116 protein-coding genes, 1 tRNA gene, 2 pseudogenes, 1 riboswitch and 1 other annotated feature (1 of these 121 running past the window's edge) are annotated in these 115,343 nt (G+C 39.6%); of the genes and pseudogenes, 104 read left to right on the plus strand and 15 right to left on the minus strand.

The window, feature by feature from the left end:
* Window positions 1-235: 235 nt before the first annotated feature.
* The 5 genes from HMPREF2926_RS00165 to HMPREF2926_RS00185 all read left to right on the plus strand — a co-directional run bounded on the left by HMPREF2926_RS00165 (window position 236) and on the right by HMPREF2926_RS00185 (window position 4,984).
* Entirely contained in the window at window positions 236-775 is a 540-nt protein-coding gene (locus HMPREF2926_RS00165) for a hypothetical protein (RefSeq protein ID WP_070586068.1), read from the plus strand.
* 135 nt (window positions 776-910) lie between these two features.
* Complete coding sequence (locus HMPREF2926_RS00170) at window positions 911-1,591, plus strand: response regulator transcription factor (RefSeq protein WP_021152983.1); 681 nt, start codon at window positions 911-913, stop codon at window positions 1,589-1,591.
* On the plus strand, window positions 1,575-2,936 hold the full coding sequence (locus HMPREF2926_RS00175) for a sensor histidine kinase (RefSeq protein ID WP_070586069.1): 1,362 nt from the start codon (window positions 1,575-1,577) through the stop codon (window positions 2,934-2,936). Before HMPREF2926_RS00170 ends, HMPREF2926_RS00175 begins: the two co-directional genes overlap by 17 nt.
* Window positions 2,937-2,963: 27 nt before the next feature.
* Window positions 2,964-3,344: a lactoylglutathione lyase gene (locus tag HMPREF2926_RS00180; RefSeq protein ID WP_003006623.1), complete on the plus strand. Its 381-nt coding sequence runs from the start codon at window positions 2,964-2,966 to the stop codon at window positions 3,342-3,344.
* A 257-nt stretch (window positions 3,345-3,601) separates the two neighbouring features.
* Window positions 3,602-4,984 carry a polysaccharide deacetylase family protein gene (locus HMPREF2926_RS00185; RefSeq protein ID WP_049490913.1) on the plus strand — a complete coding sequence of 461 codons (1,383 nt, stop codon included), beginning with the start codon at window positions 3,602-3,604 and terminating at the stop codon, window positions 4,982-4,984.
* A 42-nt stretch (window positions 4,985-5,026) separates the two neighbouring features.
* Here the strand turns inward: HMPREF2926_RS00185 and HMPREF2926_RS00190 are convergent, their stop codons facing one another.
* Entirely contained in the window at window positions 5,027-6,112 is a 1,086-nt protein-coding gene (locus tag HMPREF2926_RS00190; protein ID WP_070586070.1) for a DEAD/DEAH box helicase, read from the minus strand.
* Window positions 6,109-7,089, minus strand: coding sequence for a Gfo/Idh/MocA family protein (locus HMPREF2926_RS00195; RefSeq protein ID WP_070586071.1), 981 nt, complete (start codon window positions 7,087-7,089; stop codon window positions 6,109-6,111). Before HMPREF2926_RS00195 ends, HMPREF2926_RS00190 begins: the two co-directional genes overlap by 4 nt.
* Window positions 7,090-7,191: 102 nt before the next feature.
* Between HMPREF2926_RS00195 and HMPREF2926_RS00200 the strand changes: the two genes are divergently transcribed.
* From HMPREF2926_RS00200 to HMPREF2926_RS00275, 16 genes are all read left to right on the plus strand, one after another.
* Window positions 7,192-7,926, plus strand: coding sequence for a glycosyltransferase family 2 protein (locus tag HMPREF2926_RS00200; RefSeq protein ID WP_049522879.1), 735 nt, complete (start codon window positions 7,192-7,194; stop codon window positions 7,924-7,926).
* Between the two features lies 1 nt (window position 7,927).
* On the plus strand, window positions 7,928-8,263 hold the full coding sequence (locus HMPREF2926_RS00205) for a DUF2304 domain-containing protein (RefSeq protein WP_049472006.1): 336 nt from the start codon (window positions 7,928-7,930) through the stop codon (window positions 8,261-8,263).
* Window positions 8,247-9,530, plus strand: coding sequence for a lipopolysaccharide biosynthesis protein (locus HMPREF2926_RS00210; protein ID WP_083307889.1), 1,284 nt, complete (start codon window positions 8,247-8,249; stop codon window positions 9,528-9,530). The genes HMPREF2926_RS00205 and HMPREF2926_RS00210 overlap by 17 nt, the downstream gene beginning before the upstream one ends.
* Window positions 9,514-10,296: a glycosyltransferase family 2 protein gene (locus tag HMPREF2926_RS00215; protein WP_049482506.1), complete on the plus strand. Its 783-nt coding sequence runs from the start codon at window positions 9,514-9,516 to the stop codon at window positions 10,294-10,296. The genes HMPREF2926_RS00210 and HMPREF2926_RS00215 overlap by 17 nt, the downstream gene beginning before the upstream one ends.
* A 98-nt stretch (window positions 10,297-10,394) precedes the next feature.
* A complete protein-coding gene (locus HMPREF2926_RS00220; RefSeq protein WP_256262994.1) occupies window positions 10,395-11,369 on the plus strand; it encodes a glycosyltransferase family 2 protein in 975 nt (324 codons plus the stop codon).
* Window positions 11,370-11,425: 56 nt separating this feature from the next.
* Entirely contained in the window at window positions 11,426-12,352 is a 927-nt protein-coding gene (locus HMPREF2926_RS00225; protein WP_070586073.1) for a glycosyltransferase family 2 protein, read from the plus strand.
* Window positions 12,353-12,417: 65 nt separating this feature from the next.
* On the plus strand, window positions 12,418-13,269 hold the full coding sequence (gene rfbD, locus HMPREF2926_RS00230; RefSeq protein ID WP_070586074.1) for a dTDP-4-dehydrorhamnose reductase: 852 nt from the start codon (window positions 12,418-12,420) through the stop codon (window positions 13,267-13,269).
* A 107-nt stretch (window positions 13,270-13,376) separates the two neighbouring features.
* On the plus strand, window positions 13,377-14,525 hold the full coding sequence (gene cps2T / locus HMPREF2926_RS00235; RefSeq protein WP_070586075.1) for a beta 1-4 rhamnosyltransferase Cps2T: 1,149 nt from the start codon (window positions 13,377-13,379) through the stop codon (window positions 14,523-14,525).
* The gene (locus HMPREF2926_RS00240) at window positions 14,522-15,463 is read left to right on the plus strand and encodes a glycosyltransferase family 2 protein (protein ID WP_070586076.1); all 942 of its coding nucleotides are present in this window, start codon (window positions 14,522-14,524) and stop codon (window positions 15,461-15,463) included. The genes cps2T and HMPREF2926_RS00240 overlap by 4 nt, the downstream gene beginning before the upstream one ends.
* A complete protein-coding gene (locus HMPREF2926_RS00245; RefSeq protein WP_003003247.1) occupies window positions 15,463-16,269 on the plus strand; it encodes an ABC transporter permease in 807 nt (268 codons plus the stop codon). Before HMPREF2926_RS00240 ends, HMPREF2926_RS00245 begins: the two co-directional genes overlap by 1 nt.
* Window positions 16,269-17,492: an ABC transporter ATP-binding protein gene (locus HMPREF2926_RS00250; RefSeq protein ID WP_070586077.1), complete on the plus strand. Its 1,224-nt coding sequence runs from the start codon at window positions 16,269-16,271 to the stop codon at window positions 17,490-17,492. The genes HMPREF2926_RS00245 and HMPREF2926_RS00250 overlap by 1 nt, the downstream gene beginning before the upstream one ends.
* A 12-nt stretch (window positions 17,493-17,504) precedes the next feature.
* On the plus strand, window positions 17,505-18,854 hold the full coding sequence (locus HMPREF2926_RS00255; protein ID WP_070586078.1) for a glycosyltransferase: 1,350 nt from the start codon (window positions 17,505-17,507) through the stop codon (window positions 18,852-18,854).
* 1 nt (window position 18,855) lies between these two features.
* Window positions 18,856-20,604, plus strand: a complete 1,749-nt coding sequence (locus HMPREF2926_RS00260) for a rhamnan synthesis F family protein (RefSeq protein WP_070586079.1) — start codon at window positions 18,856-18,858, stop codon at window positions 20,602-20,604.
* Window positions 20,605-20,609: 5 nt separating this feature from the next.
* The gene (locus tag HMPREF2926_RS00265; RefSeq protein ID WP_070586080.1) at window positions 20,610-22,097 is read left to right on the plus strand and encodes a DUF2142 domain-containing protein; all 1,488 of its coding nucleotides are present in this window, start codon (window positions 20,610-20,612) and stop codon (window positions 22,095-22,097) included.
* A 22-nt stretch (window positions 22,098-22,119) separates the two neighbouring features.
* Window positions 22,120-24,645, plus strand: coding sequence for an LTA synthase family protein (locus tag HMPREF2926_RS00270; RefSeq protein WP_070586081.1), 2,526 nt, complete (start codon window positions 22,120-22,122; stop codon window positions 24,643-24,645).
* A 94-nt stretch (window positions 24,646-24,739) separates the two neighbouring features.
* Entirely contained in the window at window positions 24,740-25,216 is a 477-nt protein-coding gene (locus tag HMPREF2926_RS00275; protein ID WP_070586082.1) for an EbsA family protein, read from the plus strand.
* A gap of 9 nt (window positions 25,217-25,225) precedes the next feature.
* On the opposite strand, the gene HMPREF2926_RS00280 is transcribed toward HMPREF2926_RS00275, so the two are convergent.
* Entirely contained in the window at window positions 25,226-25,426 is a 201-nt protein-coding gene (locus HMPREF2926_RS00280) for a ferredoxin (RefSeq protein WP_003003472.1), read from the minus strand.
* Window positions 25,427-25,471: 45 nt separating this feature from the next.
* On the opposite strand from HMPREF2926_RS00280, the gene HMPREF2926_RS00285 reads away from it, so the two are divergent.
* The 17 genes from HMPREF2926_RS00285 (at window position 25,472) to HMPREF2926_RS00365 (ending at window position 39,363) form a co-directional block, all read left to right on the plus strand.
* The gene (locus tag HMPREF2926_RS00285; RefSeq protein WP_049482462.1) at window positions 25,472-25,927 is read left to right on the plus strand and encodes an SAG1386/EF1546 family surface-associated protein; all 456 of its coding nucleotides are present in this window, start codon (window positions 25,472-25,474) and stop codon (window positions 25,925-25,927) included.
* Between the two features lie 14 nt (window positions 25,928-25,941).
* Window positions 25,942-26,622 (plus strand): (d)CMP kinase, encoded by a 681-nt coding sequence (gene cmk, locus HMPREF2926_RS00290; RefSeq protein ID WP_070586083.1) that lies wholly within the window; start codon window positions 25,942-25,944, stop codon window positions 26,620-26,622.
* A 23-nt stretch (window positions 26,623-26,645) separates the two neighbouring features.
* Window positions 26,646-26,774: a sequence feature (ribosomal protein L20 leader region), on the plus strand.
* Between the two features lie 16 nt (window positions 26,775-26,790).
* Entirely contained in the window at window positions 26,791-27,321 is a 531-nt protein-coding gene (gene infC / locus HMPREF2926_RS00295) for a translation initiation factor IF-3 (protein WP_003003721.1), read from the plus strand.
* Between the two features lie 33 nt (window positions 27,322-27,354).
* Window positions 27,355-27,555 carry a 50S ribosomal protein L35 gene (gene rpmI, locus HMPREF2926_RS00300; protein ID WP_003003453.1) on the plus strand — a complete coding sequence of 67 codons (201 nt, stop codon included), beginning with the start codon at window positions 27,355-27,357 and terminating at the stop codon, window positions 27,553-27,555.
* Between the two features lie 49 nt (window positions 27,556-27,604).
* Window positions 27,605-27,964, plus strand: a complete 360-nt coding sequence (rplT, locus tag HMPREF2926_RS00305) for a 50S ribosomal protein L20 (protein ID WP_000124830.1) — start codon at window positions 27,605-27,607, stop codon at window positions 27,962-27,964.
* 104 nt (window positions 27,965-28,068) lie between these two features.
* Window positions 28,069-28,536, plus strand: a complete 468-nt coding sequence (locus HMPREF2926_RS00310) for a deoxycytidylate deaminase (protein ID WP_176745522.1) — start codon at window positions 28,069-28,071, stop codon at window positions 28,534-28,536.
* A 173-nt stretch (window positions 28,537-28,709) separates the two neighbouring features.
* Window positions 28,710-29,150 carry a hypothetical protein gene (locus HMPREF2926_RS00315; RefSeq protein WP_070586085.1) on the plus strand — a complete coding sequence of 147 codons (441 nt, stop codon included), beginning with the start codon at window positions 28,710-28,712 and terminating at the stop codon, window positions 29,148-29,150.
* A 136-nt stretch (window positions 29,151-29,286) separates the two neighbouring features.
* Window positions 29,287-29,586: a hypothetical protein gene (locus HMPREF2926_RS00320; protein ID WP_256262995.1), complete on the plus strand. Its 300-nt coding sequence runs from the start codon at window positions 29,287-29,289 to the stop codon at window positions 29,584-29,586.
* Window positions 29,587-29,849: 263 nt separating this feature from the next.
* Complete coding sequence (locus HMPREF2926_RS00325) at window positions 29,850-31,076, plus strand: ABC transporter permease (RefSeq protein WP_070586086.1); 1,227 nt, start codon at window positions 29,850-29,852, stop codon at window positions 31,074-31,076.
* A 408-nt stretch (window positions 31,077-31,484) separates the two neighbouring features.
* Window positions 31,485-32,675 (plus strand): methionine adenosyltransferase, encoded by a 1,191-nt coding sequence (gene metK, locus HMPREF2926_RS00330; RefSeq protein WP_070586087.1) that lies wholly within the window; start codon window positions 31,485-31,487, stop codon window positions 32,673-32,675.
* A gap of 192 nt (window positions 32,676-32,867) precedes the next feature.
* Entirely contained in the window at window positions 32,868-34,127 is a 1,260-nt protein-coding gene (locus HMPREF2926_RS00335) for a UDP-N-acetylglucosamine 1-carboxyvinyltransferase (RefSeq protein WP_049474765.1), read from the plus strand.
* Window positions 34,128-34,183: 56 nt separating this feature from the next.
* A complete protein-coding gene (locus HMPREF2926_RS00340) occupies window positions 34,184-34,735 on the plus strand; it encodes a GNAT family N-acetyltransferase (RefSeq protein WP_003003737.1) in 552 nt (183 codons plus the stop codon).
* Window positions 34,728-36,005 (plus strand): CBS-HotDog domain-containing transcription factor SpxR, encoded by a 1,278-nt coding sequence (gene spxR / locus HMPREF2926_RS00345; protein WP_049515543.1) that lies wholly within the window; start codon window positions 34,728-34,730, stop codon window positions 36,003-36,005. The genes HMPREF2926_RS00340 and spxR overlap by 8 nt, the downstream gene beginning before the upstream one ends.
* A gap of 21 nt (window positions 36,006-36,026) precedes the next feature.
* The gene (locus HMPREF2926_RS00350; RefSeq protein ID WP_003003694.1) at window positions 36,027-36,887 is read left to right on the plus strand and encodes a methionyl aminopeptidase; all 861 of its coding nucleotides are present in this window, start codon (window positions 36,027-36,029) and stop codon (window positions 36,885-36,887) included.
* An 83-nt stretch (window positions 36,888-36,970) separates the two neighbouring features.
* Window positions 36,971-37,942 carry a YihY/virulence factor BrkB family protein gene (locus HMPREF2926_RS00355; RefSeq protein WP_070586088.1) on the plus strand — a complete coding sequence of 324 codons (972 nt, stop codon included), beginning with the start codon at window positions 36,971-36,973 and terminating at the stop codon, window positions 37,940-37,942.
* Between the two features lie 252 nt (window positions 37,943-38,194).
* Entirely contained in the window at window positions 38,195-38,659 is a 465-nt protein-coding gene (locus HMPREF2926_RS00360; protein ID WP_070586089.1) for a MarR family winged helix-turn-helix transcriptional regulator, read from the plus strand.
* Window positions 38,656-39,363, plus strand: a complete 708-nt coding sequence (locus tag HMPREF2926_RS00365; protein ID WP_049523405.1) for a B3/B4 domain-containing protein — start codon at window positions 38,656-38,658, stop codon at window positions 39,361-39,363. The genes HMPREF2926_RS00360 and HMPREF2926_RS00365 overlap by 4 nt, the downstream gene beginning before the upstream one ends.
* Window positions 39,364-39,388: 25 nt before the next feature.
* Here HMPREF2926_RS00365 and HMPREF2926_RS00370 read toward each other — a convergent pair whose 3' ends face one another.
* Complete coding sequence (locus tag HMPREF2926_RS00370) at window positions 39,389-39,832, minus strand: GtrA family protein (RefSeq protein ID WP_021153029.1); 444 nt, start codon at window positions 39,830-39,832, stop codon at window positions 39,389-39,391.
* Between the two features lie 28 nt (window positions 39,833-39,860).
* Window positions 39,861-39,967, plus strand: a riboswitch (PreQ1 riboswitch).
* Between HMPREF2926_RS00370 and HMPREF2926_RS00375 the strand changes: the two genes are divergently transcribed.
* The 4 genes from HMPREF2926_RS00375 to pulA all read left to right on the plus strand — a co-directional run bounded on the left by HMPREF2926_RS00375 (window position 39,965) and on the right by pulA (window position 45,865).
* On the plus strand, window positions 39,965-40,474 hold the full coding sequence (locus tag HMPREF2926_RS00375) for a QueT transporter family protein (protein WP_003006740.1): 510 nt from the start codon (window positions 39,965-39,967) through the stop codon (window positions 40,472-40,474). Its footprint overlaps the riboswitch before it by 3 nt.
* 85 nt (window positions 40,475-40,559) lie before the next feature.
* Window positions 40,560-42,518: an NAD-dependent DNA ligase LigA gene (gene ligA, locus HMPREF2926_RS00380; protein ID WP_070586090.1), complete on the plus strand. Its 1,959-nt coding sequence runs from the start codon at window positions 40,560-40,562 to the stop codon at window positions 42,516-42,518.
* Window positions 42,519-42,527: 9 nt separating this feature from the next.
* Window positions 42,528-43,490 carry a diacylglycerol kinase family lipid kinase gene (locus tag HMPREF2926_RS00385; RefSeq protein WP_070586091.1) on the plus strand — a complete coding sequence of 321 codons (963 nt, stop codon included), beginning with the start codon at window positions 42,528-42,530 and terminating at the stop codon, window positions 43,488-43,490.
* A gap of 77 nt (window positions 43,491-43,567) precedes the next feature.
* Window positions 43,568-45,865, plus strand: coding sequence for a type I pullulanase (pulA, locus tag HMPREF2926_RS00390; protein ID WP_070586092.1), 2,298 nt, complete (start codon window positions 43,568-43,570; stop codon window positions 45,863-45,865).
* 54 nt (window positions 45,866-45,919) lie between these two features.
* Here the strand turns inward: pulA and HMPREF2926_RS00395 are convergent, their stop codons facing one another.
* On the minus strand, window positions 45,920-48,079 hold the full coding sequence (locus HMPREF2926_RS00395; protein ID WP_070586093.1) for an LTA synthase family protein: 2,160 nt from the start codon (window positions 48,077-48,079) through the stop codon (window positions 45,920-45,922).
* A gap of 230 nt (window positions 48,080-48,309) precedes the next feature.
* Here HMPREF2926_RS00395 and HMPREF2926_RS00400 point away from each other — a divergent pair, with 230 nt between their 5' ends.
* From HMPREF2926_RS00400 to HMPREF2926_RS00505, 22 genes and pseudogenes are all read left to right on the plus strand, one after another.
* A complete protein-coding gene (locus HMPREF2926_RS00400) occupies window positions 48,310-49,473 on the plus strand; it encodes a class I SAM-dependent rRNA methyltransferase (RefSeq protein ID WP_070586094.1) in 1,164 nt (387 codons plus the stop codon).
* On the plus strand, window positions 49,470-50,147 hold the full coding sequence (aroD, locus tag HMPREF2926_RS00405; protein WP_070586095.1) for a type I 3-dehydroquinate dehydratase: 678 nt from the start codon (window positions 49,470-49,472) through the stop codon (window positions 50,145-50,147). Before HMPREF2926_RS00400 ends, aroD begins: the two co-directional genes overlap by 4 nt.
* Entirely contained in the window at window positions 50,137-51,009 is an 873-nt protein-coding gene (aroE, locus tag HMPREF2926_RS00410; RefSeq protein ID WP_070586096.1) for a shikimate dehydrogenase, read from the plus strand. Before aroD ends, aroE begins: the two co-directional genes overlap by 11 nt.
* Before the next feature lie 162 nt (window positions 51,010-51,171).
* Window positions 51,172-52,245, plus strand: a complete 1,074-nt coding sequence (aroB, locus tag HMPREF2926_RS00415; RefSeq protein WP_070586097.1) for a 3-dehydroquinate synthase — start codon at window positions 51,172-51,174, stop codon at window positions 52,243-52,245.
* 6 nt (window positions 52,246-52,251) lie between these two features.
* Entirely contained in the window at window positions 52,252-53,418 is a 1,167-nt protein-coding gene (aroC, locus tag HMPREF2926_RS00420) for a chorismate synthase (RefSeq protein ID WP_070586098.1), read from the plus strand.
* A gap of 16 nt (window positions 53,419-53,434) precedes the next feature.
* The gene (locus HMPREF2926_RS00425; protein ID WP_070586099.1) at window positions 53,435-54,541 is read left to right on the plus strand and encodes a prephenate dehydrogenase; all 1,107 of its coding nucleotides are present in this window, start codon (window positions 53,435-53,437) and stop codon (window positions 54,539-54,541) included.
* Between the two features lie 100 nt (window positions 54,542-54,641).
* The gene (locus tag HMPREF2926_RS00430; protein WP_003014453.1) at window positions 54,642-54,980 is read left to right on the plus strand and encodes a YlbF/YmcA family competence regulator; all 339 of its coding nucleotides are present in this window, start codon (window positions 54,642-54,644) and stop codon (window positions 54,978-54,980) included.
* A gap of 172 nt (window positions 54,981-55,152) precedes the next feature.
* On the plus strand, window positions 55,153-56,436 hold the full coding sequence (aroA, locus tag HMPREF2926_RS00435) for a 3-phosphoshikimate 1-carboxyvinyltransferase (RefSeq protein WP_070586100.1): 1,284 nt from the start codon (window positions 55,153-55,155) through the stop codon (window positions 56,434-56,436).
* Window positions 56,429-56,914: a shikimate kinase gene (locus HMPREF2926_RS00440; RefSeq protein ID WP_070586101.1), complete on the plus strand. Its 486-nt coding sequence runs from the start codon at window positions 56,429-56,431 to the stop codon at window positions 56,912-56,914. Before aroA ends, HMPREF2926_RS00440 begins: the two co-directional genes overlap by 8 nt.
* On the plus strand, window positions 56,905-57,759 hold the full coding sequence (pheA, locus tag HMPREF2926_RS00445; RefSeq protein ID WP_070586102.1) for a prephenate dehydratase: 855 nt from the start codon (window positions 56,905-56,907) through the stop codon (window positions 57,757-57,759). Before HMPREF2926_RS00440 ends, pheA begins: the two co-directional genes overlap by 10 nt.
* Window positions 57,756-59,069: an LCP family protein gene (locus HMPREF2926_RS00450; protein ID WP_070586103.1), complete on the plus strand. Its 1,314-nt coding sequence runs from the start codon at window positions 57,756-57,758 to the stop codon at window positions 59,067-59,069. Before pheA ends, HMPREF2926_RS00450 begins: the two co-directional genes overlap by 4 nt.
* Window positions 59,070-59,131: 62 nt before the next feature.
* Entirely contained in the window at window positions 59,132-60,490 is a 1,359-nt protein-coding gene (gene rlmD, locus HMPREF2926_RS00455; protein ID WP_070586104.1) for a 23S rRNA (uracil(1939)-C(5))-methyltransferase RlmD, read from the plus strand.
* Window positions 60,491-61,098: 608 nt separating this feature from the next.
* Window positions 61,099-61,821 (plus strand): MurR/RpiR family transcriptional regulator, encoded by a 723-nt coding sequence (locus HMPREF2926_RS00460; protein ID WP_003014472.1) that lies wholly within the window; start codon window positions 61,099-61,101, stop codon window positions 61,819-61,821.
* An 8-nt stretch (window positions 61,822-61,829) separates the two neighbouring features.
* Window positions 61,830-62,582 carry a MurR/RpiR family transcriptional regulator gene (locus tag HMPREF2926_RS00465; protein WP_003014478.1) on the plus strand — a complete coding sequence of 251 codons (753 nt, stop codon included), beginning with the start codon at window positions 61,830-61,832 and terminating at the stop codon, window positions 62,580-62,582.
* A 148-nt stretch (window positions 62,583-62,730) separates the two neighbouring features.
* Window positions 62,731-64,161 (plus strand): 6-phospho-beta-glucosidase, encoded by a 1,431-nt coding sequence (locus HMPREF2926_RS00470; protein ID WP_003003486.1) that lies wholly within the window; start codon window positions 62,731-62,733, stop codon window positions 64,159-64,161.
* A gap of 12 nt (window positions 64,162-64,173) precedes the next feature.
* On the plus strand, window positions 64,174-64,476 hold the full coding sequence (locus HMPREF2926_RS00475; RefSeq protein WP_003003699.1) for a PTS sugar transporter subunit IIB: 303 nt from the start codon (window positions 64,174-64,176) through the stop codon (window positions 64,474-64,476).
* Window positions 64,477-64,486: 10 nt separating this feature from the next.
* Window positions 64,487-65,800, plus strand: coding sequence for a PTS sugar transporter subunit IIC (locus HMPREF2926_RS00480; protein ID WP_003003586.1), 1,314 nt, complete (start codon window positions 64,487-64,489; stop codon window positions 65,798-65,800).
* 13 nt (window positions 65,801-65,813) lie between these two features.
* Complete coding sequence (locus HMPREF2926_RS00485; RefSeq protein WP_003003528.1) at window positions 65,814-66,134, plus strand: PTS sugar transporter subunit IIA; 321 nt, start codon at window positions 65,814-65,816, stop codon at window positions 66,132-66,134.
* 28 nt (window positions 66,135-66,162) lie between these two features.
* A pseudogene (locus HMPREF2926_RS00490) lies at window positions 66,163-66,453 on the plus strand (alpha-amylase family glycosyl hydrolase); the annotation flags it as partial.
* 395 nt (window positions 66,454-66,848) lie between these two features.
* On the plus strand, window positions 66,849-67,922 hold the full coding sequence (locus HMPREF2926_RS00495; RefSeq protein ID WP_023917873.1) for a hypothetical protein: 1,074 nt from the start codon (window positions 66,849-66,851) through the stop codon (window positions 67,920-67,922).
* 165 nt (window positions 67,923-68,087) lie between these two features.
* On the plus strand, window positions 68,088-68,873 hold the full coding sequence (locus tag HMPREF2926_RS00500; protein WP_070586105.1) for an alpha/beta fold hydrolase: 786 nt from the start codon (window positions 68,088-68,090) through the stop codon (window positions 68,871-68,873).
* 21 nt (window positions 68,874-68,894) lie between these two features.
* Window positions 68,895-69,749 carry an ADP-ribosylglycohydrolase family protein gene (locus HMPREF2926_RS00505; RefSeq protein ID WP_070586106.1) on the plus strand — a complete coding sequence of 285 codons (855 nt, stop codon included), beginning with the start codon at window positions 68,895-68,897 and terminating at the stop codon, window positions 69,747-69,749.
* A 104-nt stretch (window positions 69,750-69,853) separates the two neighbouring features.
* Here HMPREF2926_RS00505 and HMPREF2926_RS00510 read toward each other — a convergent pair whose 3' ends face one another.
* The 3 genes from HMPREF2926_RS00510 to HMPREF2926_RS00520 are packed head-to-tail and all read right to left on the minus strand — an operon-like array spanning window position 69,854 to window position 72,182.
* A complete protein-coding gene (locus HMPREF2926_RS00510) occupies window positions 69,854-70,570 on the minus strand; it encodes an ABC transporter permease (protein ID WP_070586107.1) in 717 nt (238 codons plus the stop codon).
* A complete protein-coding gene (locus tag HMPREF2926_RS00515; RefSeq protein WP_070586108.1) occupies window positions 70,567-71,382 on the minus strand; it encodes an ABC transporter ATP-binding protein in 816 nt (271 codons plus the stop codon). The genes HMPREF2926_RS00510 and HMPREF2926_RS00515 overlap by 4 nt, the downstream gene beginning before the upstream one ends.
* A complete protein-coding gene (locus HMPREF2926_RS00520) occupies window positions 71,379-72,182 on the minus strand; it encodes a MerR family transcriptional regulator (protein WP_176745523.1) in 804 nt (267 codons plus the stop codon). Before HMPREF2926_RS00520 ends, HMPREF2926_RS00515 begins: the two co-directional genes overlap by 4 nt.
* A 356-nt stretch (window positions 72,183-72,538) precedes the next feature.
* Between HMPREF2926_RS00520 and HMPREF2926_RS00525 the strand changes: the two genes are divergently transcribed.
* From HMPREF2926_RS00525 to HMPREF2926_RS00535, 3 genes are all read left to right on the plus strand, one after another.
* Window positions 72,539-73,105, plus strand: coding sequence for a hypothetical protein (locus HMPREF2926_RS00525; protein ID WP_070586241.1), 567 nt, complete (start codon window positions 72,539-72,541; stop codon window positions 73,103-73,105).
* 169 nt (window positions 73,106-73,274) lie between these two features.
* Window positions 73,275-73,469, plus strand: a complete 195-nt coding sequence (locus HMPREF2926_RS11250; RefSeq protein ID WP_083307890.1) for a hypothetical protein — start codon at window positions 73,275-73,277, stop codon at window positions 73,467-73,469.
* Between the two features lie 48 nt (window positions 73,470-73,517).
* Window positions 73,518-74,324: a hypothetical protein gene (locus tag HMPREF2926_RS00535; protein ID WP_070586110.1), complete on the plus strand. Its 807-nt coding sequence runs from the start codon at window positions 73,518-73,520 to the stop codon at window positions 74,322-74,324.
* 30 nt (window positions 74,325-74,354) lie between these two features.
* On the opposite strand, the gene HMPREF2926_RS00540 is transcribed toward HMPREF2926_RS00535, so the two are convergent.
* Complete coding sequence (locus HMPREF2926_RS00540; RefSeq protein WP_070586111.1) at window positions 74,355-75,374, minus strand: hypothetical protein; 1,020 nt, start codon at window positions 75,372-75,374, stop codon at window positions 74,355-74,357.
* Window positions 75,375-75,493: 119 nt separating this feature from the next.
* Between HMPREF2926_RS00540 and HMPREF2926_RS00545 the strand changes: the two genes are divergently transcribed.
* The 7 genes and pseudogenes from HMPREF2926_RS00545 (at window position 75,494) to HMPREF2926_RS00575 (ending at window position 79,359) form a co-directional block, all read left to right on the plus strand.
* Complete coding sequence (locus HMPREF2926_RS00545) at window positions 75,494-76,000, plus strand: YfbM family protein (protein WP_070586112.1); 507 nt, start codon at window positions 75,494-75,496, stop codon at window positions 75,998-76,000.
* A gap of 31 nt (window positions 76,001-76,031) precedes the next feature.
* A pseudogene (locus HMPREF2926_RS00550) lies at window positions 76,032-76,883 on the plus strand (CbrC family protein).
* 18 nt (window positions 76,884-76,901) lie between these two features.
* The gene (locus HMPREF2926_RS00555) at window positions 76,902-77,375 is read left to right on the plus strand and encodes a hypothetical protein (RefSeq protein WP_176745524.1); all 474 of its coding nucleotides are present in this window, start codon (window positions 76,902-76,904) and stop codon (window positions 77,373-77,375) included.
* A gap of 27 nt (window positions 77,376-77,402) precedes the next feature.
* Window positions 77,403-77,957 (plus strand): hypothetical protein, encoded by a 555-nt coding sequence (locus HMPREF2926_RS00560; protein WP_070586114.1) that lies wholly within the window; start codon window positions 77,403-77,405, stop codon window positions 77,955-77,957.
* Window positions 77,958-78,073: 116 nt separating this feature from the next.
* A complete protein-coding gene (locus tag HMPREF2926_RS11400) occupies window positions 78,074-78,451 on the plus strand; it encodes a DUF7668 domain-containing protein (protein ID WP_371106509.1) in 378 nt (125 codons plus the stop codon).
* An 11-nt stretch (window positions 78,452-78,462) separates the two neighbouring features.
* Window positions 78,463-78,900, plus strand: coding sequence for a hypothetical protein (locus tag HMPREF2926_RS00570; protein WP_070586116.1), 438 nt, complete (start codon window positions 78,463-78,465; stop codon window positions 78,898-78,900).
* Between the two features lie 15 nt (window positions 78,901-78,915).
* Entirely contained in the window at window positions 78,916-79,359 is a 444-nt protein-coding gene (locus HMPREF2926_RS00575; RefSeq protein ID WP_070586117.1) for a GNAT family N-acetyltransferase, read from the plus strand.
* 279 nt (window positions 79,360-79,638) lie between these two features.
* Here the strand turns inward: HMPREF2926_RS00575 and HMPREF2926_RS00580 are convergent, their stop codons facing one another.
* Both HMPREF2926_RS00580 and HMPREF2926_RS00585 read right to left on the minus strand, forming a co-directional pair.
* Window positions 79,639-80,424 (minus strand): CPBP family intramembrane glutamic endopeptidase, encoded by a 786-nt coding sequence (locus HMPREF2926_RS00580; protein WP_070586118.1) that lies wholly within the window; start codon window positions 80,422-80,424, stop codon window positions 79,639-79,641.
* A gap of 4 nt (window positions 80,425-80,428) precedes the next feature.
* Complete coding sequence (locus HMPREF2926_RS00585) at window positions 80,429-81,316, minus strand: helix-turn-helix domain-containing protein (RefSeq protein WP_070586119.1); 888 nt, start codon at window positions 81,314-81,316, stop codon at window positions 80,429-80,431.
* A 343-nt stretch (window positions 81,317-81,659) separates the two neighbouring features.
* On the opposite strand from HMPREF2926_RS00585, the gene HMPREF2926_RS00590 reads away from it, so the two are divergent.
* The 14 genes from HMPREF2926_RS00590 (at window position 81,660) to HMPREF2926_RS00655 (ending at window position 95,192) form a co-directional block, all read left to right on the plus strand.
* Window positions 81,660-82,679, plus strand: a complete 1,020-nt coding sequence (locus tag HMPREF2926_RS00590) for a DNA/RNA non-specific endonuclease (protein ID WP_070586120.1) — start codon at window positions 81,660-81,662, stop codon at window positions 82,677-82,679.
* A 204-nt stretch (window positions 82,680-82,883) separates the two neighbouring features.
* Entirely contained in the window at window positions 82,884-84,632 is a 1,749-nt protein-coding gene (locus tag HMPREF2926_RS00595; RefSeq protein WP_070586121.1) for a glycoside hydrolase family 13 protein, read from the plus strand.
* Window positions 84,633-84,892: 260 nt separating this feature from the next.
* On the plus strand, window positions 84,893-85,411 hold the full coding sequence (locus HMPREF2926_RS00600) for an RDD family protein (protein ID WP_371106508.1): 519 nt from the start codon (window positions 84,893-84,895) through the stop codon (window positions 85,409-85,411).
* Window positions 85,412-85,470: 59 nt separating this feature from the next.
* Window positions 85,471-85,914 (plus strand): 8-oxo-dGTP diphosphatase, encoded by a 444-nt coding sequence (locus HMPREF2926_RS00605; protein WP_061455503.1) that lies wholly within the window; start codon window positions 85,471-85,473, stop codon window positions 85,912-85,914.
* Window positions 85,915-86,132: 218 nt separating this feature from the next.
* Entirely contained in the window at window positions 86,133-86,993 is an 861-nt protein-coding gene (locus tag HMPREF2926_RS00610; RefSeq protein WP_070586122.1) for a MerR family transcriptional regulator, read from the plus strand.
* A gap of 150 nt (window positions 86,994-87,143) precedes the next feature.
* Window positions 87,144-87,455, plus strand: a complete 312-nt coding sequence (locus HMPREF2926_RS00615) for a hypothetical protein (RefSeq protein WP_003006843.1) — start codon at window positions 87,144-87,146, stop codon at window positions 87,453-87,455.
* Window positions 87,456-87,616: 161 nt separating this feature from the next.
* Window positions 87,617-88,396 carry an Ltp family lipoprotein gene (locus HMPREF2926_RS00620; protein WP_256262996.1) on the plus strand — a complete coding sequence of 260 codons (780 nt, stop codon included), beginning with the start codon at window positions 87,617-87,619 and terminating at the stop codon, window positions 88,394-88,396.
* A 201-nt stretch (window positions 88,397-88,597) separates the two neighbouring features.
* Window positions 88,598-89,485, plus strand: coding sequence for a DUF4300 family protein (locus HMPREF2926_RS00625; RefSeq protein ID WP_070586123.1), 888 nt, complete (start codon window positions 88,598-88,600; stop codon window positions 89,483-89,485).
* 3 nt (window positions 89,486-89,488) lie between these two features.
* Window positions 89,489-89,905 (plus strand): hypothetical protein, encoded by a 417-nt coding sequence (locus HMPREF2926_RS00630; RefSeq protein WP_070586124.1) that lies wholly within the window; start codon window positions 89,489-89,491, stop codon window positions 89,903-89,905.
* 22 nt (window positions 89,906-89,927) lie between these two features.
* Window positions 89,928-90,683 (plus strand): CPBP family intramembrane glutamic endopeptidase, encoded by a 756-nt coding sequence (locus HMPREF2926_RS00635; protein WP_070586125.1) that lies wholly within the window; start codon window positions 89,928-89,930, stop codon window positions 90,681-90,683.
* Window positions 90,680-91,435, plus strand: a complete 756-nt coding sequence (locus tag HMPREF2926_RS00640; protein ID WP_070586126.1) for a CPBP family glutamic-type intramembrane protease — start codon at window positions 90,680-90,682, stop codon at window positions 91,433-91,435. The genes HMPREF2926_RS00635 and HMPREF2926_RS00640 overlap by 4 nt, the downstream gene beginning before the upstream one ends.
* A 158-nt stretch (window positions 91,436-91,593) precedes the next feature.
* Entirely contained in the window at window positions 91,594-92,265 is a 672-nt protein-coding gene (locus tag HMPREF2926_RS00645) for an ankyrin repeat domain-containing protein (protein ID WP_070586127.1), read from the plus strand.
* Between the two features lie 186 nt (window positions 92,266-92,451).
* Window positions 92,452-93,960 carry a glycerol kinase GlpK gene (glpK, locus tag HMPREF2926_RS00650; protein ID WP_070586128.1) on the plus strand — a complete coding sequence of 503 codons (1,509 nt, stop codon included), beginning with the start codon at window positions 92,452-92,454 and terminating at the stop codon, window positions 93,958-93,960.
* 467 nt (window positions 93,961-94,427) lie between these two features.
* A complete protein-coding gene (locus tag HMPREF2926_RS00655) occupies window positions 94,428-95,192 on the plus strand; it encodes a (S)-acetoin forming diacetyl reductase (protein ID WP_070586129.1) in 765 nt (254 codons plus the stop codon).
* 115 nt (window positions 95,193-95,307) lie between these two features.
* Here HMPREF2926_RS00655 and HMPREF2926_RS00660 read toward each other — a convergent pair whose 3' ends face one another.
* The 3 genes from HMPREF2926_RS00660 to HMPREF2926_RS00670 all read right to left on the minus strand — a co-directional run bounded on the left by HMPREF2926_RS00660 (window position 95,308) and on the right by HMPREF2926_RS00670 (window position 97,325).
* On the minus strand, window positions 95,308-95,550 hold the full coding sequence (locus HMPREF2926_RS00660) for a type B 50S ribosomal protein L31 (protein WP_003016441.1): 243 nt from the start codon (window positions 95,548-95,550) through the stop codon (window positions 95,308-95,310).
* A 161-nt stretch (window positions 95,551-95,711) separates the two neighbouring features.
* Window positions 95,712-96,284, minus strand: coding sequence for a hypothetical protein (locus HMPREF2926_RS00665; protein ID WP_049485845.1), 573 nt, complete (start codon window positions 96,282-96,284; stop codon window positions 95,712-95,714).
* A gap of 96 nt (window positions 96,285-96,380) precedes the next feature.
* Window positions 96,381-97,325: a DHH family phosphoesterase gene (locus HMPREF2926_RS00670; protein WP_070586130.1), complete on the minus strand. Its 945-nt coding sequence runs from the start codon at window positions 97,323-97,325 to the stop codon at window positions 96,381-96,383.
* A gap of 289 nt (window positions 97,326-97,614) precedes the next feature.
* On the opposite strand from HMPREF2926_RS00670, the gene HMPREF2926_RS00675 reads away from it, so the two are divergent.
* From HMPREF2926_RS00675 to HMPREF2926_RS00730, 12 genes are all read left to right on the plus strand, one after another.
* Entirely contained in the window at window positions 97,615-98,058 is a 444-nt protein-coding gene (locus HMPREF2926_RS00675; protein ID WP_070586131.1) for a flavodoxin, read from the plus strand.
* Window positions 98,059-98,121: 63 nt separating this feature from the next.
* On the plus strand, window positions 98,122-98,394 hold the full coding sequence (locus HMPREF2926_RS00680; protein WP_014713229.1) for a chorismate mutase: 273 nt from the start codon (window positions 98,122-98,124) through the stop codon (window positions 98,392-98,394).
* Window positions 98,395-98,440: 46 nt separating this feature from the next.
* Window positions 98,441-99,604 (plus strand): chloride channel protein, encoded by a 1,164-nt coding sequence (locus HMPREF2926_RS00685; RefSeq protein WP_176745527.1) that lies wholly within the window; start codon window positions 98,441-98,443, stop codon window positions 99,602-99,604.
* Between the two features lie 123 nt (window positions 99,605-99,727).
* Window positions 99,728-100,075 carry a 50S ribosomal protein L19 gene (gene rplS / locus HMPREF2926_RS00690; protein WP_003003254.1) on the plus strand — a complete coding sequence of 116 codons (348 nt, stop codon included), beginning with the start codon at window positions 99,728-99,730 and terminating at the stop codon, window positions 100,073-100,075.
* Between the two features lie 43 nt (window positions 100,076-100,118).
* Window positions 100,119-100,190 (plus strand) — tRNA-Arg (locus HMPREF2926_RS00695).
* Window positions 100,191-100,478: 288 nt separating this feature from the next.
* Window positions 100,479-102,386: a site-specific DNA-methyltransferase gene (locus HMPREF2926_RS00700; RefSeq protein WP_070586133.1), complete on the plus strand. Its 1,908-nt coding sequence runs from the start codon at window positions 100,479-100,481 to the stop codon at window positions 102,384-102,386.
* Window positions 102,387-102,389: 3 nt separating this feature from the next.
* Window positions 102,390-105,026 (plus strand): DEAD/DEAH box helicase family protein, encoded by a 2,637-nt coding sequence (locus HMPREF2926_RS00705; protein WP_070586134.1) that lies wholly within the window; start codon window positions 102,390-102,392, stop codon window positions 105,024-105,026.
* A gap of 52 nt (window positions 105,027-105,078) precedes the next feature.
* Window positions 105,079-106,713: a hypothetical protein gene (locus HMPREF2926_RS00710; RefSeq protein ID WP_070586135.1), complete on the plus strand. Its 1,635-nt coding sequence runs from the start codon at window positions 105,079-105,081 to the stop codon at window positions 106,711-106,713.
* Between the two features lie 154 nt (window positions 106,714-106,867).
* On the plus strand, window positions 106,868-108,154 hold the full coding sequence (locus HMPREF2926_RS00715) for a DUF6161 domain-containing protein (RefSeq protein WP_070586136.1): 1,287 nt from the start codon (window positions 106,868-106,870) through the stop codon (window positions 108,152-108,154).
* A 24-nt stretch (window positions 108,155-108,178) separates the two neighbouring features.
* Window positions 108,179-109,147, plus strand: a complete 969-nt coding sequence (locus HMPREF2926_RS00720) for a DUF6287 domain-containing protein (protein WP_070586137.1) — start codon at window positions 108,179-108,181, stop codon at window positions 109,145-109,147.
* A gap of 174 nt (window positions 109,148-109,321) precedes the next feature.
* Complete coding sequence (locus HMPREF2926_RS00725; RefSeq protein WP_049485840.1) at window positions 109,322-109,813, plus strand: hypothetical protein; 492 nt, start codon at window positions 109,322-109,324, stop codon at window positions 109,811-109,813.
* Between the two features lie 153 nt (window positions 109,814-109,966).
* Window positions 109,967-110,779 (plus strand): PrsW family glutamic-type intramembrane protease, encoded by an 813-nt coding sequence (locus HMPREF2926_RS00730; protein ID WP_070586138.1) that lies wholly within the window; start codon window positions 109,967-109,969, stop codon window positions 110,777-110,779.
* Window positions 110,780-110,821: 42 nt separating this feature from the next.
* Here the strand turns inward: HMPREF2926_RS00730 and mnmE are convergent, their stop codons facing one another.
* Window positions 110,822-112,195 carry a tRNA uridine-5-carboxymethylaminomethyl(34) synthesis GTPase MnmE gene (gene mnmE / locus HMPREF2926_RS00735; protein ID WP_070586139.1) on the minus strand — a complete coding sequence of 458 codons (1,374 nt, stop codon included), beginning with the start codon at window positions 112,193-112,195 and terminating at the stop codon, window positions 110,822-110,824.
* Window positions 112,196-112,357: 162 nt separating this feature from the next.
* Here mnmE and rpiA point away from each other — a divergent pair, with 162 nt between their 5' ends.
* The 4 genes from rpiA to HMPREF2926_RS00755 form a co-directional block, all read left to right on the plus strand.
* On the plus strand, window positions 112,358-113,029 hold the full coding sequence (rpiA, locus tag HMPREF2926_RS00740; protein ID WP_070586140.1) for a ribose-5-phosphate isomerase RpiA: 672 nt from the start codon (window positions 112,358-112,360) through the stop codon (window positions 113,027-113,029).
* Between the two features lie 93 nt (window positions 113,030-113,122).
* Window positions 113,123-114,334 carry a phosphopentomutase gene (locus HMPREF2926_RS00745; RefSeq protein ID WP_070586141.1) on the plus strand — a complete coding sequence of 404 codons (1,212 nt, stop codon included), beginning with the start codon at window positions 113,123-113,125 and terminating at the stop codon, window positions 114,332-114,334.
* A gap of 1 nt (window position 114,335) precedes the next feature.
* Entirely contained in the window at window positions 114,336-114,881 is a 546-nt protein-coding gene (locus HMPREF2926_RS00750) for a DUF1697 domain-containing protein (RefSeq protein ID WP_070586142.1), read from the plus strand.
* 12 nt (window positions 114,882-114,893) lie between these two features.
* Window positions 114,894-115,343 carry the 5' portion of a purine-nucleoside phosphorylase gene (locus tag HMPREF2926_RS00755; protein WP_070586143.1) on the plus strand. It continues 360 nt past the right edge of the window, so the window shows 450 of its 810 coding nt (coding positions 1-450); it begins with the start codon at window positions 114,894-114,896; the stop codon falls past the right edge of the window.

Below are 115,343 nucleotides of genomic sequence, written 5' to 3' on the forward strand. Positions count from 1 at the left end.
GATGAGTACTAAGGGAAAGATTTTCTTCATAACAGTTAACCTCTTATTTATTTTATGGTAACTATTCTACAATAAGGGGCTCAACCTGTCAATAGCCCACACTTGTTTTAGGATTTTTTAAGTAAAAATTTAGGCAGGCTTAAGACTCCTGAAGTATAATCGCCTTACTAAAGGATCGAGCTCCCTTTAAATTTTAAAAGACAAGTACTTGTACAAAAAGATAAAAGGTAAAAAGATGAATCAAAAAGAAACAAAACAAGTAGTAGAAACGCAAGAATCCAAAGAAAAAATGGTTGTCCTAAAACGAAGTCCTAAGTGGTGGATTGGCATGGCAGCAGTTGGTGGATTGTTGGTCGGTGCTGGAAGTGGCTTTGGTGTCGGAGTCATCGCCTCTCAATCCTCCAATAACCAACAATTTTCTCAACCGGTCCAAACAGGTCAGAACCAAGGATCTAATCAGCAACAAAATAGTCAAAATGGCCATGCTTCACAAGGGAACCAGCAAAATGGTGGCCCACAGGATGGGGGCCACCAAGGCGGTGGTCCTCAAGGTGGTGGTCAAGGACAAGGCGGCCCACAAGGTGGCGGTCCGGGTCAAATGCCACAAGAAGGCAATGGTGGCCCACAAGGGAATGGTCCAGATAATGGCATGAACCAATCTGGCGGACAAGAAGGGAACCAGGGGTCCTCTAAAAAGTCCAATAAGAAGAATTCAAAAAATAAAAACAAGACGAGTGACAGTCAAAATAACAAAGAAAACACGACAAACTCATAGAATTAGCCTCCCTCAGGCAGGCTGAATTTGATCATAAAACCAGGTTCTAAACTATAGGAAATGAAGGGAAGTCGTGTTATAATGGTTAAGAATAGATTAGAAAGACTCACTCACGAAAGAGAAGAGGATACGACAATGATTAAAATTCTATTGGTCGAAGATGACCTTGGTTTGTCAAATTCAGTATTTGATTTTTTAGATGATTTTGCGGATGTCATGCAGGTCTTTGACGGAGAAGAAGGTCTTTACGAAGCAGAAAGCGGGATCTATGATTTGATTTTGCTGGACCTGATGCTTCCTGAAAAAGACGGTTTCCATGTCTTGAAAGAATTGCGTGAAAAAGGTGTGACAACCCCTGTTTTAATCATGACAGCCAAAGAAAGTCTGGATGACAAGGGACACGGCTTTGAGCTGGGAGCAGACGATTACCTCACCAAGCCTTTCTACCTAGAAGAGCTTAAGATGCGGATTCAAGCTCTCTTGAAGCGCTCAGGAAAGGTCAATGAAAACACCCTTAATTATGGCAATTTGAAGGTCAATTTATCTACCAATTCGACTTATGTGGATGGGAAAGAAGTGGAACTTCTTGGGAAGGAATTTGATCTTTTGGTCTATTTCCTTCAAAACCAAAATGTCATCCTTCCAAAGACCCAGATCTTCGATCGTCTCTGGGGCTTTGATAGTGACACAACCATCTCAGTGGTTGAAGTCTATGTTTCAAAAATCCGTAAGAAATTAAAAGGTACTGATTTCGTTGAGAACTTGCAAACATTGCGCAGTGTGGGGTATATCTTAAAAGATGCTAACCAGAATTAAGAAAACCGTCGGGGAAGATGATTTTTCCTACTTCATCCGATATTTTGGGCTCTTTACTTTGATATTCTCGGCCATGACCTTGATTATCATTCAGGTCATGCGCTCGAGTCTTTATACAACTGTCGATGAAAACCTCAAGACTCTCAGTCAGGATCCCTACTCGCTTGTAGCGATTGCTTATCGAGACCAGCGACAGTCAAATACCAAAGGAGATGATAATGATCATGAGATGATGATCCCAGATCATGATAAATCAGAACCTAAAGGGGATGTCACATCCAATACCACTGTTGTTTTGCTCAATAAAAAATATGAAAACTTGACAACCGGTAATGGGTTTTTAAACTTCAAAACGGTGACGTTTGGTCGAAAGCTCCTCAACAAGGTTTCCCAGCTTCAAATTACAAATAGCTATGGGAAAAAAGAAAGTTACCGGGCCTATATGGCAGAGTTGAGTTTATCTGATGATGAAAGTGATAGTGATATCAAGTATGCGGTTGTCATGACCAATATCAGTCAGCTAGAGCAGACCAGTGAAGAGCACGAAAGTCAAATCGCCCTCATCATGATCTGCTTCTGGGGAATCTCCTTATTCGCTAGTCTCTTCTTAGCACGTCTCAGTGTCAAGCCCCTTCTTGAGAGTATGCAAAAGCAAAAGGCTTTCGTGGAAAATGCTTCCCATGAGTTGAGGACGCCTTTAGCAGTTCTGCAAAATCGTCTCGAAACGCTTTTTAGAAAGCCTGAAGCGACCATTATGGAATCGAGTGAGAATATTGCATCCAGCTTGGATGAAGTTCGAAATATGAAGCTCTTGACCACCAACCTTCTTAACATTGCCCGAAGAGATGATGGCTTGAAGCCGGAGATGGAAGATATCGAACCAAGCTTTTTCGATCAGACCTTCTCGAATTTTGAGATCATTGCAGAAGAAAATGGCAAAATCTTCCGAGGAGACAATCAGGTGGACAAAGTCATTTGTTCTGATAAAACGCTCCTCAAGCAGTTGATGACCATTCTCTATGACAATGCCTTGAAGTATACCGATGAAGATGGCGAGATCCAGTTTGAAGTTCAATTGAAGGATAAAAATCTTCTTTTGAGAGTGCTGGATAATGGTCCAGGGATTCGAGATGAGGATAAGAAACGGATCTTTGATCGTTTTTACCGGGTCGACAAGGCCAGAACCCGTCAAAAAGGTGGATTTGGTTTGGGGTTATCCCTCGCTAAGCAAATCGTAGAAGCCTTTAAAGGGACCATTCAAGTCAAAGATAATAAACCAAAAGGGACTATCTTTGAAGTGAAATTATCCATTAAGACGGAAAGTCGTAAAAAAAATCGTTCATAATCTTTAAAAAAGAAAAGAGGAAAACCTATGAGTTCAAAAATGTTGCACACTTGCCTTCGTGTAGAAAACTTAGAAAAATCAATCGCTTTTTACCAAGATGCTTTTGGTTTTGAAGAAAAACGTCGGAAAGATTTCCCAGACTACAAGTTCACGATTGTTTATTTGGCCTTGCCTGGAGATGACTATGAGTTGGAATTGACTTACAATTATGATCATGGTCCATATGTCATCGGAGATGGCTATGCTCACGTTGCCTTGAGTACTCCTGATCTAGAAGGTTTGAATGCGGAACACAAGGCTAAAGGCTATGAAGTGACAGAACCAAAAGGTCTTCCAGGGACGCAACCGAATTACTATTTCGTTGTAGATCCGGATGGGTATAAAGTAGAAGTCATTCGCGAAAAATAAGAGAGACTAAAAATAGGAGGCTGGGATAAAAGTCCTAGCCTCTCAATTATTTATGGATTGTCGAGCAAGACGCAGTGGTTGAGTAGGCTCTACTACGCTGATTTCATCAGCTTTTACAGCCCTACTCAACTGTGCGGAGGTGGGACGACGAAATCGAATTCTAACGAATGACCGATTTCTGTCTCACTCTCTTTTTTTTATGAAACCATTTACAAAAAAGGAATGTTTTTTCGAGAGAAATTTGCTATAATAAAGTTATGAGATTCAAACACACGAAAACTATTTTATTAATCATTACAAATCTCCTTTTATTGAGTCTTTTGTATATCGGCTATCAAAAGATTCAAAGGGTTCGTGAACAAAAAGCCTATCAGGATCAGTTTGCTAAGGTTACCCAACTTGAGAAAAGCTCTGAAAAAGGGAAAGATGTTCAAGTTCAGGAAGGGATTTTAGGAACTTCTTATGTGACGGCTTATTATCCTACTAAGGATGGACAGCCTGTTGAGATTATTAAAGAGAAGATCCAAGAAGACCTTCAGCGTCTAGGATCCGATGAAAAAACCAAAGAACCAAAGCATTTGACCTTCTACCATAGTGAAGAAGCAGAAGCGCCTTTTGTTGGTTATCACCCTATCCAAATCAAACGGGCGGAATACCAGTACAAAAAAGGGAAATTCATCAAAGATGAGACGGTGAAGTTGCCCCTCTTTTACTTGGATGATGAGAACAATCCTCTGACCCTGAGCCAAGTTTTTGCGGATCCAGATGGAGCCAAGCAGATCTTTTTGGAGGAATTACGGGGAAATCTAGCCTTTCGTCAGCTAGACGAGGAAAGCATTGATCAAATGGTTGCCCACTTCTCAGAGTTGGATTTGAGCCAATGGGAATTCCAATATGAAAAAGGAAATTTCACCATTCCATTTCCAACCAAGGTTAAGGGAGATGATACCTTCACTGTTCCCTTGTCTAAATTCTATGACGTGATTGATACAGAGCGCTTGCTTCCTGATGATCTAGCTTCTTACGAATCCTATATAGAAGAACGCCACCGTAAGATGATTGCTCTGACCTTTGATGATGGACCAGATCCAACCACGACTCCTCAGGCGCTGGCCATCTTAAAGAAATACAATGCCAAAGCTACCTTCTTTATGGTCGGAAAAAATGTCAGTGCGAATCCAGATATTGCTAAGCAAGTCCGCAAAGAAGGTCATCAAATCGGGAACCATACCTGGGATCACCCTCAATTACCAAAATTGAGCTTGGATAATGCTAAAAAAGAGATTTTGGATACCCAAGAAGCTATTCAAAAAGCGACAGGCGTCCAAACCAAGATTACCCGTCCTCCATATGGAGCCATCAATAACGCCATCCAATACGGTGTCGACCAATCCTTCATCATGTGGGATGTGGATAGTCTAGATTGGAAGACACATAATACGACGGCCATTCTCAATGAAGTGAAAAAAGAAGTCAAACCGGGTTCGATTATCCTCATGCATGATATCCATCAAACCACGATTGACGCTCTACCGACCGTCCTTGACTACCTCAAATCACAAGGCTATACCTTTGTAACGGTGGATGAATTGTTGGATTATCAACTTGAAAGTCATCGTATTTATTACAATGGAAATTAACGTAAAAATCCTCTGCAGTTCATTCACTAGCAGAGGATTTTCTTATTCATTTAAAAAGAGTTCGGAATTTTTTAAAACCAGTTCACGTACAGAAGCGTATTTTTTTAAGGATTTGAGTTCTTCTGGGTGGGTGATAAAGGTGATTACATAGCCATCACGCCCCATTCGTCCTGTTCGACCGGCACGGTGGGTATAGGTCTCCACATCACGAGGAATATCGTAGTTAATCACACACTCAAGATGTTCAATGTCGATGCCACGAGCGACTAAATCGGTGGCCAGCAAGAGGGTCAGCTGATGGTCTTTGAAGCGTTCCAGAATGACCTTGCGGTATTTGACATTGACATCGCTTGCGAGCGATACGGCCTCAACACCACGGTATTGTAGTTTTTCTTCAGCACTACCCAGATCAGACAGGCTATTGAAAAAAGCCAGACCACGAAAATCTTCGACGTAGGCGAGTTTGCGGAGCAATTCAACCTTGTCCCGCTTATCCACTTGCATATAAAAATGTTGGATATTGTCCAAAGAAAGTCCATCAACCGTAACACGAAGAGTATTTTCCTCTAGCTGGTCTGGATCGACCTTGGCTGTGGCGCTCATGTAGATATATTGGTGGTCACGGGGAGCATAGTGGCTGATCTTGTCGACGAAGTGGTACTGAGAATCGCTCAGTAATTGGTCGAATTCATCTAAAATGATGGTTTCCACATTCATCATTTTGATCTTTTTCAGCTTGATCAGTTCAAAGATCCGACCAGGCGTCCCAACCAGGATTTCAGGTCCTTTTTTGAGGCGTTCGATTTGCCGTTTTTGACTAGATCCTGAAAGGAAGAGTTGTGTCTGGAAACCGAGAGGCTCTGCCCATTGTTTGGTGACATCAAAAATTTGTCCTGCTAACTCTGTGTTAGGAGCCAAAATCAAGAGTTGTTGGGCCTTCTTCGGTTTAAGTTTGAGCAAGCTCGGAAAGAGGTAGGCGAGTGTCTTACCAGTACCGGTAGGACTGATCCCAAGGACATTTTCTCCTTCATAGATAGGGGAGAAGATCTGTTCCTGAATTTCAGTGAATGTATCAAATCCGAGTGTTTCTAACTGGTCTTTCCAGCTTTGTGGAAATTGTTCTTTCATTCTTTTTCATCCTTAAATTGTATTCCAGCGCTTTGACGCATCTGGTAGAGGGTTTTATGGACCTGCTCAGCTGTTTGTAACCATTCAAGATAAGCAGACGGCTTTTGATGAGCGATGGCAAGGGAAAAGGCTTCGGCCTCTTCTTGCATTTGGTGTGGGCAGGGCTGGATCGGAAGGTCGATAACCTCCCCAGAATGGCTGACGAAGCGGGCCTGGTTAATGGCTGTTACAGCATTGAGAGTTAGTGTTCCAGTCTTGGTGTAGATTTCAGCAGGTAGATGGCTGGTGATATTTTTTCCTGCCTGAATAGCAACCTGAAAATCAGGATAAATCAAGACACCTTGACCATAGAGATCAACCGAATTGGGTAATTGCTGAGCGGTGTAGTGACTGGAGATGGGGTCTCCAAAGAAGCCAATGGCCAAGTAGAGGCAGTAGACTCCCAGATCCATCAAGGCTCCACCTGCATAGACATCTGAGAAAATATTAGGAATCTCACCTGCAAGAAGGGCTGGCAATTTGGAAGAATATTTGGCAAAGGTGAAGTTGGCGCCCAGTATTTCCTGGTTAGAGAGGAAGTCTTTAATTACTTGAAAGGCTGCTTCTTGGTAATTTCTGGCAGCTTCAAAGAGATAGACCTGGTGCTCATTAGCGAGCTTGACCAGCTCCTTCCATTCAGAAGGCTTGGTCACAGCGGGTTTTTCAATGATGACATGCTTCTTGGCCAGAATAGCAAGCTTGGCCTGAGCGAAATGAAGAGAATTAGGGCTGGCAATGTAGACCACGTCCAGTTCACTGTCTAAGAAGTCGACCAAGTCTGTGTAGCAAGAGATCTCCCCATAAGGCTCACAAAACTCTTGAGCTGTCTTCATACTTCTCGAATACACAGCCTGCAAGTGATAGTGGCCCGTCTGATGAGCAGCTGTAATAAATTCATGTGAAATCCAACTCGTACCAATAATTCCCAGCTTTAACATAAGGTGTCCTTCTGCAATCGATTCACTCTATTATACCATGAAAAGGGGGAGGGGACAGTATAAAGTAGAAAATATGCACTGATTATTGTATAATGAAGTGATATGCTTAGAAGGGAAAACATAGGATTGAGAAATTCAGAATTACTGATCATTATTCCTGCTTATAATGAGAGTGGAAATATTGAAAAAACAATCAAGATGATTGAAGAACATACACCTGAATTTGATTATGTCATTATCAATGATTGTTCTACAGATCATACACTTGAAATTTGTCGCAATAACAACTTTAACGTTATCGATTTACCGATTAATTTAGGAATTGGTGGTGCTGTTCAGACTGGTTATCAATATGCAGTTAAAAATGGCTATCAATATGCTGTTCAAGTGGATGGAGATGGTCAGCATAATCCTGAATTTATCAGAAAGATGCTTCAAGTCCTTCAAGAGAAGAATGTGAACATGGTGATTGGCTCTCGTTTCATTGAAAATCAAGGTTTCCAATCCTCCTTCGCGCGACGGATTGGAATTTCATTTTTTGAAAAATTAATTAAGATTTTGACCGGTCAAAAGGTAACAGATCCAACCTCAGGATTGCGGGTGGCTGATCGAAAAGTGATTGAAGAATTTGCTAAACAATATCCAAGTGATTATCCAGAACCAGAGACGATTGTGTCCCTCTTAACCTCAGGTTATTCCGTTGCAGAAGTACCGGTCTTGATGAACGAGCGAGAACACGGAGAATCATCGATTACATTCAGTAAGTCTGTTTACTATATGATCAAAGTGACAATGGCAATGCTATTGGCTAGAATTGGTGGAGGATATAAGAAATAACATGTTAAATATTTGGTTAACCCTTATTGTAATTATTTTTATCGTTTATATTCTACGCCTAGTTGCAAAGAAAGTCGTTGAACTGAGAAATGTCATTTCTTGGCTCATTCTTTGTTTGCTATCGTTGCCAGTCATTTGGTTTCCTAATTTGATTGGAGCAATATCTTTATTTCTTGGTATTCAAACGCTAAGTAACTTTATTTTTTTATTAAGTACATTTTTATTAATATTTTTAATTTTTTCATTAACTCGTACTGTATCAAAACAATCAGTACAGATTAAGAAATTGTCACAAACGATTGCTTTATTAAGAAGTGAGAATGAAAATGAACAATAAAGTAAATAGGAGTATTTATTTTTGGAATTTTGCAGGAAATATAGCAGCAGCTGCAGTCTCAATATTGTATTTGATTATTGTCTCTCGTTATACTTCCGCAAGTGATGCTGATAATTTTAGTTTGGCTTATGCAATTGGAAACCTATGGGTTGTCATTGGTATTTTTCAAGTTAGAAATTATCAGGCGACTGATTTGAAAGAAACGTACTCGTATTTGGAATATTGGCTAACTAGGGTTATTACAGTTTGTTTAATGTTAGTTTCACTATTTCCGTATTTATTTTTTAGTGGAAATAATGTTGGAAAAGGGGATTTATTTTTAATTATCATCCTAACAGTTATTTATCGTTCATGTGATGCTTTTTCTGATTTATTCCAAGGATTATTTCAACAACACGAACGTTTAGATATTGCAGGGAAATTAATGGTGCTACGTTATGGTTCGAGCACAATCATTCTCCTAGTTAGTTTGTTACTTTCAAATTCTTTAATTTTTTCTTTAATTTGTTTATGTTTTTTTAATGTTCTTTTTGTTTTTGGGGGTGATTACGTCCAATCCAAACAAATTAGAACGATACCTTTTAATCAGATTTCATATGCTACATTTAAGCAATCAATTAGTATCATGAAAACTTGCCTTCCCTTGTTTGTTAACGGCTTTTTATTGGTATATGTTTTGAATTATCCAAAACAAGTGATTGATAAATTGTTAGTTGAGGGTGTATTACGTGAAGGTGCTCAAAGAGACTTCAGTATTCTATTCATGCCTGTTTTCTTTATGAGTTTATTTGTATTAGCATTAAGACCGTTAATTACCGATTTGGCAAAACAATGGTCAGAAAAAAGATTTCATACGTTTAATGCTATGATTCGAGAGATTTTATTATTGCTTATGATTTTGGGACTGGTAGTATCAATACTGGCCTATTTGATAGGGATTCCTATTTTGAATATTATAAGTGGTATTGATTTATCAAATTATAGTTTATTACTTACTATTTTAGTGCTTTCCGGCTTTTTATATTCTATAGCTTCTGTCATAGGTGATTTTTTAATTATATTGAGGAAGCAAGTCTATCTACTCTATGTTTATATCGCAATGGCGTTGTTGACAAATTTTCTTACGCCTCTAGCGATGAGGGAGTTTGGCTTGTTTGGAGCAGGGCTTAGTTTTGTTATTGTTATGTTGTTTTACACCATTGCTAGTTGGATTGTCTTTGTAATTATGAGAAGGAAGGAGATTCAAAAATATGAATCAGTGGAATGATCATACATTTGTAATCTGTGCTTATGGGGATAGTCCTTTTTTAGAGGATTGTATAAACTCGTTATTAAGCCAAACCGTAAAAAGTAATATCATTTTGTATACTTCTACTCCAAGTGTATTTATCGAAAGTATTTGCCAAAAATATGCCATTCCGTTTAATACAACTGTAGGTGGCGGGATTGGGAAAGATTGGAATAATGCTTTATCTTTTGTTACTACCCAATATGCTACAATAGCCCATCAAGATGATTATTATGAGCCAACCTATTTAATGGAAATTCAAGAGAGGATAAAGAAGCATCAAGATGCTATCATTCTTTATTCTGATTATTTTGAAGAAAAAAATGGAGAGGTCATTAAACCGACTTCAAATCTAAAAATCAAATCATTAATGTTAAAAACAATCTCATTATTCCCTAAAACTAAGTGGTGGAGAAATCGGATTCTTGCTTTTGGAAATCCAATTTGTTGCCCTGCTGTAACTTATAATTTAGAATTGGTTAAGGGCTTTAGATTTGATGAGGAATGGAGAGTTAGTCTAGATTGGCTTGCCTGGTACCATTTGGCTAAATTTGATGGCAGATTTGTATATGTTCCAAAGAAATTAATGTGTCATCGTATTCATGAAGACTCTGAAACGAGTAATACCATTAGTGACAATACTCGAACAAAGGAAGATTACATGATGTTTAAACTCTTTTGGCCAAACGTATTAGCGAAATGTTTAAATCGTTTTTATAAAAAGAGTCAGGATACGAATGGTTAAAGATTGCGTGCTCGAGGTTTGATAAAAATATAAAAGTTTGAATATCTTAATTATTTGCAAAACTATGGGTTCTATTAAAATATATAAAGGATAAGATTGTGAAAGAAGCGCCTAAGATTAGTGTCATTATTCCAGTATATAATGCAGAATTATATCTCAAAAGATGTATAGATTCCGTTTTGAATCAAAGTTTTAAATCATTTGAAATTATTGCAATTGATGATGGTTCAAAGGATAATTCGTTTAAAATATTGAATGAATACCAACAATTTTCTCCAAATATTAGAACTTTGAGTCGAGAAAATAAAGGTGCAGCCTATACTAGAAATGAAGGTATCAAGCTTGCAAAAGGTGAATTCATCATGTTTATCGATAGTGATGATTATATAAACTCAGATTACTTGCAGGTGTTTTATGATGAAATATCAAGTGGGATAGATGATGCAGTTATTGGTGGTCTTCAGAGAGTAAACCAAGATGGTAAACAACTATTTTCTATCCAATTGGGTAAAGATAAATGGTCGAAATATAGATCGATTTCACCATGTGCTCGCATCTATAGAAAAAAATTTTTAGTAGATCACGAACTTTCTTTTCCAGATATTCCGCTGGCTGAGGACTTGTTATTCAGCTTAACGGTATATACAAAATCTGAAAATATAAGAACTATCCCATATTGTGGATATAATTGGTTTTTCAATGAGAATAGTGCATCTAATACATTAAATAAAGGATTTAATCCAAATTTAGATATCAAGAATGTACTTGATAAAATAGCAGCGATTATCCCTAAAGATTTTTCTGAAACTAAATTAATTAAATTTTTTATAAAAAAATTTACTCTTTATTGGTTATTGGACGGTGGGAGACATTCTACAAGTGCAGAGTTTTTACGTCAATATAAAGAAATTAATGATTGGATCAGGATAAATGGAATGAAGTCCACTCTTTCTGTTTTTAATCGAGAAATTAGAGATGAGAGGTTTATGGTTAAACTAGCTATCTTTACAATGAACTTGATTGAAAAGTTCGGTTTATTAAAACTGTTTGCAAAACTGTATTGTAAAGGGTAGTTAGAAGATATACAGTTTACTGATAAGTTAGTAGCAGATGTTAATAGGAGCAATGAATGGTTATATCAGTTGTAGTCCCATGTTTTAACGAAGAAGAATCGATTCCATTATTTTATCGAGAAATGGAACGTGTTCGGATGAAGATGGGAGAAAAGTTTGAATATATTTTTATAAATGATGGCTCTTCAGATGGTACGCTATCCGTTCTTCGAAAGCTACATGTTACAGATTCAAATGTGCACTACCTTTCTTTTTCTCGAAATTTCGGAAAAGAGGCTGCACTATATGCTGGACTTGAGCGTGCTAGTGGTGAATACGTGACCGTCATGGATGTAGATCTGCAGGACCCTCCGGAGTTATTGATCGAAATGAAGCAGAAGTTGGAGGAACAGCCGAATTTAGACTGTGTCGGAACGAGACGCGTAACCCGTGATGGGGAACCACCGATCCGCTCTTTCTTTGCACGGATGTTTTATAAATTGATCAATCATATTAGTCAAGTGGAAATGGTTGACGGGGCGCGTGATTTTCGTTTAATGCGTCGTCCAATGGTCGATGCGATTCTTGAGCTCTCGGAGTACAATCGTTTCTCAAAAGGAATTTTTGCTTGGGTAGGATTTGAGACAGAATACCTCGAATATAAAAATGTAGAGCGCGTGGCAGGAGAGACGTCTTGGAATTTTTGGTCCCTCTTTAAGTATTCGATTGAAGGGATTGTCAATTTCTCGGATGCCCCATTAAACATTGCCTTTATTGGTGGACTGTTATCTTGGATTCTGGCCTTTATCATGGTGATTCTGATTGTGATCCGTACCTTAGTCTTTGGAGATCCTACTTCAGGTTGGCCATCTCTCATGACAGTGATTCTTTTCCTAGGAGGGTTCCAATTACTAACCATTGGGATTTTAGGGAAATATATAGGTAAAATCTTCATGGAAACCAAGAAACGTCCAATCTATGTCATCAAAGAGAAAAGTAAGTAAAAAGCAGAAAACTTCTGCTTTTTTTGCTATAATGATAGAGAAAAAGCATTCGAAAGGAACGTAACATGATTTTAATTACAGGTGCAAATGGTCAACTTGGAACGGAGCTTCGCCATTTGTTAGATGAACGAAATGAAGAATATGTAGCTGTTGATGTGGCTGAAATGGATATCACTAATGCAGAGAAAGTAGACGAGGTATTTGCGGAAGTAAAACCAACCTTGGTATATCACTGTGCTGCCTACACAGCTGTTGATGCTGCTGAAGATGAAGGAAAAGAGTTAGACTATGCCATCAACGTGACGGGTACGGAAAATGTAGCAAAGGCATCTGAAAAGCACGGTGCAACCTTGGTCTATATCTCAACCGACTACGTTTTTGATGGGAAAAAACCAGTGGGACAAGAATGGGAAGTAGACGATCAACCAGATCCTCAAACAGAGTACGGTCGTACCAAACGTATGGGGGAAGAATTGGTTGAAAAACATGTTTCCAATTTCTATATCATCCGTACAGCTTGGGTCTTCGGGAACTACGGTAAGAACTTTGTCTTCACCATGCAAAACCTTGCGAAGACTCATAAGACTTTGACGGTCGTTAATGACCAACATGGTCGTCCAACCTGGACACGTACTCTTGCAGAGTTTATGACCTATTTGGCTGAAAATCGTAAGGAATATGGTTACTACCACCTATCAAATGATGCAGCAGAAGATACAACTTGGTATGACTTTGCAGTTGAGATTCTCAAAGACACTGATGTTGAAGTGAAGCCAGTGGATTCTAGCCAATTCCCAGCTAAAGCGAAACGTCCACTGAACTCAACGATGAGCTTGGCTAAGGCTAAGGCTACAGGATTTGTTATTCCAACTTGGAAAGATGCTTTGAAAGAATTTTATAAACAAGAAGTGAAATAAGAACAAATAGAAGCGGCCCTTGAGGGTCGCTTTTCTGTTTGGATTAGGCAAAAAGCCTAGAAAATGGTATAATTGTATAGACTGTGAATGATTTGAAAGGGAACTCTATGCAACATGTTTTTATTATCGGAAGTCGTGGGCTTCCGGCTCAATATGGCGGTTTTGAGACTTTTGTGGACCAATTGGTTTCGCATCAAGTGTCTCCAGATATCCAGTACCATGTTGCTTGCCTTTCTAATGATCAAGCCTATTACCATTTTGACTACAAGGGTGTGGATTGTTTTACGATTCAAGCCCCTAAGCTTGGGCCTGCGCGTGTCATTGCCTATGATATGATGGCCATCAACTACTCCTTGAAGCTTATTAAGAAACAAGGAATTGAACAGCCGATTTTTTATGTCTTGGGCAATACAATCGGAGCCTTTGTGGCGCCTTTTGCGCGTAAGATCCATAAGATGGGTGGTCGATTCTATATCAATCCAGATGGACTGGAGTGGAAGCGGGCCAAGTGGGCTAAACCGATCCAAGCCTATCTCAAGTATTCTGAAAAGATCATGACGCGCCATGCTGACCTGGTAATTTCAGACAACCCTGGTATTGAGTCCTATATCAAGGAAGCCTACTCTTGGTCTAAGACGACCTATATTGCCTATGGAACGGACTTATCTCCAACCAGCCTAAACAGTCAGGATAGGAAGGTCCGAGAATTCTATCACAAGTGGCAGACACAAGAGAAAAACTATTACCTAATTTTGGGCCGCTTTGTCCCAGAAAATAATTATGAGACCGCCATTCGTGAATTTATGACCTCTTCAACCAAGCGGGATTTAGTGATCATTTGTAACCAGGAAGGTAATCCTTATTTTGAGGAGCTCCGAGCTCGAACTGGATTTGATCAGGATCCTCGTGTTAAGTTTGTAGGAACGGTTTATGATCAAGACCTTTTGAAGTATATCCGTAAAGGAGCCTTTGCCTATATCCATGGTCATGAAGTGGGCGGGACCAATCCTGGTCTCCTAGAGGCTCTTGCCCAGACGGATCTGAATTTAGTTTTAGGGGTCTCCTTTAATCAAACGGTCGCTAAGGATTCGGCTCAATATTGGACTAAAGAAACTGGGAATTTGGCACATTTGATTGATCAGGTTGATTCTTTAGAAGATGTATCTGAATGGGGTCAACGAGCCAAGGCCAATATGAAACAAAACTTTACCTGGGAAAAAATTGTAGGTGAGTACGAGGAATTATTCTTATCATGAAAGTAAATATCTTGTTGTCCACCTATAATGGTGAACAGTATCTAAAAGAGCAGGTTAAAAGTATCCAAGACCAGACTTATCAAGACTGGCAACTCTTGATCCGAGATGATGGGTCAAGAGATGGTACGGTGAAGATTATTCAAGAGTTGGTGGCCCAGGATGAGCGCATTCGCTTTATCAACCAGGGAGCTATCGAAAATCTCGGTGTCATCAAGAGCTTCCATGCGCTTCTGAAATACGAGAAAGCTGATCTCTATTGCTTCAGTGACCAAGATGATGTCTGGCTTCCTGAAAAGATTGCACTTCAGGTAGAAGAAGCGGCCAAGCATCCTCAAGAAGATCCTTTGTTGGTCTACACAGATTTAAAGGTGGTCGATGAAAACTTGAATGTGCAACATGAAAGCATGATTCGAACCCAGTCTGATCATGCCAATACCGAACTGATTCAAGAGTTGACGGAAAATACGGTAACTGGCGGTGTATCCATGATCAACCACGCGTTGGCGGAGTTATGGACAGGTCAAGAAAAGCATGCGCTCCTCATGCATGATTGGTATTTAGCATTACTGGCAACTGCCTTTGGGAAGCTCATCTATATCGATCAGCCGACAGAATTGTACCGTCAGCACAGTAGCAATGTTCTGGGGGCTCGTACCCTTAGGAAACGGATCAAAAACTGGGTTCGTCCGCATATTCTGTTTGCTAAATATTGGAATCTCATCGAGTCCAGTCAAGAACAAGCAAAAAATTTATTGGATCTGCCTGTCAGTTCCCAAACTAAAGAAATCATTGAAAACTTTGTCACCATTATGGATGTTCCACTGAGAGAACGTCTGAGACGGATTCGTCAGTATGGTTATCGGAAGAACCGGACTTTTCACACGGTTGTGTTTACCAGCTTGATTCTGACAAAGTTTGCATATCGAGGTAAAAAATAATGTTTGACGTTTTTAGTCAGAAAAATCGAATTTTATTACGAGAGTTAATCAAAACAGACTTTAAATTACGTTACCAAGGATCAGCAATCGGTTATCTTTGGTCGATTTTAAAGCCCCTGATGACTTTTACGATCATGTATATTGTCTTCATCCGATTCTTACGCTTGGGTGGAGATGTGCCCCATTTCCCAGTTGCCCTCTTGTTGGCCAATGTAATCTGGGGCTTCTTCTCAGAAGCCACATCTATGGGGATGGTGTCGATCGTTAGTCGAGGCGACCTATTGCGGAAGTTGAACTTCTCCAAACATATCATTGTCTTGTCTGCGATTTCAGGAGCAGCCATCAACTTTGTTATTAACCTTGTAGTGGTCTTGATTTTTTCATTCTTTAATGGAGTGACATTTTCTTGGACAGCTTTGATGGTGATTCCGTTGTTCTTTGAGTTGTTCTTGATGGCGACAGGATGCGCATTGATCTTAGCGACATTTTTTGTTCGTTTTCGCGATCTTGGACAAGTCTGGGAAGTACTCTTGCAAGCAGGCTTGTATGCGACGCCAATTATCTATCCGATTACCTTTATTGCAGACCGCAATCCATGGGCTGCTAAGTTGGTCATGATGAATCCTTTGGCTCAAATTATTCAAGACATGCGTTACTTCTTGATTGATAAGGCTAACACCCCTGTCTGGCTTTTGGTGGAAAATAAGTTCTTGGTTTTGATTCCTTATGTTTTACCAATTCTTATTTTTGTCGCTGGCTTTGCTTACTTTAACAAACATGCTAAGAAATTTGCGGAGATTCTCTAATGACAGATAAACAAATTGCAGTAAAAGTAGACCATGTCAGCAAGTACTTTAAGTTGCCAACAGAGGCAACCAATAGTCTTCGAACTGCCCTGGTCAATCGCTTCAAAGGAATCAAAGGATACAAAGAACAGCACGTTCTCAAGGATATTTCTTTTGAAGTAGAAAAAGGAGACTTTTTCGGGATCCTGGGAAGAAATGGTTCTGGAAAATCGACCCTCTTGAAAATTATTTCTGAAATCTATGTACCAGAAAAAGGTACTGTCACTATCGATGGAAAACTGGTGTCCTTTATTGAGCTTGGAGTGGGCTTTAACCCAGAACTGACTGGTCGTGAAAATGTCTATATGAACGGGGCCATGTTGGGCTTCTCAACAGCTGAAATTGATGCCATGTATGATGATATCGTAGACTTTGCTGAGTTGCATGAATTCATGAACCAAAAGCTTAAGAACTACTCATCAGGTATGCAGGTTCGTCTAGCCTTTTCGGTTGCCATTAAGGCCCAAGGCGATATCTTGATTTTGGACGAGGTCCTAGCAGTAGGAGATGAGGCCTTCCAGCGCAAGTGTAACGATTACTTCCAAGAACGCAAGAAATCAGGGAAAACCACGATCCTCGTTACCCATGATATGGGAGCTGTCAAGAAATATTGTAACAAGGCTGTTTTGATTGAAAATGGTTTGGTGAAGGCTTTAGGGAGTCCAGAAAATGTTGCCAATCAGTACAGTTTTGATAATACAGCTCCTTTGCAACAGGGAGGAGAAGCTAATGGAGCAGGCAATTCCAACCAGGAAGAAAATGTCTTGGTTGAAAATTTTCAGCTTCAGTTGTTAAGCTCAAACAAATTACGTCCTCAAGATCCTATTCAGTTCCAGATTGATTTTGATGTTCGTGAAGACATCAAGACTTATATCGCACTGTCTTTAACGGATATTGATCGGAACATTTGGATCTATAATGATAATTCTATGAATCAACTGATGAGTGGAACTGGACATAAAACGGTTCATTATACTTGTTCACTGCCAACTGTAAATGACTTAAAAATGAAATTGGAAGTGACAGTAAGGGATGAGGAAGGACAGATGTTGGCCTTTTCAGATGCCACCCAGACCCCACTGATCTTTATCAATCGAGATGATATCGCTTTGGATGATAAATCAGCAATGGATTCGGCAAGTGGCTTAATCCAACGCAATGGAACATGGTCAATGACTGACTAGACTGAGGGAAATATGGAAACGACGCCTTTTGTTTCGATTATTTGTACGGTTTTTAATAAAGAGCCCTGGCTAAAGAAGACGATTGATAGCTTCTTAGCCCAACAAACAGAGTTTGCTTATGAGATTATCTTGGTGGATGATGCTTCAAGCGATGGATCTCGTTCTATCATTCAGGATTATCAAGCCAACTATCCTGATCTGATTCGTGCCTTTTATCAGGATGAGAATCAGGGAATTTCTAAAACCTGGGTCTCTATCTGTAAAGAAGCACGTGGAAAGTATATTGCCCGCTGTGACGGAGATGATTTTTGGTTAGACCCTTTAAAACTTCAGAAACAGGTTGACTTATTAGAAAGTAAGCCTGATTGCAAATGGTCCAATACGGATTTTGATATTTATGATGAAAACGGAACTCTCGTTTCTAAGGCTGGCTTTGCTAATCATACAATTCCATTAGCAGATACCTATGAAAAGATGCTTGCAACAAGAGGTTTTACCATGGCCTCTACATGGCTAGTTGAAAGAGATCTGATGTTAGAAGTCAATCAAGAGTTAGATTTAACGACATCAGATGATACTTTCAACCTCCAATTGGAACTCTTTCAACGGACTTCTTTAGCCTATCTGGATGAAGCAACAGTTGCTTATACCATTAATCAAGGATCGGATTCTCGTCCTACTGATTTTAAAAAATTAGAACGACGATTTCATAAGTTGTTGAAAACACAACTTGAGTATCTTGATAAATATCCAAATGCCGATTTTAAAGAGATGACGAAGATCCTTTTAGATCGTAATAACACTTATGAGATCCGTCTTTCCAAACCAATGGATTCTCTTTCACACATCGGAATGGAGTCTGTTACAATTTATTTTGGTGACGAAGAAAATACTTATTCGGAAGATCGTACCATGACCAAACTTCTTCAAAAAGAAGATAGTCTGGCAATCGAAATTCCGAAGGGAACTTCTGTTATCCGAGTCGATCTTTCGGAAAATCCTAGTTATTACTCTGATGTTGAATTGAGAGATTCTAACGGAAAGGTTTGCTCGCCAGTTTATAGTAATGGTATCGTTACAGATAATTTATTTCTTTTTAGTGAACCAGATCCTCAATTGATTTATGAAGTTGAAGAAGAAGGGGTGTATCAACTGGGCTATAAAATGATTTCTATAGATAATCCCTCTGCACCGGATTATATTGGAAAAGTTTTTGCTGCCGAAATGTTAGATTGTCAAAATAGTTTGAAAAATCTTGAGGCAGAGTTACAAGCTACGAAAGAAACATATAATACAGTCATCCATTCTCGCCGTTGGACCATTCCAACAAAGATCTTGAAATTCTTAAGAATAAGGAAATAATATGCAACGTTTACTTTTATATGTTCACTATAATAAATTCAATTTTATTAGTGGACATGTACTCTATCAATTAGAAAAGATTCGCCCCTTGTATTCACGGGTGGTCTTTATCTCCAATAGTCAGCTACCAGAAAATGTGAAGGACCATTTGTCCACTCAACACTTGGTGGATGATATCCTTGAACGCCAAAATAGTGGCTTTGACTTTGCGGCGTGGCGGGATGGAATGAAGACAGTTGGCTTTGACCAACTGGCTCATTTTGATTCGATTACCCTCATGAATGATACCTGCTTTGGACCTCTTTGGGATCTAGAACCAATCTATCAGCAGTTTGAACATGATGATGAAGTGGATTTCTGGGGAATGACCAATTACCGGAAAGACAAGGATTTTAACGAGCATATTCAGAGTTATTATCTTAGTTTTAAAAAACAGGTGCTGACATCAAGTGCCTTCCATGAATTTTGGCAAGGTGTTCAGGACTTCACCAATGTTCAAGATGTGATTGATAACTATGAAACCAAGGTCACAACGAATTTCTTGGATGCAGGTTTTCGCTATAAGACGGTCTTTGATACCATTCATGAAGTGACTACAGGGATGCTCTATCCAGACTTTTCTTACTATAATCCTACAGCGATTCTCAATCATAAGGTTCCTATCATCAAAGTCAAAACCATTGCAAACAATGAAGGAATTATGCCTTATATTTTTGACGAGTTGGAGCGTGTATCGAACTATCCATTAGATTTGATTCTCAACCACATGTCTATGATCGATCGTCCGGACTATCCGTATTTGTTATCGCGTAAGTACTTGAAAAATCAGGAATTAGCTGGAGAGTTCGGTAAAAAAGTTGCAGTTCATCTTCATGTCTTTTATGTGGACCTCTTGGAAGAATTTCTAGATGCTTTCCAAGCTTTTCATTTTGCCTATGACTTATGGATTACGACAGATGTAGAAGAGAAGAAGCAGGCTATTGAGAAAATTCTTTCTCATCGAGCACAAGATGCCACGGTTGTGGTGACTGGAAACATTGGACGAGATGTGTTGCCAATGTTGCTCCTAAAAGAGCAACTCTCCCGTTATGATTATGTAGGTCATTTCCATACCAAAAAATCAAAAGAAGCAGATTTTTGGGCAGGTGAATCTTGGCGCAAAGAATTGATCGAGATGCTAGTTAACCCAGCTGATCAAATCCTGGCCAATATGGAGGCCAATCCAAAAGTCGGAATCATTATCGCAGATATTCCAACCTTCTTCCGTTACAATCGAATAGTGGTTGCTTGGAATGAGGCTCTTATTTCACCAGAGATGAACAAGCTCTGGGAACGGATGGGAGCGACCAAGACGATTGACTTCAAAAATCTCAATACCTTTGTTATGAGTTATGGAACCTTTGTTTGGTTTAAATACGATGCTTTGAAACCACTCTTTGATTTGAATTTGACAGCAGCAGATGTTCCAGCCGAACCTTTACCTCAAAATTCGATATTGCATGCGATCGAACGTTTGTTGATCTACATTGCTTGGGATCAAAAATATGACTTTAGGATCTCTCAAAACCCACATGTTCTGACACCATTTATTGATAATAAGCAGTTGAACAATCGCGAAGATCTTCAACCCCATACCTTTGTAGACTTTAATCAAATTGGGGGGATCAAAGGAGCCTTGAAGTATATCGTGATCGGTCCTGCAAGAGCTGTGAAATATATACTAAAAAGAATGATAAAGAAAGTAGAGTAAATTATATGGGAGTTATTGATAAGACTAAAATTAGAAATATTTTAATCGCTATATTTTTAGTATTATTTTCAAGGGTGTTTTTGGCTAGTTTATTTCAATTTACTATCAATCTTAATATCATACTATTAATTATTAGTATTGTAATTTATTTTATTCTTTTTGATCCAACAGACAAAAAGAAATTGCCAATTAATGCGTTTTTTCTGATAATTATTTTCGGTAGTGTCATTTCAGTAGTGAAACCAGTCCAATATGGATTAGATGAAGAGTCTCATTTACCAAACGTAATTAGTATTTCTGATAGTCCTTTTTTTAAATATTCTAATGAGAAATTGGAAGATTATAATTCAGTTTTTAAGTATGATGCACTAAGAAATCCTAGTAAAAAAGATAAAAATTATTGGTTCAATGTTGAGCATAAGAAAAGTAAAATTAAAGGAGTAAGAGTTGGATTTGATAATCCAGCCTTCATTCCTAGTGCAATTGGATGGAATATAGGTAGATTAATCTCTAAAAAAGTGTTTGTTTCCTATTATTTGGGAAGAATCTTCGAAGTAATAGCATATGCCATTCTAGTATTTATTGCATTAAAAATCAGCAAAGTTTATAGAGAAGCGATATATTTATTTTCTACATTCCCTGCAGTATTGTACATCATAGCAGGTTATCATTATGATTATTTATATTTTGGAGCAACTTTAATTAGTCTTGCTATATTGACAAATATTCTATCAGGTGAACGTAAAATTGATAGAAAATATGCTTTTGTATTTCAATGCTCTACATTATTATTTTCATTTGCAAAATTTCCGTTTGTATTAATTGGAAGTCTATTTTCAATATTGCCAAATAAGTATTATCAGGATAAATCAGTAAGAAAATTCAGTTCAATCCTGTTTGGTTTAAATTTGTTAATTTCCTTTACATACGTTGGAATCATTAAATTGTTTGCTTCAGACAATGCTTTGTCAGGCAAAGGACCAGGACTATTATATTTTGTAACACATCCATTACCATTAATTAGAACTTTACTTTTAGCGCCATACGGTATTATTCATGACTTTGTTTCTGAACCATTGAAATATGTTTCAGAATCGTCTCCGTTTTTAATTGCAATTTCGATAGTTACTTTCTTTTTCGCTATGTTTGTCATTGCATTAAAAAATAAAATTGAAATGCCAACATTTTTTAAATATTACTGTCTTCTTTTACTTACAGGTATTGCCTCATTAATAGTAATTGCTATTTCAGGAGATCCTAGGGTATACCACAAAGGTGATATTACTGTAGGTGGTGTACAAGGTCGTTATTATTATTTTATTCTGATGTTTTTGCCACTTTTTTGTGGATCATGGTTTAGAAAATTATTTGGTTTTTTAGATATGACCATTCAAAATGAAGATTCGAATTTTGAATGTAGTTTGCAATATATGTTAGTGTATTTAAATATTTTAACAATTAGTATCGGAATATACACTCAATTGCAGGGGTAAAAAATTTTAGGAAGGATAAAAAATGAAGAGAAAGAGGAAATTAGATTTTAGAGATTTTCTTTTTAAAATTTATAATAAAATAACAAGAACACAAAAGTACTGTTTAGCTCTCCTTCTTTTATTTTTTATAAGTAACACTTTCTTAATACAAAATTTAATTTCTAAAGAAATTAAATCGACAGGATCTGTATTATTTCTGGTTAATCAGTGTGGTATTTGGTTTGGAATTTCATTTTTAATTTTAGTTTTACTAATTTCACAATACACTTTAAAATGGATTTTTTTCCTTAAGATTTTAGTTTCATATGTAATCTATTTAATACTATCTTACTCGATTGATGTTTCGCTTAATATTAATAATCCTAGTTATAAGATTGATCATTTTGAAAAAAATAATTTTTGGCAATGTAATTCTCTAACTTTTGTTTTATCATTGTTAGTAATTTCTTATGTTTTAGGACAGATTAGAAAATCATATGATAATAAAGCAAACAGAAAAAAATTAGAACCTATTGGGAAACTGTTCGAATATGTCTTGCATTCTAGCCTAGTTTGTTCGTTCATTTTTACTGATTCTAAAATCCCTTCTTTATTATATCGTACATCATGGTATGTATCTGGAAATTTTGAGAAATTAGGAGCGGGAAAGTATTCCTTGAGCCAATTTTGGATTTTAGAATTTTATTTGCTGCTCTTAAGTATTTTTCTGACTTTAGTTGGCTTGCTTTTTGTAAAAGGACAAGTTGATGTAGTAAAAAATAGGTCTAGTTTTTCGCTAGCTATATTTACAAGTATTAGTCTTGCAATATTATTTAATACAGGAATTCAATTGGGTTTAGGCCATGGGGAACCTTTGGTTGGATACTCAATATTTCCTGGAGGTGTAATATTTCAGATATTATGTTTATCTTATCTGTTTATTTTTCTATATATAGTCTTTAATAGATATTTATTTACGACAATATTGATTTTATTTGGTGGGGTTCTGTTTATTGTTGCTAATGCTATAAAATTTAGTATGCGTGCGGAACCAATTTTGCCAAGTGATTTGGTCTGGGTATTTCAACCTTCTGTTTTATTTAGTTTTGTAGATGCCCCGGTTTTAATGATTGTGAGTATTTCCTTAGTCATTTTTACGTTTATCTATATAATAGGACGGAGATATATTTATCCAGGTAGAATTATTCGTGCAACGATTTTAAGATTTGTTTTATTAGGACTTATGCTCTTATTGTCCATTAATCTTTATTCTATTTTTAAAAGAAAAGATAATGGAAAAATTATTGATGACGTTCCGATTATTACCTTGTTAAATAATTTCCAAGATACAAAATGGTTAGGAAATTCCATAAACGCTAGATATCGATCGTTGTCATATGTATGGTTGAATCAAATCACAACAGATCCAATTATAGAACCGAAGGGATATAGTAAAGAAAAAATCAAAGAAATTGAGAAGAAATATGATCAAGTAGCATTAGAAATCAATAAAAATAGAAATGAGTTAATTGATAATCAAACGATTGTTTATGTTTTAAGTGAAAGTTTTGCTGATCCATCAAGAATTGAGGGGGTAAATTTATCTAGAAATCCTATACCAAAAATTCAAGAAATTAAGACAAAAGTTACAAGTGGATTAATGCAATCGGATGGTTATGGTGGTGGAACTGCAAATATGGAGTTCCAAACATTGACGGGGTTACCTTTTTATAATATTAATCCTACAGTTTCTGTATTGTACTCAGAGGTTGCTCCTAAAATGAGAAGACTAATTTCAGTTAGTGATTCTTTTAATAATAAAGAAGTTATTCATTTCGAATCTCCAATTAATTATTCTAGAAATGTAATTTACAATAGATTGAAATTCAATAAATTTATAAGTATTGATGATAAAAAGAATTATGATTTAGGTTATCAAGAAGTACATATAAGCGATGAATCTACGTATAAGGCAGTATTAAAAGAGATGGATGCTAAAAAGAATCAATTCTTTTCTGTCATTACGATTCAAAATCACTCCCCATTTATAGCAGGAGAACCTTCAGACTTAACAGCAACAGGCAACGGTTTTTCAAATGATGAAAATACCAAGTTAACGAATTATTCACGTCTTTTAACCTTTACCGATACCTCTACCCAATCCTTCCTGGAAAGTCTTTCTAAAATAGATAAGAAGATTACAGTGGTATTTTATGGAGATCACTTGCCAGGTCTCTATCCTGAGTCCGCCTTTAAGAATAATCCGGAGAGTCAGTATCAGACAGACTACTTCATTTGGAGTAATTTTGATGCACCGAAATTGAACTATCCTTTGGTCAATTCAAGTGATTTCTCTGCTATGGTCTTTGAACAGACCAATTCAAAAGTTTCGCCTTACTATGCTTTGTTGACAGAAGTACTGAAAAAAGCAAGTGTCGATAAAAAGGCCTTGGAAGGAGAAGCACAAGAAATTGCAGAGGATTTGAAAATGGTTGAATACGACTTGATTAGTGGGAAAGGTTACCTTTCTAAAGACTTCTTTAAAGTTCCAACTGATAAATCCAATTAAAAGGAGAGCAAGCAGGTAAAAATCTTTGTGATTTTGGCTGTCTGGCTCCCTTTTTTTTGTTTTTTATGCTAAACTATTAGATGGGGGTATGCTCATGATTAAGATATTCGGAAAGGTCCATTATCATTGGCAACCGGACTTATCCATTCTTGTGACTTATTGGTCCATTGCAGTGATTCCGGTCTTTATTGGACTGGCCTTGATGTATGAGAGCTCTAGTGTGCCAACGCTAGTTTTGTTTTCGTTCTTTTTATTTATGGTCTTGCTCGCGATTGGGGTCCATCGTTACTTCACGATCTATGAGGATGGGATCTTGCGGATTATTACAGCTAATCCTTTTACTCCAATCAAGGTGAAGATTAATTCGATTGAAAAGGTCGAAGTAAATAAGAAATCGATCAAGCTCATTTTTAATGATGGTTCGCGCAGTCGGACATTCTGTATGCGTAAATGGCCGAAAAAATACTTTATCAATGCACTTGCCTTAAATCCTTATTTTAAGGGAGAAGTAATCCTGACGGACAATTTCATCCATGTGGATTACTACGAGATGTATTATGCAAACAAATAAAAAGCCCTCTTAATCTTTTAAGAGAGCACGAGTGGGGCATTCTTTAATAGCCTCGAGAACATCGTTTGTGACAGGAACCTCCTTTTCAAGGAGGTCGTCCTCTTCAGCAGCAAATTTAACGATGCCATTGTCATGGTAATCAAATAATTCAGAATAGGTCTGACAGAGACCGCAAGCGATGCAACGATCTGGAATTAACGTAACTTTCATACTTCTATTGTAATGATTTTTACGAGAAAAAACAAGGAGGAAGTCATGGCAAAAGAACCATGGGAAGAAGATATTTACGATGATGGAGAAGAAACATTGAAAAGAACGAGTAAGTTAAACGGAATGAAGGCAGATCGTCTATTGACGATTTTAGCCATTATTTTCTTTGTAGTAGTAGTGGCGATGGTCTGCTTGTTGATTTTCCTTTCAACAGGTGGCAGCAATAAATCAAAACAAATGTCTGGTTTCTACAATGGAGAGACTAAGGTTGAACAGAAATCATCAGCCCCTGCAGCACAAACTGACCAAGCGGCTAAAGACGATAGTTCAAAAGATGAGAACTCTGAAGAAGGCACGATCACTGTTCAAGCAGGTGAAGGGGAAGCAGCGATCGCTGCGCGTGCAGGTATTTCCATTGCCCAATTGGAACAGTTAAATCCATCTCACATGTCTACAGGATCATGGTATGCCAATCCTGGTGATGTCGTTAAGATTCAGTAGGAGTTGAGGACAGCATGAAACAAATTCAAATTGCCATTGATGGACCGGCTTCTAGTGGAAAATCTACAGTTGCAAAGATCATTGCCAAGGATCTAGGCTATACGTATCTAGACACAGGAGCTATGTACCGTGCAGCAACTTACCTAGCTTTGCAAAATAATCTGACAGCTGAACAGGTTGATGACTTGTTAGCCCTTTTAGATCAGTATCCAATTAGTTTCGGTCGTTCGGAAGAAGGAGAGCAGCTTGTCTTTGTAGCGGACGTGGATATTACTCACCCGATTCGCGATAACCAAGTGACCAACAATGTTTCATGGGTTGCAGCACTTGCGCCGATCCGTGAAAAACTTGTCACTCTACAGCAAGAAATTGCAGCAGAGGGGGGCATCGTTATGGATGGACGCGATATTGGGACAGTCGTCCTTCCACATGCAGAGTTGAAGATCTTTTTGGTCGCTTCTGTTGAGGAGCGGGCAGAACGTCGTTATAAGGAAAATGTTGAAAAGGGCATCACAGCGGATCTTGAATTGTTGAAAAAAGAAATCGCTGAGAGGGACTATAAGGACAGCCACCGTGCCGTTTCTCCTTTAAAACCTGCAGCTGATGCCATTCATTTTGACACAACGGGTGTTGGAATTGCAGACGTTGTTGCCTTTATTGAAGAAAAAGCAAAAAAACTTCTTGACAAAGAATAAAAAACTTGATATCATATAAAAGTTGAGAAAAGCAGAAGTGAGAACTTCTCGCCTTGTGACGCAAGTTGCCTGGCCCCTACGGATCAAGTTTCAGTAATGAAATACATCATGTAGTTCGGGCCTGTTTTGCAGGTCCGTTCTTTGTTTTTCTCGAATAATAAAAAAGAGGTGAAAACCATAGCAAAGCAAGACTTATTCATCAATGATGAAATTCGTGTACGTGAAGTTCGCTTAATCGGTCTTGAAGGTGAGCAATTGGGTATCAAACCACTTAGCGAAGCGCAAGCACTTGCGGACGATGCTAATGTAGACTTGGTTCTCATTCAACCTCAAGCTAAACCTCCTGTTGCGAAAATTATGGACTACGGTAAGTTCAAATTTGAGTACCAGAAGAAGCAAAAAGAACAACGCAAAAAACAAAGCGTTGTGACCGTGAAAGAAGTTCGTTTGAGCCCAGTGATTGACAAGGGTGATTTCGATACCAAACTTCGCAATGCTCGCAAATTCCTTGAAAAAGGAAATAAAGTGAAGGTATCCATTCGCTTTAAGGGTCGTATGATTACCCACAAAGAGATTGGTGCTAAAGTTTTAGCCGACTTCGCTGAAGCGACACAAGATGTGGCGATCATCGAACAACGAGCTAAGATGGATGGACGTCAAATGTTCATGCAGTTGGCGCCAGCAACTGACAAGAAATAATCTGTCAGAAAGTTAAAAAAAGGAGAAAATATCATGCCAAAACAAAAAACACACCGCGCATCAGCTAAACGTTTCAAACGTACAGGTTCTGGTGGACTTAAACGTTTCCGTGCTTACACTTCTCACCGTTTCCACGGAAAAACTAAGAAACAACGTCGTCATCTTCGTAAAGCATCTATGGTGCATGCAGGAGATTTCAAACGTATCAAAGCAATGCTTACTCGCTTGAAATAATCGCGTATTCGTAAGTAAAGAATTCTAGGAAATATTGGAGGAAATATAAATGGCACGTGTTAAAGGTGGCGTTGTATCACGCAAACGTCGTAAACGTATTCTTAAATTAGCTAAAGGTTACTATGGAGCTAAACATATCTTGTTCCGTACTGCAAAAGAACAAGTAATGAACTCTTACTACTATGCATACCGTGACCGTCGTCAAAAGAAACGTGACTTCCGTAAATTGTGGATCACACGTATCAATGCGGCAGCTCGTTTGAACGGACTTTCATACTCACAATTGATGCATGGTTTGAAATTGGCTGAGATCGAAGTTAACCGTAAAATGCTTGCTGACTTGGCTGTTAACGATGCAGCAGCTTTCACAGCTCTTGCAGATGCAGCTAAAGCAAAACTTGGTAAATAATGTTTATAAGACTGGGAAGATTTTCTCAGTCTTTTTTTCTTGCTGATTTCATGCTATAATGAAATCAATTATAGGAGTAATCATATTAGATGGAGGACCTAAAGGTGACACACAATCGACTTGCATGGGATGAGTATTTTGCAGCTCAGGCCTTACTGATTTCGAATCGGGCGACCTGTAATCGGGCGAAAGTAGGGGCTGTTCTGGTTAAGGATAATAAGGTCATTGCAACCGGCTATAATGGATCTGTTTCTGGAACAGATCATTGTTTAGAAGATGGCTGCCTCATGGTCGAGGGACACTGTGTCCGTACGATTCATGCGGAAGTCAATGCGATCTTGCAAGGAGCTGAAAGAGGGATTCCCAAAGGCTTCACAGCTTATGTGACGCACTTTCCTTGTCTCAATTGTACTAAGCAGTTACTCCAAGTTGGCTGCAAGCGGGTGGTATACATCCATCAATACCGCATCGATGAATATGCCGAATACCTCTACCGTGAAAAAGAAGTAGAACTGGTTCATCTCCCATTGGAAGTGGTTAAAGAAGCTATTGCAAAGGCAGACTTCATTTAAAAAAATCCTGTCTGAAACTTGATATAGATCTAATAGAAAGCTTGTTTTTGAGATCACGCTTGGCTGATTCGTCTAGAGGAAGAAGAGTGTGATGATACGTAAAATTTGCTATCTAATTTTCTTATTCGCCCAGGGACCTGGGGTTGTTGTTATATGAAAGGTAGGAAACCGTGATGACAGACAAAGAGAAACATTTTGAAGAAAATAACGAACATAGTAAGATCAGTGAAGATCATCCTAATTCTGTATTTGTTCAGAATCCTCCAAAAGAAAATAGCTTACATTCTATTCTTCTTTCAGTGACCTTTTACTTATCCATTATCTATCTTGTATTGTTTGTCTCTCTCTTTGCACTTTCGGGTTATGGATGGGGATTTGTCGTTTTGATTTTCCTTGGTCCAAACTTATTAAGTCTTGCGATTGGGGCCTTTCTAATTCGACTAGGGATGAAGAAGGGGAATAAAAGCCTTCTTTATGCGAGTATTGGACTCTATCTGCTGTCAATCATCTTGGCTTTTGATCCAGACTGGGAAATATTTCGAATTGCTCCCTTATGTTTTGGTGTTCTGGATTTAATCGGAACACTCCTGGTTAAAGAAGAGAAAAGCTTTTAATTAAAAGATAGGTATGGGCCACTTTACTTAAAAAAAGTATTTGGGTCGATCAAAGCGATAGTTAAATCAATTCTTTTTGTCGATTTTTGAGTACTATTATTTTAAAAGATAACTAAGAACTTTAGGAAGAAATGAAATGTCAGATCAACCAAAACATTCTGCAGTAAAAAAAGAGAAAGAGGAAAGGATTACAGATGAAGTTCGTTCACCTGTTGGTGAATTTGATTCAGAAAAGAGAATTGGGAAATCTGGAATACTTGCTTTTGCCTCGGTCCTAGCCATTGCTTATATCGTTTTGCTTTTATTAGGTCTCTTTTCACTAGGATCATGGGTTGGTGGTTTTTTGTACTTTTTGGGAATCCATATTATTAGCTTTGTTATTGCCACTATCCTGCTTTGGAATGGAAATGTGAACGGCAATAAAGCAACTCTATAGCAGCAGCTATTTATGTTTTTTCATTTATTGCTGCGGGTGATCCAGATTGGCTGATTAATCATATACCACCGCTTGTGGTAGGAGTGATGGTATTGATTGGAACTGTATTGTTAAAAAATGAAGAGTGATGATAGCAGGTAGGATGATCAATCCTATCTATTTTATTTATTACTGATAACTCACCAAGAAAACGGTTACAAATTGTGTTATAATTTAAATGAATGAATCGTTAAATACTGTTCTTAGAAAGTGGAGGAGAATCTATGCCTGGAAAAAAATGGTATGGTATACTGCTAATTCTTGAAGCAATTCTTTATCTTGTTTCTTATGGTAGTAGTCTAGTAGAGAGCTATAATGCTCAAAATTTAAATGGAAATACACCACTGTTCAATGCCTCTAGTATTTTTTCTATATGGAATGGAATGATTATTTGCTGGTTAATTTGGAGAATCATGAAGCAACGTTTAAATGTTGAAGGATTGATAGCTGTTCTTCTCCTCTCAATTACTCAACTACTGATGTTTTTTTTACCACCTTTCTCCCTAACAAATCTGATGAACATTTCCTTTGTGCTAAATATCATTTGTTTAATATGGATTTGCTTGCTTATAAAGAATGTAGAAATGAGGGAGCTTTTAAACGATTGGAAAAGTAAAGATGGTTGGAAATCAACGATAACTTATTTAGTACTATTTGTTGCCTCAACCAATATATCTCCATTATTTATATTGTTTGGTATGGATAGAACGAGTGTAATTTACGCTTTTACACTTCAATACACTGTAATGGAGTTAATGTTTCTACTTCTGATTAATGTTATGATCACAAGTACAAGTGATAAACTTCAGAAAGTCTTTTCTCTTTTGCTAATTTTATCTTCTCTTGTTGAGATAGGTGTAGTATACTCTTTTATCTCTCGTATAAGCTTTTACGGTCTCTTTTATCTTCTCTTATCGATTTATATTGTTTGTCGTGTTTTTGGTTTGTTTGATAAAGTTGCAGATAGCTGGGAGTCCAAGGTGAAAGTACAAGATGTATCATCTATTGAAACTAAACCAGAGATGGAATACCCTCAAGTAAAAGGAGAGATAGATGTAAACGATCAATTGAATGCTGAGATACGATCAAACAATGATAAAGAAAATTCACCAAAAAGAATTATTCTTCAGTCGTCTTGGTTATGGAGCGCCCTTATAATAGCAGTCTGTCACCTTGGTATTATGATTTTTCCTTTATTTTTAGGAAACCCCATGTATCTACTGATCTTATATATTGGTGCCATCCATTATATTTGTTTTATGATTGCGACTATATTACTTTTCATTGGTATGAGAAAAGGAAGTAAAGGACTCCTAAATGCCGCAGCTATCTTATTTGTTATTTCCATTATAGGTACGCCAGATACTTATTGGATAGGTCCAAATATATTATCCTTTATTCTGGGAGTCTTGGTATTTATTGGAACTATATTATTGAAAAATGGAGACTGATTAAAGTAGATAGGGTTGAAAATTTTTAAAGATATGTTATCATTTAAGTAGATGGTAGGTCATCGAGCACCAATAGGTGCGCGGTAGCCTACCATTTTTGAAGATAAAAAAGCACCGTGTGAGGGTGCTAGATCTTGCCTACTGAACTCGTAAATTGATAGATACCCTACGGGGTATTTTTTGTCAACTTTTTTAAGTACTTTTTAGGAACTTTGAGGACTGTTTAAGTCGATTTAATTAGATAGCGCATAGCCCGAAAAAGCTGATTTAATGGGCTTCTTGAAAAATCATTTTCCATATCATTTGTAATGTGTTATAATGAAGTGTTATATGGTCCCGATAAGATGATAGACTGTCTATCAGTACTTTGTAACTCTATAACAATATTTTTTAAGGGGGGACATTTTTATGTCAGAACGTAAACTTTTCACGTCTGAATCAGTATCTGAGGGGCATCCAGATAAGATTGCAGACCAAATTTCAGATGCTATTTTAGATGCTATTTTAGAGCAAGATCCAGAAGCACACGTTGCGGCTGAAACAGCTGTTTATACAGGTTCAGTCCATGTTTTTGGTGAAATTTCAACCAATGCCTATGTCGATATTAACCGTGTGGTTCGTGATACCATTGCAGAGATTGGTTATACTAATACGGAATATGGATTCTCAGCTGAAACTGTAGGAGTACACCCATCTTTGGTGGAACAATCTCCTGATATTGCCCAAGGGGTTAATGAAGCCTTGGAAGTTCGTGGGAATGCAGATCAAGATCCACTTGATTTGATCGGAGCAGGAGACCAAGGTCTCATGTTTGGTTTTGCAGTGGATGAAACAGAAGAACTCATGCCATTGCCAATCTCACTCAGTCATAAGTTGGTTCGTCGTTTGGCAGAGCTTCGTAAGTCTGGGGAAATTAGCTATCTTCGTCCAGATGCCAAATCACAAGTCACTGTTGAGTACGATGAAAACGATCGTCCAGTGCGCGTGGATACGGTTGTTATTTCAACCCAACACGATCCAGATGTCAGCAATGAACAAATCCACGAAGATGTGATTAACAAGGTCATCAAGGAAGTGATTCCAGCTTCTTATCTAGATGAGGAGACCAAATTCTTCATCAACCCAACTGGTCGCTTTGTTATCGGTGGACCTCAAGGGGATTCCGGTTTGACAGGTCGTAAGATCATCGTGGATACTTATGGTGGTTATTCACGTCACGGTGGTGGTGCCTTCTCTGGTAAAGATGCCACTAAGGTGGACCGTTCTGCTTCTTATGCAGCTCGCTACATTGCCAAAAACATCGTAGCGGCAGGTCTTGCTAAGAAAGCAGAAGTGCAATTGGCTTATGCCATTGGGGTTGCTCAACCTGTCTCTGTTCGTATTGATACCTTCGGTACTGGAACAGTCGCTGAAAGCAAATTAGAAGCAGCAGCGCGTGAGATCTTTGACCTTCGCCCAGCAGGGATTATCCAAATGCTGGATTTGAAACGTCCAATCTATCGTCAAACAGCGGCTTATGGCCATATGGGACGGACAGATATCGACCTTCCATGGGAACGTTTGGACAAGGTTGAAGCCTTGAAAGAAGCTGTAAAATAATTAGTTGAAATGGAAAAGTTAGGGTCAAGTTGATCCTAGCTTTTTTTCGTTTTGAAAATTCCTACAGATGGAAAAATAGGTCGATCTGTGGTATAATAGATGCAGTATTTTGAATACGTTGTCCCTTTTATTTCCGTTGCAAAAAACGATAGTAAAAGGAAAAAGACTTGAAAGAGCTAATAAATTATTAAGATGAAAAAAATTGTAATAAATGGTGGTCGCCCTCTAAAAGGAGAGGTGACCATTAGTGGTGCAAAAAATAGTGTAGTAGCCCTGATTCCGGCGACCATTCTGGCGGATGATATCGTGACCCTTGATGGGGTACCGGATATCTCCGACGTGGCGAGTCTGATTGAAATCATGACCATCATGGGGGCTAAGATCGAGCGCAAAGAAGACAGTTTGATCATTGATCCACGTGGGGTGAAGAATATGCCCATGCCATTTGGAAAGATCAACAGTTTACGAGCTTCCTATTATTTCTATGGCAGCTTATTAGGACGCTATGGTCAAGCAACGGTTGGGCTTCCTGGTGGGTGTGACCTTGGACCACGTCCTATCGATTTGCATTTGAAGGCCTTTGAAGCGATGGGAGCCGCTATGACCATGGATGGCTCTAGTATGAAACTTGCGACTGATGGCAAGCCTCTTCAAGGAGCTAACATCTATATGGATACTGTTAGTGTCGGTGCAACGATCAATACGATTTTGGCAGCGGTCAAAGCTAAAGGTCGGACAGTGATCGAAAATGCTGCGCGGGAACCTGAGATTATCGATGTGGTGACCTTGCTCAACAACATGGGAGCCCATATTCGTGGAGCAGGAACGGATATCATTATCATTGATGGTGTTCAGAATTTGCATGGAACGAGACATCAGGTGATTCCGGATCGCATCGAAGCAGGAACTTATATTGCTCTTGCAGCTGCTATTGGAGAAGGTATCCAGATCAACAATGTCCTGTATGAGCATTTAGAGAGCTATATTGCTAAGTTAGAGGAAATGGGTGTGCGCATGACCATTTCTGAAGATAGTATCTTTGTAGAAAAGCAGACGGGCTTGAAGGCCATCCAGATCAAAACGTCTCCTTATCCTGGTTTTGCGACTGATTTGCAACAACCGATCACACCTTTGCTCTTAACGGCTGCAGGACGTGGACGCATTGTTGATACAATTTATGAAAAGCGGGTCAACCATGTACCAGAATTGGCTAAAATGGGGGCTACCATTTCGACCTTGAACGACCACATTATTTATGAAGGGCCAAATCAATTGACAGGATCCAGTGTGAAAGCGACGGATCTTCGAGCTGGTGCGGCTTTAGTGATCGCCGGTCTCATGGCTTCTGGAACAACAGAAATTACAAATGTGGAATACATCCTTCGCGGGTATTCAGATATTATTCATAAATTGACCCAACTTGGAGCAGACATCCAGTTGGTAGAGGAATAGTGACAGAACTAGGAATCTGATAGTGGCGGCTGGATACACGAACAATGGAGTTTGAAATGAATATTTGGACGCACTTAGCTGCCTATTCACTAATTGAAACACAAAGGTTGTATTTACGACCTTTTCTCTTTGAGGATGCGGAAGATTTTTATAAGATTGCTTCGAATCCTGATAACCTACAATTTATCTTTCCTGCTCAAGCCGATCTTGCTGAAACTCAATATGTACTAGCCAACTATTTTATGAAAAATCCTTTGGGGGTTTGGGCGATCTGTGATAAGGAAACCAATCAGATGATCGGCTCCATCAAGTTTGAAAAGTTGGATGAAATTAAGGGAGAGGCTGAGTTAGGCTACTTTTTACGCAAAGATTTTTGGGGAAAGGGTTTGATGACAGAAGCGGTCAAAGAGTTGGTTTATCTATCATTTGAGAAATTTCAACTGAAGGAGCTTAAGATTGTCACCCATGTTGAAAATGCTGGGAGTCAAAAGGTCGCTTTAAAGGCTGGCTTTCGTCTCTTTCGTCAATTCAAAGGGAGTGACCGCTATACGCGTAAAATGCGTGATTATTATGATTTCCGCCTAGGTAGAGGGGACTTCTATGAGTAAACACCAAGAGATTTTAGACTATCTCGAAAAATTACCGATTGGAAAACGGGTAAGTGTCCGCAGTATCTCCAATTTTTTGAATGTCAGTGATGGGACAGCCTATCGTGCCATTAAAGAAGCTGAAAATCAAGGAATTGTGGAAACGCGTCCTAGAAGCGGAACCATCCGTGTCAAATCGCAAAAAGCTGTACTAGAGCACTTGACTTATCGGGAAATTTTAGAAATCACTGGCTCTGAAATATTAGCAGGTGAGGAAGGTCTCGAAAAAGAATTTAATAAATTTTACATCGGTGCCATGACGGAAAAGCACGTCCTAGACTATGTGTCTGAAGGGGGACTTTTGATCGTGGGTGACCGCACTAGCATCCAACGATTGGCTCTTAAGCATGACAATGCGGTCTTAGTGACAGGTGGCTTTGAAGTGAGTGAGGATGTGATTGATCTGGCCAATCAGGTGCAAATCCCAGTCATCCGAACTTCACACGATACCTATACCGTCGCGACCATGATCAATAAGGCCTTGTCTAACATGCAGATCAAGACGGATATCTTGACAGTAGAACAGGTCTATCGGCCCTTCCATGAGTACGGCTATCTTTCTGAGACGGATACGGTCCGGGATTATTTAGATTTGGTTCGAAAGAATCGCTTTAGTCGTTTTCCGGTTGTCAATCAGCACCAGATGGTGGTGGGGGTCGTGACCATGAGAGATGCTGGAGATAAGGCGCCTCAGACGACCCTTGATAAGGTGATGTCACGGACCATTTTTACCACTAATTTGTCCACCAGCATTGCGACGATTAGCCAACGGATGATCGCTGAAGATTATGAAATGATTCCTGTTGTTCGTAATAACCAGACCTTGCTGGGTGTTATTACGCGTCGGGATGTCATGGATCGGATTAGCAAGGTGCAGTTTTCGAGCCTACCAACCTTTAGTGAGCAAATTGGTCAAAAGATTCAAACAGAGAACGACCATTACCAATTCACAGTGGAGCCAAGTATGCTGGAGAAAAGCGGTGTTTTGGCCAATGGGGTCATGATCGAAGTGCTGATGAAGGTTATTCGCAAGATGATGCAACACAGTGGGCGTAGCTTGATTGTCGAACAGTTGATCATCAATTTTTTACAGGCTGTGCAGGTGGATGATGTGATCCGCATTGAACCCCAACTTGTTCGGCGAACTAGACGTTCGGCCTTGGTTGATTTTAGCTTGTATTTAGATCTGCAGCTAGTCGCGAAAGCAACCATTACGATTAAGATTAATTAAACAAAAAGAAATGAGGAGACAATGATTACATTAAAATCACAACGTGAAATTGAAGCCATGGATCGTGCAGGAGATTTCCTTGCCAGCATTCATATTGGATTACGTGACTTGATCAAGCCAGGGCTTGACCTATGGGAAGTAGAAGAATATGTCCGTCGTCGCTGTAAAGAAGCCAATGTCTTGCCGCTTCAGATCGGTGTAGAAGGCAGTCTCATGGATTATCCTTATGCGACTTGCTGTGGTTTGAATGACGAAGTAGCCCATGCTTTTCCACGTCATGTCATTCTCAAAGATGGTGATCTCCTCAAGGTAGACATGGTCTTGTCAGAACCGCTTGATAAATCTGTTTTGGATGTATCGAAATTAGATTTTGATAATGTAGCCCAAGTGAAGAAATACACGGAGTCTTATAGTGGTGGCTTGGCGGACTCTTGCTGGGCTTATGCGGTGGGAAATGTTTCGCAAGAAGTCAAAGATTTGATGGACGTGACCAAAGAATGTCTCTATAAGGGAATTGAAAAAGCGGTCGTTGGCAATCGCTTGGGAGATATTGGTGCAGCGATTCAAGAGTATGCAGAAAGCAAAGGCTATGGCGTGGTGCGTGATTTGGTCGGACACGGTGTCGGGCCTACCATGCATGAAGAACCAATGGTCCCACATTATGGTCGTGCTGGACGCGGTCTTCGCTTACGTGAAGGGATGGTCTTGACGATTGAGCCAATGATTAATACCGGTACTTGGGAGATTGATACAGATATGGAAACTGGTTGGGCCCATAAGACCCTCGACGGTGGCCTTTCTTGTCAATACGAGCATCAATTTGTGATTACAAAAGATGGTCCGGTGATCTTGACCAGTCAAGGTGAAGAAGGAACATACTAAAAAATAGAGAGGAAAGAATGGAGCTGAAGGCAAGTGTCTGGTTTCGCTCTTTGCTCTTTTTTAGTAAAATGGGGAGGTGACGAATGAAAAAGGTCCTACAAAAAGTACTGGGACAGCCATTTATAAAGGGCTTCGTGCAGTTTTATCAGAGTGCAGAGTCTGATATCACTAGCATTGCGGTGGCCTATTATTTGCTGATCTCCATTTTCCCTTTGATGCTGATTGCAGCCAATATTTTACCCTACTTTCATATTCGTCCCACTCAGATTCTTTTAAGCTTACAGAAAGTTTTGCCAGCCTCCTTATATCGAATAGTGGCACAGATGATTTCGAGTGTCTTGACCAAACCTTCGACAGGCTTACTGAGTTTCTCGATTATTTCTGCTTTGTGGATCTTCTCTCAGAGCATTGCCTACCTCCAAAAAGCCTATAACAAGAGTTATGGGGTGGAAAAGGAGCGTGGTATTATCTGGGGGCGACTCTTTAGCTTTCTGATCAGTTTTGCCTTGCAGGGCTTGTTTGGACTCTCGCTGATCCTTTCCATGTTTGGGAAAATGATCGTTCGTTATCTCTATCAGACCTTTTCATTTGATCGGACGATTTATGTGCGCTTACTGAATTTGACAGAGCCGACCATCTACCTCTTACTCTTTGTCAGTCTGGTCTTGCTCTATTACACCCTTCCAAATGTCAAAATTCCAAAATTTAGATATGTATTGCCAGGGGCGACCTTTGTTGTTGCTGTCCTGTATGCGATCTTGAATATCTTTTGGAAATATGTGGATCGTTATGTGAGTCATTTCTTAGATGCTCGTTTCTTTGGTTCTGTTGTCCTAGCGGTCATTATGTTCTGGTTCATCTTGGTAGCTAAAATCATGATTATTGGTTGTATTTTAAACGCCAGTATCCAGTTTGCTAGAGAAGCCAAGTTCCAAACGCGCAATGGAGAAATTGTCTCCAAATTAAAAACGGAAGAAGTAGATTTTCGGCATAAAGAAGCTTCACAAACATTAAAGCGACGGTTACGCTTGAGAAAAAAAGATAAAATAGAATAAGGGATAGTGGGACAGAAATCGGTAATTCGTTAGAATTCGATTTCGTCGTCCCACCTCCGCACAGTTGAGTAGGGCTGTAAAAGCTGATGAAATCAGCGTAGAGAGCCCACTCAACCACTGCGTCTTGCTCGACAATTCAAAAATAATTGAGAGGTTAGGACTTTTGTCCCAGCCTCTTTTTTTTCTTATCCATTTTGTTGCATTTGCAACAAAAATGTGTTATGCTATTGTCAATAGGAAAGGAGGAGTGAGATGAGTATTTTGCGTGAGATTGGCATCATTGCGCGAGCACTGGATTCTATAGCAAATATTGAATTTCGAGATTTGGATCTGGCGCGTGGTCAATACCTTTACCTGGTGCGAATTGCGGAGCAACCTGGAATTATTCAGGAAGAACTCTCTGAGCTCTTAAAAGTAGATCGCTCAACTGTTGCCCGATCCGTAAAAAGACTAGAAGAACGAGGAATGATTCAACAGCGCCCAAAGGGTGAAAACCTTAAAACAAAGGAATGGGAATTAACTGAAAAAGGTAAGCAGATTTACCCCTTCATTTTAGGGGAGCATCTTTACTCTGAGACAACTGCCTTAAAAGGATTTTCCAAAGAAGAAGTCGCACAGTTAGAAGAGTATCTGATCCGAGTTCGTGAGAATATCACCTTGGATTGGGAACTAGTCAAAAAAGGTCAAAAAAGAAATTATAGTGAGGTAAAGCAATGAAAGTGACAGTCGATCAAGCATTTTGGGATTTATTTCCAACAGCTAGAATTACAGTAATGTCCTTGTATGGTATTGATAATACAGTAGATGAAGCCAAGGATCCTTATTTCAAAGAATTGTTGGACAAGGGTGCCAAGCGAGCATGGGAATTTATCGATGAAGAAAACTATACCCAGAGTGAGTTCGTGCAAGAGTGGCGCCAAGCTTTTAGCAAGTTTAAAACAAAAAAAGGAGCCCGATCTTCAATCGAAGCACTCTTAAAACGGGTTCACCAGGGACGTGAATTCTATCCGATTAATCCTTTGGTGGATCTTTACAATAGCGTGTCGATGGCTTATGCCCTTCCTTGTGGGGGAGAAGATATGGATAAATTGGTGGGTGGCCTCTCTCTAGGTCAAGCGAAAGGAGGCGAACCTTTCTTTCCATTAGGAGCTGACGAAGATGCGCCAGCTTTGGAAGGGGAGATCATCTACTACGACCAAGAAGGCGCCGTTTGCCGTTGTTTGAATTGGCGTGAGGCTCAAAGAACCATGCTAACTGAAGATACCAAGGACGCTATTTTAGTCATTGAAGCCATCAACGAGGAGCAGGCCAAACGGGCACAAACAGCCATGCAGGAATTGAAAGATCTAGCTAAGGATTATTTTGGGGTTGAAGGCACCATCTATCAATTAAGTGCAGAACATGCAAGTATAGAAGTTTAAAGTAATAAGGCTTGAAACAATCGTTTCAAGCCTTGTTTTTATTTTTAAAGACAAAGAGTTTACTAAAGACGTAATTGAGGACCACAATGGCCACTTGTGCAAAGAGGGTTTCGATTAGATTGATCTGACTCTTGTTATTGTGGACAAATTGCCCGATAATTCCTGGGAATTGCTTGACAAAAATCTCGGTCAAGGCCATATCTAGAATAAAGGTCCCAGAGCGCGCAATTGCAAATCGGATCAAGCGCTGAAACCAGCCCTTTCTTTCTTGTTTAAAGACGATGGTATCGTTGGTCGCAAAGGCAAAGAGGATCCCAGCAATGTTTCCAATCGCTGTCGCTAATCGTTCATCACGAGACACATGATAGATGAAGAGGCGGGTTCCGACGGAAACAATGGTTGTGGCTACTCCAAAAAAGAGATAGGATAAAATCTCATTATCAAAAAATTTTTTAATTAGTGTTTTCATAAATTCAGTCTACCATAAAAGCTCAAAATATGCTATACTTGAAAGGTTGAAGAAATCAAACCTTCAACCCTTGGTGCTTAAGATCCTTTCGCCAAGCATATTACACGCGGGAAAACCGCTAAAGGAGAATAAATGAAACAGTTAACTGCTCGTGATATGGCACAAATTGCCATTGTTGCTGCGATTTATATCGTATTGACCATTACCCCACCTCTCAACGCTATGGCCTACTATGGCTATCAATTCCGTGTTTCGGAAATGATGAATTTCTTAGCTTTTTACAATAAGAAGTACTTGATTGCGGTGACGCTTGGTTGTATGATTGCTAACTTATTTAGTTTTGGATGGATCGATGTCTTTGTCGGTGGAGGTTCAACCTTTGTCTTCTTAGGACTTGGACTCATTCTATTTGGTCGATTCAAAAACAAGTTCTTGTTTGACGGTCTTATTCGCTTGGACCATTTCTTGTTTGCGATTTTCTTTTCCATCTCCATGTTTACGATTGCCTTGGAACTATACTACCTTCAAGGCCAACCATTCTTCTATAACTGGTTGACTATGGGATTGGGTGAATTCGCATCCTTGATTTTTGGAGCGATTGTGATCAATCAACTTTCTAAACGGATCGATTTTACAAAATAAGAAAAGGGAGCTTTGGCTCCTTTTTTTCATGCTAAGAATGCAGTAAATTCAAGGCTAAATTAAGATTTTATGATAAAATAAGAACATGAAAACCAGAATGAAAGAATTAGTGGAATTACTCAATCGATATGCTTACGAGTATTACACAAAAGACGCTCCATCTGTTTCAGATAGTGAATATGATCAATTATATCGGGAGTTGGTGGAACTAGAAACCGCTCATCCTGATGAGATCTTACCAGAGAGTCCAACTCACCGTGTAGGTGGGGTGGTTTTAAAAGGCTTTACCAAATACCAGCACCAGTATCCCCTTTATAGTTTGCAGGATGCTTTTTCGCGTGAAGAATTAGAAGCCTTTGATCAGCGTGTCCGTAAGGAATTTCCTTCTATCAGCTATGTATGTGAGCTGAAAATCGATGGCTTGTCCATTTCCCTCACCTATGAAAATGGAGTCCTCGTAACGGGGGCGACACGTGGGGATGGTTCTGTCGGTGAGGATATTACAGAGAACCTCAAGCGGGTCAAGGACATTCCTTTAGTGTTACCAGAGCCAGTGAACATTACAGTTCGAGGCGAGTGCTATATGCCACGGGCTTCCTTTGATCGGGTCAATCAGATCCGTCAAGAAAACGGCGAGCCGGAGTTTGCTAATCCACGGAATGCTGCTGCAGGAACGCTTCGCCAATTGGATACGAAAATCGTAGCCAAGCGAAATCTCGCAACCTTCTTGTATCAAGAAGTGAGTCCGACGGATCAAAGCAGTCAGGAAGGCGTGCTTGAGAAATTAGCCCGCTTAGGGTTTGTTGTGAACCAAGAGCGAGTGCTGGCTGAGGATATGGAGCAAATTTGGGACTTCATCCAAAAAGTAGCTCAGCTTCGAGAGGATCTTCCCTACGATATCGATGGGATCGTCATCAAGGTCAATGACCTAGCTGTTCAAGAAGAACTAGGCTTTACCGTAAAAGCTCCTAAATGGGCTGTCGCCTATAAGTTTCCAGCTGAAGAAAAAGAAGCGAAAATCTTATCAGTGGATTGGACGGTTGGACGGACCGGAGTTGTGACGCCAACTGCCAATCTAACTCCAGTCCAGCTAGCAGGAACTACTGTTAGTCGGGCAACCTTGCACAATGTGGACTATATTGCCGAAAAAGATATTCATCAGGATGATACCGTTATTGTCTACAAGGCGGGTGATATCATTCCTGCGGTCTTGCGTGTTGTCAAAGATAAGCGAGTCTCTGATCAAGCATTAGCCATTCCAACTCATTGTCCGAGTTGCCAGAGTGAGTTGCTTCATTTTGAGGATGAGGTGGCCCTTCGCTGTATCAATCCACTCTGTCCAGCTCAGATTAAGGAAGGATTGAACCACTTTGCAAGTCGGGATGCTATGAATATCACAGGCTTGGGTCCAGCTGTTGTAGAGAAACTCTTTGCAGTTCAGTTAGTAGAGGATGTGGCAGGGATCTATCGCCTAAGCGTAGAGGATCTATTAACCCTAGAAGGCTTTAAAGAAAAATCTGCTGAAAAACTCCATGAAGCCATTCAAGCTTCAAAAGAGAATTCAGCTGAGAAGTTACTCTTTGGTTTGGGGATCCGCCATGTCGGTAGCAAGGTTAGTCAAATCTTGCTCCAAGAATTCCATGACCTCGATCAATTGGCTTCAGCTGATCCAGAACGAATTGCCAGCATTGACAGTCTCGGTATGGTCGTGGCTGAAAGCCTCAAGCGTTATTTCGCACAAGAAGGATCCAAGCGCCTATTGCAAGAGCTTAAAGAAGCTGGTGTCAATATGGACTATCTTGGTGAAAAAGTCGCTGCTGATGCGGCCCTATCAGGAATGACAGTCGTTTTGACTGGGAAGCTAGAGCGACTCACACGTTCAGAAGCTAAGGCAAAATTAGAAAGTCTGGGCGCTAAGGTAACTGGATCGGTTTCCAAAAAAACAGATTTGGTCGTTGCAGGTAGTGACGCTGGCAGCAAGTTAACCAAAGCACAAGAATTAGGAATCCAGGTAGAAGATGAGGCCTGGCTTGAAAGTTTATAGAGGATCTTTATGGTAGAACGAATCAAAAAAGCCCGTTTAATTTATAATCCGACCTCTGGGCAAGAAATTATCAAGAAAAATATTGCGGAAGTCTTGGACGTACTTGAAGACGTGGGCTATGAAACCAGCGCTTATCAAACGACTCCAGAACCATTTTCTGCTCAAAATGAAGCAGAAAGAGCCGCTAAAGCAGGCTTTGATTTAATCATTGCCGCTGGTGGAGATGGTACGATTAACGAAGTGGTCAATGGGGTCGCAGGTCTGGAAAATCGTCCGCAGATGGCCTTTATTCCGACCGGTACCACCAATGACTATGCGCGTGCCTTGAAGATCCCGATGGGAGATCCTGTGGTGGCTGCTCGCATTATCGAAAAGAATCAAACCATTCAGATGGATATTGGTCGTGCCTATGGCAGCAAGTATTTCATCAATATTGCTGCAGCAGGAACCATGACAGAATTGACCTTCAGTGTTCCAAGTAGTGTTAAATCTCGCTTGGGTTACTTTGCCTATGTGGCTGAAGCAGCTAAAATGTTGCCGCGAAACAAGGCTCGTAAGGTGCGGATTGAGCATGACAATGGTGTCTTTGAAGGGCCAGCGTCGATGATTTTCGTGGCCTTGACCAACTCCATTGCTGGTTTTGAAAGTGTCGCGCCAGATGCTAAGCTTGATGATGGGAACTTTACCTTGATTATCGTAAAAACTGCTAAGCTCTTTAACATGTTGTCCTTGATGATTCAGGCCATCAATGGAGGCAAGCATGTGCACGATGAAAATGTAGAATATCTTAAGACCAAGAAGTTGACGATTGAAATGTTAGGGAAAAATGCCCAACCATTCCGCATCAATCTAGATGGGGAGTACGGAGGAGATACTCCAGTTGAATTGGAAGTCTTCCATAACCACTTGGAATTCTTTGCAAATATTGATGAAATCAACAACGATGCTTTGGTTCACACATCTGAAGAATAAAAACAAATAGTTGGATTCCATTACGTGTTTTACGAGGAATGGTTCCTTCGGTATTAAATTGGAAATAGGAAAATGTTATGCGACAATACCATGTAAAGCTTCATTTTCATAAGCAAAAAGGAAATTATTTTGCCTATGATATGTGGCAGTGGCAGGATCAAGTAGAAGGAAAATCAGTCTCTTTCTCCAAGTTGGATTATTTTGGAGTAGAGGGAAATCTGGTATACGAGAGTGAGGATGCCTTGAACCGGGGCCATGTCCTGGTTAAAGAAGGGGATTGGCTCACTAAGACCCGGGACTTTGAAATCGAACTTTTACCAGAAGGGCATGTTCGAGAAGTGTGGATTCTTGATGGAGACGATACAGTCTATTATTCTTTGCAAGCTGCTTTGACGAGTCATGCATACAGCCATCGTCAGCCTCATGCCTACGATATGGCGATGCGCCCTAGAGAGTTTGATGCCAAGTGGGCGTATCAAGGATGGCTCGGTCATCGGGAGGAAGAAGGAGAGCATTGCTTTAAACTGTGGGCTCCTACTGCTAAGAAAGTTGAATTGTTGCTCTATCAATCTACAGACTTGGATGCGCCTATCTGGAAGAGCATGCCGATGACACGTGGCAAACAAGAGTCTAGCTACCACCCAGAAAATACCCATGGTGTTTGGATTTTAGATTTTTTAGGAAATTTAAGTGGCATGGCTTATCAATATCGTGTCCATTTTGAACACCATACTCAAGTGACGCGCGATCCTTATAGTATTGCAACGACAGCGGACGGGATGCGCTCTGCCATTCTTTCAAGAGCAGATCGTCAGTTTGATTGGGGCACTATAAAAGGAGCCGATGCGACTCCTTGGCGCTTGGACAATCCTTGTCAAGCAGTGATTTATGAGATGCACCTTCGGGATTTGACCAAGTCACCGACATCAGGTGTGGACGAGTCTTTACGTGGAACCTATCTGGGGGCTTGCCAAGAAGGAACCATTAATAGCCATGGTGATGCAACTGCCTTTGATTATATCCGTCAGTTAGGGGTCAATGTCGTGCAACTGCAGCCGATTTCTGATCGCTTTAAACAGTATGACGATGAAGGCCAGGTGACCTACAATTGGGGCTACGACGTTCAGAATTATTCTGCACCAGAAACTAGCTTTTCAACGGATCCATCCAATCCGAAACAAACCATGAAAGAGCTCAAAACCATGATCCGGGCTTATCATGAGGCAGGAATTTCTGTGGTCTTGGATGTGGTCTACAATCATATCTATTCGACCGAACATGGTCCTTTCCAAAATACAGTACCCGATTATTATTACCGGATGGAGCCAGATGGTCGTTTCCAAAATGGGACAGGTGTCGGGAATGAAACAGCTAGTGAGCATGAAATGTACCGCAAGTACATGATTGATTCCCTCACGCATTGGGTCAAAGAGTACCAGATCGATGGCTTCCGCTTTGATTTGATGGGGATTCACGATGTAAGGACGATGAATGTTATTCGGGAGGCAATGGACGCTCTGGATCCTCGGATTCTTCTTTACGGAGAAGGTTGGGACATGGGAACAGGTCTCGCCCCAGAGGACAAGGCTAAGAAGGACAATGCAGCGCAATTGCCAAGAATTGGATTCTTTAATGATACGGAGCGCGATGCCATTAAAGGGGCTGAGGTTTATGGTTCCATCAAACGTGGCTTTGTCAGCCGAAAATCGACGGAGAATATCGTTGCCCGTGCTGTTTTAGGTAGTGCAGAACTTGGCAATTATTTAAGTCCCAATCAGGTCTTGAATTATGTGGAGGCTCATGATAATTATAATCTCTATGACTTGCTTCAGACCCTTCATCCGAATGTAGAAGTAGCAGGCTTGGTCAAGCGCTCAGAGTTGGCTACGGCCATGAATCTGCTCTTTCAAGGCATGGCCTTCATGCAATTGGGTCAAGAGTTTATGCGGACCAAATTGGTAGCGACAGGTCCTGATGGAGAAATCACACCTTTGGATCGTGAACGGGCCATGAATTCCTACAATGCTCCAGATTATGTGAATCAGGTTAATTGGGATCTGGTCAGTCAGAACAAGGAATCAATTGCCTATATCCGAAGCTTGATCGCCTTGAAGACAAGTCTTCCTGTCTTAGGGCTTGAAAGTTATGATAAAATCTACCAACAAGTCTTTATTCAATCTGCAACTGATACCAGTGGCCTTGTCATCTATGAACTAACAGGAGATAAGAAGTACTTGGTCATCTTCAACGCCAGCGGACTTCCATATTACCTCCAAAATTCAAATAAATTGAAATTGATGGTTGGGAATAGTCGTCATAAACGACCATTCTACGTGGAGAATTTAACAGCTTCTGTTTTTGAAGTCCTAGACTAAGTTTTTTTAAAAGAAATCATAAAATCCCTGAGTTTTTAAACTCAGGGATTCTTTTTATTTAGAAGAACTGCTACTGGTCTCTGTTGAGGAAGAACTATCGTCTTCTGGGTGCAATTCTTTATAAGTTGGTGCTTTGAAGAGATCAACGGTAGACTGGTTGCCACGTTGGTTATAAAGGCTGGTTGATTTGTCACCTTTTTCCTTTTCAATCTTCTTCAATGCCTTGAAGGAATTGGTGTAGGAATAATCTTCTGGATTGACTTTTCCAAGATCATTGCCCTTGAAGAAGCGAAGGAGGTCACCGGTCTGGATGCTATCGCTAATCTTCAATTGAAGGTTAGCAGCTTCCCTGATCTTGTCCAGTTCTTCCTTGGTTTTTTCGTCTGGGTTCGTGATTTCCTCACCTGTTTTGGTGTAATAGGTCCGGCCACTATAGCTCGTATACTCTGGAGTTACAAAGTAGTTAGCAGAGCGGAAGGCGACGATTTGATCATGATCTGGTGAGAGCATATCTTGACCAACTTGGAGGAATTTGTTGGATTCAATGCCCAGCAAATGTTCCAAGGTTGGGAGCATATCGATTTCGCCTCCATAGGTATCAATGATGCCACCCTTATCCATACCTGGAATGACTACCATATAAGGTACTCGTTGCAACATGGCATTGTCATAACTTGACCACGTTTCAGAGTTCTTACCAAGTAGAGGAGCAAGAGCTGGATTGCGGGAGTTTGAAATTCCGTAGTGGTCCCCATAGAGAACGATGATGGAATTTTTGTAAAGACCAGATTCTTTCAGGTAATCAAAGAAGGCCTTGATCGAAGAATCTAGGTAGTTAGCGGTCGCAAAATAGCCATTGATGGTTTCGTCCTGTGTCTTAGCTAGAGGGAAGCCAAGATCATCTCCTGACAAGCTGGTCGTATAAGGATAGTGGTTGGAAACCGTAATGAACTTCGTATAGAAAGGTTGTTGCAATCTTTCTAGGTATTTGATGGAATCCTTGAGCATGTATTTGTCATTAAGACCATACTGGAAGGAATTGCTGCTGTTTTGTTTGGTGAAGTAGCTGGCATCAAAGAAGTAATTGTAGCCCCATTGTTTATAGGCGGTATTTCGATTCCAGAAACTTCCAGCATTCCCATGGAAAACAGCGCTCGAGTTGTAACCATTTTTTGAAAGAATAAATGGTGCAGCCTGTTGGGTATTGGTTCCACCATAGTTCACCATAAAGGAACCTTGGTTGAGTCCGAAGAGGCCTGTTTCAATCATGGTCTCAGCATCAGACGTTTTCCCTGCCTTGACTTGGTTAAAGACGTTTGAAAAGGCAAAGGTTTCCTTCGAGTGGTAAAGTGAATTTAAGAATGGTGTTACTTCATATTCTTTATCATCTACTTTCAACTTGTAATCGATCAAGAATTGTTGGAAACTTTCCAAGTGAATGTAGATGACATTACGGCCTTTGGCCATTCCAAAGTATTCAGGATTAGGCTTGGCGTAATGCTGTTGGATATATTCTTCTACCGGCTTTAGATCTGCCTCGGAGGCTTTAGAACGTTCTTTGTTGGCAGCATAGGTCTGATTAGCGCTATAACCCAGAAAGGCTGGTAAGCCTAAGGCACGAACGACATAGTAGTTTGAGAACCCACGAGTCAAGAGCTCAGGTCGGTCAATTTCTGCGAGGAAAAGGTTGGCCGAAAAGAGCATGGCTGATAAAGAGGTAACCGCAAAACTAGCTCGTTTATTGAAGGGACGATTGTCCATTCGAATCCATTTCTTAAAGAAGAAGAAAGCTAGAATAGGGAAATCTAGAATGTAGATCACATCCCAAGGGCGGAACAATTCTAAAGCAGCAGCTCCGAGACCGGCAGAAACCTTGCTGGAAGCCAACATGGTATTGACCGTTACGAAGTCTGTAAACTCTCGATAATAGATGGAATTGGAAATCAACCAAATAAATAAGAGAAGGTAGATCCCAAAGGCCAAACTATAAAAGAGCTTGGTTCGTTTGATATAGAGTGCTAGACCGATGAAGAGCAGACTGATCGGCAATGGGTTGATCACTGCTAGAAAAATCTGATAGGGTCCTTGAATGTCTAAATTAAAATCAACTGAATAGGCCCACATGGTTTTGAACCAGTAGAGCAACAGAAGGGTCAAGACAAATCCTAGTCTGGTACTCATGAAATTGAGTATCGAATTCGTAATTTTTTTCACAAAATGTTACTTCCTTGTCTTATTTCCTAAAAATTTTCATATACAAGTATACCACAATTTTATGGAGAAAGAAAAAAATGACTGTAAAGGAGAGGAAAGAAATAGGAAAGATCCGGCATTTTATATCATTTGAAGCTAAATGATGAAAGCTAGGATAAAACGGTAAAAAAAGTTCCAGTAAATAAAGCCTCTCTTTGTGAAAACTGCAGACTTTTGCTATAATAGAGGGTATGAAAAAACTCACAGTCAGTCGCCAAGTCGCAACAAAAATCAAACAAGGACAATCTCTTCTTGAAAAGCAAGATTTTGACTCACTTCCTGCTTTGGATCAAGCGGTTCAATTGCTTTCAGGAGATGGACAATCCCTCGGAGTCGGATACTTATCTGAACAAAATAAAGGGATTGGATGGTTTGTTTCGCAAGAGTTGGTCGCTTTTGATCAAGACTTTTTTAAAAAGCTTTTCATCAAAGCCAAGCAATACCGTCGTTCTTATTATGCGGATGAAACGACGACGGCCTTTCGTCTCTTTAACCAAGAGGGAGATGGTTTTGGTGGTTTCACGGTTGACTTGTATGGTGAGTTTGTTGTTTTTTCTTGGTACAATCCTTTCGTATTTCAGATCAAGGGAACCATTCTAGCGGCCTTTCAAGAAGCTTTTCCAGAAGTCCGAGGGGGCTATGAAAAGATTCGCTTTAAAGGCTTGGACTATGAATCGGCTCATGTCTATGGAGAAGAAGCTCCGCAAGAATTTTTGATTCTTGAAAATGGAGTTTCTTACCAGGTCTTTCTCAATGATGGCTTGATGACGGGGATCTTTTTGGATCAGCATGAAGTTCGAGGTAGCTTGGTAGAGGGCTTAGCAGCTGGCAAGTCCTTGCTCAATATGTTCTCCTATACGGCGGCCTTCTCTGTGGCTGCGGCAATGGGTGGAGCAGTTGAGACAACATCGGTCGATCTGGCTAAGAGAAGTAGAGAATTATCAGAAGCGCATTTTGTGGCAAATGGCTTGGCGCTGGATGCTCATCGTTTTGTCGTGATGGATGTCTTTGACTATTACAAATATGCCAAACGCCATGACCTAAGCTATGATGTGATCGTGCTCGATCCGCCTAGCTTTGCGCGGAATAAAAAACGGACATTTTCAGTCGCTAAAGATTACCATCGATTGGTCAGCGAGGCACTCGAGATTTTAAATCCAGGTGGGATCTTGATTCTCAGTACCAATGCGGCAAATGTGACCAAAGAAAAATTTAAAAAACAAATCGAAAAGGGATTTCAAGGCCGTAAGCATCGCTATCTAGCGGAATACGGACTTCCGGGAGATTTTCGATGGAACAAGAAAGAAGAAAGTAGTAATTACTTAAAAGTATTTACGATTAGGGTGGATGTATGAAATTAGTTGTTTCGATTATGCCTCGCTCCTTAGAAGAGGCGCAACAACTAGATAGTTCGCGTTACGAGGATGCAGATGTTATTGAGTGGCGTGCGGACTTTTTTGAAAAAAGCGAGATCTTAACCGTCGCTCCTGCAGTTTTTGAGAAATTTGCTGGACGCGAGATTTTATTCACCTTGCGGACTCGAGCTGAAGGTGGAGGGATGGAGCTGACTAATGAAGAATATGTTGGGATCCTGAAAGATATTCAATCCATCTATCATCCGGATTATATCGATTTCGAGTATTATAGTCACCGTGAAGTCTTTGAAGAGATGTTGGAATTTTCAAATCTTGTTCTCAGCTACCATAACTTCCAAGAAACTCCGGAAAATATGATGGAGATCTTATCGGAATTGACCAGTTTTTCTCCAAAATTAGTCAAAGTATCTGTCATGGCCCACAATGAACAAGATGTTCTTGACTTGATGAATTATACGCGTGGTTTCAAGACACTGAACCCTGAGCAAGAATATGTAACGATTTCCATGGGCAAGGTCGGGAAGATTTCGCGCTTGACAGCTGATTTGACAGGCTCTTCTTGGTCTTATGCTAGAGTCGGAGATGAAAGTGCTCCAGGTCAAATTCCTCTTGAAAATATGAGAAGAATTCGGGAGTTATTAAATGAAGATTGACGGATATACTCGGATGGCAGCGGTCATTGCCCATCCCATTCGTCATAGTATTTCTCCTTTCATCCATAATCTAGCCTATGAATTAACAGCGACCAATGCTGCTTATCTAGCTTGGGATATTGCTGAAGAAGACTTAGAAAGCACCATCAGCCAAATTCGTAAGTTGGATATGATTGGGGCCAACATTTCCATGCCCTACAAGCAGAAGGTCTTTCCTTACTTAGATGAAGTGGATGAGATGGCCCGAAAGATCGGTTCTGTCAATACTATCGTTCACCGCGATGGTAAGCTTAAAGGCTATAATACAGATGGGATAGGTTTCTTTCGTAGTTTACCTCCTGCTTTCTCTATTAAGGGAAAAACAATGGTTCTCTTAGGTGCAGGTGGTGCAGCTTTAGCGATTATTGCACAGGCCATTCATCTAGGTGTGAAACGTATCCTTGTCTTTGTGAGAGAGGAAAGATTGGTTCATTATCGTTCAATAGTTCAGTTGATTGAAGATGGCTTTGATTTCTTGATAGAATTGTATGCGATTGAGAAAGATGAAGAAGTTCAAAACTCTTTTAATCAAGCCGATCTCATCTTAAATGCCACTGGTGTAGGCATGGATGGTCATTCTCTTCCGATAGCGAGTTACTTGACCTTTCCCCTACATGCCTTAATCGTAGAGATGGCCTACTATCCGGCAGTGACCCCCTTTCTGCAATTAGCAGTGAATCAAGGAAACCAGAGGGTAAATGGGCTGGGAATGCTCTTTTATCAAGCTGAAGCAGCCTTTGAATTAATGACTGGGAAAGTATTTCCTACAGAGTCTGTATGGGAAGCATTGACAACAGAATATCGCCAATTTGTATGTGACTAAGAGAGGGGTTTACCTTTTCCTATTGAAAAAGCTTTATGAGATTAGAACAAGACCTGATTTTTAAAAAAACAGTCTTGCTCTAGTCTCTTTTTCATTTTGATTGAGACATGTGCCCTATTTCATGATAAGATAGAATCAAAGAATAACATGAAGGAGATTCCTATGAACGTATCGGTACCTATTCCAGGACATTCCTATGATATTGTGATTGAAAGAGGTGGTCTCAACCAGGTTGGAGACTGGTTGCGCACTCTTTGGGGCGATAAAAAAGTCGCCATTATTTCCGATAACCGCGTGGCTAAGCTATATGCCTCTATCGTAGAGAAGAGCCTGGAGAAAGCTGGTTTTCAAGTGGTTCGCTTTGAGTTTCTTCAAGGGGAAGCCAGTAAGAATCTAACCACTGTTTCAAAAGTATATGACTTTCTAGCTACCCAGGGCATGACGCGCAGTGATGGAATCGTTGCTCTTGGGGGTGGCGTAGTTGGTGATTTGGCTGGTTTTGCTGCCTCAACCTATATGCGGGGAATTTCCTTTGTTCAGATCCCGACTAGCTTGACCGCCCAGGTGGATTCTTCTATCGGGGGAAAGACTGGAGTCAACACAGCACTTGCCAAAAACATGGTAGGGACCTTTGCTCAACCAGATGGTGTGTTTATTGATCCTGAAGTGTTGAGCACTTTGGGGCAACGTGAATTGATCGAGGGGATGGGCGAAGTCATCAAGTACGGTCTCATCCAAGATACGGAACTTTGGGAAGAATTGGAAGCCATGGAGGGTTCTGTCCAGAGTATTTTAGAGCATGCAGAGAGCATCATTTCTCATTCTTGCCTGGTGAAGCGAGACCATGTTGTAGCAGATGAGTTGGACAATGGTATTCGACTGTATCTCAATTTTGGTCATACCATCGGGCATGCCATTGAAGCGACAGCTGGTTATGGACAGGTTATGCATGGGGAAGCCGTTAGTATGGGCATGGTGCAGCTCTCTCGAGTTGCAGAAGAAAAGGGTTTGATGCCAAAAGGAATCACTCAAAAAATCGAAGAAATGTGTCGGAAATTTGGCCTTCCGGTGACTTATGAGAACTGGGATAAAGAAGCCCTTTATCAAGCCTTGACTCATGACAAAAAAGCGCGTGGGACGAACTTGAAATTAGTCATTGTTCCAGAGTTGGGGCAAGCAGCGATTCATCAAATCCCTCTTCAAGAAATGAAGGACTTTTTAGAAAGAAAGGAATAAGGTCGTATGAGATATTTAACAGCAGGAGAGTCCCATGGGCCTCGACTAACAGCCATCATCGAGGGGGTTCCGGCATGCCTTCCTTTATCTGAAGAGGATATTAATAAAGAGCTCAAACGTCGACAAGGTGGCTATGGTCGTGGTGCTCGGATGAAAATCGAGAGTGACCGTGTTGAGATTACATCAGGTGTTCGTCATGGCTTGACCATGGGAGGTCCGATTACTCTGAATGTGACCAATCTGGATCACCAAAAATGGCTGGAGATCATGAATGTAGCACCGGTTGAAGAGAAAAAGAAAAATCTACGTAAGATCACCAAGCCACGTCCTGGTCATGCCGATCTAGTCGGAGGGATGAAATACCGTTTTGACGATCTTCGTAATTCCTTAGAGCGTTCTTCTGCCCGTGAGACGACGATGCGTGTAGCCGTTGGTGCAGTTGCTAAACGGATTTTAGAAGAAATCGGCGTTGAAGTGGCCAGCCACATTGTTAATTTTGGGGGAATCGAGATTGCAATTCCCGGGAATCTAACCGTTTCAGAAATCAAGGAAAAGGCAGCGAAGTCGGAAGTTTCGATCGTTGTGCCAGAACAAGAAGAAGCCGTTAAGGCCTACATTGACCAAGTGAAAAAAGATGGCGATACCATCGGGGGAATTGTGGAAACCTTGGTTGGCGGTGTACCTGTTGGACTAGGATCCTATGTGCAATGGGATAAGAAATTGGATGCCAAAATCGCTCAAGGAGTGGTCTCTATCAATGCCTTTAAGGGAGTTGAGTTTGGCCTTGGTTTTGAAGCAGGTCGCCTAAAAGGCAGTCAAGTCATGGATGAGATCATCTGGTCTCAGGACACTGGATATACCCGTCGCACCAATAATCTTGGTGGTTTTGAAGGGGGCATGACCAATGGTGAGCCCATTCTGGTTCGTGGCGTCATGAAGCCTATTCCGACCCTCTACAAACCTTTGATGAGTGTGGATATTGAAACCCATGAGCCTTATAAAGCAACAGTTGAGCGCAGCGATCCAACGGCTTTACCAGCTGCAGGTGTGGTAATGGAAGCAGTGGTCGCAACAGTCCTTGCTACAGAAGTGCTTGAAAAATTCTCATCCGATAACTTGGAAGAATTGAAAGAAGCCGTTGCTAAGCACCGGGACTTTACGAAGAATTTTTAAGAGAAAGAGTTTTCCTTTGGAGAAGAAAGTTGTATATATTGCAGGCTTGGGCTTGATTGGTGCATCCCTCGCGCTGGGCATTAAGAGGGCCCACCCAAACGTGACTGTTCTTGGGTACAATCGTAGTGAAGCCTCTCGAACCATCGCTCTTGAAAGAGGAATGGTGGATCAGGTGACGGATGATTTCGCAGCCTTTGCCCCTTTAGCAGATATCATTATTTTGGCCCTTCCCATCAAGCAAACCAAGTCTTATTTAGAAACCTTAGCCAGCTTGCATTTGAAAGACCGGGTACTGGTGACAGATGCAGGCTCTACCAAGGCAGAAATTGTCGCACAAGCTGAAAAAGTGTTTACAGATAAGGATGTACGCTTTGTGGGAGGACACCCCATGGCTGGTAGTCATAAGACAGGTGCTGCAGCAGCAGATGCCACCTTATTTGAAAATGCCTATTATATTTTCACTCCTTCCAGCTTGACGACAGGAGGTGCCATGGAAGAGTTGAAAGAGCTTCTGAGTGGATTGGGATCCCGCTTTATTGAAATCGATGCCGAGGAACACGATCGGGTGACTTCTCAGATCAGCCATTTTCCTCATATTTTAGCCTCGACTCTGGTCGAGCAGGCTGTAGCTTATGGGGAAGAGCATGAAATGACCCGCCGTTTTGCGGCTGGTGGCTTTCGGGATATGACACGGATTGCGGAAAGTGAGCCAGGCATGTGGACCTCTATTCTCTTGTCCAACCCTCAAGCGATATTAGAGCGGATTGAAGATTTCAAAGACCGTTTGGATCAGGTGGCTGAGACCATTCAAGCAGATAACGAAGAGGCTATTTGGTCATTTTTCCATGAAGGGCGGAAGCACCGAAAAGAAATGCAGATCCATCAGCGTGCTGGACGGGATAGTGCCTATGATCTCTTTATCGATGTTCCAGATAAAGAAGGTGTAATCCTCGAAATCTTACAACTCCTACAAGGGATTTCCTTGGTCAATATTCACATCAATGAAGAGAATCGGGAAGATATCCACGGGATTTTGCAGTTGACCTTTAAAAATGCAGAGGATCAAGAGCGGGCTCAAACATTGATCAGCCAGGCGACGTCTTATACTGTCCTTGCTCGCTAGGTCTAAAGAAGGATTTGCGTCAAAAGTCCTGCTTCATTTTAGGAATATTGAAGGAAAAGCAGTATAATAGAAGTATCTTATCAGTAAAGGAGCCTAGAAAATGGCAAATATTTATGATGTAGCAAATGAACTCTCTCGGACCCTTCGAGACCTTCCTGAATACAAGGCTGTCGTAGAAAGCAAGCAAGCGATCGAAGCAAATCCAGAAGCGAAAACGCTGTTTGACGAATACGTCGCTTTCCAAAATCAACTGCAAGGCTTGATGCAATCCGGTCAACTTCCAACAGAAGCTGTGCAACAAGAAATGAAGGACTATATGGAAAAAATCCAAGCAAGTCCGATTGTGAATGAATTTTTCACTAAACAACAGCAATTGTCTATTTATCTTGCAGATCTTGAAAAGATCATCTTTGAGCCGATTCAAGATTTATACAAGTAGAAATTTCTACCAGAGTTGTCATTTCGACTCTGGTATTTTCGTTCGCCACTAGAGGAAAACAAGCTCAAAAAATTCTTGGAAACATTCGTTTTTTGTTCCAAATTTTTGATCAAAAATTGAATTCATGTCCTATTTATGATAGAATATGTGGAAAAGCACTCTGGAGATGGCAATGAAATTAAGAACCAATAGCAAGGGTCTAAAGGGAACCATTCGTGTCCCTGGTGACAAATCCATCAGTCACCGATCCATTATTTTTGGAAGTCTTGCAAAGGGCGAAACCAAGGTCTATGATATCTTGCGAGGCGAAGATGTGCTTTCTACCATCCAGGTGTTTCGAGATTTAGGAGTCTCCATCCAAGATGACGGGGATGTGATTCGGATTCAAGGAGTAGGCTTTCAAGGTCTTCAAGTCCCGACATCTCCCCTTGATATGGGCAATTCAGGAACTTCTATTCGTTTGATCTCAGGTGTACTAGCAGGTCAGGATTTTGCAGTGACCATGGTCGGAGACGACAGTCTTTCCAAACGGCCCATGGATCGTGTCGCGATACCACTGCGTCAGATGGGGGTAGAGATTGCTGGTCAGGGAGATCGCGATTGCCCACCTTTACATGAAAAAGGGACGCATCAGCTTCAACCGATTCATTACCGTTTGCCAGTGGCATCGGCCCAAGTCAAGTCTGCTCTCATTTTTGCTGCTCTACAAGCTGAAGGTGAATCGACGATTATCGAGAAGGAAAAGACGCGTGACCATACGGAGGATATGATTCGCCAATTTGGTGGAGAGATCCAAGTGGATGGAAAAACCATCCGCATCCAAGGTGGACAAGAGTTCCAAGGTCAAGAAGTCATCGTTCCTGGAGATATTTCCAGTGCAGCCTTTTGGTTAGTGGCTGGCCTCATTCTGCCAGATAGTGCGATCAAGATTGAAAATGTGGGCATCAATCAAACGCGGACAGGGATTCTCGATGTGATTCAAGAAATGGGGGGAGATCTCACCATGGAGGATCGCGATGAAAAAGCGCTCTCTGCAAGCCTCACTGTCAAGACTTCGTCCTTAAAAGGGATTCGGATTGATGGGGAGTTGATTCCACGCTTGATTGATGAATTGCCGATTATTGCCTTACTAGCGACACAAGCAAATGGCCAGACCGTGATTGCGGATGCTGAGGAGCTTCGTGTGAAAGAAACGGACCGCATCCAGGTCGTAGCAGATAGCCTCAATGCTATGGGAGCCAATGTCGTGCCAACGGAAGACGGCATGATCATCACTGGACCGACTCCTCTACATGGAGCAGACTTAGGGACCTTTGGAGATCACCGGATTGGTATGATGGTTGCCATTGCTACCTTATTGGTGAGTGATGGAAATGTGGTGTTGGATCGGGCAGAGGCCATCAACACCAGTTACCCTAGTTTTTTTGAAGATTTGGAGACCTTACTGCATGGCTAAAATTTTACTTGGTTTTATGGGAACAGGTAAAACGACCGTTGGTCGCATTCTTGATCCAAAGTTCCATGATATGGATGAATTAATTGTTGAAGAGATCGGTATGTCGATCAATGACTATTTCGAAGTGGAAGGAGAAGCTGCCTTTCGTCGTCGCGAAGCTGAAATGCTGGAGCGTTTGTTGGAAAACGAGGCAGCCATTATTTCCCCTGGAGGTGGGATTGTGGTCAATCCTCATAACCGTGCGCTCTTGGAAAAAAATCCTCACAACATTTATCTGCGGGTAGATTTTGAAACCTTGTACAGCCGCATTCAAAATGACAAAGCTATGCAACGCCCCCTCTTTTTAAACCACACCAAAGAAGAATTCAAGAAGATTTTTGAAGGACGTTTGCCTTTGTATGAGGATATTGCTACCCATATTGTGGATGTCGAGGACAAAACACCTGAAGAAATTGCGGAGATCATTCGATGCTTGTAGGCTATCTTGGTCCCAAGGGATCCTTTACTCATGATGTGGCGACACATAGCTTTCCAACTTCTGAACGCATCGCCTATCGGACGATCACAGATGTCATCAAGGCTTATGAGAATCAAGAGATCGATTTTGCAGTCGTCCCAGTTGAAAACTCGATTGAAGGTAGTGTCCATGAGACCATTGATTACCTCTTTCATCAAGGGACGATTCAGGCCGTTGCAGAAGTGGTCTATCCCATCAAGCAACAGCTCTTGGTGGCTAAAAAAGATCGGCCCATTCGAACGGTCTATTCGCATCCACAGGCCTTGGCCCAAGGGAAGGCTTTTCTAAGGGCTCATTATCCGGATGTGGCCATGGAAATGACGGCTTCAACAGCCTATGCGGCTCGCTATGTAGCAGAGCATCCGGACTTGGAAATTGCAGCGATTGCCCCTCTGGCAGCAGCCAGTGAGTACGGCTTGGAAGTACAGGCCAAAGACATCCAAGAAATCGAGGACAATTATACACGTTTTTGGATTTTAGGGGCCAAAGAGCCAGCGATCTCAGAAACTTTAAGTCCGGCCCTTCAAAAAGTTAGCTTGGCCTTGACCTTGCCAAGTAACTTGGCAGGAGCCCTCTATAAAGGCTTGTCTACTTTTGCTTGGCGGGGGATCAATCTGACCAAGATTGAAAGTCGCCCCCTAAAAACAGCTTTAGGAGAATACTTTTTCATTATTGACCTCCTAAACGAAGCGCCTGATCTTCTGCAATTTGCCTATCAAGAATTAGATAGTTTGGGCATTCAGACAAAAGTCTTGGGTCAGTATCAGGTCTATACCTTAAAAGATAACGGAATGGAGAAAAGATGAGTAACGAATCCAACTTTCTATCTCACCATGAGCGAAAGCGATTAGAGTACTTATACTCAAATTTTCATTATTTGAATGAACGAGAACAACTAGAATACAATTACCTGCTCAAGAAGAGCCAAGGAGCTTATGAGGAAGCAGAAGCCCTTCAACCGGAGGTAGACACTACAGAAGAAGTGCAAGGTGAGATTGCTGAACCGATTGGGGCTCTCCCTGTTTACCAATCGCGTAGCAAAAAGTCTAAGAAGAAAGCAGTTGCTGCGACGAGCGATATACCTAAGAAACCACGGAAAAAGATCCGCGTCAAACGGATTCTCAAGTGGATTGCTCTCTTTTTCTTGCTCATTATCGGTGGTATGGTCTTCATGTTTGTGAAAGGCCTCAACAGCAAGCCGACAGGTCCAGATGCCAAACCGGCTGTCGTTGAGAAATTTAACGGCAAGAAGTCGCGAGATGGGGTCAATATCCTGATTTTGGGGACAGATGGTCGGATCGGTGAGAAATCGGATGAGACCCGGACAGACTCCATCATGGTGGTCAATGTCAATAACAAAGAAGGCAAGATCAAGATGGTCAGCTTCATGCGGGATACATTGGTCCATATCGATGGTGTCAGCCAGCAAAATATTCCTGAATATGATGGCTACTACGACCAGAAGCTTAATGCAGCCTTCACTATCGGGGAGCAAAATAACAACCAAGGGGCTGAATTGGTGCGTCAGATGCTCAAAGATAACTTTGACATTGACATCCAATATTACGCCATGGTCGATTTCAAGACCTTTGCGACAGCGATCGATACCCTCTTCCCAAATGGGGTCGAGATGAATGCGCAGTTTTCAACGGTTGATGGCGAAAAGGTCAGTGAAGTAGAAGTTCCAGACGATTTGAACATGAAAGACGGTGTCGTTCCGCAACAAACCATCAAGGTTGGAAAGCAACGGATGGATGGCCGGACCCTTCTCAATTACTCGCGTTTCCGTAAGGATGATGAAGGGGATTTTGGCCGGACTCGTCGCCAGCAAGAGGTCATGTCTGCCATTATGCACCAGATCAAGGATCCAACCAAACTCTTTACGGGATCAGAAGCCCTCGGGAAAGTCTTTGCTATGACATCTACCAATGTACCTTTCTCCTTCCTATTGACCAATGGACTTGGCCTAGTCGGTAGTGCTGGAAAAGGAATTGAACGAGTGACCATCCCAGAAAATGGGGATTGGGTCGATGCCTACGATATGTATGGTGGCCAAGGCTTGCTCGTCGATTTCGATGCTTATAAAAAGAAATTGTACCAAATGGGACTGAGATGATATAATAAGGGGATAGGAGTTTTGGACTCCACCCCTTTTAATTTGTAGAAAGATAGAACACCATGTTAAAGAAAAATGAAATTGTAACCGTTGAGATTGTTGATTTGACCCACGAAGGAGCAGGAGTGGCTAAGGTCGATGGCCTGGTCTTTTTTGTGGAGAATGCCCTACCAGGAGAAGTGATCCGCATGCGCGTGCTTAAAGTCAACAAAAAGATTGGCTATGGAAAAGTAGAGGAGTACCTAGAAAAATCCCCTCATCGTAATGAAGAGCTTGATCTTGCCTATTTACGAAGCGGAATCGCCGACTTAGGTCACCTAGCTTATCCGGAGCAACTGAAATTCAAGGCCAAACAGGTCAAGGATAGCCTCTACAAGATGGCGGGAATCACTGATATGGAAGTGCCTCTGACCTTGGGGATGGACCATCCTGTCCAGTATCGCAACAAGGCCCAAGTCCCTGTTCGTCGGGTCAATGGTCAGGTGGAGACAGGCTTCTTTCGGAAGAACTCTCATGATTTGATGCCGATTGAAGACTTTTATATCCAAGATCCCGTCATTGACCAAGTGGTCTTGGCTCTTCGAGATTTGATTCGTCGGTTTGACCTCAAGCCTTATGATGAGAAGGAACAGTCTGGCTTGATTCGTAACCTTGTGGTTCGTCGAGGACATCATTCTGGAGAAATCATGGTCATTTTGGTCACCACTCGTCCTAAGGTGTTTCGTGTGGACCAGTTGATCGAGCAGCTGATCAAGCAATTCCCAGCTATCAAATCTGTTATGCAAAATATTAATGACCAGAATACCAATGCCATTTTTGGGAAAGAATGGCGTACGTTTTATGGTCAAGACTTTATTACGGACCAAATGTTGGGCAATAGCTTCCAAATCTCAGGACCAGCCTTTTACCAGGTCAATACCGAAATGGCAGAGAAGCTCTACCAGACAGCCATTGACTTTGCGGAGTTAAGAGAAGATGATGTGGTGATCGATGCCTACTCAGGAATCGGAACTATTGGATTATCTGTCGCTAAGCATGTCAAGGAAGTTTACGGAGTAGAAGTCATCCCCGAAGCCGTGGAGAATAGCCAGAAGAATGCTAGTATAAATGGCATCACCAATGCCCACTATGTCTGTGATACAGCTGAAAATGCTATGAAAAATTGGCTCAAGGAAGGCATCCAACCAACCGCCATTCTGGTCGACCCACCACGCAAGGGCTTGACCGAAAGCTTCATCAAAGCCAGCGCCCAAACAGGCGCTGACCGCATCGCCTATATCTCCTGTAACGTCGCCACCATGGCGCGTGATATCAAACTCTACCAAGAGTTGGGCTATGAATTGAAGAAAGTACAGCCGGTGGATCTTTTTCCGCAGACGCATCATGTCGAGTGTGTGAGCTTGTTGGTGAAACGCAGTTAATCCTCAAAAGGTTCCCCGAACCTTTTGAGTCCCACAAACGCATCACGTGGAGTGTGTTGCTCTGCTCGTAAAAACCTAGAAACCTTTGAACGCAAGGGAGTTTGAAAAGCCTTGATTGCAAGGCTTTTTGTATTGGCGTGGGGAAGTATCAGAGTGAGAAAATTTTTGGAATGAATAGAAGTGATAGCTAGAAATTATCAGTTTCTATTTCCATTTACCCTGTGGGTACGTGTTTGTTTCCATTGACAAGGAGTTTATGGGAATAGAAACGTCCCCACCTTACATATCTCCAGAATGGACGATTGAAATTGAGACAATTTAATAGAGATAAGCTCTTGTTATGTTTCTTTTAAGTCAATAAACTAACAATACTCAAAGTATGCTCAAAAATATGATATAATCTAGAACATAAGGCAATACTGTTTTAAAGTATTTTCTCTTAACCATGTCTCGTTAGACAAATCTGATTCGTCTGGTTTTCTAATAGATTTTAATGCTGACTTGGTTTTATAGCCATTATGCTCTCCATTATTTTAGTGTAGAACACTTTGGTTATTAGTTTTTTGTTACATTGTAAGCAAATCAATAGAGATAGAAAAAGGGATTATATGTTTAGTTATGAGGTTGTAGCAAGTTTTAACGACTTAGAAAATGCTATTTATACAACTATTTTAGAAAATGAAAATATATCCTCTATGACAATCAAGGAATTGGCCCAACTTGCACATGTATCAGTTGGAACCGTACAACGATTTTGCAAGCATCTAGGATTTGATGGATATAGCCATTTTAAGATTGCTTATAAAGAATATTTAAAAAATGAGCAAATTATTTTAAACAATCAAGACAATAATTCTTTGAAGCTATTCATTGATTATACTGAGCAAGATACTTTTTTGCAGCTGATTATGGAGGCTGTGGCAATCTTAAAGAACGTTGAACAGATTGTTTTTGTCGGAATTGGTTCCTCTGGAACTTTAGGTCGATATGGAGCGCGCTATTTTTCAAATATTGGCAAATTTAGTATGTGTATTGAAGATCCTTGGCAACCAGTGCTACAAAACAGTATGGAAAAAACTTGTGTCATTGCCTTATCCGAATCTGGTGAGACTTCTCAAACATTGAAAATTGTACAAAAATTAAAGGAAAAAGGTTGTCCAGTTATTGCCATCACAAATACATTGGAATCAACATTGTCAAGGCTATCTGATTGCTCCATAACCTATCATGTTCCTCAATTATTTTTAAATGGGTTTAATATTACGACGCAGGTACCTGTTATTCTCATTATTGAAATGTTAATGAAACAACTATATACTACAAAAGCATAAGGGTGTCTATGAATTTATTTGATTATCATAAAGCAAAAGGGCTAAATAATAGTGAATTAAGCGTGTATAATTTTATATTGCAACATAGAGATAAAGTTGCTACGATGACTATCAGAGAGCTATCGACATCTATAAATCTATCGACAACAACCATCATTCGTTTTGCGAAAAAGATGGGATTTGATAGCTACAATGATTTAAAATATGCCTTGTCAAGGTCGGAAGATAAGGAAAATAAACATCGTCACTACTTTCCTATTGATATTCCAGCAATACAATTTTTACAGACTAGTGTCCAAGATGAAGCTTTAAAAAAACAACTATCAGAGATAGCAGACTTGATCGTTCAAGCCAAACAAGTTATCTTTTTAGGGGTGGGTACTAGTCTAAGTTTGGCAGAATATGGCTCATATCTTTTTTCTGGAATCGGTATTCTTAGCTTTGCTATTACTAACCCATTTTATTCTCTGAAATTGCATCATTCTAATTTGGAGGATGTTTTGGTTATTGCTCTAAGTGTCAGCGGTGAGACAGAAGAAGTTCTAACTCTGGTACAGGGATTCAAAGAAAGAAATGCTAAGATTGTTAGTCTGACAAATACAGATATTTCCACTTTATCACAGCTATCGGATATAAATTTATCCTACTTTATGCCAGTTGCCTACGCAGATTCCTCGCTACGTTCCACTAATTTGACCACTCAGATTCCAGTTGTCTATTTTTTAGAATCCTTACGTTACCAAGTTTATTTAAAAAAATAGGAGTGAAAACTCTTGTTTTTTTTATGTAACAAATATTGTTCGACTGTACATATATTTTCTATCTCAATATCTATTGTCAGCAGGTACAGTATGTTATAAAATAGACTTGTTCATAGCGCTAGTACAAAATACAGAAAGGATAGGTAAAATGGCAAAAATACCAGAAGGCTTTTTATGGGGTGGGGCAGTTGCTGCTCACCAAATTGAAGGAGGGTATGATAAAGGTGGAAAAGGCATTTCGATAGCCGATGTGATGACGGTTGGAAGTGCTAGCCACTCTCGACAGATTACTGATGGCGTCTTACCTGACGAATATTATCCGAATCATGATGCAATAGATTTTTACAGAACCTATAAGGACGATATACAATTATTCGCTGAGATGGGATTTAAGTGTTTTCGAACTTCGATTGCCTGGACTCGTATCTTCCCAAATGGAGATGAAGAAGAACCTAACGAAGAAGGGTTGAAATTTTATGATGATTTATTTGATCAGCTGCTAGCTCATCAAATTGAACCGGTCATCACACTCAGTCACTTTGAAATGCCCTATCATCTAGTTACTAAGTATGGTGCTTGGCGTAATCGCAAGTTGATTGATTTCTTTGTTCGTTTTGCGGAAGTCGTCATGGAACGATATAAGGACAAAGTTAAGTATTGGATGACCTTTAACGAGATCAATAATCAAGGTGCAATTAATGTTCCTTGGTGCTCATGGACTAATTCTGGTGTCATTTATCAAGAAGATGAAAATCCAGTTGAGGTACTACAGCAGGTTATCCATTATCAGTCAGTGGCTTCTGCAAAAGTTGTTCAATTGGGTCGGAAAATCAATAAAAATTTCAAAATTGGTTGTATGCTGGCAATGGTACCATTTTACCCGAATACATGTGATACAAAAGATATACTTGCTAGCCAGAAGGCAATGGAGCATCGTTTATTTCACTATGGAGATCTTCATGTTTTTGGAGAGCGTCCTTACTATATCGAGGCCTTTTGTCGAAAAAATAATATCAAACTGGATATTTTACCAGAAGATCTAGAAACTCTAAAAGAAGGTTGTGTAGATTATATTGGCTTGAGTTACTATATGAGTGATACAGTGACTGCTACAGCATCTGAGGAAACAGAAGAGCTTTTCAAAGATGTTTATACTAAGAAAAATCCCTATATTGAATCAAGCGATTGGGGTTGGCAGATTGACCCTGAGGGATTACGCTATAGCTTAAATCTTTTATACGATCGCTATCACTGTCCGCTTTTTATAGTTGAAAATGGATTCGGTGCTTATGATAAGGTAGAGCCTGATGGAATCCATGATTCTTACCGCATTGATTACCTCAAACAACACATTGAACAAATGATGTTAGCGATTGAAGAAGATGGCGTAAATGTCATTGGTTATACCCCTTGGGGCTGTATCGATATTGTTAGTGCTGGTACAGGTGAAATGGAGAAGCGTTATGGCTTTATCTATGTCGATAAGAATAATAATGGCGAAGGAACTTTGCAACGAATGAAGAAAGATTCCTTTACATGGTATCAAAAAGTGATTACATCAAATGGAAACGAATTATAAGGAGTAATTAAAATGAATATTGGATTGTTTTGTGCAGCAGGTATGTCAACAAGTATTTTGGTTGAGCGTATGAAAGAAGCGGCTCAGAAAAAAGGGAAAGATGCAACAATTGCAGCTTATTCCATCAGTGAATTGGAACAAAGAGTTGGAGATATTGATGTGGCTCTATTAGGCCCACAGGTTGGTTTCCAACTTGAAAAAGCAAAAGAAATTTGTGCTTCTCACAATGTTCCTGTAGAAGTGATTGCAATGGCTGATTATGGCACTGTAAACGGTATGGCAGTTCTTAAACAAGCTTACATGATGAAAAAATAAGGAGAAGATGATGAAGGATAAACTAATTAAAAAGTTTGTTGATCGGATGATGGCCTTTGTCAATACCAAAGGTGTAACAGCGATAAAAGATGGTATTGTTTTCTCTATGCCATTGTTGATTGTTGGCTCCATCTTTCTTATCTTGGCCAATTTTCCAGTTCCAGCTCTAGCAACGATGTTAGAAACTAGTGGTATTACCCCTGTTCTCAATCAAGCAATTGGTGCGACCTTTAATATCAGTGCGATTGTAACAGTCATTGGGATTGCGTATACCTATGCTAAGCTAGAAAAACAGGAGCCGCTTGGGGCAGGTGTCATTGCCTTAGCAGTTTTCTTGCTAATCCAGCCCTCCAGTTTGATTTCTAAAAATGGGGATGTAGTTGGTAACATTATTCTGAAGGATTGGACTTCCGGGAAAGGGATGATTGGTGCCATTATCGTTGGTTTGATTGTAGGAGCAAGCTATTCTTGGTTTTTGAAGAAAAATATCAAAATCAAAATGCCAGATGGCGTACCAACTGGTGTAGCCAACGCATTTTCAGCCTTGATTCCTGCTACTGTTATCATCACAGCGGCAACGATCTTTGTCGGACTTGTTGAACAATTGTTTAAGGTCACAACGATTGAAGTGATTTATAATCTTATTCAAACACCAATGCAAGGCTTGACTGACTCATTGTTTGGTGCGGTGCTTATGTGTTTCCTTGTACCATTCTTATGGATGTTTGGGGTGCACGGCTCAACTGTAGTTGGTGGCATCATGAGTGGCTTGCTACAGGCGAATGCTTTGGAAAACCAAGCCATTTTAGATAAGGGCCTTGAATTAAATCTAGCCAATGGTGGTCATATTGTGACGATTCAATTTTTTGATCAATTTATCAATGTTACAGGTGCCGGGATTACGATTGGTTTGGTAGTTTACATGGTTGCATTTGCAAAATCAAAACAACTAAAAATTCTTGGACGTCTTGAAATGGTTCCAGCCATCTTTAATATCAATGAGCCGGTGCTCTTTGGTTTGCCGATTGTAATGAATCCAGTTTTAGCAATTCCCTTTATATTAACGCCTATTTTATCTTGTATCATCCAGTATTCAGCGATTTATTTTGGACTGACACCTATGTATGGTGCCGTTCAAGTTCCGTGGACTTGTCCTCCAATTATTTCAGGATTTATCATCGGTGGTTGGAAAACAGCCTTGTTGCAAACACTTATTTTGGTTATGTCTTTCTTTGTTTATTATCCGTTTATTAAACAGATGGATAAACAAGCTTTACAAGCTGAAATACAAGAAACAAGCGATTTAGAAGACGAAGATTGGTAAGAGAGGCATTAAAATGGACGAAAAAGTACTCGAAGTGTGTTTTCAAATTATCACCTATGTAGGAACAGCAAAATCTATGTACATCGATGCTATTCAATTGGCTAAGCAGGGTGAATTTGAGCAGGCTAAAGATAGAATTAAACAAGGCGAAGAAGCATTTGTACAGGGACACAATGCTCACCACTCACTTTTGACAAAAGAAATGAATGGGGAATTAAACCAAACAGGTCTAATTCTGATGCACGCTGAGGATCAGTTATTGAGTGCAGAAGGTTTTCGAACGATTGCTGAGGAATTTATAGCAGTCTATAAACGCTTTGAGGAAGGTAAATAGAGCAAGTTATGAAAGTAAAAATTAAGCAATGTTAATTACCTATTCAGACAGTCTTGGAAAAAATCTGAAAGACTTGAAGCAGGTCTTAGAAGGCCCTTTGAAAGATGTGGTCGGTGGTGTCCACATTCTTCCCTTCTTTCCATCGTCAGGCGACCGCGGGTTTGCACCCGTGGACTATACCAAGGTTGATGAGGGTTTTGGAGATTGGAGCGATATTGAGGCACTCAGTCAAGACTACTATCTCATGTTTGATTTCATGATTAACCATATCTCAGCCAAGTCGCCTTATTTCCTTGATTTCCTAGAAAAGAAAGATGATCCGCCCATGCGACAAGGTGAAACCGAAGGTCGAGAAGGTATCATGGGGTATAGGTCTCATAGAATGAGGAGGGAAACAGACGAAACGATACGGTAACAGAGAACTGCATAGTGTGGTGATGCCTTTTACCGACTGATATAGGATTGTAGAGATGGTAAACTGGATAGGATTTTGGTCAAGTTGAGTAGTTATTTTGACAGGAATATCATGTGCCAATTTCTCGACAACATCACAATCTCAGGAAGTGGGCAGATTCCTGTAACTTTCCTTGAAGGAAGAGAAGTTGACTTGTAGGAAACTGCAATCGAAAGGTTGCAGTTTTTTGTGTTGTTTCGTGGTATAATATGCTAAAACGATAAACGGTAAGATTGGTTACTAGCTGTAGGAGTTATATTATGGGTAAGTGGACTTGTCAATGCGGATATCCAATGAATGACCATGCTGCTCCAGACCCGAATGCTTTTTCGGTATTCTCGGATGAGTTATGGGAAGAGATAACGGATACCGCAGATGAAAATAATAAGATTGATTATTATGATATTACTGATGCTTCGTACTATGCTTGGCAATGTCCAAATTGTCATAGCTTGATGGTATTCGGTGAGGATGAGAATCCAAATCGTTATACTTTCTATAAGTGGATAGATTTAGATAGTAAAGAGAAGGAGCTATCTGATCAAGAAACTGATTCAAATTCATCAGATATAGTTTACAGAGTTGCATCAGTCACTTTTTCAGAGTTTGGTGAGGAATACATCTATATTTGTGAGGATGAATCAATCAGGGAAGACCATTTTGTGGTTGTACCTGTTGGAATCAACGACGTTGAAAAGATTGCTCATGTTGTGAAGATATATCAGGCTTCGCAAAAAGACATCTCATATCCAATTGACAAGTTAAAGCGTGTGATTAAGCGTTACTCTGATTTTGATAAAGGGAAAGCAAGAGAGATTGCAGCTGAATTATTAAGGTCAGGTCGATGTTTGCAAATAAATGATTTTTCTAAATCAGTAGCAACAGACGAATATTTTGATATTTTGCACAATAAACTTGGATACTGGTGGTTGGAACTGAATGGCGTTCCCATTCCAATGAAGGTTATCCTATTGAATACCAATTATGAAAAGTATCACGTTGACTGCGCTATACATATCAAACCTTACAATATGCACTATAGTACTTTCCAATCGTTAAAGTTATGTACCGACTTTGAGATTGACGCTTCCCGCTGGGTTGATGTCATTTCTTATGAATATGTTTGGGGAAATTACTGGGAACTTGATGGTATCCAGTTTGGGATAACCTGTCAGGAATCATCAGAGGAGGATGAAGTGACACTTGGCAAATACAGTCGTGTCCCATATTATAAGGACTGGCATCCAGATTGGAGCTATAGCTACGGTTTTAATGTAGCTTGGAAACCACATGAATCTGATGAAGACTTATCGGTAGGTTTTTACATTTCTTAAAGTGATAAATTCGTTCAATCATATAATAACAAAGCCATACTAGTCACTTTTCGTTCGATAATATAGATGTTTGCTAGCATCACATGTTGAGGCAGTATCACTGCTTGTTCAAAATGATTTAATATGGATGTATCTAGTGAAAATCCCACAGTAAGGAGTTTAAATATGAAATTCCATGAATTTGGTGATAGGAATTTGCCTCCTATCTTACTGATACATGGCGGTGGTAGTTCTTGGTGGAATTATCTTCGTCAAGCACGGATCTTATCAAAAGACTACCGTGTTATTCTACCCACTTTGAATGGCCACGGCGAAGAATATCAACTCGATTATGTTTCTACTGAAGATTCTGCTTTGGAGATCCTAGACTATGTCAAAGCAAACTGTGGTGGGAAGTTGTTTGCGATCGGTGGTGTTTCACTTGGTGGTCAAATTGCTATGGAGCTTTTGTCAATAGACAGCAATATAGCTGAGAAAGCCATCATAGACGGAAGCCTCTGTATTCCTCAACCGGGCTTAGCTAAAATCAGCATCTTTCTAGTAGCTCTATTTGGTAAACTGATGTTCAGTAAATTCTCTTGCAAACTTCAATTAAGCATGATGACCAAACTCTATCCTAAACTGGCTTATCCAGAGGAAATAAAAGCTTATTATCTAGAGGATCTGCCAAGGACACCTATCAAAACATTGGTGACCATTTACAAAACCTATATGGGGCGTTACAAGTTGAAGGACACAATTTCTGCTAGCAAGGCCCAGGTTCTGTATATCTATGGTGAAAAAGAATTGAACTGTGTGAAAGCATCGGCGAAATTATTTCAGCAGCTACATCCCAACACGATCCTGTATGAAGCAAAGGGCTATAACCATGGCTATTTATCAGCTTACCTGCCTCAAGAGTGGATTGATTTGGTTGAGCCGTTTTTAAAGAGTGATCCATTGGAAATCTGATATGCTGTAAGGAGGAATCTTATGTTAGGAGCAATAGTAGGAGACATTGTAGGTTCTGTTTACGAATGGGGCAATATTAAATCGAAAGACTTTCCATTATTTCGTGAGGATTGTTTTTTCACGGACGATACGGTTATGACATGTGCTGTTGCTGAAGCCATCATGAACGGTGGTCAGAAGAATAACTTTATTGATGCCATGAAGAAATATGGTAGGATGTATCCTGATGCTGGGTACGGGCCTAGGTTTAATACATGGATTCAAAGCAATGATTGTTCCCCTTATAATAGCTTTGGCAATGGTTCTGCCATGCGTGTTTCTCCTTGTGCTTGGGTGATGGATTGTGGTTTCTGTGCAAGAACAGGTACTTGGCCATCTAGTAGAAATCTTGTGAGAATTTCTGCAGAGGTGACTCATAACCATCCAGAGGGTGTCAAAGGAGCTATGGCGACGTCTGATGCTATCTTTTTGTGTCGTTATTACTTTGGAGGCTACTGTGGCGACCACGAGCAACCAATCAATGATGATCCGGCAGAATGTAAGAGACGCATCAAGGAATACATAGAGAAAGAGTACGGATATAACCTTTCTCAATCACTCGATGACATTCGTCCTAATTATCATTTCAACGAAACCTGTCAGGATACGGTACCTCAAGCCATCATTGCTTTTCTTGAAAGTACAGATTTTGAAGATGCTATTCGAAATGCCATCTCTCTTGGTGGGGATAGTGATACTCTTGCTGCCATCACCGGGAGTATAGCAGAGGCCGCATATGGTATCCCTGATTGGATTAAGGATAAAGCCTATACCTATTTAGATGAGCCTTTAAAAGATGTGCTTAGCCGATGGGAGCAAGAAGTTTCAATAACATAACAGAGATTAGATAAAGACAATCAAAAACACTAAAGCGACGGGATAAGTAACAATCTCGTCGCTTTTGCTTAAAAGTTAATGTTGCCATGGATTTATTCAGGCACCTAGTTAGATTTTTGCTGATTCAAGAGGAGGATACAAGTCATTACTGAGATACAGGATACAAGAATCAGATACCAAAGGTTTTCAAGACCAAAACCATAATCGACCATCAATCGGAATCCCCAAGAAGCGGGGAAAAGACGCCCTATTACTTGGAGAAAATCAGGCAGTAAGGTGATGGGAAACATGATTCCTGAGAGCATAATTGATGGTAAAAAGATAAGTTGTGCTATCATGGTCAGCTTTGCTTGATTATTAACAGTAAGACCCAGTATACTTCCGATACTCAACGATACAAAAATGTAGATGGCAAGCGCGAGAAAGAATAAGGGAAATTGACTTGGTAGATTTGCTTTAAATAAAATTGGAGCAAGTAGTAGGATCGCCATGCAGGTAATCATCAAATGAACAAAGGCAGAGAGGACCATTGTCACCAATCCTAAATGAATAGGCACACCATTTGCTTTATAAATCTTTTTTATGTCGCTTCCGTATATTTCAATCAAGGAAGGCGGTAAACCGAGAAAGGATCCCATTGAAACACTCATGACAATCATTGACTGTATAAGTGTGCTATCCATTTCAGGCATAACGGAAGTAAAAATACCACCCATGAGAAGAAAGAAAATAAGCGGTACAATATAGTAAGTAACCAAGAGAGACTTACTTCGTATGTCCAATTTCCACTGTAATGTTAGGCTATATAAAAACCCAGTCATTCCAAACCCCTCCTTGCCATTTCGATGAAATGCTGCTCCAGTGTGCCACGATCAACCTTGATATCCAATATCTGGATATTTTTCTGTTTGCATTCTTCCAATAATGAAATCAAAGTGTCCTCGATCGTATCTGTTTCAAAAGATTCCTCTCCGTCCCGGGTCTTTAAATGAATGAAATATTTTCTTCCCAACCTGTCTGTCAGTTCTGAAGGAGTACCACAAAATACGATCTTTCCACTATTCAAAATAGCAATGCGGTCACATAAGGTTTCAACTTCGGCCATATCGTGGCTTGCCAAAACAATTGTCTTGCCCTGTGATTTGAGCTTTCGGATTTGTTCATGGAGGGACAGTCTTCCTTCAACATCAAGTCCCGCCGTCGGTTCATCGAGAAAAATAATATCTGGATTACTGATAAGTGCAAGAGCAAGATGTAATCTTCTTTTTTGCCCAGTGGATAATTCTATGTATTGCGACTCTTCAATTTCTTTTATGCCAAGGGCCTTTATCATAGCATCATCAATGTATGTATGATTCCATTTTGCAAATATCTTTATGGCTTCCATTGGTTTGATGTGGGCGGGTAGAGAGGAGGACTGTAGTTGAATTCCGGTTTTCCCGTTTACAACGATAGTGCCTCCGTCATATTTTCTCAGACCTTCGATACATTCAAGCGTTGTTGTTTTACCAGCTCCATTCACTCCGAGCAGAGCAAAGATTTCTCCTTGTTTGATTTGAAAATCGAGACCTCTAAGAACCATATTGCTACCATAACTTTTCTTTAATCCAGAAACCTCTATTGCGTCTTTCATGGTTCTACCTCCTCAAAGGGATTTGTTCCAAGCCTTGAAAAATAGACTTGTAAAGCAGGCCCTAAATAATCATTAACGATTTTTTGCTTTTCTTCCCAAGCGTTTGAGGCGGTATCGATATTCCCTATCTCCATCAACTTCGGAAGCATGCTCATATCACCATTTGTAAACTCCATAATCAAGCTCCAGTATTCTTGCACAACCTGTTGGCATTGTTCGCTTTCAGCTGGTACGTTTTCTTTCTGAAGCTCCACGATTTGATCACTTAGGCGGTTCAACCTATCCATAAAATCTTGCCCGCTTTTCTTGTCAAATCGACTGCGTATCTGGTCGAGCGTATCATCATCAAAGCGCTTAATGAGAGAGTAGGAGTCATTCTTCATCTGTAGATTGACAATAATGTCTGCATACTTCTTAAAATTAACCGTCTGTATTTGTAAAACTTCTGCCTTTAACTGCTCTATTGCGACTAAAGAATCCTTAAGTTGTTCAATATTTTTACGAAGAATATCTGCTTGCTCTGTAAGAGCATTGGCAACATCATCAGGTGTTTTCAAAGAGATCAAACGCCCCTTTATATCCTTGAGAGAAAAGCCTAATGATTTTAATGATAGAATCTGATGGAGTAGCACTATATCTTTATCGGTATAAAGCCTGCGACCTCCCTCACTTTCTGCCGATGGGGAAAGTAGCCCCTCTTTATCGTAATATTGTAGAGTACGGATGGTAATGCCCATTTTCTTAGCAAGTTCCCCCACTGTCATAAATCCTTCCGGAATTGCTCTATATTTAGCCATCATTACCCACCTCCTCATACCTATTATACATCATGACGTAAGGTCATAAACAAGGAGTTTTAATAAAATTTAAACTGTAAATCTTTTAGCATTAATGAAGAATCTCATAAAAAATATAGACTTGATGAATTGGTGAGCTTGTTTTCTATTTCAAAAGGTTATTTGGTCCAATAATAAATATCTGATATGTGAGTGGAAACGTGTTATAATTGAGGATGAGACAAGAGGAGGTAAGCTGGTGAAATTTTTAGCAATCAATCCTATTTAGTAAAAAGAATGCTTGAATCTCTATCCTCACGTGTTGAGTATATTAGTTTGCTAAAAAACTATCTTCTATCTAAATATTGAAAGGATTAATGATGTATCTATTAGAATTTTACCAAAACAATTATTCAAAAGATTTAGTCGTGTTTGATTCTTTAGAAGAGGGAAGAGCCTTTGTAGCGCAAATCCCGGGATATACTTTAGAAAAAGAAGATAGTTTTGATGTGGAGTATTTTAATCCAAAAAATCTACCGGATTATATGGAGATTGTCTTCAATGGAAATATTGTCCCTTTATCTAGATTTTCGTTTAATTCTGAGGAAAATGTGGACATTATTTGGAAAGAAATTTCGAATCTATCCGTTAAAAACGATAAAATGATCGAAGGAGCTACAAAAGTAGATGCATATGTCGTGAATAACGATGAAGTGAAAGCTTATGTCGAAGCACGAGAAGCAAACTTCCGCAAGGCAAAAATATTCCTAGAAAACAAAGGGTATGAAGTTGACAGAAGCTTTTTCGGAAGTGAAGACGGCGAAGCGATTCTCTACAGAAAATGCGGCACCGAAGATTGGCACTTCTTATGCCACTTAGACCCGCTGTTTGTAGAGATTGAAGATGTCGAAGAATATGTGAAAGAAGCGATGGAAGATATTCAATAGTCAAACAAAGTTCTTTGTGAGTTTATGCCACTGCTTGAGTAGACGGATTGAGCAGTAAAGAGAAACATCTAGCACTATCTAGCTTCTTAAGGAGAAATATCTATCATAAAAATGGAAATCAGGAAAACCTATCTTGTAAAATAAGATTATCGCATTAATTCCTCAAGATATGATTAAACGGATTCCATTTTTTGTTAGAAAACATGCTATTACACATACTGTTAAGAGAGTATCGCTCGAGTATCCGGAGTTGTATGCAGTAGCTGAACAAGAAGGCCAACTTCCTGAAAAGGAAGCTCAAGAATTGCAACAAATTCTTACAGATATTTTCCAAGAGAAAATGAACAAGCATAAGATTAAATAAGCTTTGAGATTTATCAATAAGATGTCGATTGAGCATTAGGAGTTGAGAATGGCAATTGATGGCGTTAAAATCATTGACAGTGATCAAGGGTATGACATTTACAATGAGGTAGTTGGTCGCTATAGAGATGGTGATCATGTAGCCAATATTATCAAGGATATCCTCGATGCGGAGAAAGATTACTGTCAAACAGACTTTTTTACAGAAATTTATTGGACTGCTCTTGCCTACTCACTGTGGAAGATTGGTCACCTGACAGACGATATCAGAGATAAAACCTTGGAGCTTATCAAAAAAGGGGCTGATCCATTTTGGTTGGAAATAGATTCAAAGGCTTTGAAGCAAAGGCAAAAAGTCTTGGATAATCTTGCTATCCATTTGCAAACTGAAAATCCTAGACCTCTAAAGGTCACTAAAGCCAAAACTAAACGTAAACCTTATTTTGAAGAAGGAGATCTCCTTACTGTTAAGTTCCAAGATGAGTATGGTCTTGTCTTTGTATCTATGGTGGAGCAGAGTCCTAGAAAGCTTGAGTATCATTTGGCTTGCACACGCCTCTTACAAACCAAAAAGCCCTCCATCGATGATTTTTTGACCAGTCAAATCTCCTGTAAGATGGACAATACAAAGTTTGCTCTCGTTACAGATTGCTGGTTCAATCACAAAGATTTAGGGCAATTATTAGAAAATATTGAAAAAATTGGACAGGTGAAACTTAGACCTTTTAGTCTTTGGATGTTGGCACCTGCCCAAAATTTAGAAGATATTTATGAAGAAATCACTAGAGATAAAGGTTCCTCTGGCCTTCGATTCATCGAAACCTATAAACTTGTCGACGATATTTTTCCAGTTTAATACTTATGTGATAAAGGGGGAAATGGTGAATCATTCCCACATGCTATGCTGGGCTCTGACTCCATAGCTATCAATCGAACCATCTGAATTGAACTTGGATTCAATCCGGTATCTTTTCCAGAGGTCGTAATCTGCTGTTTGGATGGTTAGGATAAAGTTGGTATCTTTATCAGAGACGTTATAATCAGCTGGATTGACTTCAAAGATATCGATTAATTTTCGTGTTTGAAAATCTTGGAGCTTGAGATTTGCTAGCTTGACATGATTGATGGAAATTTTTTCTAGTTGCTTGCTATCCTTAGGTGTTCTGTAATAGGTGATGACGCAGTTTTTGAGTTGATCAGTATCTCTTCCCGTAGGAGTAAGGCTCATAAAGCCACAGGACTGATCATCCCGCTTGACTTCAAGAAGCTGACCGTAGTAGAAGTGGTCGTTTTTGGGATTGGTGATGGAACTCTCTGCGCCTTTATCTCCAAAGGTATAGCCTTGGTCTAAAAGCTCGGAAGCCTTGGTTTCACCGATGATGACAGTGGTATCTTGAATGGTTACGGGAACTGGTTGAGCTGGAAGACCACTCATCATCATGCAGAACATAAAAACATAACTTGTTAAAAAAGCTGTCCCGATAACAGCGTTGGTTGATGCATAGACATGACTGTTATGAAAGTTTTTGCTTATAGCCAGTACAACAAATTTACCAATACTTTTTAAAACCATACTAACAAGTACGATGAAAAATTGTTTTTTCAAACATTCATAAATGGCTTGAGGAAAGCTATTACTATGATAGTAGAGGACAGCCAATACGAGTAGATTTACGATTAAATAGATCAGCAAGAACCAATGAATCTCTTTAAGGGCATTAGCATCAGTGATTTCTTCATAGTCAACGTGAATTCTTCCTTGAACAGCATGGCCAAGTTTGTAAATCCATTTGGGAATGTCTTTGCCTTTTTTAACCGCAACTACAAGTCTGATATAGAGGTAGATAGTAAAGGATAAGGATAGAAAGAAAAGAGCATAAAAACCCAAAACAATACTAGTGAACATTACTATTTCCCTTTATTTAACATTCAATAAAACAATTTCTTAGCTCCATTATAGCATTTTCTATAGAAATAGAGCTAGAAATATCAGTATTATCCTACAAGATTCAAAGGAGAAAAATCATGGGAATGATTGCCAATTATCAATATTTACCAGACAATGAATTAGAACAAATAAAAGCTCTTTCTAACCAAGAAGATGACTTGTTAGACTTTGCTGAGGACTCCGCTGACACTCATGATATCATAATAGATATCGACAAAATGTGGGATGCTCTTCTCTTTGTCATGACAGGATTTAGTAGTTCAGAATTTTTGGATGACAATCCCTTGAGAGAAGCTGTTTTAGGGGTGACTCCTCTAGAGGATGTATCTGAATATATCGCCTATACTGAAAAATCGAGAATTGCGGCTATCAGTCAAGCTTTAGAAGAATTTGATATGGACAAGGCTTTGAAAGACTTTAGTATGGAAGCATGCAAGAAAGCCGACTTGTATCCTGATATTTGGGATTATCTTGAGGAAGAGGAAGAAATCAAGGATGACATTTTAACCTGCTTTGTAAATATGAAAGAGTTTTACAAAAATATTCTGGAACTCAGTGGAAATGTCCTAGTCACTATTTGTTAAGGTTTTTATATTCCATTAGAAAGGTAATCCTATGAATCCATTTCTAGAAAAATACATTACATTAAAAAAGCAATACCTGGACCAAGATGGAAAGCCTTCAAGTGTCGCAGCCCTTTATGATTTGGCTGATGAATTAGCTAAGTCTGATGATTTAGAAGCGAAGAAAGTCTTAGTTGACCTCTATGAGCAATTGGGTCTCTACACTAGTGCCTATAGCTTATTTACTGAAATCTTAGATAAACCAGATCGAAAACAGATAAAGAAACTGAGTCGTTTACAAGAAATGAGTCAAAGTCATGGAGATAGATTTGCCCATTCTCGTCCACTAACAAAAGAAGAGAAGAAGCAAAGGCAGGACTTGTTAAAAGACTTACCCCATTTTCTCTATCATCCAGATCCCTTAGCTACAGGTTCATTTGTTGAAGGAGAAGCCAAGGTTTGTCCATCTTGTGGGAAAGAAAGCAATGTTTATTATGCTCTTAGACCCTACAGTATTGAAGAGATAGAACATCTCTGCCCAACTTGCATTGCAAATGGTTAAGCAGCTAAGAAATTCGATGCGGAATTTATCCAAGATGCCGAGTGGCAGGGTGAATTGGATCCAGAAAAGAATCAGCTGCTTTTTTGTCAGACTCCAGGCTACTCTAGTTGGCAGGGAGAATATTGGCTTTCTTGTTGCCAAGATTATTGTGCTTACCTGGGTACAGTTGGAACTCGTGAATTAAAGGATATGGGAATCGCTGAGCAAGTCTTGGCAGACTATGAAGCGCGTGAGGAATATCAAGAGGTAGAAGACTACTTGGTTAAAGACGGGCCTATCTGTGGTTATTTGTTTAGATGTCTCCATTGTCAAAAATACCAGATCTGGGTTGATGCAGATTAAATCGGAATGTGATTCGCTATGAAAATTAAAGAGAAGACTATGGAAGAACTAGAATTATTCGAAGCCGCCTCCAAAGATTTATTAGATACTATACAGGGATTTAAAGACAATCTATCTATTCAATTTCCCCTATTAGATAGTGATAACTGGCAGTATGATAAGGGATCGATAAAAGTTTGTAAAGCTGATGAGTTAGGATTCAAAAAAAGATGTAGGGTCGGAATTAGCTACAACTTGAAAGTCTCCTTATTAAACGAAGATGCCGAGCAAATCTGGTTACTGTTTAAAGACTGGTTCAATACTAGCAGATTGAGTCAAGTTGAAAGAAATCCTAATAATGAGGATTTGGGAAGATATGTCTTCTCAGCAAGTTCCCCTCTAGGCGATCAGGTAGATTGTTCCATTTATTTGCCCAATGAGTGGAATATCCCTCAGATTAGCTTTTCAGGCTATCTAACAGCTCGTTATAGGGCTTGTGATCTTGATAAATAGCAAGAATAAGATGGAGGTTTTTTAGAGATGAGAAAGATTAATTGGGACAAGATAAAGACTCGCTTAGATGCCTTGCTAGTCATTGACGAATATCTGACAGATCCGAGTGAGGATTGGCTCAGACTCGTGATTAAGACTGAGGAAGACTATGGAGTCCGCTATCTTATTGATAATGGATCTGGTGATTCTTTAGATGTGATTTTGACTGATAAAATGATCCTTATAAAAGGCTTTGATCATGAAAGTAGTTTAAGCCAGTTTGGTGCTGACGAGTGGAATCAAGATATCATCGATAGTTTTTATAAAGGACTGGATGAAAAGTATGTCTCATTTTATTCAGAAGAACAAAAAGATGAAACAACCTTCTTTATCTGGTATGACGGTCACGCGCATCAACAGACTTACCAAGATCAGGATGGCGGAGAATGGTTGCTATCTTACCTCTTTGATAGCTTTGAGAGATTTCATGAGTTTGTGACTGACTATTATGAAATTACCGTAGATGAAGCCTTGTTAAGTAAACTATACAATCATGGATATCTTTCAGAAGTAGAATTGGAGCAATTAATTCATAATTCCTAGATTAGATAAAAAATCAGGCTTATTCTTATTTGGATAGGCCCTTAAAGCGATGGGATAAGTACATCTCAGTAAACTATTATGTACAGTGAGAAAGGATTTCCCTATGGGATTTTTCGATAGATTTAAAAAGAGAAAAAGTTATAGAGGTTATCACAAATATTTTAAAAGATATTCACTTAAAAAATTATGAAGATATAAAGAATTATGTTGACGAATCTGAGATTGACGATTTAAATGAATTCTTTGGATATGTTGAAAAAACACTTGAATTAAATGATTTTGACACGATTGATGAATATGGAGTGGCATGTAATTTCCATCCACCTTATGAGTATTCTCAATTGGAGATTTATGATTATAATGACCATTCTGGGTTTACCGTTGACTATGAGATGACTTCTAATTCAGAATTAGTGGATATGACCCTTCAATTAGAATTTTTATATACCAAAGATGGCTATAAGGTGAGATTTCTTAATATTGATTCAGATTAGTAAGGACCCACATGTTAAAATCGAAAAAGCTAATTATTTTTTTAATTTCCCTACCCTTTCTGATGGTCATTGTTTTCTATTCTCTTAGTGATCATCCTGGATATAGTGATGATGGGAATTTCGTCAGAAATCATGAGGCTGCTATTAAGAGTGAGATCATTACACAGTTAGCCCAGGAAAAGCAGGGCATAGAGTCTGTTACCTTATTGCCAAATACTGCTAGAGGAGAGTATGATAATGGTGGTGATGTGAGCGGACATTACCATATCTATTTTACAGCCTACATCAATCATAATCGCGAACGAACGATAAGCGTAGAACTATTCTTCCCGGATGCCAGCATTCCCCCTTTTACCTTGTTTCCTCCCAATCCTTATAAAGACAAGGGCAAAAAGATGTCCAATTGGTTGATGGGAAATATTGAAGTATCGGAAGAAATCTCTAAATAGAAATAAGAAGAAGTCATGATGAATAGAATACTAGACGATCAGATCACTCTTATTCCTTATTATAGGAATGATGACATCTCCCTTCTTTGGTATCAAGATAGTGAGGTTTGCAAACAAGTGGATAATACTGATCAGATTTACGATGTAACAAAACTTCATAAAATGTATGATTACCTAACTTCACATGGTTCGTGCTATTATATCCAATATGAGGGAGTGTTGGTTGGAGATGTGACACTTCAAGATAACTCGGAACTTTCAATAGTTGTCAGCAAAGAGTATCAGAATTTACAGATCGGAAGACGATGTATTTCTGAAATGATACAGTTGGCCAAAGAGAAAGAAATGGTTAAGGTAACTGCTCAAATTTATCCTTTTAATACTCAAAGTCAAAGAATGTTTTTGGCTTTGGGTTTTCAGAAAGTAGATGAAGAGTGGTATGAATATAAGTTGATTTAGGAAAGGTGTGTATCTCCACATAGATTAAGACTGTAATCTGCTGTTTATAAAACAATGTTCATGAAAAATAGAGATAAAGGGTAGCCACTGATACATGGACAAGAGTTTTTTCCGAAATCTAAATATGAAGAGAACACCAACAGATGATTTTTGTTGGTGTTCTTTTTATATGATTTTACAATCTATCACTCTGATTCATGTTTGAAACAAGTTAAACAAACAGTTGTAGGAGGACCTTCGAAGTCGAAATTTTGTACGGTTAATGGAGGGATTTTCCCACTATAATCTCTCCACAGTTTTATTTCGTATATGAATTGCAATCGGTGTGATGAGTAGGTATAGCAAGGTCAAAATGATAAAAAATCCGATATCAGCATCCAAAAATACATAAACGATATTAAAGCCAAAATGCATGAAAATAGAATAAATCAGATTATTATATTTTTCCAGAATAATATTCATACAAATAGTAATAGATGTAATCACAACAATATTAGCAATAATATAAGGAATGGCCCGCCAGTCCGTAAATTTTGAATCTACAACCCACAGAAGTGTATGCCAGAAACACCAGACTAGGCCTTGGTAAATAGAGGATTTTAAAAAATGATATTTTTTATTAAATTCTTCTCTCATATAACCACGCCACCCTAATTCTTCACCAGTCGGACCTGATGTAAATGATAAGAATATACTTAGTGGCAATGATACGGTTCCTAGATTGATGTAGGAGAACATTGTTTTTTGGGTCATAAGTGAGTAGAGGAAGAGTGATAGAATACTGAGCCCAAATGTAAGACCAAATGAAGAGAGAAGTGGGAGTAACGACACTTTAGCAGAGAAACACCGCTTAAGGAAAGTTGTTCTTTTCTCATCAGTCCTGAAATACTTCCATCCAAATAAAAGAAGATATGATGGAGACCAAGCGACAATATTTCGTACAATCCACATGATAACAGGTGGAACCTTAAATATTAAACTTGCAGGAGCTGCTACAAAAATAATGAGTGCCCAAACAAGTATATAAGAACTGATGATGTATCTTTTTAAATAATTTACATTCATTTAGTTACCCTCTTTCTTCAGCTGTATAGATAACTAGTTCACTCTTAATACCATTCAATTCAATTATATTATCTGCATCGGGTGAATCGAATGGTTCAGTTTTTTGCCCATTTTTTTCATAATAAATGCTTGTTCCAATCCCTTTAGCAACAGCAGTAAATAGGCTATTTTCAGGAATACGAATTCTGGATGTTGCTGAAATCTGGTTAATGTCAATTTCACCGTTTAATGAATGACATAATACTTCCATATCAAGATTACAATTTATTTTTACTTTACCTGAAATATCTTCTAGAGTAATACGAGATGTCTTAACGTCTAGTTCGATATTGTCACATCCTAGGGAGTGAATTTCTACAGACTCTGCACGAACCGCGCATTCAATGTGACTAATATAGCGAGTTGGGATTTGCACAAAGATACTGACCGTTTCTTTAGCCGTTGCCTCTGTTACGCCATTGTAACGTTTTACATCTAGGTCAATTCTTTTTCTACTATCATCAATTTTTACTTTAAAATCATTTTGAAGTGTAGAAAGAAGATTGGATACCAGACGAACTCTAATCTTTTCTCCCTTGTATCCGGACAATACAAACTTTTCTGCGCCTCCAAATTTCATATCATAGCTCTTGATCTTATCGATATCATACTCTGTGATACTCTCAAAAAGATATTCGCTTGTCTTAAGACTAGTTCTTTCATTACAGATTAGCTCATCGATAGAGATGTTAAATAGGTTTGAGATGGATATCATATTTTCGATATCTGGAATACCAGCACCAGTTTCCCACTTTGTTACAGCTTGTCTTGATACACCGATTTTTTCAGCTAAAAGTTCTTGTGACATCCCTACTTGTTTACGTATGGATTTTAATTTTTCAGCAAATGTCATGTTGTATGACCTCCTCTATATTCTATGATGTAATTTGTCATAAAGTAGCAATATGACTGATTTTAGTATAGAATAAACGATGATTACAGCACAAGCAAGTAGAGGTTGCATTCTCATTATTTTTGCTACTTTGCGTGGCATTTATCGTTTTTACGTTGATTTTTAGCATTATTTTAGTTATTTTACCATACATTCAAATAATAGAATTAAAAATAATATTTTGAAATCCCCGATAGTCTGGTAGTAATAAAAATAGCATAAAATAGGTTCTAAAAAATTATTTGTTCTGTAACCGCTTTTTTCTGCTATAATATCACTAGATAGAAATGTGGGAGTTTCAATCATGGTTACAAAACGCTTTTTGAAAAATGTTATTGTTGCGATGGTCTCGGTTTTTATGTCCTTGGCTTTTGTACAAGGGGTTCAAGCCCAGCAAACGGGCCTCGATTACCAGAGTCTTCATCTACTGCCTTTTAATGGCAGTAAGCAGCTCGTACTGGGAGATTTTGATCATTTAGGTCGTGCGACCTCAGCTCATATTCAGTTGCAGGACAAGGATGAGCCAAAGAAAAAAAGAGAACCACGTCTCAACTATAATCCGGTTGGCTGGCACAATTATAAGATTGCTTATGGAAACAAAGGAAAGAAGGCCTGGCTGTTCCATAGAGGGCATCTGATTGGCTATCAATTTAGTGGACTGACCAATGAAGGGAAAAATTTGGTTCCTCTAACTGCTTGGACCAATACGGGGAATTATAAAGGGACAGCAGATAGCAATGTGGAAGGCATGCTCTACTACGAGAAACGGCTCGATAGCTGGCTGGCCACCCACCCCAATTACTGGCTAGATTATAAGGTGACGCCTGTCTACACGGGGGATGAATTGATTCCTCGGAAGGTGACCTTGCAATATGTGGGAATTGATCGAGATGGCAACCTTCTACCAATCAATTTAAGTAGCCCCAAAGAGTCAGTAGATGCTTATGGGATCACCACCGTTACCTTGGATAATTATTCCAAGAATGCGACCATTGACTATCTGAAGGGAACCGCCAAGCCATCCTTGGTGCCGACGGAACCAAGTAGTCAACCACAACCAGCCAGTCCTTCTGTAGAGACGCAACCAAGTCAAGCCCCTCAACCGAGTCAGCCAGCAGTGCCTGCACAGCCAGTTCAACCTGTCCAGCCTACAGAGCCAACTCGTCAACTGGCTCCAGTGGTTTATGTGGCTAGAAATGGAAGTGCCGATGTTTATTGGTATTCTTTGGACAGTATGCCTCGCAATACCAATTTTTCTAAGGTAGTTCAGATGTCAGAAGAGCAAGCGCTAAGTCTTGGGAAGCGACATACAAGTAAGGAATAAGGATCAGTCATTTAGATGATTAGAAAGCCCCCAAATGGTGGGCTTTTTGTGTGCATTACAATCTTAAAAAGTTAGTAGTCTAAAATTATCTCTCACAAGATCTTGCAAAGCTTTTTCTAAAGTTGTATACTAGAATGAGTTTTGTGTAATCGTTTGCATAAATTGGTAAATGATGAAAAGAAAGGAAAGTAGGAGACGAGACAGATGGAATTAACAGCGATTTACCACCGGCCTGAATCGGAGTACGCCTATCTTTATAAGGACGGCCAGCTTCACATTCGCATCCGGACTAAGAAAGAGGATGTCAAACGGATTGTCTTGCACTATGGGGATCCTTTTATTTTTATAGAGGATCTTTATGAGGCAACTAAGGAAATGGACAAGGTGACGACCGACGATCTCTTTGATTATTGGCAAGTGTCGGTATCTGTTGGTCATGCCCGGATCCAGTACCTCTTTGAATTAGAGGATACAGCGGGAGAGAAGATCTTATATGGAGACCGGGGTGTGGCTTCCTATAACAAGGAGAACATTGACTTCGTCATGAACGGATTTAAGCTTCCTTTTATCCATGAGATTGATGGTTGTGCTGTTCCAGATTGGGTAGCGCAGACGGTTTGGTACCAAATCTTCCCAGAACGCTTTGCCAATGGGAATCCAGCCCTTTCTCCAGAAGGCGTTCGCCCTTGGGATGCTTCTATTGCTCCGCAAATATTGGATTTCTTTGGTGGAGATTTACAAGGAATCATCGATCATTTGAATTACTTGCAGGAGTTAGGGATTACAGGGCTCTATCTTTGCCCGATTTTTGAATCTCCGAGCAATCACAAGTACGATACCATTGACTATTATGAAATCGATCGTCATTTTGGAGATAAGGAGACCTTCCGCCAGCTAGTGAAAGAGGCCCATGCGCGTGGGATGAAGATCATGCTGGATGCCGTCTTCAACCATATTGGCTATGATTCACCCCAATGGCAGGATGTGCTCAAACACGGGGAGGATTCGATTTACAAGGACTGGTTCCACATCAAGGATTTCCCGGTTGAGACAGATAATCTTTGGAACAATCGTGACCTAACCTATCATGCTTTTGCCTTTGCGGGCTATATGCCTAAGCTCAATACAGCTAATCCAGAGGTGAAGGACTATCTCTTGAAGGTTGCGACATACTGGATTGAAGAGTTTGATATTGATGCTTGGCGACTGGACGTGGCCAATGAAATCGATCATCAATTTTGGCGAGATTTCCGTAAGTCGGTCTTGGCCAAGAAACCAGACCTCTATATCCTCGGGGAAATCTGGCATTCGTCACAACCTTGGCTCAATGGTGATGAGTTCCATGCGGTGATGAACTATCCTCTCTCGGAGAGTATCAAGGATTATTTCCTGCGGGGGCATAAGGAGACGCAACGCTTCATTTGGGAGATCAATAGCCAGTCTATGTACTACAGGCAGCAGATCTCTGAGGTCATGTTCAATCTCTTGGACTCGCATGATACAGAGCGGATCCTGACGACGGCCAAAGGTGATCTTCCGTCCGTCAAGTCTGCTCTCGCCTTCCTCTATCTGCAACGGGGAACGCCATGTATCTATTATGGAACGGAGCTAGCCCTCATCGGTGGACCAGACCCAGATTGCCGTCGTGTCATGCCTTGGGAGAGCGTGTCAGCGGACAATGATATGCTGAACTTTATGAAGGACTTGATCCAGCTACGAAAAGAAGTAGCCGGCATGATTCAGCATGGCAAGATTAGCTTGGAAGAAGTAAAGCCGGATGTGGTGGCAGTAGAATGGCAGCATGAAGGTCACATTCTCAAAGCCTACTTTAACCACTCAAAGACAGACTTTGTCATAGAAAGCGGACAGGCAGATCTGATCAGTCTTGGAAGCATTTCCGATGATCGATTGACCATTCAGCCAAATGGCTTTGTTATTTATAGAGAAAATTAGCAGAAAGAAGAGGCTGGGACAAAAGTCCTAGCCTCTTTATTATTTTTGGATTGTCGATCAAGACGCAGTGGTTGAGTAGGCTCTACTACGCTGATTTCATCAGCTTTTACAGCCCTACTCAACTGTGCGGAGGTGGGACGACGAAATCGAATTCTAACGAATGACCGATTTCTGTCTCACTCTCTTTCCGTTTTATAAATGGTTGGTTTATGGTTGTCAGTATAGTATAATAGTAGCAAATGATAAAGGAGGAGATGGTGATGAAGATGTTAGCAATTAATCCTATTTCGTTTAAAAAAAGAATGATTGAATTACTATTTGATTATCTTTTCATACTAGCTTATTTAGCACTTCTGTTTTTTGGTTCTATGCTTTTTTACATTATTTTTTTTAATGGTATCCCAGAGTTTACAGAAATTCAGTCGCAGTGGATTGCATTTTTCACCTCTGTTTTGCCGATTACGATCCTTTTCACATTCTTGGATTATGCAAAAAATGGAAGTTTTGGGAAGATAAAAGCGGGATTTGAACTGGTCTATCAGAAAAAAACAGTGCAAGCTAGCTTGATTAGAAACACGATTAAATTTTTACCTTGGCAAATAGGTCATATGGGCACGATTCATGGTGTCTATAGTAATTTTGATGTGTTATCCATTAGCCTCTCTATTTCGGCGACTCTCCTCGCAGTTTTGCTACTGGCAATGACAATGTTTAGAAAAGATAAGAGGCATCTAGGTGACCTGCTAGCCCATACGCAAGTTCAGCAAAAAGGTGCCTAGGATAGAGATTGTCTATTCAGTCCTCAAAGAAAAAATACACATAGTTGGGAAGTGTCTATATGAATGAAAACGTTGAATTTACGAATCTTTGTATGGTAAGAGATGGCGATAGAGTTCTTGTTATTCATCGTAAAAAAGAGGACTGGCCAGGCATTACATTTCCTGGAGGTCATGTCGAAGTGGGAGAGTCATTTACTGAATCAGTGATCCGTGAAGTGAAGGAAGAAACTGGCTTAAGGATAGTTTCTCCCCAGATTTGTGGAATGAAAGATTGGGTAAAAGAAGGCATTCGTTATGTAGTTCTCTTTTATAAGACAGAAAAGTTTGACGGAGAATTAATATCCTCTGAAGAGGGGGAAGTCTGGTGGGAGGCCCTGAAAGAATTGCCAAAACTAGACCTCTCCTTAGATATGGAGGATATGCTTCGTATTTTCCTTGAAGAAGACCTTTCTGAATTTTTCTACTACCAAGATGGAGAAGACTGGAAATACGATTTAAAGTAAATTTTAATACTAATTCTTCTAAAGATTTAATTTATTTTTTTAAGCAGTCAACCGTATGGTTGGCTGTTTTTCTTTTTTTATGACTGCTTTATTCGTGGAACCTTGTTATAATAGGAGATGAAAGTGATTAGAAAAATGATCGTCTTCTGTTTATAAGGTGAAGGTTGACATGCCCCTTGGGGACAGGAGTATCATATAGATAAAGGGGGTGCAAGATCATGTTAAGAAATGATATTCAAAAAATAACAGGTTTAACTCGAAAAGCACTAGAATACTATGAAGAAAAAGGTTTTATTCATCCTCGAAGACTAGAAAATGGGTATAGGGAATATTCGGAAAAGGATGTAGAGATTCTGAATAAGATTGCCTTGTTTAAAAAATTAGGGCTAACCATAACAGAAATAAAGGACTGTCTGAAGACAGATGGGGCTACTCCATCTAGTATTCTCAGAAGAAAAGAGCAAGAACTAGAAAGTGATGAGAAACGGAAAGTAGTGTTCGATCTCTATATCAAAGGTGCAGACACGGATATGATCAATGAAAAACTTGCGATCATCGAAGCTGAGGACTCCATTTATAAGAGACTCGAAAGAGCATTTCCAGGATACTTAGGTCAATGCTTATTTGCTGCCTATCAACCTTTTTTACAAGAGCCCTTGTCAAAAGATGGAGAAGCGGCATTTAAGAAATATATTCAATATTTAGATAGCCTTCCAACCTTTGAGTTAAGCAGAGAAGAACAGGATTATGTTGATGAACTGAGTTCTAGTTTTAATATGAAGACCTTAAAAGAGGTTAATGAAGCTAAGATAGCTGCGGTAGAAAGTTATGAAAAGTGGCATAATGAAAATAAGGACACAATTTCTATTTATGATCGCTATTTGAACAGTGATGATTACAAAACAAGTCCAATGAAAATTATTCAAGATCAACTGAAAACATTTTTGATGGACCATCACTACTATGAGGTCGCTATTCCGCTGATTAGACAATTTAGTAAGAGTTACGATCGTTATTATAAAAAACTAACGGACGCAAGTAACTATTACTTAAAACAAAAAGCAGATGCTCCACAGTAAATCGGAAATCAATATACTTCATAAGATTTAACGATTAAGAGATAGAGTGAGGGAAGACATGCCCTTGCTCTATTTTTCGGTTCCTTTAATTGTACTTTTCCCTATATAGGTGTATAATGTGTCCTTAGATAAACAAATGAGGAGTTTACTATGGAATTGAAAGATTTTACAGAAAAAGAACAAGAACAAATCAAGCAAGGATTGAGTACGGCTGAGATTTCTGATAAGGAAGCGGCGAAGAAATTACTTGCTCTTGTCCCGCAAGAATGGATCAAACGTATTCCTTTCTTTGTCAGGGGGCATGCGACGACCAAGACAGTTGAGCGTGTAGCCAAGCAATACCCTGAACTCTATGCCGTGGCGAAACGTCAAGGGGACCTTCCTGAAAAAGAAGGAGAAGAGCTCCGTAAGATTATGACGGCCATCTTTGAAGAAAAGATGAACAAACACAAGATTAAATAATCTTATATAATACTTTGTTATTTTTTTATCACACAATTGAATGAGTGATTGCAGTTGAAATGCAGTCACTTTTTTATTTACTAGCATAGAGACTTTTACACTAATAAATAAAAATCAACAATATTTCATGATATAATGCTAATGAAAGCAGTTCCAGAGGGATGAAAGATTCCATTGAAGAAAAACAAGTAAAGGTAGTCATGATGAAAAAATTTGTTATAATTATTTTTTCGATTTTTGTATTGTTGATAGGAATGTTCGCTATTATGTATAATGGATATATTAAAGCTTATGAAGAAGCTCATAATCATTCGAGTTATTCATGGTTAAAAGAAACTTATCCTGTAGAAAAATACTCTACCTCAAGTGATGGAAATAAGGATGTTTTCGAATCATCAAAACAAGAATACTCTTCTTCAAGTGATAGAAAAAATAAGGAAGATTTAAAATCATTAATGAATATGTTTATGAAAGGACTATTTCCTCCAACTTTACTAGATCCAGATTATACATATGCATATGAAAAAGCTAAATCTTGGTCAAAAAAGCATTTATCGCAGCAGCAAATTAAAATTTATCTTACCAAGTATGACAGGTATTCAGAGGATGCTACTCAGTACGCTTTAAATAAGCTTAATGTAGACTGGAAAGAGCAAGCACTTTTAAAAGCAAAATATTATCAAGAGTTTCATTATTCAAAAGAAAAATTGGTTGAGCAACTTATAAATATTGAAAAATTTACTCAAGAAGAGGCTGATTATGCCATAGAACAAGGTCATTTCGATTGGAAAGAGGAAGCTGTGAAAAAAGCGGAATTTTATGCGAACAGTGGCAAGATTACGAAAGAAAGGTTATTACAAAAACTTGTTGAATATAGAAGATTTACTCAAGAAGAAGCGGAGTACGCAATAGAACATGCAAAAATAGATTGGTTGAATTAAACAATAATTTTAATTTTGATTTTTGTAACATATTAAAGAGCTGGACAGTCTGCCAGCTCTTTTTTGTTACTTATAAACTTTTCTCATTTCGTAAAAAATAGTTGGAGCAAAGCTAGTTTTAAACTATAATAGAGGAAAAGGATTATCGATATGAAAAATTTATAGAACAAACATTTTAATCAATAGAGAAGGAACCAGTTTATGAAACCATCTAAAAAATTCATGCTCCTTACTAGCTGTGCCTTGGCGATCTTTGCTTTAGCGGCTTGTAGTAGCAACCAAAAGCAATACAAGGAAAAGCAGGCAAGTTCCACTGTACAGAAATCTAGTTCAGATAAGGAGCGCTACAAGGGAAGCTACAGCAACCTCAACAGCAAAGCAAGTGTCGAAGAAGTGCGGAGTCTTTTGTCTGCTTATTTGGATAAGGACAGTGTAGACAAGTTTTTGGGTCTAGTAACGGATTACGATAGCATTGTTGGCTCGGTCGGCTTGACGGGTGACTTCAGCAAGTTTAAGAAAACAGACTACAATATTGAGAAGATCAGTGACTTGTGGACCAAGAAAAAGGGCGATTTCGTCGGGACCAACTGCCGGATCAATAGCTATACTCTTCTGAAGAATCGCATCGAGATTCCTAAGATGAAAGCGGATAGTGAACTTTTATTTGTGGACAATGATGCGATTGACAAAGGGAAGATCTTCGGTGAGGCAGACAAGGAAGCCTTTAACATTCTGTATTCACGGGTTCCGACAGAGGCGACAACGGATGTCAAGGTCCATGCCAAGAAGATGGAAGAGTATTTTTCTCACTTCAAGTTCAATGAAAATGCGCGCATGCTTTCTGTTATCGTTCATGATAACCTAGATGGAAATAGCCTTTTTGTCGGGCACGTCGGTGTCTTGGTTCCTTCTAAGGACGGCTATCTATTTGTCGAAAAGCTAACCTTCGAAGAGCCCTACCAAGCCATTAAGTTTGCGACCAAGGAAGATGTCTACAAATACTTGGAGACCAAGTACCAAGACTACACAGGCGAAGGTCTGGCTAAACCCTTTATCATGGATAATGAAAAATGGGTTGAGATGAAGTAGAGGATGAAAGACGGCGTGTTAGAATTTAGAAAGATAATGGAGTATGCTCCGATTCTATATGTGCTCATTTTCTTGCTCTTTTTCAGTCTTCTCCTTTTCCTGAGAAGAAGGGCAATCGTGAAACGTAGTGGAGGTCCCTACTTTGCCCCGTTCCATATTAGCCGTGGAATCTTCTATATCCATGTCGCTCTGTGTTTCAGTCGTCGCAGGATCCCACTGAAAGAGATCAAGCAAATCACCTATGCAATTTTTCGTGGACGATCTGGTGGTGGGGCTCGCTATGCTTTCTATATCGAGCTTAGAAACGGAAAGACTATTCCCTTCTTTTTTGGAAAAAGTAAGCGGAATGAAGCTCTGGTTGAGAAGCTCAAACGAAATGCAGGCAAGTATGGGTTTAAGGTAGATAGCGCTGGAAATTAATTGAAAGAAAAAGGAATCGCGAATGAGTAGAAAGCAAGCCCTATCCATGTATTTGATAGGGACCTATGGTCAAGTATTAGGAGTCAGCCTTCTGGTGTGGTTTTTAAGAGCAGGAGGAGTCAAGGTTGATTTTACATCACCAATGGGGATGATCGCTGTTGTTTTAGGTGGCTTGTCATCAGCTTTGTGGGGCAGTCTTGCAAGCATTAGTTACCATCAATCTAGTTTCAAACAAGTTCTAAAAGATTTTTTTCAAGTCAAAGACAGTTTGGCAAATTATTGTTTAGTGCTCTTTTTCTTGTTGCTTGACTTTTTCCCATTTATCTTAGGTGGTAAGATCACCACTCAATCGTTGGTCTTGCCAGTAGTACTCTTTTTTAAGGCTCTTCTTTTCGGTGGGATTGAAGAAATTGGCTGGCGTTATTTCTTTCAACCAACTTTGCAGGAAAAAATACCTTATTTTTCAGCTACTTTGATCACCTTTTTAGCTTGGTCTAGTTGGCATCTACTATACTTTTATATCGACGGTTCTTTAGCTGTCATTCATTTGTTTCCGTTTCTAGTAGGTCTGCTAACTAACTGCTTTATCTTATCGGCCTTGTATCATAAAACGCAAAATTTATGGCTCTGTGTCATGACCCATGCCTGTATCAATTCCTTGTCTCAGATTCTAGTGAATGAAGAGGTATGGCTATCTCTAGTCAGTAAAATTCTTATTATTAGTTTAGCAATTATGATTGCAAAAAAGAAGTATGTAACTGTAAAGGAGGAAAAATGAGCAAATTTATTTCAAAACAATCAGTCGCTATTTGGTATGCACTGACTGCCCTCCTTGCTACATTTCTAGTAGGGCAAGTGATCCTTTGGTTTTTCCCAGATGGGAGGAGTATGGGGGCCTCGCTACTGTTTATCCTAATGAACTTGATTCCCATGATTGTGGCGGCTGTTTTTTCTCTGGTGTTGAGTGAAGTCAACTCCTTGGGTGAATTTTTCAAAAAGGTCTTTCTTCAAAAAGAAAGTCCCCTATCCTGGATCCTAGCATTCTTCATCCCCGTCATTTATTATGGGATTTCCATCCTGCTCATGAATGTTCGCTTTACTGGGAACTCCCTCTTGGCCTTCTTCCTTTATTTCCCCTGGACATTATTATATGGCGGTCTAGAAGAAGTCGGTTGGCGTTGGTTTTTACAAGATCATCTTTCCTTTAGTAAGCACTTTATACCTAAAATGATGCTTCTTTCCATTGTCTGGTTCCTCTGGCATATTCCTATCTATCAACTCCCTTGGATTACAGCAGGTTCGTCCAACTATCTCATCTTTTACCTGATGATTTTAGGGAATACCTTCCTATTTGGAGCGCTCAAGGAGTACTCGAAAGGAGCTGTCCCTTGTATCCTCGCTCATATGCTAATTGATAGTCTGGCTGTCCTTATGCTGGTTCAGAGCTCTCTTTCTCAGATTATCCTTCTGGTTATTTTCGAAATCCTTGTATCCTATTGGCTAGTGGCTATACGAAAATTAGAGAAATAGAATTGTACCTCTTTTGGTGGGAGTCTGTCATCTTTAGCCTTTAGGACTTCAATGTAGAGTTCATAAAATGGTATAATCAGTTTAACGAAGATGCTAGATATAGGATCAAAGTATCAACACAGTGTTATTCTTATCTATAATGAGAGAGGGGGAAAACCATGCAAAAAACCTTTCAGTTGTTGCGAAGAGGAGATCTAGAGGCTATCCGTCAGATATTGGATAAAAAGCCTGAAGAAGTCAATGCTGTTTCGGGTGACAAACCTAAAAGAGATCAAGGACAGTCGCTCCTTCAAGTCGCTATTAAATCGGGACATTTAGATATTGCAGATTTACTCATTGATAGAGGGGCAGATCTTAACTTTATTGAAGAGCCGACAGAGCTGAATCCATTTTGTCAACCAGTCCTCCAAACAGCGGGTGGACGAGCTGTATTTGACTGCAGGCGCATGATCAAACGTTGGAATGGCCAATATGAGATGTATTCGTCTAAGGAAAAAGCTGACCAGTCTTTCAAGGTTTTTGAGAAAATGTTGGAACTTGGGGCTGATATCTCTCAGAATGACAGCCATGGTGGGACTTTGTTGCAAACTATTTTAATTGAAACCAAGGAAGTTCTGCCATCTTATTATTGGAAAACAAAAGAAACCAGCGATAATGTCCTCATAACGGATGAATTACGGCATGATTTAAATCGTATTTATGATCTATTGATTCGTTATGGTGTGACTGCGGACGAAATAGCGGTCTATCAGAACATTCCTCTAAAAGAACTTTACCAAGACAGTCCGACCATGGAGTTTTTAAATCGGTTAGATCAAAGCAAATCTTGATAAGCATTTGAACTACTAGTTAAAAGAGTCTCAGTGCTCTTTTAACTTTGTCTGATAGAGCTAGAAGCAGTAGAAAATGTTAGACCGGATTTTCTTAAAAAAATGGATACAAATCCATGATGAAATAGAGTATACTAGTTTATGAAAGAACAAGATTTTTAAGTATCGAATTCAGGAGGGCAGTTTATGTCTCAAGAAACTTTCATTATGGCGATTGACCAGGGAACCACTAGTTCGCGGGCTATCATTTTTAATAAAAAAGGCGAGCAAGTCAGCTCTAGTCAAAAGGAATTCACTCAAATTTTCCCGCAGGCTGGTTGGGTGGAGCACAATGCTAATGAGATTTGGAACTCGGTTCAGTCGGTGATTGCTGAGGTCTTTATTGAAAGTGGCATCAAGCCCAATCAAATCGAAGCAATCGGCATTACCAATCAACGGGAAACGACGGTTGTTTGGGATAAGAACACGGGGCTTCCTATTTACAATGCTATTGTCTGGCAATCTCGTCAAACTGCCCCACTAGCTGAAGAGCTCAAAAACAAAGGCTATGTAGAAACCTTCCACCAAAAGACAGGTTTGGTCATCGATGCCTACTTTTCAGCGACTAAAGTTCGTTGGATTTTGGACCATGTAGAAGGTGCGCAAGAAAGAGCTGAAAAAGGCGACTTACTCTTTGGTACCATTGATACTTGGCTGGTCTGGAAGCTGACGGATGGAGCTGCTCACGTGACAGACTATTCCAATGCTGCGCGGACTATGCTATACAATATCAAGGAACTGAAATGGGACGATGAAATCTTAGAAATTCTCAACATTCCTAAAGCCATGCTTCCTGAAGTGCGTTCAAACTCTGAAATCTATGGTAAGACAGCTCCTTTCCATTTCTACGGTGGACAAGTGCCGATTGCAGGGATGGCAGGAGACCAGCAGGCTGCTCTCTTTGGCCAATTGGCCTTTGAACCTGGGATGGTCAAAAATACTTATGGGACTGGATCTTTCATCATCATGAATACAGGTGAGGAGATGCAGTTATCAGAGAATAACTTGCTGACGACGATTGGTTATGGGATTAATGGTAAGGTCTACTATGCCCTTGAAGGATCTATCTTTATCGCTGGAAGTGCCATTCAATGGCTTCGTGACGGTCTGCGTATGATCGACAGTTCTCCTGAATCTGAGGCCTATGCTCTGAAGTCTCAGAACCAGGATGAAATCTATGTGGTTCCTGCCTTTACTGGTCTTGGAGCACCATATTGGAATCAAGAGGCGCGTGGTTCTGTCTTTGGGCTTACCAGGGGAACAACCAAGGAAGACTTTATCAAGGCAACCCTTCAATCCATTGCCTATCAAGTACGCGATATTATCGACACCATGCAGGTAGATGCCAAGACTCCTATCCCTGTCCTAAAAGTAGACGGAGGAGCAGCGAAAAATGATTACTTAATGCAGTTTCAGGCAGATATTCTTGGAATTTCGATTGCCCGCGCGAAAAACTTGGAAACAACGGCTTTAGGAGCAGCCTTCCTAGCAGGTCTGACCGTAGGCTATTGGAAGGACTTGGAAGAATTAAAATCTCTTCATGGAGCAGCTCAAATCTTTGAACCAAAGATGGATGAAGCTCGCAAAGAGAAATTGTACAAGGGGTGGAAGAAAGCAGTCAAAGCCACTCAAGTATTTGCGGAGTCCGATGACTAAAGGGACCCATCAAATGAATAGTTTATGAGAGAGAGTGGGACAGAAATCGGTAATTCGTTAGAATTCGATTTCGTCGTCCCACCTCCGCACAGTTGAGTAGGGCTGTAAAAGCTGATGAAATCAGCGTAGTAGAGCCCACTCAACCACTGCGTCTTGCTCAACAATCCAAAAATAATTGAGAGGCTAGGACTTTAGTCCCAACCTCATGTAGTTTTTACAGAATAGAACAGTTATCTGTTTTGGTTAAAAGCCATATTCTATTTCACTTATCACTAAATAAAAATATCATATAAATAAACTTTTTTTAAAAAATAACAGGCCAGAGTTTGACACTTTTTTCACAAAGGAGTATACTGTTAGCATAGTTTTGTCGGATATTTATAAAAGATCCCATCAAAACTAGTTGTCAACCCTTGCTGTTCTGATAGGAACGTTTGCTGGTATCATTGATACCAAGGAGGAATCATATGTCTAAAGTAGCTATTGTCACAGGTGCTGGTCAAGGAATTGGTTTTGCAATCGCAAAACGCTTGGTGCAAGATGGCTTTAAGGTTGGAGTATTGGACTACAATGCTGAAACAGCTGAAAAAGCAGTTGCTGAGTTGTCCGCAGAAAATGCTTTTGCAGTCGTTGCCGATGTATCAAAACAAGCAGAAGTGGCTGCAGCTTTCCAGAAAGTTGTTGACCATTTTGGAGATTTGAATGTTGTCGTGAACAATGCAGGTGTTGCGCCAACTACACCACTTGATACAATTACAGAAGAACAATTTACACGTACATTTGCTATTAACGTTGGTGGAGTGATTTGGGGTTCTCAAGCTGCACAAGCTCAATTCAAAGCGCTTGGCCATGGCGGAAAAATCATCAATGCAACTTCACAAGCAGGGGTTGTCGGAAATCCAAACTTGACTATTTATGGTGGGACCAAGTTTGCTGTTCGTGGGATTACGCAAACCTTGGCGCGTGACTTGGCAGATTCAGGAATCACTGTCAATGCTTATGCACCAGGTATCGTCAAGACTCCAATGATGTTTGACATTGCCCATGAAGTTGGTAAGAACGCAGGTAAAGATGACGAATGGGGTATGCAAACATTCGCTAAAGATATCACTTTGAAACGTCTTTCTGAACCAGAAGATGTAGCAGCGGCTGTCAGCTTCCTTGCTGGACCTGACTCAAACTACATCACAGGTCAAACCATTATCGTGGATGGTGGTATGCAATTCCATTAAGATGAAAAAAGAGGTTGGGATCAAACATCCTAACCTCTTCTTTTGTGCATTCACAATAGAGGAAACAGAGATCAAAAAAACCACTCCCGGAAGGGAAGTGGTTCTGTGTTGGTTCTTATTTGAGACCGTATTTTTTGTTGAAACGATCCACACGTCCATCTGCTTGAGTGAACTTTTGACGTCCAGTGTAGAATGGGTGTGAGTCTGATGAAATTTCAACACGGATCAATGGGTAAGTTTCACCTTCGAATTCAACTGTTTCGCTAGAGTACTTAGTTGAACCGCTGAGGAACTTGTAACCAGTAGTAGTGTCCATGAAGACAACAGGGCGATATTCTGGATGGATATCTTTTTTCATTTTGCAATATTTCCTTTCTGCCATGGTCTCTTTCCGAGCCATAGATTGTTACTAAGCTAGTGTACCAAATTTCCAGGATCTTGACAAGTATTTTCACTAATTTTATTTAAATTAATGATCAAAAAAATCACCCTGGCTAAGCCAAGGCGATGATGATCTTATTATTGTTCAGATTGATTTGGATCTTTTGGTGCTTCTACTGGTTGGTCAGCTTGTCCTTTAGTGTGTTCGTGTGATTCTTTTTTGATTTCATCTACAGCAGTTTTAACTGTAGAAGTTGTCACGCGTCCAACTGATTGGGCAAATCCTTTACCAGATTCAGCAAGTTCTTCGAATGTTCCTTTAGTGATTTTACCACCTGACATCGCCAAGAGACCAGTCACAACAATAGCGATGCTTGCAATCAAAGTAAGGATTAACCCAAAGCCGATTGAAACCAATCCACCTAACTCAGAGGTAAACTCACTTCCATTGAAGGTTGCAAGCAATGAAACCATTGTAGAAATAAAACCTGCAACAATGATGATAGTTGAAAAAGTTTTATTTAAAGGGGTATTGATGTTATTCAAGCAGGCAAGAACGATAGAGGCAATAGAAAGGACGATTACAATCCATCCGCTATTTTGGATTCCAGAAATGCTAATAACTCCAAAGACAGTGGTATACCATGGCAAGAAAGTACCAAGAATTGCTACCGCAGCAGAGATAATGATAAACAATCTATTTTTTTCCATAATAGGTCTCCTTAAAAATTGTATTAGCTTTATTTTACCATAAGAAAGATCAAATGAAAACCCCGTGACTAAGATAAAAAGGCTGAGAAACCGTTCTCAGCCTTCGTTCGTGCGAGCCACTTCTTGTAGCTCTTTGTAGATTTGGTCGTTTTCTTCAAGGGAGTAGGAGTTAGCTCCACTGGCTAGTGGATGGCCACCACCATTATGACGTTTGGCAATTTCGTTGATCACTTTTCGTTTGCTACGCATCCGGACACGGAAGTGACCGTCGGCCTGCTCGACAAAGATAGCCCAAACAGATACGGTATCAATGCGTCCAGGAGCTCCGACGATTGCAGCAGTCTCTGAATCACGTAGATCGAATTTCTTTAAGAGCTCTTGTGTCAAGGTAACACGCGCAGCGCCATGTTCATCGATCTCAAGATGGTCATAGACATAGCCTTGAAGCTTAGCGGTCTTGAGATTGATCGTATCCATTTGCCGAGCAAGTGCTGTAAAATCAAAGGGAATACTTCGAAGAAAGGCAGCAATCTCAAAAGTCCGAGTCGAAGTGGCAGGATAAAGGAAGCGACCTGTATCGCCGACAATTCCAGCATAGAGGAGACGAGCAGCACTTACAGGGAGTTCGAGACCCAATTCCTTGGCAAAAAGTACAATCAACTCGCTGGTTGAGCTAGACTCGGTATCGACCCAGAGCAGATCACCATAAGCATCGTCATTTGGATGGTGGTCAATCTTGATCAGGAAATTCCCTGTCGTATAGCGCTTGTCATCGATGCGGGGAGTATTGGCTGTGTCACAAACGATCACCAAAGCCCCCTCATAATCCTCATCCCTAACATCATCCATCTCAGAAAGCCAAGTCAAGGTCGGCTCATCATAGCCAGTCGCCAAGACCCGCTTTTGTGGGAAATGCGCACGGAGAAGGTCCCGCAAGCCCACTTGGCTACCAATCGCATCTGGATCCGGATTTTGGTGACGGTGGATAATAATCGTGTCATAAGCTTGAATCTTTTCAAGAATTTCATTCATTACGTTCATACATTACCTCATTTTCTCTGTCAATTTTAACATAAGAAAGGCCCATCCAGCAAGCATTTATCACTAATTAGGAGCTGTGGAAGCGGTTTTACAGAAGATCATTATTTTGGTAGAATGGATGAATATGATGAAAGAAATTAAACAATCAATTAAATGAAAACGAGGGTGATTAGGTTGAATCGGTCCAATTTCTTGAAAGGTGTCCCTTCTTTCACCTTATCGGGAAAGGTTTCGTGCAAAATGCTTGAAAAAGTGGTATAATACGGGAAATAGCTTTTGGGAGGAAATTATGACTGTAGCGAAGATTGTTTTTGCTAGTATGACTGGAAATACTGAAGAAATTGCGGATATCGTAGCGGACAAATTCCGTGATCTTGGTGTCGAAGTAGATGTGGATGAGTGTACAACTGTGGATGCGGAGGACTTCCTTGATGCGGATATCGCGGTAGTAGCGACTTATACTTACGGCGATGGAGAGCTTCCAGATGAGATCCAAGATTTCTACGAAGATTTGGCTGGCCTTGATCTCAAAGGCAAACTTTACGGTGTGGTAGGATCAGGTGATACCTTCTACGATGAATTCTGTAAAGCAGTTGATGATTTCGACCGTTGCTTCGCTGCGACTGGTGCTGAAAAAGGCTCTGAGTGTGTCAAAGTTGATTTGTCTGCAGAAGACGAAGACATTGAAAAATTAGAAGCCTTTGCAAAAGAACTCGTAGCAAAAGCAAATTAATGACAATGAGGCTGGATAGATGGATTACAGCCTCGATTTATATCCAAAATAAAGAGGAGACACATGGATTTAGATCAGATTCGTAAGGACATTGACCAGATCGATCAAGAGCTAGTAGCCTTGCTGGAAAGACGGATGGTCTGTGTTGGTCAGATTGTAGAATATAAGAAGCAGCAGGGCTTACCTGTGCTCGATCAAGGAAGGGAAAGAGAGGTACTTGAGAAAGTCGGCTCTCTCGTGACGGATGAGCAGTATCGGGCGACTATTCAAGCTCAGTTTCAAGATATGATGAAGCGCTCGAGAGACTTCCAAGAGGAGGTGAGGGCGCGTGACTAGTTTATCGATCAAGCAAAAAGCACAACAGTATGTGGTCCTAACAGGGATGGCGCTTTTCATTGGTCTCTTGGTCGGTGCCATTGATATGATTTTTGGTCAAGGTCTTCTCCTGATTGGAGATTTCCGAAGCCAGCATTGGCCCTTGATTCTTTTTCTGGCCTTAGCGGGGCTTGTCATCGTTTATCTCTATAAACGTTTTGGTGGCAAGGCTTCAAAAGGGATGGGCCTCATCTTTGATGTCGGACACGCGCGTGAGGAGAAAATCCCCTTGGTCTTGGTGCCTTTGATTATGCTGACGACCTGGATGAGCCATCTCTTTGGTGGTTCGGTCGGTCGGGAAGGTGTGGCGGTCCAGATCGGAGCGACCCTTTCGCATCGTTTTGCCCGTCATATCAAGATCCCGGATGCTTCTCGTATCTTTCTCATGACCGGGATGGCAGCTGGTTTTGCGGGGCTTTTTCAGACGCCGCTGGCTGCGACCTTCTTTGCCCTGGAAGTTCTGACAGTTGGAGAGTTGCAGTTGATGGCTCTCTATCCTGCCCTTATCGCCTCGATCGTGGCTAGCTTTACCTCTCATGCCCTTGGCTTAGAGAAATTTGCTGTGCCACTAAAAGAAACGCTAAGCTGGACACCAGAGACCTTGATCAAAGTTGCTCTTCTTGGCCTCGCTTTTGGACTCGCTGGGAAACTCTTTGCTGTTAGCCTTTCCTGGTTGAAGAAAACAGTCGCGAAAGTCCTGCCTAATCCTTATATCCGGATTGCCCTTATAGGGGCTGGACTTAGCTTGGTCCTCTTGACTCTCCAGCTGACCAAGGTCGGAACATACAGTGGACTTGGAACCAATCTGATTGATCTGGCTTTTCATCAGGGGAGTGCCCATAGTTATGACTGGATCTTGAAGCTCCTCTTTACCGTGGTGACCATCTCTGCGGGATACCAAGGAGGAGAAGTGACCCCGCTCTTTGCGATCGGAGCTACGCTTGGAGTCTTTCTTGCTCCTATGCTGGGCTTACCAGTCTTAGTCGTGGCTGCTATCGGTTATGCCAGTGTCTTTGGCAGTGCGACCACGACCTTGCTCGCACCGATCTTGATCGGAGGTGAAGTCTTTGGTTATGCCAATCTTCCTTTCTTTGTAATCGCCTGTGCCATCGCCTATTGCCTGCCAAAAGAGTGGAGCATTTATTCCGGTCAAAAAGTTGCGAAAAAGTAGAGAAAAGAGCTTTACAAACCTGAAATTATCTGATATGATAGTTTCTGTGCGTAATGGAAGCACAAAAATACAGTTTATCCGCTGAGGGAGGTCCCTCAAGATTGACGAAGATAGGAGAATAAAATGAATCCATTAATCCAAAGCTTGACTGAAGGTCAACTTCGTACTGATATCCCTGCATTCCGTCCTGGTGACACTGTTCGTGTACACGCGAAAGTTGTCGAAGGATCTCGTGAACGTATCCAGATCTTTGAAGGCGTTGTTATCGCTCGTAAAGGTCAAGGACACACTGAAATGTACACTGTTCGTAAAATCTCTAACGGTGTCGGTGTTGAACGTACATTCCCAGTACACACTCCACGTGTAGAAAAGATTGAAGTTGTACGTTACGGTAAAGTACGTCGTGCGAAATTGTACTACCTTCGTGCATTGCAAGGTAAAGCAGCTCGTATTAAAGAAATCCGTCGTTAAGACGAACAAGGAGGCGGGAGTGATCTCGCTTCTTTTTTTATAGGTCCCCTTAGTTCAATGGATATAACAACTCCCTCCTAAGGAGTAGTTGCTGGTTCGATTCCGGCAGGGGACATAAGGAAAAAGGGAACTCGTACATGCGAGTTCCTTTTTGTGTGTAAGAATGAAGTTAAAAATAGATGGAATATCTCCATATAATGAATTGATTTTTGAGGAAGGAAGGAGTAAAATGTAGTTAATATAATGACTGATTAGGAGTTTTATTATGAATGGTTTAGTTTTGGGTTTATTTACCCTGGAATAGTCCTTTACAATGTTTGTATATTACTCTTTAATTACACATGTATATGATATAATTAACTTATAAAACTTAGTTTATCTGAGAAGAAACAGGGAGTAATTTATGAAACAAGAATTAGAGGAACTGCTTTCACAACATAAAAATTTTTTAGTTGAAGGTGTTTTAAACAAAAACAAATTGGCTGAGTTGGCTCGTCGATATGATCCAGAACTCTTAAATGTTTTGATGGAGGATGAGAAAGTAGCCAGTCATTTCTTTTCAACATTAGAAACAGGCATCCAAATATTTAAGAAGGATGTTTTTTTGCAGTTTCTTAATAATAAAGAGTTCTTACCAGATAGTTTCACAGCGTATAAGACAAAAATTGGCTTAGCAACCGAGAATGGACAGTATTTATCTGAAAACAAAAACGTAGTATTGAATTTTCCCTACAAAGACTGTGTACTTGAAGGGGGACAAACAAAGGAGGATTCTAAACGTCAAGAAATATTCTTCAATGAAACGCTCGCACCTACAGAAATTAATCGCTTATTAGATGATAAAGTATTTACAAATTTTAAGAGATTTGATAAAGATGGAGAACATGAGGTTGAAGATATAAATGATACTGACAACCTAATAGTCAAAGGAAATAATTTAATTGCCCTACATAGTTTAAAAAAACGATTTAAAGGTTTGATTAAAGTTATTTATATTGATGTCCCCTATTATTTTAAAAAGAATGTGGGCGATTCTTTCCAATATAATTCAAATTTTAAAATGTCTACATGGCTTACATTTATAAAAAACCGTTTAGAAATTGCTAAAGAGCTACTTAGGGAAGATGGTTCGATTTGGATTCATACGGGTGAAGATGGAATGCACTATCTGAAAGTTTTATGTGATTCAATATTTACTCCTAAAAATTTTGTCGGCACAATACCACGTAAAACTAGAGATGGAAAATCTGATGTTCCATTCAATTTTTCTCAAGACTTTGATTGGATTTTAGTTTATACAAAGGGAAATGAAGAAGATTCAATTGTTGGACGAGAAGTCACCCGAAAATATTATGAAACTCCAGATTTTCCCAATCGTCCTTGGCGAACAGCTGATTTGACAAGTCAAAGAACAATTATTGAACGTCCTAATTCGAATTTTACAATGATTAATCCAAAAACTGGAAAAGAGTATCCTGTTAATCCAAAGAGATCTTGGGCTGTTACAAAAGATTCATTTGAGGAATGGTATAGTAAAGGAGGGATTGGGTTCCCAGATGATTATAGTTTTATGAAAGGTAATAGGCCATTCAGGAGAGTATTCAAAGATGAAGATTTAGACAAAGAAAAGCCTACATATGTAAGTAGCGATACCTTGCTCAAAGATTTTATATCTGATTTGTTATCAAAAACAAAAAATAAAAATGGCAATGATGAAATTACTAAATTATTTAGTAGAGATGATTTTTCATATGCAAAACCTGAAAAATTAATAGAGGATATTCTAAAAATTTCCTCTAAAGAAAATGACATAGTTTTAGATTTCTTTCTTGGTTCAGGTACAACGGCAGCGGTAGCTCATAAAATGAATCGTCAATATATAGGGATTGAACAAATGGAATATATTGAATCTGTATCAGTTGAACGATTGAAAAAAGTAATCGCTGGTGAACAGGGAGGGATTTCTAAAGATTTGAACTGGACTGGTGGAGGTTCATTTGTTTATTGTGAATTAAAAAATGATGCACAAAAATTTAAAGATGCAATCATCCATGTGGCTTCAACTGATCAACTTTTAACTCTATTTGAACAAGCCAAGAAATCATCATTCCTTTCATACCGTGTCGATCCTAAAAAATTAAGAAAGCAAGATTTTGAGAAATTATCATTAGCAGAACAAAAACAAATATTGTCTGAAATCATTGATAATAATAACCTGTATGTGAATTATAGTGATATAGATGATGGAGATTATCAAGTTTCAGAGCAGGATAAGAAATTGAATAGATATTTCTATGGGAAGGAGAATTAGGTCATGACGTTTATTTATGAAACTTACGACACTGTAAGTCAGTCTGGCTTTATTGATTTTCGCGAAACTATCCCAAGTTACATCATTCAAAATCTAAAGTATCCATTACGCCCTTATCAAGAAGAAGCAATTGGTCGATATTTGTATTACAAAACTGATAAAAATCGTACCGTTCCAGAGCAGGTTCTTTATAATATGGCAACAGGTTCAGGAAAGACGCTCTTAATGGCTGCTGTAATCCTTGAAAAATATAAGCAAGGTGAACGTAATTTTATCTTTTTTGTCAATAATGACAATATTTTGACGAAAACAAGAGATAACTTTTTAGAAAACAGTTCAGGAAAGTATCTTTTCACTGACAAAATCGTTATCGACAATCAAAATGTAAACATACGAGAAGTTACAGATTTCTCTGATAGTCGTGATGATAGCATTAATATTGTGTTTACGACCATTCAGAAACTTCACCTAGATCTCAGTACTCCTCGTGAAAATAGGTTATCCTATGAACAATTTAAAGATATTTCAGTTGTGATGCTAGCTGATGAAGCACATCATTTGAATGCTGGACTGAGTAAATCTGAAAAAGATGATAATACTAGTTGGACTAACACGATTGAAACAATCCAGAAAACTGCTCAAAAATCGAGTATTTTTGAATTTACAGCAACGATTGATTTATCCAATCCTACATTGGCTCAAAAGTACGAAAAATCTTTGTTGTTCAAGTATGATTTGAAGGAATTTCGACTAGATAAATATTCGAAAGATGTTCTCTTCCATTTAGTTGATGGAAGTGTGAATAACCGTATGTTACAGGCAATTTTGATTAGTCAATTCCGAAAAAAGATTGCCTTAAAAAACGGCATCAATCTAAAGCCATTAGTAATGTTTAAATCCCAAAAGATTTCTGAGAGTGAAGGTAACTTACATTCATTTTTAGAGCTTTTAAATCGTTTAACGGTGGAAGATATTCAGAATCAACGAACATTAGTCTCTGAAACGGAAGAACAAAATAATATTTTAAAGAAAGCACTTGAGTATTTTGAGTCAGCAGGAATTTCTGACACTGACTTGATTTCAGAACTCCAAGAAGACTTCCGACAAGAACGTTTACTTCTAGTAGATGGAAAGAATAAGAATAAAAATAGTCTGTCTTTATTAAACACTTTAGAGCAACCTGAAAATGAGATACGTGCCATTTTTGCGGTCGATATGTTGAATGAAGGTTGGGATGTTTTGAATCTTTTTGATATTGTCAGACTGTATGATATCCGTGATGGTAAGACAACAAAAACTGGATTTGTAGCAGGTAAGACAACAAACACAGAAAAACAACTTATTGGTCGTGGAGCACGTTACTATCCCTTTGTGATTGGAAATAACGTAGAAGAAAAATATACTCGTAAGTTTGATGAAAATGAGAACAATGAACTTCGTGTGATCGAACAACTGCATTATCATTCTGCTAACAATCCACGTTATATTTCTGAGTTGAAGCAAGTTTTACGTGAATCAGGTATTTATGATGATCAAGAATTGGAAGAGCGGCAACTTAAATTGAAAGAATCATTCAAGAAAACTCGTACCTATACAGATGGAGTTGTATGGATGAATAAACGTCTATCGTATCAAGAATTAGCTGAGGGTCGTCAAGAAAGTCTTTTTGATACATCATTTATTCCAAAATCTTTTGATGTTGTATTACCAAGTCAAGGAGTTCATGATATAGACGCATTTGATGAGTCGCTCTATATTTCTGAACCTCTGGCTTCAGTCAGTTTTAAATTTGGTAGAGAAATTGGAAACAATATTGTACGAGCAGCAATAAACCGAAATAAGAACTTCACCTTTGATAATCTTCAAAAAGCCTTTTTAGGACTAGGAAGTGTTTCAGGATTCATTACGATGCTCTCTGATATAGATGTACGAGTTGAAAGTCAGCATAAGCTTGTTTCAGATTTAACACAGGCAGATAAACTTTATATTACTGAACAATTACTGCACCATATTGAGAAGGATTTGATCTCGAAAGAGGAAAGATTCTTTGGTTCAGATACCTTTGAAAAATATCAAATTAAAGATTTGTTTGAGGATAACATTCTTAGGAAATATACTATTAAGAAGAATAGTCAAGCTGAATTTGGATTATCACAAAAGAATCCAGCTGAGACAAATTACTATGAAGACCTTGATAGTTTTGATTGGTACGCATATGATGATAACTTTGGTACCGATGAAGAAAAATTACTTGTCCGTTTATTAAAAGATCTAATGTCAGAGTTAGAAGAAAAATGGACAGATATTTATCTTCTTAGAAATGAAAAAGCTGTGAGAATTTATAGTTTTGATAAAGGGAAACCATTTGAACCAGATTTTCTAATGTTTGCAAATGATAAGAAGACTGGTAATGTTTCATGGCAGATTTTCATAGAACCCAAAGGAAGTCAGTTCTTGGATGCAGAAGGTACGTTTGTAAACGGTAAAGAAGGTTGGAAGGAAGAGTTTTTGCGTCAAATTTCTGAGCGAGATGAAGCGAAAACTCTCATAGATGATGATCGGTACCGAATTGTTGGTTTACCATTCTTTAACGAAGAAGTAAGTAAGGATGAAGTTAGGGAAGGATTGAGAGAATTATAAAAACATTGAACACTGGTATAACACAAATAGGGGATAGTTTGGAGATGAAATTATGATGAATTTTTTAAGAAAAGTTTTTATTACTGAACCAATGAAATGGAATTATAGACTAACTATAGTATTTAGCGTAATTTCTGTACTTTATACCTTTATAAATTCTAATAATTATGCCTTTAATTTTTTGTATATTTCTTTTGTTATTTATTTCATTTATAGAGGTTATTCTAACAATAATTTAGGATCTATAAAGGCACAATTAGACAACATTTCTAAATTAAAATTTAAAAATTTGTGTCTCGTTTTTTTCTATATAGTGTATTATCTTATTATTATTTTTATAATATTAGACCTATCGAAAAATATATCCCCTTTTTTTAAATTAGTTATTTTCGATAACAATGTTTTTGATTACAATATTTTAAATTATTTTTGGTTAGTGATATTAATTTATCTATTGTTGTCACAAATAATGTTTGTTTTATTTAATATTTCTTTACCAATAATAATATTGCTTGTTTTTTTCCCAATTTTATTATTTTCAACAATAGGTATACAAAATGGACTATTAAATTGGCCATTTATTGCATTATTAATGGGTATAGTTACAAACCAATTAATTAGTCCTGATATGATATTTTTTTTAACACAAACTGATAGAAAAAGATTTAGGAATAATGAATTATCAGAAATAAGAATAAAAAAGATTAAGTATGCTGTAATTTTATATATACCTTTTCTATATGTTTCTTTAACAATTTCTGAAAATTTAGTATCATACGATACGTTTTGTTATTTTGTAAATTTGATAACTTCGTCTCATTTAGATAAACAATCTATTAGTAACTCATTTCAATTTTTATTGTTATCAGGAACATTAAAAATAGTGATAACAATAATAATATCAGTTGTATTCTTACAGTATAAAGATGTGTTTTTGAAATATATTTCTAAACAATTGTTCCTAGGTTCAAAACGTGATTGTACTTTGAATTATGGTAAATATGTAGAAATAAAAAATGTATTATCTAAAACATTCAAAAGACAGTGGAAATCCTGTGATGGACACTATTTCTATATTACAAGACATGATATAACAGAATGGAAGAATAAGAAAAAATTATTCTCTACTAAAATTCCTATTCAGGGTTTTAATCAGAATATTATTGATAATAAAAGGTCATTCAAAGTTATCTCTAGAGATATTTTTAAACTTGAAAATGTATATTATGTTAATGAAGAATCCGGTTTGATAAAAAAGATAACTAGTTCGCAGCAACAGGAAGTCAAAAGTATATTAAAAGAAAATGATCATTCAATTATGTGGCTACCTTTTTACTTTGTGTTATTAATAGGAATTTTTTGTATGTATTTAAATTTTAATATGAATTATATGGGGAGAGGAACGTATTATTTAACATATTACGGTGAAAAGAATATTATTAATAAATCGGAAAAAATATTCTTTAAAGATGATAAAATTACTATAGAACAAACTAGAACCATATATTATAATTCATCTCAGACTATAGGGAATAGTTTTAAGAAAAGATATAATTATCATTATGATAAAGTAGGTATGTTTTTTAAAAATAGCGAAGGTAAGTATTCCGGTGAATTTAATTCAAATCCTGATACTATAGTCATACAAGATTTGGGGAAATTTAAGCATTATTACATTAGAAAATAGAATTAAATGAAATTAACCATATATTTTATAATATAATTATTTTATAATTTATAGGTTAAAAATAACTAAAATAAATGAAATTATAGCATAATTACATATGGAAATGATAGACTATAACTTACATAAAGAATATATAATTAGTAACAGGTGATATATGAGTTATACAAAAATGCAAATATCAAATTTTCTAAACGATAATATACTTTTTAAATTTTGGATAAGTGATGATTTTATTATTAAATTAAATGAAGATAATAATACATACACATTTGATGAGATTGAAAATATAATTAAAAAAAATCTTGATTATTGGAATTCTATTAAGAAAATATCTTCAAATAGTTTCCAATATGAATGGCAAGACCTAAGTAATAAAATTAAATCAATTAGAACGTACTTCTATGAAATAGAGAACTTAGATTTGGATAATGTAAATAACTACATTTATAACAATCTTTCAAGTAATCGACAATTAATTGAACAAGGGAAAACTATTTATTTATTATCAATTTCATCTCCCATCGACAAGGATGAAGAAATTCGAAAAATAAAAAATTTTGTTACTTATTACATAAACAAAACGGAAAATAATTTTACAGATGCCGTTAAAAATTTTATCTATCTCTCAAAAAATATAAATTACATAGGTCACTATTTATCAAATCCTAACCAATATTATTTTTACCCAGCACTCTTTTTACTAAAAAAAGATTTTTCTAAGATTAAGGAAAATATTTCAGATTTTGAAAATAATATTGTAATTCCCTTGTCGAAAAAGTTAGAGGCGATATCTCAGAATTCTGATGAAATGTTCAGCGAAATTACTGCCTTGGTAGAAACTAAGCATAGTGAAATTAGTCAAAAATTTAATCAAACAGTTTTAAAGATAGAAGAATTTCAGAACTCAGTAAATGATTGGCAAGACGATAAGAATAATCAACTAAATAATTTAGAGAAAACCTATAAAGAAAAACTGTCGTTAGAAGCTCCTGAGCAACTTTGGAATAGTCTAGCAAAAGACTATAGGAATCGTGCTGGAATTTGGACTTGTATTTTCATTGTCGCAGTTGTTTTGTTAATTTTAGCATCTGTACAGTTAGTTCTTGCTATCCATAATTATTCAATAGATGTTATAAAGGAGATTCCTTTTATTTCAGAATCATTTATTTTCGTTTCAGTTATCTCATTTTTCATCTATATAATCAGAATATTAATAAAAATTGTCATGTCAAATCATCATTTAGCAGTTGAATATAAACAGAAGGCATCATTAACTAGATTTTATCAAGCTTTAATTAAATCTGGAACAAATATAGATAAAGAGGAACGTTTAATAATTATTAACTCATTATTTAGTAGAGTTGATACTGGTTTGGTAAAAACAGATACTTCAAATGACAATGATTCTATTTGGGCAATACTATCTAAGAATCTAAAATAGTAGGTATAATGAAGGGAGATTGATATGAAAAAAGGTTTTGTGATTGTGCTTTCTGCTTTGGTCTTGGCTTCGTGTGGTCGTCCTCAGAGGACGGTGATGCCTAAGAATTCGGAGACCAAGCAGACCAGCACGTCAGAAAAGAAACAGTCTGGTATGGATTTAAAAGCGATCAAGGATAAGGACTACTCGAGTATACAAGGAACTTGGATCGATGGTCGTGGCAATGAGCTGGTCTTTGATGACAAAGGTTTGGTCAGCGAGGATGTTGAGCTTGATGCATCGTGCTTTAAGCAGAAGGACCAGATCGCTGAGATGACGGTTAGTGCCAAGTCGGGTGTTGGAGGCTATGGTCTCTTGCTCCTTCCAAAAGGTCAGGAAGCGGGCAAAGACGATGCTTCGGATAAGTCTAAGGATCGGATCTGGGCTGGTCAGTCACCGGAATATGGCGATGATGACAATTTCTACTATTGCAAGAAAGAGCAACCGAAAGATCGGGAGCAAGTAGATGCAGACGATAGCAGTAGTACGTCTAAGACGAGTAAGGCCAAGAAGTGGAATACTCGCTCGGATGGTGAGGTCAAGTCTTCGAAGAAGGCAGACCAGAATGATTATCCAGGCTACACCGCTGCTCAGGTTGAAGCTGCTCGTGTCTGGGCTTATGTGATCAAGTCTGTACCGACAGAATTGAGTATTAATGAAAAGAGTGCTGGTACAAAAATTTACTTTGGTGGGCTAGGAGTTGACTATCCTAAAGATGTTCGTCAGTTGTTTACACCTATTTCTGCAGAAGGTCATGTGACTTATGCGTCTAACGGTGATGGGACGGTGACGATCTATCCTGTACCGAGCCACTGGCAACAGTCTGCGGATGAGCTTAATAGTGAAGAGTTTATGACGCAATTTACCCAAGGAATCTTGGACCATGCAGAGACGGTGACTTTGCCAGATGGAGATCCTGATTTGATTCGTCAAATTCTTGCCGTACTGAAGTAAGAGAGAGATTATGGTAGAATAACATTAAATGATAATTTTTAAACTATTAAATATCTAAGTACTTATAAGGTTATAAAATTTAAAATTTTGGAATGTCTTTTACTGGAAACTTTATGTAATTTTGGTCAATTACAGGTCATTTTCGACTTGTTAAAAATTAAAAGGAGGCAATCTATGAAAAAAACTATGTTTGCAACAATGGCCATTCTCTCGCTATTTCTGTCGTCGTGCGTGCAAAAAGAAGCGAAGAATGAAGACAAAAAAGAGCAGTCTACTGAACAGAGTGTAAAAGATTCTACAAAGGAAAGTAAAGAATCAGTGGTCAAAGGAATGGATCAAGCCCCTACCTCATTGGTTGGAAATGAAAAACCTAATGTAGTATTTGCTTATATGCTTCAAAATCAAATCAATGGCGAAATTGAGATGGGGAAAGTGTTTTATAATGAAGAATATCTGGTCCTTGTCTTATCTGCATCAGAAAATATGCTATCTTTAGCAAATATAAATCCAAAAGATTATTGTAAGACGCTTTTTGATTTAAAAGAAGAGATAGTAAAGCAATACAATGCAACTCAAAAAACACCAAGTAGTATAAAACTTAAAATATATGATAAAGATGAGAAGCTCTTGGCGACGGAGGAAAATGGAGCTTTGGTGGTTAAGTAACTAAATTCAGTCAACCATCTGTCGGCATCTGCGTTTTACATTCTTCTCACCAATCCACATTTATTGTTTTTTTAAGCTGATCCTGTTACAATGATACTACACGGAAAAGACTGGTCTTCCAGCCTTTTTCATTTCACTATAGAAAGGTCTTTTATGAAACGCAAATCGATTTTGTTTCTCTATATACTCTTGCTAGCGATTGGGCTGGCCTATGAGACCCAGTCACTGACGGAAGGCTGGATGTCTGGAAGCCAGTACGGGATTGTGGGTCTTTCAACCCTGATCCTCCTGGTCTATGCGATTCCTGCTGTCTGGGCCCTCTTTCATTTCACCAAGAAGTGGAAGTTGTCTTGGGTACCGGTGCTCTTTTCTCTACTAGGTGGGGGCTTTGTTGCTGGTTGGTTATCTAGCTTTGCCAATACCTATTTCCATGACATGATTCAAGCCATCGCTCCAAATAGCGAATTTTGGAACCAGTACGAGAGTGCCATCGCTGCGCCACTCTTTGAGGAACCCTTTAAGTTGATTCCCATCTTCTTTGTTCTCTATTTGTTCAGTGTCCGTCGGATCAAGTCGATCTTCCTCTTAGCTATTGCGTCTGGGCTTGGCTTCCAGATCGTGGAGGACTTTGCCTATATCCGTCAGGATCTGCCAGATGGCTTTTCTTACACGGTGTCAGGGATTCTCGGTCGTGTAGCCAATGCGCCCATGTCTCACTGGGTCTACACAGGCCTTGTCATGCTCGGTTTCTACTTGATTGTCCAAGCTAGCAGAGGACGCAAGGATCTAGCTCTAGCAGGCTGGGGCTATTTAGTAGCTGGGTTTGGACTCCATTTTGTTGGAAATTCACCCTTCTCACAAATCGTGACCGAGCTGCCGATTGCGATTCCAGTCTTGAATGCTACTGGTCTCTTCCTGATCTACCTAGCTTATCAAACTGTTGAGCGATTAGAACAAGGAAAATAAACCAAAAAAAGATGCGTATGTTTGCACACATACGCATTTTTGTTATTTACCAAGACAGAACTGGCTGAAGAGTTGGGTAATGAGCTCATCTGGAGCAGCATCTCCTGTGATTTCTCCGAGGATTTCCCAGGTGCGGGTGAGGTCGACTTGAAGCAGGTCAACCGGCATACCTAGAGCCAAGCCTTCGTTGACAGCTTGCAGGGCTTCAACAGCTTTCTCGATAAGAGAGATGTGACGGGCATTTGAGAGATAAGTCGCATCTTGCTCGACCAGGCCAGCATTCTCGAAGAAGAGGGCGTTGATGCGGTCTTCGATTTGGTCAATGTTTTGATTTTTAAGGACAGAGATCTTGATGTGATCTGCAGGGATTTGATCCAACTCGATTTGTTGCGGGAGATCGACCTTGTTGAGGAGAATGATGCGGTTGCTATCTTGAGAGATCTCAAGGAGCTGGCGATCTTGATCGGTCAGGGGTTCGCTAGCATTGAGGACCAGGAGGACTAGATCAGCTTCCTTGAGGGCTTTTTTCGAACGTTCGACACCGATTTGCTCGACGATGTCCTCGGTTTCCCGGATCCCAGCCGTATCGACCAACTTGAGGGGAACCCCGTTGATGTTGACGTATTCTTCAATGACGTCCCGGGTGGTTCCTTCGATATCGGTCACGATGGCTTTTTCCTCTCGAAGGAGGTTGTTGAGGAGGCTAGACTTGCCGACGTTTGGTCGACCGATGATAGCAGTAGAGATCCCTTCACGCAAGATCTTTCCACGGCGAGCTGTCTTCAGCAAATTGGTCAAGAGGGCTTCAAACTCGGTGGTCTTTTCACGAATGATCTCGGTGGTAGCTTCCTCGACATCATCGTACTCAGGATAGTCGATGTTGACTTCGACTTGAGCCAGAGTATTGAGGATCTCTTGACGGGTATTGTTGATCAGTTCAGACAGGGATCCGTCCAACTGTTTGACGGCAATATTCATAGCCTTGTCGGTCTTGGCGCGGATAATATCCATGACTGCCTCAGCCTGGGTCAAATCAACCCGACCGTTGAGGAAGGCACGCTTGGTAAATTCACCAGGTTCGGCCAAACGAGCTCCCTCACGGATGACCAATTGCAGAATTTCATTGGTCACTGCAATCCCGCCGTGGGTATTGATCTCGATAATGTCCTCACGGGTGAAGGTCTTAGGTGAGCGCATAGCTCCAACCATGACTTCATCGAGGATCTCATTCTTATCTGGATCCACGATGTGGCCGTAGTTAAGGGTATGGCTAGCCACTTTGCTTAAATCTTTTCCCTTAAAGATTTTTTGCGCAATGGCAAAGCTGTCTGTCCCGCTTAAGCGGACGATCCCAATAGCTCCCTCACCGAGAGGTGTCGAGATGGCAGCGATGGTATCAAATTCTTTAGTAATCATGTCAATTCTCTTTTCCTGTAGATTCATCTCTATTCTATCGTAAAGTCCGCAGACGGGCAAGGTTTTGCTTTTAGAACTAAAAGTTGGAAAGGTTTTCAATTAATTAGTGAAATCTCTTACAGAATATGCTATACTGTAAGAGAATATAAAAGGAGGTCTATGATGGTAAACCTAAAAGAACAGGTAGGAATTAAAGCGGCTGAGTTTGTCACAGACGGCATGATTGTCGGTCTCGGTACAGGGTCAACTGCTTATTATTTTGTGGCTGAATTGGGTCGTCGCATCAAAGAAGAAGGCTTGAAGATCACGGCAGTTACGACATCGAGTGTGACCTATGATCAGGCTGAAAGTTTAGGCATCCCGCTCAAGGCCATCGACGATGTCGAAGTGGTCGATGTGACAGTAGACGGTGCCGATGAAGTGGATCCTCAATTAAATGGGATCAAAGGTGGCGGTGGTGCTCTCCTCATGGAAAAGATCGTCGCAACCAATTCAAAAGATTGCATTTGGATCGTGGATGAATCCAAACAAGTCGCAACTCTTGGGGCTTTCAAACTTCCAGTGGAAGTAGTGCAATACGGAGCTGAAAATCTCTTCCGTCACTTTGAGCAAAAAGGTTACCATCCTGCTTTCCGTATCGCGGATGACCAACGTTTTGTCACCGACCAAGGCAACTTCATCATTGACTTGGATCTTAAGGTGATCGAGGATACAGAAGCTCTAGCCAATGAATTGGATCACACCGTAGGCGTCGTAGAGCACGGTTTATTCTTGAACATGATTTCAAAAGTGATTGTAGGGACACCAGATGGCCCTGTCATCATTGAAAAATAGGTTTCTCTAAAGAGGAGCCGGATCAAACAACGGCTCTCTTCTTATAGGGATATGGTATAATATAGCTAGTTTAATAAAGGAAAGAGGCAGTATATGTCAAAATTTAAACGCATGCACTTAGTTGTGCTGGATTCAGTTGGGATCGGTGCTGCACCAGATGCCAATAACTTTGTCAATGCAGGTGTTCCAGATGGAGCATCTGATACTTTGGGCCACATCTCTAAAACCGTTGGCTTAAATGTACCAAACATGGCCAAAATCGGTCTTGGAAATATTCCTCGTGAAGTACCATTGAAGACTGTGCCAGCTGAAAGCAACCCAACTGGGTATGCAACAAAATTGCAAGAAGTCTCTCTTGGGAAAGACACCATGACTGGTCACTGGGAAATCATGGGGCTCAACATTACAGAACCTTTTGATACCTTCTGGAATGGTTTCCCTGAAGAAATTATCACAAAGATTGAAGAGTTCTCAGGCCGTAAGGTCATCCGTGAAGCTAACAAACCTTATTCTGGTACAGCGGTCATCGATGACTTTGGACCACGTCAAATGGAAACTGGCGAGTTGATCATTTATACATCAGCTGACCCAGTTCTTCAAATCGCAGCTCACGAAGACATCATTCCTTTGGATGAACTCTACCGTATCTGTGAATACGCTCGTTCCATCACTTTGGAACGTCCAGCTCTTCTTGGGCGTATCATTGCCCGCCCTTATGTTGGGGAACCAGGCAACTTCACACGGACAGCCAACCGTCGTGACTTGGCTGTTTCACCATTTGCGCCAACTGTTTTGGATAAGTTGAACGAAGCGGGTATCGATACCTATGCAGTTGGTAAGATCAACGATATCTTCAACGGAGCTGGTATCAACCACGATATGGGCCACAACAAATCAAACAGCCATGGTATGGATACCTTGATTAAGACCATGGGACTTCCTGAATTCCAAGAAGGCTTCTCATTTACCAACTTGGTAGACTTTGATGCTCTTTACGGTCACCGTCGCAATGCTCACGGCTACCGCGATTGCTTGCATGAATTTGACGAACGCTTGCCAGAAATCATTGCAGCCATGCGTGAAGATGACCTCTTGATGATCACTGCAGACCACGGGAATGACCCAACCTATGCTGGTACAGACCATACGCGTGAATACATCCCATTCTTGGCTTATAGCCCATCCTTCAAGGGCAATGGTGTGATTCCAGTCGGACATTTCTCTGATATCTCTGCGACAATTGCAGATAACTTTGGTGTTGAAAAAGCCATGATCGGTGAAAGCTTCTTAGACAAATTGAACTAAGATGACACGCTTCGCTCTCCTCGTAAGAGGGATCAATGTTGGCGGGAAAAACAAGGTCGTGATGGCAGAGCTTCGAGAGGAGCTCCAAACGATCGGGCTGGATGGGGTAGAGACCTACATCAATAGTGGCAATATCTTCTTTGAATCTGCTAGTTCTAAAGCAGAATTGGTAGATTTGCTGGGACATTTCTTTCGTGATCACTATCCCTTTATCCAGTCTTTTTCTCTCTTTTCAGCTGAGGACTATGCGCAAGATCTCGCTGCTCTACCAGGATGGTGGCAGGAGGATCTGGCCCGCAAGGATGTTCTCTTTTACACAGAAGGCCTCAATCAGGATGCTGTCTTGGAGCTGGTCTCCTCTTTTTCGCTCGGTGATGAAATCATCCATCGTGGGAATCTAGGGATCTACTGGGGCAAATACTCAGAAGAAACCTATACAAAGACCGCTTACCACAGACAAGTCCTCAAGATGCCGGATTACCGTCTGTTGACCATTCGCAATGCCAATACATTTGACAAAATTGGCCAATTTTTAAGGAAATCATAAAGGAGATATGCAATGACATTATTAGCAAAAATCAATGAAACAGCTGCTTTTTTGAAAGGCAAAGGAATGGAAGCACCTGAGTTTGGCTTGATCCTTGGATCAGGTCTTGGAGAACTGGCTGAAGAAATCGAAAATGCCGTCGTAGTAGACTACTCTGAAATTCCAAACTGGGGTCGTTCAACGGTTGTCGGCCATGCTGGTAAATTGGTCTACGGTGATCTTGCTGGACGTAAGGTTTTGGCCCTTCAAGGACGTTTCCATTTCTACGAAGGAAACCCATTAGAAGTGGTGACTTTCCCAGTTCGTGTTATGAAAGTTTTGGGCTGTGAAGGGGTTCTTGTTACCAATGCTGCTGGTGGTATTGGCTTTGGTCCAGGTACTTTGATGGCCATCACAGACCACATCAATATGACTGGTCAAAACCCATTGATCGGTGAAAACTTGGATGACTTTGGTCCACGT

Source organism: Streptococcus sp. HMSC078D09 (genome assembly GCF_001813675.1).
Classification (GTDB): domain Bacteria; phylum Bacillota; class Bacilli; order Lactobacillales; family Streptococcaceae; genus Streptococcus.

Excerpts from the sequence above, each read along its gene's own strand:
- HMPREF2926_RS00165 (WP_070586068.1), top strand. The coding sequence starts at position 236 with ATGAATCAAAAAGAAACAAAACAAGTAGTAGAAACGCAAGAATCCAAA.
- HMPREF2926_RS00170 (WP_021152983.1), top strand. The coding sequence starts at position 911 with ATGATTAAAATTCTATTGGTCGAAGATGACCTTGGTTTGTCAAATTCA.
- HMPREF2926_RS00175 (WP_070586069.1), top strand. The coding sequence starts at position 1,575 with ATGCTAACCAGAATTAAGAAAACCGTCGGGGAAGATGATTTTTCCTAC.
- HMPREF2926_RS00180 (WP_003006623.1), top strand. The coding sequence starts at position 2,964 with ATGAGTTCAAAAATGTTGCACACTTGCCTTCGTGTAGAAAACTTAGAA.
- HMPREF2926_RS00185 (WP_049490913.1), top strand. The coding sequence starts at position 3,602 with ATGAGATTCAAACACACGAAAACTATTTTATTAATCATTACAAATCTC.
- HMPREF2926_RS00190 (WP_070586070.1), bottom strand. The coding sequence starts at position 6,112 with ATGAAAGAACAATTTCCACAAAGCTGGAAAGACCAGTTAGAAACACTC.
- HMPREF2926_RS00195 (WP_070586071.1), bottom strand. The coding sequence starts at position 7,089 with ATGTTAAAGCTGGGAATTATTGGTACGAGTTGGATTTCACATGAATTT.
- HMPREF2926_RS00200 (WP_049522879.1), top strand. The coding sequence starts at position 7,192 with ATGCTTAGAAGGGAAAACATAGGATTGAGAAATTCAGAATTACTGATC.
- HMPREF2926_RS00205 (WP_049472006.1), top strand. The coding sequence starts at position 7,928 with ATGTTAAATATTTGGTTAACCCTTATTGTAATTATTTTTATCGTTTAT.
- HMPREF2926_RS00210 (WP_083307889.1), top strand. The coding sequence starts at position 8,247 with ATGAAAATGAACAATAAAGTAAATAGGAGTATTTATTTTTGGAATTTT.
- HMPREF2926_RS00215 (WP_049482506.1), top strand. The coding sequence starts at position 9,514 with ATGAATCAGTGGAATGATCATACATTTGTAATCTGTGCTTATGGGGAT.
- HMPREF2926_RS00225 (WP_070586073.1), top strand. The coding sequence starts at position 11,426 with ATGGTTATATCAGTTGTAGTCCCATGTTTTAACGAAGAAGAATCGATT.
- rfbD (WP_070586074.1), top strand. The coding sequence starts at position 12,418 with ATGATTTTAATTACAGGTGCAAATGGTCAACTTGGAACGGAGCTTCGC.
- cps2T (WP_070586075.1), top strand. The coding sequence starts at position 13,377 with ATGCAACATGTTTTTATTATCGGAAGTCGTGGGCTTCCGGCTCAATAT.
- HMPREF2926_RS00240 (WP_070586076.1), top strand. The coding sequence starts at position 14,522 with ATGAAAGTAAATATCTTGTTGTCCACCTATAATGGTGAACAGTATCTA.
- HMPREF2926_RS00245 (WP_003003247.1), top strand. The coding sequence starts at position 15,463 with ATGTTTGACGTTTTTAGTCAGAAAAATCGAATTTTATTACGAGAGTTA.
- HMPREF2926_RS00250 (WP_070586077.1), top strand. The coding sequence starts at position 16,269 with ATGACAGATAAACAAATTGCAGTAAAAGTAGACCATGTCAGCAAGTAC.
- HMPREF2926_RS00255 (WP_070586078.1), top strand. The coding sequence starts at position 17,505 with ATGGAAACGACGCCTTTTGTTTCGATTATTTGTACGGTTTTTAATAAA.
- HMPREF2926_RS00260 (WP_070586079.1), top strand. The coding sequence starts at position 18,856 with ATGCAACGTTTACTTTTATATGTTCACTATAATAAATTCAATTTTATT.
- HMPREF2926_RS00265 (WP_070586080.1), top strand. The coding sequence starts at position 20,610 with ATGGGAGTTATTGATAAGACTAAAATTAGAAATATTTTAATCGCTATA.
- HMPREF2926_RS00270 (WP_070586081.1), top strand. The coding sequence starts at position 22,120 with ATGAAGAGAAAGAGGAAATTAGATTTTAGAGATTTTCTTTTTAAAATT.
- HMPREF2926_RS00275 (WP_070586082.1), top strand. The coding sequence starts at position 24,740 with ATGATTAAGATATTCGGAAAGGTCCATTATCATTGGCAACCGGACTTA.
- HMPREF2926_RS00280 (WP_003003472.1), bottom strand. The coding sequence starts at position 25,426 with ATGAAAGTTACGTTAATTCCAGATCGTTGCATCGCTTGCGGTCTCTGT.
- HMPREF2926_RS00285 (WP_049482462.1), top strand. The coding sequence starts at position 25,472 with ATGGCAAAAGAACCATGGGAAGAAGATATTTACGATGATGGAGAAGAA.
- cmk (WP_070586083.1), top strand. The coding sequence starts at position 25,942 with ATGAAACAAATTCAAATTGCCATTGATGGACCGGCTTCTAGTGGAAAA.
- rpmI (WP_003003453.1), top strand. The coding sequence starts at position 27,355 with ATGCCAAAACAAAAAACACACCGCGCATCAGCTAAACGTTTCAAACGT.
- rplT (WP_000124830.1), top strand. The coding sequence starts at position 27,605 with ATGGCACGTGTTAAAGGTGGCGTTGTATCACGCAAACGTCGTAAACGT.
- HMPREF2926_RS00315 (WP_070586085.1), top strand. The coding sequence starts at position 28,710 with ATGACAGACAAAGAGAAACATTTTGAAGAAAATAACGAACATAGTAAG.
- HMPREF2926_RS00320 (WP_256262995.1), top strand. The coding sequence starts at position 29,287 with ATGTCAGATCAACCAAAACATTCTGCAGTAAAAAAAGAGAAAGAGGAA.
- HMPREF2926_RS00325 (WP_070586086.1), top strand. The coding sequence starts at position 29,850 with ATGCCTGGAAAAAAATGGTATGGTATACTGCTAATTCTTGAAGCAATT.
- metK (WP_070586087.1), top strand. The coding sequence starts at position 31,485 with ATGTCAGAACGTAAACTTTTCACGTCTGAATCAGTATCTGAGGGGCAT.
- HMPREF2926_RS00335 (WP_049474765.1), top strand. The coding sequence starts at position 32,868 with ATGAAAAAAATTGTAATAAATGGTGGTCGCCCTCTAAAAGGAGAGGTG.
- HMPREF2926_RS00340 (WP_003003737.1), top strand. The coding sequence starts at position 34,184 with ATGAATATTTGGACGCACTTAGCTGCCTATTCACTAATTGAAACACAA.
- spxR (WP_049515543.1), top strand. The coding sequence starts at position 34,728 with ATGAGTAAACACCAAGAGATTTTAGACTATCTCGAAAAATTACCGATT.
- HMPREF2926_RS00350 (WP_003003694.1), top strand. The coding sequence starts at position 36,027 with ATGATTACATTAAAATCACAACGTGAAATTGAAGCCATGGATCGTGCA.
- HMPREF2926_RS00355 (WP_070586088.1), top strand. The coding sequence starts at position 36,971 with ATGAAAAAGGTCCTACAAAAAGTACTGGGACAGCCATTTATAAAGGGC.
- HMPREF2926_RS00360 (WP_070586089.1), top strand. The coding sequence starts at position 38,195 with ATGAGTATTTTGCGTGAGATTGGCATCATTGCGCGAGCACTGGATTCT.
- HMPREF2926_RS00365 (WP_049523405.1), top strand. The coding sequence starts at position 38,656 with ATGAAAGTGACAGTCGATCAAGCATTTTGGGATTTATTTCCAACAGCT.
- HMPREF2926_RS00370 (WP_021153029.1), bottom strand. The coding sequence starts at position 39,832 with ATGAAAACACTAATTAAAAAATTTTTTGATAATGAGATTTTATCCTAT.
- HMPREF2926_RS00375 (WP_003006740.1), top strand. The coding sequence starts at position 39,965 with ATGAAACAGTTAACTGCTCGTGATATGGCACAAATTGCCATTGTTGCT.
- ligA (WP_070586090.1), top strand. The coding sequence starts at position 40,560 with ATGAAAACCAGAATGAAAGAATTAGTGGAATTACTCAATCGATATGCT.
- HMPREF2926_RS00385 (WP_070586091.1), top strand. The coding sequence starts at position 42,528 with ATGGTAGAACGAATCAAAAAAGCCCGTTTAATTTATAATCCGACCTCT.
- pulA (WP_070586092.1), top strand. The coding sequence starts at position 43,568 with ATGCGACAATACCATGTAAAGCTTCATTTTCATAAGCAAAAAGGAAAT.
- HMPREF2926_RS00400 (WP_070586094.1), top strand. The coding sequence starts at position 48,310 with ATGAAAAAACTCACAGTCAGTCGCCAAGTCGCAACAAAAATCAAACAA.
- aroD (WP_070586095.1), top strand. The coding sequence starts at position 49,470 with ATGAAATTAGTTGTTTCGATTATGCCTCGCTCCTTAGAAGAGGCGCAA.
- aroE (WP_070586096.1), top strand. The coding sequence starts at position 50,137 with ATGAAGATTGACGGATATACTCGGATGGCAGCGGTCATTGCCCATCCC.
- aroB (WP_070586097.1), top strand. The coding sequence starts at position 51,172 with ATGAACGTATCGGTACCTATTCCAGGACATTCCTATGATATTGTGATT.
- aroC (WP_070586098.1), top strand. The coding sequence starts at position 52,252 with ATGAGATATTTAACAGCAGGAGAGTCCCATGGGCCTCGACTAACAGCC.
- HMPREF2926_RS00430 (WP_003014453.1), top strand. The coding sequence starts at position 54,642 with ATGGCAAATATTTATGATGTAGCAAATGAACTCTCTCGGACCCTTCGA.
- aroA (WP_070586100.1), top strand. The coding sequence starts at position 55,153 with ATGAAATTAAGAACCAATAGCAAGGGTCTAAAGGGAACCATTCGTGTC.
- HMPREF2926_RS00440 (WP_070586101.1), top strand. The coding sequence starts at position 56,429 with ATGGCTAAAATTTTACTTGGTTTTATGGGAACAGGTAAAACGACCGTT.
- pheA (WP_070586102.1), top strand. The coding sequence starts at position 56,905 with ATGCTTGTAGGCTATCTTGGTCCCAAGGGATCCTTTACTCATGATGTG.
- HMPREF2926_RS00450 (WP_070586103.1), top strand. The coding sequence starts at position 57,756 with ATGAGTAACGAATCCAACTTTCTATCTCACCATGAGCGAAAGCGATTA.
- rlmD (WP_070586104.1), top strand. The coding sequence starts at position 59,132 with ATGTTAAAGAAAAATGAAATTGTAACCGTTGAGATTGTTGATTTGACC.
- HMPREF2926_RS00460 (WP_003014472.1), top strand. The coding sequence starts at position 61,099 with ATGTTTAGTTATGAGGTTGTAGCAAGTTTTAACGACTTAGAAAATGCT.
- HMPREF2926_RS00465 (WP_003014478.1), top strand. The coding sequence starts at position 61,830 with ATGAATTTATTTGATTATCATAAAGCAAAAGGGCTAAATAATAGTGAA.
- HMPREF2926_RS00470 (WP_003003486.1), top strand. The coding sequence starts at position 62,731 with ATGGCAAAAATACCAGAAGGCTTTTTATGGGGTGGGGCAGTTGCTGCT.
- HMPREF2926_RS00475 (WP_003003699.1), top strand. The coding sequence starts at position 64,174 with ATGAATATTGGATTGTTTTGTGCAGCAGGTATGTCAACAAGTATTTTG.
- HMPREF2926_RS00480 (WP_003003586.1), top strand. The coding sequence starts at position 64,487 with ATGAAGGATAAACTAATTAAAAAGTTTGTTGATCGGATGATGGCCTTT.
- HMPREF2926_RS00485 (WP_003003528.1), top strand. The coding sequence starts at position 65,814 with ATGGACGAAAAAGTACTCGAAGTGTGTTTTCAAATTATCACCTATGTA.
- HMPREF2926_RS00495 (WP_023917873.1), top strand. The coding sequence starts at position 66,849 with ATGGGTAAGTGGACTTGTCAATGCGGATATCCAATGAATGACCATGCT.
- HMPREF2926_RS00500 (WP_070586105.1), top strand. The coding sequence starts at position 68,088 with ATGAAATTCCATGAATTTGGTGATAGGAATTTGCCTCCTATCTTACTG.
- HMPREF2926_RS00505 (WP_070586106.1), top strand. The coding sequence starts at position 68,895 with ATGTTAGGAGCAATAGTAGGAGACATTGTAGGTTCTGTTTACGAATGG.
- HMPREF2926_RS00510 (WP_070586107.1), bottom strand. The coding sequence starts at position 70,570 with ATGACTGGGTTTTTATATAGCCTAACATTACAGTGGAAATTGGACATA.
- HMPREF2926_RS00515 (WP_070586108.1), bottom strand. The coding sequence starts at position 71,382 with ATGAAAGACGCAATAGAGGTTTCTGGATTAAAGAAAAGTTATGGTAGC.
- HMPREF2926_RS00520 (WP_176745523.1), bottom strand. The coding sequence starts at position 72,182 with ATGATGGCTAAATATAGAGCAATTCCGGAAGGATTTATGACAGTGGGG.
- HMPREF2926_RS00525 (WP_070586241.1), top strand. The coding sequence starts at position 72,539 with ATGTATCTATTAGAATTTTACCAAAACAATTATTCAAAAGATTTAGTC.
- HMPREF2926_RS11250 (WP_083307890.1), top strand. The coding sequence starts at position 73,275 with ATGATTAAACGGATTCCATTTTTTGTTAGAAAACATGCTATTACACAT.
- HMPREF2926_RS00535 (WP_070586110.1), top strand. The coding sequence starts at position 73,518 with ATGGCAATTGATGGCGTTAAAATCATTGACAGTGATCAAGGGTATGAC.
- HMPREF2926_RS00540 (WP_070586111.1), bottom strand. The coding sequence starts at position 75,374 with ATGTTCACTAGTATTGTTTTGGGTTTTTATGCTCTTTTCTTTCTATCC.
- HMPREF2926_RS00545 (WP_070586112.1), top strand. The coding sequence starts at position 75,494 with ATGGGAATGATTGCCAATTATCAATATTTACCAGACAATGAATTAGAA.
- HMPREF2926_RS00555 (WP_176745524.1), top strand. The coding sequence starts at position 76,902 with ATGAAAATTAAAGAGAAGACTATGGAAGAACTAGAATTATTCGAAGCC.
- HMPREF2926_RS00560 (WP_070586114.1), top strand. The coding sequence starts at position 77,403 with ATGAGAAAGATTAATTGGGACAAGATAAAGACTCGCTTAGATGCCTTG.
- HMPREF2926_RS00570 (WP_070586116.1), top strand. The coding sequence starts at position 78,463 with ATGTTAAAATCGAAAAAGCTAATTATTTTTTTAATTTCCCTACCCTTT.
- HMPREF2926_RS00575 (WP_070586117.1), top strand. The coding sequence starts at position 78,916 with ATGATGAATAGAATACTAGACGATCAGATCACTCTTATTCCTTATTAT.
- HMPREF2926_RS00580 (WP_070586118.1), bottom strand. The coding sequence starts at position 80,424 with ATGAATGTAAATTATTTAAAAAGATACATCATCAGTTCTTATATACTT.
- HMPREF2926_RS00585 (WP_070586119.1), bottom strand. The coding sequence starts at position 81,316 with ATGACATTTGCTGAAAAATTAAAATCCATACGTAAACAAGTAGGGATG.
- HMPREF2926_RS00590 (WP_070586120.1), top strand. The coding sequence starts at position 81,660 with ATGGTTACAAAACGCTTTTTGAAAAATGTTATTGTTGCGATGGTCTCG.
- HMPREF2926_RS00595 (WP_070586121.1), top strand. The coding sequence starts at position 82,884 with ATGGAATTAACAGCGATTTACCACCGGCCTGAATCGGAGTACGCCTAT.
- HMPREF2926_RS00600 (WP_371106508.1), top strand. The coding sequence starts at position 84,893 with ATGAAGATGTTAGCAATTAATCCTATTTCGTTTAAAAAAAGAATGATT.
- HMPREF2926_RS00605 (WP_061455503.1), top strand. The coding sequence starts at position 85,471 with ATGAATGAAAACGTTGAATTTACGAATCTTTGTATGGTAAGAGATGGC.
- HMPREF2926_RS00610 (WP_070586122.1), top strand. The coding sequence starts at position 86,133 with ATGTTAAGAAATGATATTCAAAAAATAACAGGTTTAACTCGAAAAGCA.
- HMPREF2926_RS00615 (WP_003006843.1), top strand. The coding sequence starts at position 87,144 with ATGGAATTGAAAGATTTTACAGAAAAAGAACAAGAACAAATCAAGCAA.
- HMPREF2926_RS00620 (WP_256262996.1), top strand. The coding sequence starts at position 87,617 with ATGAAAGATTCCATTGAAGAAAAACAAGTAAAGGTAGTCATGATGAAA.
- HMPREF2926_RS00625 (WP_070586123.1), top strand. The coding sequence starts at position 88,598 with ATGAAACCATCTAAAAAATTCATGCTCCTTACTAGCTGTGCCTTGGCG.
- HMPREF2926_RS00630 (WP_070586124.1), top strand. The coding sequence starts at position 89,489 with ATGAAAGACGGCGTGTTAGAATTTAGAAAGATAATGGAGTATGCTCCG.
- HMPREF2926_RS00635 (WP_070586125.1), top strand. The coding sequence starts at position 89,928 with ATGAGTAGAAAGCAAGCCCTATCCATGTATTTGATAGGGACCTATGGT.
- HMPREF2926_RS00640 (WP_070586126.1), top strand. The coding sequence starts at position 90,680 with ATGAGCAAATTTATTTCAAAACAATCAGTCGCTATTTGGTATGCACTG.
- HMPREF2926_RS00645 (WP_070586127.1), top strand. The coding sequence starts at position 91,594 with ATGCAAAAAACCTTTCAGTTGTTGCGAAGAGGAGATCTAGAGGCTATC.
- glpK (WP_070586128.1), top strand. The coding sequence starts at position 92,452 with ATGTCTCAAGAAACTTTCATTATGGCGATTGACCAGGGAACCACTAGT.
- HMPREF2926_RS00655 (WP_070586129.1), top strand. The coding sequence starts at position 94,428 with ATGTCTAAAGTAGCTATTGTCACAGGTGCTGGTCAAGGAATTGGTTTT.
- HMPREF2926_RS00660 (WP_003016441.1), bottom strand. The coding sequence starts at position 95,550 with ATGAAAAAAGATATCCATCCAGAATATCGCCCTGTTGTCTTCATGGAC.
- HMPREF2926_RS00665 (WP_049485845.1), bottom strand. The coding sequence starts at position 96,284 with ATGGAAAAAAATAGATTGTTTATCATTATCTCTGCTGCGGTAGCAATT.
- HMPREF2926_RS00670 (WP_070586130.1), bottom strand. The coding sequence starts at position 97,325 with ATGAACGTAATGAATGAAATTCTTGAAAAGATTCAAGCTTATGACACG.
- HMPREF2926_RS00675 (WP_070586131.1), top strand. The coding sequence starts at position 97,615 with ATGACTGTAGCGAAGATTGTTTTTGCTAGTATGACTGGAAATACTGAA.
- HMPREF2926_RS00680 (WP_014713229.1), top strand. The coding sequence starts at position 98,122 with ATGGATTTAGATCAGATTCGTAAGGACATTGACCAGATCGATCAAGAG.
- HMPREF2926_RS00685 (WP_176745527.1), top strand. The coding sequence starts at position 98,441 with ATGGCGCTTTTCATTGGTCTCTTGGTCGGTGCCATTGATATGATTTTT.
- rplS (WP_003003254.1), top strand. The coding sequence starts at position 99,728 with ATGAATCCATTAATCCAAAGCTTGACTGAAGGTCAACTTCGTACTGAT.
- HMPREF2926_RS00700 (WP_070586133.1), top strand. The coding sequence starts at position 100,479 with ATGAAACAAGAATTAGAGGAACTGCTTTCACAACATAAAAATTTTTTA.
- HMPREF2926_RS00705 (WP_070586134.1), top strand. The coding sequence starts at position 102,390 with ATGACGTTTATTTATGAAACTTACGACACTGTAAGTCAGTCTGGCTTT.
- HMPREF2926_RS00710 (WP_070586135.1), top strand. The coding sequence starts at position 105,079 with ATGATGAATTTTTTAAGAAAAGTTTTTATTACTGAACCAATGAAATGG.
- HMPREF2926_RS00715 (WP_070586136.1), top strand. The coding sequence starts at position 106,868 with ATGAGTTATACAAAAATGCAAATATCAAATTTTCTAAACGATAATATA.
- HMPREF2926_RS00720 (WP_070586137.1), top strand. The coding sequence starts at position 108,179 with ATGAAAAAAGGTTTTGTGATTGTGCTTTCTGCTTTGGTCTTGGCTTCG.
- HMPREF2926_RS00725 (WP_049485840.1), top strand. The coding sequence starts at position 109,322 with ATGAAAAAAACTATGTTTGCAACAATGGCCATTCTCTCGCTATTTCTG.
- HMPREF2926_RS00730 (WP_070586138.1), top strand. The coding sequence starts at position 109,967 with ATGAAACGCAAATCGATTTTGTTTCTCTATATACTCTTGCTAGCGATT.
- mnmE (WP_070586139.1), bottom strand. The coding sequence starts at position 112,195 with ATGATTACTAAAGAATTTGATACCATCGCTGCCATCTCGACACCTCTC.
- rpiA (WP_070586140.1), top strand. The coding sequence starts at position 112,358 with ATGGTAAACCTAAAAGAACAGGTAGGAATTAAAGCGGCTGAGTTTGTC.
- HMPREF2926_RS00745 (WP_070586141.1), top strand. The coding sequence starts at position 113,123 with ATGTCAAAATTTAAACGCATGCACTTAGTTGTGCTGGATTCAGTTGGG.
- HMPREF2926_RS00750 (WP_070586142.1), top strand. The coding sequence starts at position 114,336 with ATGACACGCTTCGCTCTCCTCGTAAGAGGGATCAATGTTGGCGGGAAA.